99 protein-coding genes and 4 tRNA genes (1 of these 103 only partly in view) are annotated in these 97,175 nt (G+C 73.5%); 56 read left to right on the plus strand and 47 right to left on the minus strand.

Going from position 1 to position 97,175, the window contains the following annotated elements:
• Nucleotides 1-57: the 5' portion of an alpha/beta fold hydrolase gene (locus tag FZ988_RS13585; protein WP_149204569.1), read on the minus strand. Its footprint begins 840 nt before the window's first position; only the first 57 of its 897 coding nucleotides appear in the window; it begins with the start codon at nucleotides 55-57; its stop codon lies beyond the left edge, outside the window.
• A gap of 110 nt (nucleotides 58-167) precedes the next feature.
• On the opposite strand from FZ988_RS13585, the gene FZ988_RS13590 reads away from it, so the two are divergent.
• Genes FZ988_RS13590 through FZ988_RS13600 form a run of 3 tightly spaced genes read left to right on the plus strand, consistent with a single transcriptional unit; the run spans nucleotide 168 to nucleotide 3,087 of the window.
• Entirely contained in the window at nucleotides 168-1,250 is a 1,083-nt protein-coding gene (locus tag FZ988_RS13590) for a trypsin-like serine peptidase (RefSeq protein WP_149204570.1), read from the plus strand.
• The gene (locus tag FZ988_RS13595; protein ID WP_149204571.1) at nucleotides 1,250-2,221 is read left to right on the plus strand and encodes a hypothetical protein; all 972 of its coding nucleotides are present in this window, start codon (nucleotides 1,250-1,252) and stop codon (nucleotides 2,219-2,221) included. Before FZ988_RS13590 ends, FZ988_RS13595 begins: the two co-directional genes overlap by 1 nt.
• Nucleotides 2,218-3,087 carry a DUF4333 domain-containing protein gene (locus FZ988_RS13600; protein WP_149204572.1) on the plus strand — a complete coding sequence of 290 codons (870 nt, stop codon included), beginning with the start codon at nucleotides 2,218-2,220 and terminating at the stop codon, nucleotides 3,085-3,087. Before FZ988_RS13595 ends, FZ988_RS13600 begins: the two co-directional genes overlap by 4 nt.
• 6 nt (nucleotides 3,088-3,093) lie before the next feature.
• On the opposite strand, the gene FZ988_RS13605 is transcribed toward FZ988_RS13600, so the two are convergent.
• From FZ988_RS13605 to FZ988_RS13620, 4 genes are all read right to left on the minus strand, one after another.
• Complete coding sequence (locus FZ988_RS13605; RefSeq protein ID WP_149204573.1) at nucleotides 3,094-4,161, minus strand: ATP-dependent DNA ligase; 1,068 nt, start codon at nucleotides 4,159-4,161, stop codon at nucleotides 3,094-3,096.
• A gap of 70 nt (nucleotides 4,162-4,231) precedes the next feature.
• Complete coding sequence (locus FZ988_RS13610) at nucleotides 4,232-5,233, minus strand: DUF2804 domain-containing protein (RefSeq protein ID WP_149204574.1); 1,002 nt, start codon at nucleotides 5,231-5,233, stop codon at nucleotides 4,232-4,234.
• A gap of 59 nt (nucleotides 5,234-5,292) precedes the next feature.
• Nucleotides 5,293-6,051 carry an ABC transporter permease gene (locus FZ988_RS13615; RefSeq protein WP_149204575.1) on the minus strand — a complete coding sequence of 253 codons (759 nt, stop codon included), beginning with the start codon at nucleotides 6,049-6,051 and terminating at the stop codon, nucleotides 5,293-5,295.
• Complete coding sequence (locus tag FZ988_RS13620) at nucleotides 6,048-7,034, minus strand: ABC transporter ATP-binding protein (protein ID WP_246169504.1); 987 nt, start codon at nucleotides 7,032-7,034, stop codon at nucleotides 6,048-6,050. Before FZ988_RS13620 ends, FZ988_RS13615 begins: the two co-directional genes overlap by 4 nt.
• Nucleotides 7,035-7,107: 73 nt before the next feature.
• Here FZ988_RS13620 and FZ988_RS13625 point away from each other — a divergent pair, with 73 nt between their 5' ends.
• Complete coding sequence (locus FZ988_RS13625; protein WP_149204576.1) at nucleotides 7,108-7,848, plus strand: TetR/AcrR family transcriptional regulator; 741 nt, start codon at nucleotides 7,108-7,110, stop codon at nucleotides 7,846-7,848.
• 30 nt (nucleotides 7,849-7,878) lie between these two features.
• On the opposite strand, the gene FZ988_RS19020 is transcribed toward FZ988_RS13625, so the two are convergent.
• The 3 genes from FZ988_RS19020 to FZ988_RS13640 are packed head-to-tail and all read right to left on the minus strand — an operon-like array spanning nucleotide 7,879 to nucleotide 10,402.
• Nucleotides 7,879-8,760 carry a DUF2599 domain-containing protein gene (locus tag FZ988_RS19020; RefSeq protein ID WP_246169505.1) on the minus strand — a complete coding sequence of 294 codons (882 nt, stop codon included), beginning with the start codon at nucleotides 8,758-8,760 and terminating at the stop codon, nucleotides 7,879-7,881.
• Nucleotides 8,761-8,768: 8 nt separating this feature from the next.
• On the minus strand, nucleotides 8,769-9,623 hold the full coding sequence (gene ppk2 / locus FZ988_RS13635) for a polyphosphate kinase 2 (protein ID WP_149204577.1): 855 nt from the start codon (nucleotides 9,621-9,623) through the stop codon (nucleotides 8,769-8,771).
• Nucleotides 9,624-9,661: 38 nt separating this feature from the next.
• Nucleotides 9,662-10,402, minus strand: coding sequence for a LysE family translocator (locus FZ988_RS13640; RefSeq protein ID WP_149204578.1), 741 nt, complete (start codon nucleotides 10,400-10,402; stop codon nucleotides 9,662-9,664).
• Between the two features lie 191 nt (nucleotides 10,403-10,593).
• Between FZ988_RS13640 and purL the strand changes: the two genes are divergently transcribed.
• Together purL and gdhA are read left to right on the plus strand one after the other, a co-directional pair.
• Nucleotides 10,594-12,993, plus strand: a complete 2,400-nt coding sequence (gene purL, locus FZ988_RS13645; protein ID WP_149204579.1) for a phosphoribosylformylglycinamidine synthase subunit PurL — start codon at nucleotides 10,594-10,596, stop codon at nucleotides 12,991-12,993.
• A gap of 48 nt (nucleotides 12,994-13,041) precedes the next feature.
• On the plus strand, nucleotides 13,042-14,391 hold the full coding sequence (gene gdhA / locus FZ988_RS13650) for an NADP-specific glutamate dehydrogenase (RefSeq protein WP_188079105.1): 1,350 nt from the start codon (nucleotides 13,042-13,044) through the stop codon (nucleotides 14,389-14,391).
• A gap of 36 nt (nucleotides 14,392-14,427) precedes the next feature.
• Here gdhA and FZ988_RS13655 read toward each other — a convergent pair whose 3' ends face one another.
• Nucleotides 14,428-15,009 (minus strand): hypothetical protein, encoded by a 582-nt coding sequence (locus FZ988_RS13655; protein WP_149204580.1) that lies wholly within the window; start codon nucleotides 15,007-15,009, stop codon nucleotides 14,428-14,430.
• Nucleotides 15,010-15,120: 111 nt separating this feature from the next.
• On the opposite strand from FZ988_RS13655, the gene FZ988_RS13660 reads away from it, so the two are divergent.
• Nucleotides 15,121-15,528, plus strand: a complete 408-nt coding sequence (locus FZ988_RS13660) for a sterol carrier family protein (RefSeq protein ID WP_149204581.1) — start codon at nucleotides 15,121-15,123, stop codon at nucleotides 15,526-15,528.
• On the opposite strand, the gene FZ988_RS13665 is transcribed toward FZ988_RS13660, so the two are convergent.
• A complete protein-coding gene (locus FZ988_RS13665; protein WP_149204582.1) occupies nucleotides 15,458-16,303 on the minus strand; it encodes a hypothetical protein in 846 nt (281 codons plus the stop codon). The genes FZ988_RS13660 and FZ988_RS13665 overlap by 71 nt on opposite strands.
• Before the next feature lie 266 nt (nucleotides 16,304-16,569).
• On the opposite strand from FZ988_RS13665, the gene FZ988_RS13670 reads away from it, so the two are divergent.
• The 4 genes from FZ988_RS13670 to purM all read left to right on the plus strand — a co-directional run bounded on the left by FZ988_RS13670 (nucleotide 16,570) and on the right by purM (nucleotide 23,782).
• The gene (locus FZ988_RS13670; protein ID WP_188079106.1) at nucleotides 16,570-20,589 is read left to right on the plus strand and encodes an ExeM/NucH family extracellular endonuclease; all 4,020 of its coding nucleotides are present in this window, start codon (nucleotides 16,570-16,572) and stop codon (nucleotides 20,587-20,589) included.
• Between the two features lie 104 nt (nucleotides 20,590-20,693).
• Nucleotides 20,694-21,047, plus strand: a complete 354-nt coding sequence (locus tag FZ988_RS13675; RefSeq protein WP_246169506.1) for a hypothetical protein — start codon at nucleotides 20,694-20,696, stop codon at nucleotides 21,045-21,047.
• A 72-nt stretch (nucleotides 21,048-21,119) separates the two neighbouring features.
• Nucleotides 21,120-22,664, plus strand: coding sequence for an amidophosphoribosyltransferase (purF, locus tag FZ988_RS13680; protein WP_149204584.1), 1,545 nt, complete (start codon nucleotides 21,120-21,122; stop codon nucleotides 22,662-22,664).
• Entirely contained in the window at nucleotides 22,661-23,782 is a 1,122-nt protein-coding gene (gene purM / locus FZ988_RS13685) for a phosphoribosylformylglycinamidine cyclo-ligase (RefSeq protein WP_149204585.1), read from the plus strand. Before purF ends, purM begins: the two co-directional genes overlap by 4 nt.
• A gap of 168 nt (nucleotides 23,783-23,950) precedes the next feature.
• Here purM and FZ988_RS13690 read toward each other — a convergent pair whose 3' ends face one another.
• Nucleotides 23,951-24,154: a DUF3073 domain-containing protein gene (locus FZ988_RS13690; protein ID WP_149204586.1), complete on the minus strand. Its 204-nt coding sequence runs from the start codon at nucleotides 24,152-24,154 to the stop codon at nucleotides 23,951-23,953.
• A gap of 609 nt (nucleotides 24,155-24,763) precedes the next feature.
• On the opposite strand from FZ988_RS13690, the gene FZ988_RS13695 reads away from it, so the two are divergent.
• Both FZ988_RS13695 and FZ988_RS13700 read left to right on the plus strand, forming a co-directional pair.
• Nucleotides 24,764-24,973, plus strand: a complete 210-nt coding sequence (locus tag FZ988_RS13695; protein WP_149204587.1) for a BldC family transcriptional regulator — start codon at nucleotides 24,764-24,766, stop codon at nucleotides 24,971-24,973.
• A gap of 85 nt (nucleotides 24,974-25,058) precedes the next feature.
• Nucleotides 25,059-25,628: a methylated-DNA--[protein]-cysteine S-methyltransferase gene (locus tag FZ988_RS13700; RefSeq protein ID WP_149204588.1), complete on the plus strand. Its 570-nt coding sequence runs from the start codon at nucleotides 25,059-25,061 to the stop codon at nucleotides 25,626-25,628.
• 40 nt (nucleotides 25,629-25,668) lie between these two features.
• Here FZ988_RS13700 and FZ988_RS13705 read toward each other — a convergent pair whose 3' ends face one another.
• From FZ988_RS13705 to FZ988_RS13725, 5 genes are all read right to left on the minus strand, one after another.
• Nucleotides 25,669-25,950 carry a DUF3618 domain-containing protein gene (locus tag FZ988_RS13705; protein WP_149204589.1) on the minus strand — a complete coding sequence of 94 codons (282 nt, stop codon included), beginning with the start codon at nucleotides 25,948-25,950 and terminating at the stop codon, nucleotides 25,669-25,671.
• Nucleotides 25,947-26,363 (minus strand): phage holin family protein, encoded by a 417-nt coding sequence (locus tag FZ988_RS13710; protein WP_149204590.1) that lies wholly within the window; start codon nucleotides 26,361-26,363, stop codon nucleotides 25,947-25,949. The genes FZ988_RS13705 and FZ988_RS13710 overlap by 4 nt, the downstream gene beginning before the upstream one ends.
• Nucleotides 26,364-26,558: 195 nt before the next feature.
• Nucleotides 26,559-26,631, minus strand: a tRNA-Phe gene (locus FZ988_RS13715).
• A gap of 52 nt (nucleotides 26,632-26,683) precedes the next feature.
• A tRNA-Asp gene (locus tag FZ988_RS13720) sits at nucleotides 26,684-26,757 on the minus strand.
• A gap of 59 nt (nucleotides 26,758-26,816) precedes the next feature.
• Nucleotides 26,817-26,889, minus strand: a tRNA-Glu gene (locus FZ988_RS13725).
• A 166-nt stretch (nucleotides 26,890-27,055) separates the two neighbouring features.
• Between FZ988_RS13725 and FZ988_RS13730 the strand changes: the two genes are divergently transcribed.
• Entirely contained in the window at nucleotides 27,056-27,400 is a 345-nt protein-coding gene (locus FZ988_RS13730; RefSeq protein WP_149204665.1) for a metallopeptidase family protein, read from the plus strand.
• 13 nt (nucleotides 27,401-27,413) lie between these two features.
• The gene (locus FZ988_RS13735; protein WP_149204591.1) at nucleotides 27,414-28,322 is read left to right on the plus strand and encodes an LLM class flavin-dependent oxidoreductase; all 909 of its coding nucleotides are present in this window, start codon (nucleotides 27,414-27,416) and stop codon (nucleotides 28,320-28,322) included.
• A 91-nt stretch (nucleotides 28,323-28,413) separates the two neighbouring features.
• On the opposite strand, the gene galE is transcribed toward FZ988_RS13735, so the two are convergent.
• Both galE and FZ988_RS13745 read right to left on the minus strand, forming a co-directional pair.
• Nucleotides 28,414-29,394, minus strand: coding sequence for a UDP-glucose 4-epimerase GalE (gene galE / locus FZ988_RS13740; RefSeq protein WP_149204592.1), 981 nt, complete (start codon nucleotides 29,392-29,394; stop codon nucleotides 28,414-28,416).
• Nucleotides 29,395-29,571: 177 nt separating this feature from the next.
• Nucleotides 29,572-29,844: a GlsB/YeaQ/YmgE family stress response membrane protein gene (locus tag FZ988_RS13745; protein ID WP_149204593.1), complete on the minus strand. Its 273-nt coding sequence runs from the start codon at nucleotides 29,842-29,844 to the stop codon at nucleotides 29,572-29,574.
• A 137-nt stretch (nucleotides 29,845-29,981) separates the two neighbouring features.
• Between FZ988_RS13745 and FZ988_RS13750 the strand changes: the two genes are divergently transcribed.
• The 8 genes from FZ988_RS13750 (at nucleotide 29,982) to FZ988_RS13785 (ending at nucleotide 36,809) form a co-directional block, all read left to right on the plus strand.
• Complete coding sequence (locus FZ988_RS13750; RefSeq protein WP_188079107.1) at nucleotides 29,982-31,451, plus strand: mechanosensitive ion channel family protein; 1,470 nt, start codon at nucleotides 29,982-29,984, stop codon at nucleotides 31,449-31,451.
• A gap of 197 nt (nucleotides 31,452-31,648) precedes the next feature.
• Nucleotides 31,649-31,930 carry an adhesin gene (locus FZ988_RS13755; RefSeq protein WP_149204594.1) on the plus strand — a complete coding sequence of 94 codons (282 nt, stop codon included), beginning with the start codon at nucleotides 31,649-31,651 and terminating at the stop codon, nucleotides 31,928-31,930.
• 245 nt (nucleotides 31,931-32,175) lie between these two features.
• Nucleotides 32,176-32,478, plus strand: coding sequence for a hypothetical protein (locus FZ988_RS13760; RefSeq protein ID WP_149204595.1), 303 nt, complete (start codon nucleotides 32,176-32,178; stop codon nucleotides 32,476-32,478).
• Complete coding sequence (locus tag FZ988_RS13765) at nucleotides 32,468-33,763, plus strand: putative T7SS-secreted protein (RefSeq protein ID WP_149204596.1); 1,296 nt, start codon at nucleotides 32,468-32,470, stop codon at nucleotides 33,761-33,763. The genes FZ988_RS13760 and FZ988_RS13765 overlap by 11 nt, the downstream gene beginning before the upstream one ends.
• Before the next feature lie 17 nt (nucleotides 33,764-33,780).
• A complete protein-coding gene (locus FZ988_RS13770) occupies nucleotides 33,781-34,179 on the plus strand; it encodes a hypothetical protein (RefSeq protein WP_149204597.1) in 399 nt (132 codons plus the stop codon).
• A 324-nt stretch (nucleotides 34,180-34,503) separates the two neighbouring features.
• Nucleotides 34,504-34,710, plus strand: coding sequence for a hypothetical protein (locus FZ988_RS13775; RefSeq protein WP_149204598.1), 207 nt, complete (start codon nucleotides 34,504-34,506; stop codon nucleotides 34,708-34,710).
• Between the two features lie 103 nt (nucleotides 34,711-34,813).
• Nucleotides 34,814-35,242 (plus strand): hypothetical protein, encoded by a 429-nt coding sequence (locus FZ988_RS13780; RefSeq protein ID WP_149204599.1) that lies wholly within the window; start codon nucleotides 34,814-34,816, stop codon nucleotides 35,240-35,242.
• Between the two features lie 337 nt (nucleotides 35,243-35,579).
• Nucleotides 35,580-36,809: an outer membrane protein assembly factor BamB family protein gene (locus FZ988_RS13785; protein ID WP_188079108.1), complete on the plus strand. Its 1,230-nt coding sequence runs from the start codon at nucleotides 35,580-35,582 to the stop codon at nucleotides 36,807-36,809.
• Between the two features lie 18 nt (nucleotides 36,810-36,827).
• Here the strand turns inward: FZ988_RS13785 and FZ988_RS13790 are convergent, their stop codons facing one another.
• Both FZ988_RS13790 and FZ988_RS13795 read right to left on the minus strand, forming a co-directional pair.
• Nucleotides 36,828-37,766, minus strand: a complete 939-nt coding sequence (locus tag FZ988_RS13790; RefSeq protein WP_149204601.1) for a phosphotransferase — start codon at nucleotides 37,764-37,766, stop codon at nucleotides 36,828-36,830.
• A 51-nt stretch (nucleotides 37,767-37,817) separates the two neighbouring features.
• Complete coding sequence (locus tag FZ988_RS13795; protein WP_188079109.1) at nucleotides 37,818-39,020, minus strand: EAL domain-containing protein; 1,203 nt, start codon at nucleotides 39,018-39,020, stop codon at nucleotides 37,818-37,820.
• Between the two features lie 151 nt (nucleotides 39,021-39,171).
• Between FZ988_RS13795 and FZ988_RS13800 the strand changes: the two genes are divergently transcribed.
• The 8 genes from FZ988_RS13800 to FZ988_RS13830 all read left to right on the plus strand — a co-directional run bounded on the left by FZ988_RS13800 (nucleotide 39,172) and on the right by FZ988_RS13830 (nucleotide 47,489).
• Nucleotides 39,172-39,618: an organic hydroperoxide resistance protein gene (locus FZ988_RS13800; RefSeq protein WP_149204603.1), complete on the plus strand. Its 447-nt coding sequence runs from the start codon at nucleotides 39,172-39,174 to the stop codon at nucleotides 39,616-39,618.
• The gene (locus FZ988_RS13805; RefSeq protein ID WP_149204604.1) at nucleotides 39,615-40,073 is read left to right on the plus strand and encodes a DoxX family protein; all 459 of its coding nucleotides are present in this window, start codon (nucleotides 39,615-39,617) and stop codon (nucleotides 40,071-40,073) included. Before FZ988_RS13800 ends, FZ988_RS13805 begins: the two co-directional genes overlap by 4 nt.
• A gap of 16 nt (nucleotides 40,074-40,089) precedes the next feature.
• Nucleotides 40,090-40,713 (plus strand): TetR/AcrR family transcriptional regulator, encoded by a 624-nt coding sequence (locus tag FZ988_RS13810; protein ID WP_149204605.1) that lies wholly within the window; start codon nucleotides 40,090-40,092, stop codon nucleotides 40,711-40,713.
• Between the two features lie 162 nt (nucleotides 40,714-40,875).
• Entirely contained in the window at nucleotides 40,876-44,724 is a 3,849-nt protein-coding gene (locus FZ988_RS13815) for an nSTAND1 domain-containing NTPase (RefSeq protein WP_188079110.1), read from the plus strand.
• A 186-nt stretch (nucleotides 44,725-44,910) separates the two neighbouring features.
• A complete protein-coding gene (locus FZ988_RS13820; protein WP_149204607.1) occupies nucleotides 44,911-45,792 on the plus strand; it encodes a hypothetical protein in 882 nt (293 codons plus the stop codon).
• Between the two features lie 227 nt (nucleotides 45,793-46,019).
• Entirely contained in the window at nucleotides 46,020-46,148 is a 129-nt protein-coding gene (locus tag FZ988_RS19170; protein ID WP_281287190.1) for a hypothetical protein, read from the plus strand.
• Entirely contained in the window at nucleotides 46,148-46,675 is a 528-nt protein-coding gene (locus FZ988_RS13825; protein ID WP_149204608.1) for a hypothetical protein, read from the plus strand. Before FZ988_RS19170 ends, FZ988_RS13825 begins: the two co-directional genes overlap by 1 nt.
• Nucleotides 46,676-46,883: 208 nt before the next feature.
• The gene (locus tag FZ988_RS13830) at nucleotides 46,884-47,489 is read left to right on the plus strand and encodes a mycothiol-dependent nitroreductase Rv2466c family protein (protein WP_149204609.1); all 606 of its coding nucleotides are present in this window, start codon (nucleotides 46,884-46,886) and stop codon (nucleotides 47,487-47,489) included.
• 84 nt (nucleotides 47,490-47,573) lie between these two features.
• Here FZ988_RS13830 and FZ988_RS13835 read toward each other — a convergent pair whose 3' ends face one another.
• The 7 genes from FZ988_RS13835 to FZ988_RS13865 form a co-directional block, all read right to left on the minus strand.
• Nucleotides 47,574-48,176 (minus strand): response regulator, encoded by a 603-nt coding sequence (locus FZ988_RS13835; protein ID WP_188079111.1) that lies wholly within the window; start codon nucleotides 48,174-48,176, stop codon nucleotides 47,574-47,576.
• Complete coding sequence (locus tag FZ988_RS18585; protein ID WP_188079112.1) at nucleotides 48,173-48,925, minus strand: hypothetical protein; 753 nt, start codon at nucleotides 48,923-48,925, stop codon at nucleotides 48,173-48,175. Before FZ988_RS18585 ends, FZ988_RS13835 begins: the two co-directional genes overlap by 4 nt.
• Nucleotides 48,925-49,557: a hypothetical protein gene (locus FZ988_RS13840; protein ID WP_149204611.1), complete on the minus strand. Its 633-nt coding sequence runs from the start codon at nucleotides 49,555-49,557 to the stop codon at nucleotides 48,925-48,927. Before FZ988_RS13840 ends, FZ988_RS18585 begins: the two co-directional genes overlap by 1 nt.
• 381 nt (nucleotides 49,558-49,938) lie before the next feature.
• Nucleotides 49,939-50,502 carry a MerR family transcriptional regulator gene (locus tag FZ988_RS13845; protein ID WP_149204612.1) on the minus strand — a complete coding sequence of 188 codons (564 nt, stop codon included), beginning with the start codon at nucleotides 50,500-50,502 and terminating at the stop codon, nucleotides 49,939-49,941.
• A gap of 84 nt (nucleotides 50,503-50,586) precedes the next feature.
• Nucleotides 50,587-50,790 (minus strand): hypothetical protein, encoded by a 204-nt coding sequence (locus tag FZ988_RS13850; protein WP_149204613.1) that lies wholly within the window; start codon nucleotides 50,788-50,790, stop codon nucleotides 50,587-50,589.
• Nucleotides 50,791-51,231: 441 nt separating this feature from the next.
• Nucleotides 51,232-52,404, minus strand: coding sequence for a hypothetical protein (locus tag FZ988_RS13860; RefSeq protein WP_149204614.1), 1,173 nt, complete (start codon nucleotides 52,402-52,404; stop codon nucleotides 51,232-51,234).
• Nucleotides 52,405-52,664: 260 nt separating this feature from the next.
• Nucleotides 52,665-52,737, minus strand: a tRNA-Lys gene (locus tag FZ988_RS13865).
• Between the two features lie 467 nt (nucleotides 52,738-53,204).
• Between FZ988_RS13865 and FZ988_RS13870 the strand changes: the two genes are divergently transcribed.
• Nucleotides 53,205-54,383, plus strand: coding sequence for a Fic family protein (locus tag FZ988_RS13870; RefSeq protein ID WP_149204615.1), 1,179 nt, complete (start codon nucleotides 53,205-53,207; stop codon nucleotides 54,381-54,383).
• Nucleotides 54,384-54,588: 205 nt separating this feature from the next.
• On the opposite strand, the gene FZ988_RS13875 is transcribed toward FZ988_RS13870, so the two are convergent.
• Nucleotides 54,589-56,034 carry an MFS transporter gene (locus FZ988_RS13875; RefSeq protein WP_149204616.1) on the minus strand — a complete coding sequence of 482 codons (1,446 nt, stop codon included), beginning with the start codon at nucleotides 56,032-56,034 and terminating at the stop codon, nucleotides 54,589-54,591.
• Between the two features lie 112 nt (nucleotides 56,035-56,146).
• On the opposite strand from FZ988_RS13875, the gene FZ988_RS13880 reads away from it, so the two are divergent.
• Nucleotides 56,147-56,851, plus strand: a complete 705-nt coding sequence (locus tag FZ988_RS13880) for a TetR/AcrR family transcriptional regulator (protein ID WP_149204617.1) — start codon at nucleotides 56,147-56,149, stop codon at nucleotides 56,849-56,851.
• 57 nt (nucleotides 56,852-56,908) lie between these two features.
• Here the strand turns inward: FZ988_RS13880 and FZ988_RS13885 are convergent, their stop codons facing one another.
• Nucleotides 56,909-57,553, minus strand: coding sequence for an FMN-dependent NADH-azoreductase (locus tag FZ988_RS13885; RefSeq protein WP_149204618.1), 645 nt, complete (start codon nucleotides 57,551-57,553; stop codon nucleotides 56,909-56,911).
• An 81-nt stretch (nucleotides 57,554-57,634) separates the two neighbouring features.
• Here FZ988_RS13885 and FZ988_RS13890 point away from each other — a divergent pair, with 81 nt between their 5' ends.
• The 4 genes from FZ988_RS13890 to FZ988_RS13905 all read left to right on the plus strand — a co-directional run bounded on the left by FZ988_RS13890 (nucleotide 57,635) and on the right by FZ988_RS13905 (nucleotide 60,942).
• Nucleotides 57,635-58,141 carry a MarR family winged helix-turn-helix transcriptional regulator gene (locus FZ988_RS13890; RefSeq protein ID WP_188079113.1) on the plus strand — a complete coding sequence of 169 codons (507 nt, stop codon included), beginning with the start codon at nucleotides 57,635-57,637 and terminating at the stop codon, nucleotides 58,139-58,141.
• Nucleotides 58,142-58,250: 109 nt separating this feature from the next.
• Nucleotides 58,251-58,688 carry a hypothetical protein gene (locus FZ988_RS13895; protein ID WP_149204619.1) on the plus strand — a complete coding sequence of 146 codons (438 nt, stop codon included), beginning with the start codon at nucleotides 58,251-58,253 and terminating at the stop codon, nucleotides 58,686-58,688.
• A 207-nt stretch (nucleotides 58,689-58,895) separates the two neighbouring features.
• Nucleotides 58,896-59,438, plus strand: coding sequence for an RNA polymerase sigma factor (locus tag FZ988_RS13900; protein ID WP_246169508.1), 543 nt, complete (start codon nucleotides 58,896-58,898; stop codon nucleotides 59,436-59,438).
• Nucleotides 59,428-60,942 (plus strand): YncE family protein, encoded by a 1,515-nt coding sequence (locus FZ988_RS13905; RefSeq protein ID WP_149204620.1) that lies wholly within the window; start codon nucleotides 59,428-59,430, stop codon nucleotides 60,940-60,942. Before FZ988_RS13900 ends, FZ988_RS13905 begins: the two co-directional genes overlap by 11 nt.
• A 36-nt stretch (nucleotides 60,943-60,978) precedes the next feature.
• Here the strand turns inward: FZ988_RS13905 and FZ988_RS13910 are convergent, their stop codons facing one another.
• Together FZ988_RS13910 and FZ988_RS13915 are read right to left on the minus strand one after the other, a co-directional pair.
• Nucleotides 60,979-61,587: a GNAT family N-acetyltransferase gene (locus FZ988_RS13910; protein WP_246169509.1), complete on the minus strand. Its 609-nt coding sequence runs from the start codon at nucleotides 61,585-61,587 to the stop codon at nucleotides 60,979-60,981.
• Between the two features lie 114 nt (nucleotides 61,588-61,701).
• Nucleotides 61,702-61,938, minus strand: coding sequence for a DUF7455 domain-containing protein (locus FZ988_RS13915; RefSeq protein WP_149204622.1), 237 nt, complete (start codon nucleotides 61,936-61,938; stop codon nucleotides 61,702-61,704).
• Nucleotides 61,939-62,141: 203 nt separating this feature from the next.
• Between FZ988_RS13915 and FZ988_RS13920 the strand changes: the two genes are divergently transcribed.
• Together FZ988_RS13920 and FZ988_RS13925 are read left to right on the plus strand one after the other, a co-directional pair.
• Nucleotides 62,142-62,495 (plus strand): hypothetical protein, encoded by a 354-nt coding sequence (locus FZ988_RS13920; RefSeq protein WP_149204623.1) that lies wholly within the window; start codon nucleotides 62,142-62,144, stop codon nucleotides 62,493-62,495.
• A 375-nt stretch (nucleotides 62,496-62,870) separates the two neighbouring features.
• Nucleotides 62,871-63,563 (plus strand): hypothetical protein, encoded by a 693-nt coding sequence (locus FZ988_RS13925; protein ID WP_188079114.1) that lies wholly within the window; start codon nucleotides 62,871-62,873, stop codon nucleotides 63,561-63,563.
• Between the two features lie 88 nt (nucleotides 63,564-63,651).
• Here the strand turns inward: FZ988_RS13925 and FZ988_RS13930 are convergent, their stop codons facing one another.
• Nucleotides 63,652-64,002, minus strand: a complete 351-nt coding sequence (locus FZ988_RS13930; protein WP_149204625.1) for a VOC family protein — start codon at nucleotides 64,000-64,002, stop codon at nucleotides 63,652-63,654.
• 153 nt (nucleotides 64,003-64,155) lie between these two features.
• On the opposite strand from FZ988_RS13930, the gene FZ988_RS13935 reads away from it, so the two are divergent.
• Nucleotides 64,156-64,740, plus strand: coding sequence for a TetR/AcrR family transcriptional regulator (locus tag FZ988_RS13935; protein WP_223145139.1), 585 nt, complete (start codon nucleotides 64,156-64,158; stop codon nucleotides 64,738-64,740).
• Between the two features lie 90 nt (nucleotides 64,741-64,830).
• Here FZ988_RS13935 and FZ988_RS13940 read toward each other — a convergent pair whose 3' ends face one another.
• From FZ988_RS13940 to FZ988_RS18590, 3 genes are all read right to left on the minus strand, one after another.
• Nucleotides 64,831-65,019: a hypothetical protein gene (locus FZ988_RS13940; RefSeq protein ID WP_149204626.1), complete on the minus strand. Its 189-nt coding sequence runs from the start codon at nucleotides 65,017-65,019 to the stop codon at nucleotides 64,831-64,833.
• Nucleotides 65,020-65,243: 224 nt separating this feature from the next.
• A complete protein-coding gene (locus FZ988_RS13945; protein ID WP_246169510.1) occupies nucleotides 65,244-66,914 on the minus strand; it encodes a phospholipase D family protein in 1,671 nt (556 codons plus the stop codon).
• 88 nt (nucleotides 66,915-67,002) lie between these two features.
• Nucleotides 67,003-67,500 carry a hypothetical protein gene (locus tag FZ988_RS18590; protein WP_188079115.1) on the minus strand — a complete coding sequence of 166 codons (498 nt, stop codon included), beginning with the start codon at nucleotides 67,498-67,500 and terminating at the stop codon, nucleotides 67,003-67,005.
• Between the two features lie 135 nt (nucleotides 67,501-67,635).
• Between FZ988_RS18590 and FZ988_RS13955 the strand changes: the two genes are divergently transcribed.
• The gene (locus FZ988_RS13955; protein WP_246169511.1) at nucleotides 67,636-68,373 is read left to right on the plus strand and encodes an AIM24 family protein; all 738 of its coding nucleotides are present in this window, start codon (nucleotides 67,636-67,638) and stop codon (nucleotides 68,371-68,373) included.
• A 140-nt stretch (nucleotides 68,374-68,513) separates the two neighbouring features.
• On the opposite strand, the gene FZ988_RS13960 is transcribed toward FZ988_RS13955, so the two are convergent.
• A complete protein-coding gene (locus FZ988_RS13960) occupies nucleotides 68,514-70,343 on the minus strand; it encodes a DNA-3-methyladenine glycosylase 2 family protein (protein WP_246169512.1) in 1,830 nt (609 codons plus the stop codon).
• 228 nt (nucleotides 70,344-70,571) lie between these two features.
• Here FZ988_RS13960 and FZ988_RS13965 point away from each other — a divergent pair, with 228 nt between their 5' ends.
• Nucleotides 70,572-71,006: a hypothetical protein gene (locus FZ988_RS13965; protein WP_149204628.1), complete on the plus strand. Its 435-nt coding sequence runs from the start codon at nucleotides 70,572-70,574 to the stop codon at nucleotides 71,004-71,006.
• A 43-nt stretch (nucleotides 71,007-71,049) separates the two neighbouring features.
• Nucleotides 71,050-71,973: an NADP-dependent oxidoreductase gene (locus FZ988_RS13970; protein ID WP_149204629.1), complete on the plus strand. Its 924-nt coding sequence runs from the start codon at nucleotides 71,050-71,052 to the stop codon at nucleotides 71,971-71,973.
• Nucleotides 71,974-71,989: 16 nt separating this feature from the next.
• Here FZ988_RS13970 and FZ988_RS18595 read toward each other — a convergent pair whose 3' ends face one another.
• Complete coding sequence (locus tag FZ988_RS18595) at nucleotides 71,990-72,163, minus strand: hypothetical protein (protein WP_188079116.1); 174 nt, start codon at nucleotides 72,161-72,163, stop codon at nucleotides 71,990-71,992.
• A gap of 103 nt (nucleotides 72,164-72,266) precedes the next feature.
• The gene (gene malQ / locus FZ988_RS13975) at nucleotides 72,267-74,126 is read right to left on the minus strand and encodes a 4-alpha-glucanotransferase (RefSeq protein WP_149204630.1); all 1,860 of its coding nucleotides are present in this window, start codon (nucleotides 74,124-74,126) and stop codon (nucleotides 72,267-72,269) included.
• Between the two features lie 299 nt (nucleotides 74,127-74,425).
• Between malQ and FZ988_RS13980 the strand changes: the two genes are divergently transcribed.
• The gene (locus FZ988_RS13980) at nucleotides 74,426-76,477 is read left to right on the plus strand and encodes an ATP-dependent metallopeptidase FtsH/Yme1/Tma family protein (RefSeq protein ID WP_149204631.1); all 2,052 of its coding nucleotides are present in this window, start codon (nucleotides 74,426-74,428) and stop codon (nucleotides 76,475-76,477) included.
• A gap of 51 nt (nucleotides 76,478-76,528) precedes the next feature.
• Here the strand turns inward: FZ988_RS13980 and FZ988_RS13985 are convergent, their stop codons facing one another.
• Nucleotides 76,529-77,494, minus strand: coding sequence for a sensor histidine kinase (locus tag FZ988_RS13985; RefSeq protein ID WP_149204632.1), 966 nt, complete (start codon nucleotides 77,492-77,494; stop codon nucleotides 76,529-76,531).
• Between the two features lie 171 nt (nucleotides 77,495-77,665).
• Here FZ988_RS13985 and FZ988_RS13990 point away from each other — a divergent pair, with 171 nt between their 5' ends.
• The 3 genes from FZ988_RS13990 (at nucleotide 77,666) to FZ988_RS14000 (ending at nucleotide 80,379) form a co-directional block, all read left to right on the plus strand.
• Nucleotides 77,666-79,153, plus strand: coding sequence for an AAA family ATPase (locus tag FZ988_RS13990; RefSeq protein ID WP_149204633.1), 1,488 nt, complete (start codon nucleotides 77,666-77,668; stop codon nucleotides 79,151-79,153).
• A gap of 130 nt (nucleotides 79,154-79,283) precedes the next feature.
• Nucleotides 79,284-79,745 carry a PLDc N-terminal domain-containing protein gene (locus tag FZ988_RS13995; RefSeq protein ID WP_149204634.1) on the plus strand — a complete coding sequence of 154 codons (462 nt, stop codon included), beginning with the start codon at nucleotides 79,284-79,286 and terminating at the stop codon, nucleotides 79,743-79,745.
• Between the two features lie 139 nt (nucleotides 79,746-79,884).
• Nucleotides 79,885-80,379 (plus strand): dsRBD fold-containing protein, encoded by a 495-nt coding sequence (locus FZ988_RS14000; protein ID WP_149204635.1) that lies wholly within the window; start codon nucleotides 79,885-79,887, stop codon nucleotides 80,377-80,379.
• 76 nt (nucleotides 80,380-80,455) lie between these two features.
• On the opposite strand, the gene FZ988_RS14005 is transcribed toward FZ988_RS14000, so the two are convergent.
• Both FZ988_RS14005 and FZ988_RS14010 read right to left on the minus strand, forming a co-directional pair.
• Nucleotides 80,456-81,160, minus strand: coding sequence for a cation diffusion facilitator family transporter (locus FZ988_RS14005; RefSeq protein ID WP_149204636.1), 705 nt, complete (start codon nucleotides 81,158-81,160; stop codon nucleotides 80,456-80,458).
• A complete protein-coding gene (locus FZ988_RS14010) occupies nucleotides 81,157-81,531 on the minus strand; it encodes an ArsR/SmtB family transcription factor (RefSeq protein WP_149204637.1) in 375 nt (124 codons plus the stop codon). The genes FZ988_RS14005 and FZ988_RS14010 overlap by 4 nt, the downstream gene beginning before the upstream one ends.
• Before the next feature lie 57 nt (nucleotides 81,532-81,588).
• Between FZ988_RS14010 and FZ988_RS14015 the strand changes: the two genes are divergently transcribed.
• Nucleotides 81,589-82,524: a 5'-3' exonuclease gene (locus FZ988_RS14015; RefSeq protein ID WP_149204638.1), complete on the plus strand. Its 936-nt coding sequence runs from the start codon at nucleotides 81,589-81,591 to the stop codon at nucleotides 82,522-82,524.
• 130 nt (nucleotides 82,525-82,654) lie between these two features.
• Here the strand turns inward: FZ988_RS14015 and FZ988_RS14020 are convergent, their stop codons facing one another.
• The 4 genes from FZ988_RS14020 to FZ988_RS14035 form a co-directional block, all read right to left on the minus strand.
• On the minus strand, nucleotides 82,655-83,320 hold the full coding sequence (locus FZ988_RS14020; protein ID WP_223145140.1) for an AIM24 family protein: 666 nt from the start codon (nucleotides 83,318-83,320) through the stop codon (nucleotides 82,655-82,657).
• A 78-nt stretch (nucleotides 83,321-83,398) separates the two neighbouring features.
• Nucleotides 83,399-83,929: a flavodoxin family protein gene (locus tag FZ988_RS14025; protein WP_149204639.1), complete on the minus strand. Its 531-nt coding sequence runs from the start codon at nucleotides 83,927-83,929 to the stop codon at nucleotides 83,399-83,401.
• A 106-nt stretch (nucleotides 83,930-84,035) separates the two neighbouring features.
• Nucleotides 84,036-84,773, minus strand: coding sequence for a M50 family metallopeptidase (locus FZ988_RS14030; RefSeq protein WP_149204640.1), 738 nt, complete (start codon nucleotides 84,771-84,773; stop codon nucleotides 84,036-84,038).
• Nucleotides 84,774-84,906: 133 nt separating this feature from the next.
• Entirely contained in the window at nucleotides 84,907-88,290 is a 3,384-nt protein-coding gene (locus FZ988_RS14035; protein ID WP_149204641.1) for an EAL domain-containing protein, read from the minus strand.
• A 293-nt stretch (nucleotides 88,291-88,583) separates the two neighbouring features.
• Between FZ988_RS14035 and FZ988_RS14040 the strand changes: the two genes are divergently transcribed.
• The 6 genes from FZ988_RS14040 to FZ988_RS14065 all read left to right on the plus strand — a co-directional run bounded on the left by FZ988_RS14040 (nucleotide 88,584) and on the right by FZ988_RS14065 (nucleotide 93,709).
• Complete coding sequence (locus FZ988_RS14040; protein ID WP_246169513.1) at nucleotides 88,584-90,155, plus strand: DEAD/DEAH box helicase; 1,572 nt, start codon at nucleotides 88,584-88,586, stop codon at nucleotides 90,153-90,155.
• The gene (locus FZ988_RS14045) at nucleotides 90,145-90,756 is read left to right on the plus strand and encodes a 1-acyl-sn-glycerol-3-phosphate acyltransferase (protein ID WP_246169514.1); all 612 of its coding nucleotides are present in this window, start codon (nucleotides 90,145-90,147) and stop codon (nucleotides 90,754-90,756) included. Before FZ988_RS14040 ends, FZ988_RS14045 begins: the two co-directional genes overlap by 11 nt.
• Before the next feature lie 123 nt (nucleotides 90,757-90,879).
• Nucleotides 90,880-92,019, plus strand: a complete 1,140-nt coding sequence (locus FZ988_RS14050; protein WP_149204643.1) for an ABC transporter permease — start codon at nucleotides 90,880-90,882, stop codon at nucleotides 92,017-92,019.
• Entirely contained in the window at nucleotides 92,016-92,732 is a 717-nt protein-coding gene (locus FZ988_RS14055) for an ABC transporter ATP-binding protein (protein ID WP_149204644.1), read from the plus strand. Before FZ988_RS14050 ends, FZ988_RS14055 begins: the two co-directional genes overlap by 4 nt.
• A 50-nt stretch (nucleotides 92,733-92,782) precedes the next feature.
• Complete coding sequence (locus tag FZ988_RS14060; protein WP_149204645.1) at nucleotides 92,783-93,379, plus strand: TetR/AcrR family transcriptional regulator; 597 nt, start codon at nucleotides 92,783-92,785, stop codon at nucleotides 93,377-93,379.
• A gap of 33 nt (nucleotides 93,380-93,412) precedes the next feature.
• The gene (locus FZ988_RS14065) at nucleotides 93,413-93,709 is read left to right on the plus strand and encodes a hypothetical protein (protein ID WP_149204646.1); all 297 of its coding nucleotides are present in this window, start codon (nucleotides 93,413-93,415) and stop codon (nucleotides 93,707-93,709) included.
• Nucleotides 93,710-93,721: 12 nt separating this feature from the next.
• Here FZ988_RS14065 and FZ988_RS14070 read toward each other — a convergent pair whose 3' ends face one another.
• Nucleotides 93,722-94,666 (minus strand): SDR family oxidoreductase, encoded by a 945-nt coding sequence (locus tag FZ988_RS14070; protein WP_149204647.1) that lies wholly within the window; start codon nucleotides 94,664-94,666, stop codon nucleotides 93,722-93,724.
• A 127-nt stretch (nucleotides 94,667-94,793) separates the two neighbouring features.
• Between FZ988_RS14070 and FZ988_RS14075 the strand changes: the two genes are divergently transcribed.
• Complete coding sequence (locus FZ988_RS14075; protein ID WP_149204648.1) at nucleotides 94,794-95,636, plus strand: helix-turn-helix transcriptional regulator; 843 nt, start codon at nucleotides 94,794-94,796, stop codon at nucleotides 95,634-95,636.
• Between the two features lie 90 nt (nucleotides 95,637-95,726).
• Here the strand turns inward: FZ988_RS14075 and FZ988_RS14080 are convergent, their stop codons facing one another.
• Nucleotides 95,727-96,293, minus strand: coding sequence for a hypothetical protein (locus tag FZ988_RS14080; RefSeq protein WP_149204649.1), 567 nt, complete (start codon nucleotides 96,291-96,293; stop codon nucleotides 95,727-95,729).
• Between the two features lie 175 nt (nucleotides 96,294-96,468).
• Between FZ988_RS14080 and FZ988_RS14085 the strand changes: the two genes are divergently transcribed.
• Complete coding sequence (locus FZ988_RS14085; RefSeq protein WP_149204650.1) at nucleotides 96,469-96,933, plus strand: hypothetical protein; 465 nt, start codon at nucleotides 96,469-96,471, stop codon at nucleotides 96,931-96,933.
• Nucleotides 96,934-97,175 lie beyond the last annotated feature (242 nt).

A 97,175-nucleotide genomic window follows, 5' to 3' on the forward strand; every position in this document is an offset into this window, starting at 1 on the left:
CGGTGGGCGGTGGTCGCGGACGTCGAACGTGAGGCCCGCGCGCGAGAACGTCTCCATCCGCCCATCCTGGTCCCGGCGGCCTCGCCAGGTCACGCACCGGGTGGGCGGGGTCGTCTGCCCGCATCGCTGACCAGGGCCGCTGCCCGATGTGTGGCATCCTTCTCGCCGTGATCCCCCTCCCGCGAGCCGTCCGTCGCGCGCGCCCGCGGGCCGCGACCGTCCGCGCGTGCGTCGTCCTCGGCGTCGCGGCAGCCCTCGCCGGGTGCGCGTCCACCGTCCAGGGCACGGCAGTCGTCGGGGAGGCGCCCAACGCGCTCGTGCCCATCGACGGCGACAGCGTGTCCCTGCGGGTCGAGTACGAGCGGACCGTCGACGAGGTCAACGACTACTGGACGGCCGACCGTCAGGGCGACGCCGCGCCGTTCGACCCGATCGTGCCCGGCGGTGACCGCACCGCCGGCGCGGGCGACTCCGCGACGGGCGTGATCGTGGACCCCACGACCGGGCCGGTGAACCCGGTGGGCCCGCAGGTGGCCGCGTCCAGCGCGGGCGACCAGTTCGTGGCGACCGGGCTGGCCGCGGGGACGCAGGGACGTCTCTACATGGGCTTCAGCACGGGTGACTCGGTGTGCTCGGCGAGCGTCGTGAACTCGGCCGCCGGCAACGTCGTCGCGACGGCCGCGCACTGCGTGTGGGACATGGACGCCGACGTCGTCGCGGACTACCTCGCCTTCGTGCCCGCGGACGCGGACTCCGGGGCGAGCGCGCCGTACGGCATCTGGGCGGTCGAGTCCGTCGTCCTGCCGGAGCAGTTCGCGCAGGACGCCAACCTCGACCCGGTCGACCGCTACATCGTCGGCGAGGGCTGGGCGTACGACTTCGCGTTCCTCGTCATGGCGCCGAGCTCGTCCGGTCAGGAGATCGAGTCCGTCACGGGCGGGCAGGGCATCGCGTTCGGCATCCCCGCCCAGGAGCTCGTCGTGACCGGCTACCCCACGATGGAGCCGTTCGACGGCACGTCGCAGCGCTACTGCGCGTCCGACGACTGGGACCCCTACGACTACGCCTACTACATCTCGTGCGACATGACGCCGGGCTCCTCGGGCGGGGGCTGGTTCACCAACTACGACGCCGCCAGCGGGTCCGGCTACCTCGTCGCGACCACGTCGTTCGGCTCCCCGGGGACCCTCGGTGCCGCGCCGCTCGGTGCCACGGCGCTGAGCCTGTTCACGGAGGTGGGTGGCCTGTGATGCGCTCGACGTCACGGGAGCGTCGCTCGTCGCGCTCCGCGCGGGTCCGCGTGGTCTCAGCCGCGGGCCTCCTGCTCCTCCTCACCGCGTGCGCCGGGACCACGCAGGGTCAGGCGTTCCCCGACTGGGAGGACCTGGAGGAGCGCGACGCAGCGCGCTTCGAGGCCCAGCTCGAGGCCCTGGGCACCGCGATCAACGAGTCGAGCCCGTTCACGACCACGGCCGAGATGAGCGTCACGGGGGTCTCCTACGTGCACGCCGCGTACGGCGAGCGCGACTCCGGGTCGCAGGCCGTCGTGCACGTGCTCGGCAACCCCGCGTCGATCTTCATCCAGCAGACCGACGCCGACGCCGGCTACACGATCGACACCCTCCACGTGGGCGGGCAGACCTGGGACTACCTGCTGCTCGGCGACGGGTACGCCTCCCTCGCCCCGACGCCGTGGGTCCAGATGCCGACCATCTACGGCCACCCCGACGAGGACCCGCTCACCGCGTCCCTGCGCACGGTCTGCTTCATCGAGGGCTTCCAGCAGATGTGCGAGATCCACGACACCGTGGTGACGACGGCCGAGTCGCCGCGCGGGCAGGACATGCGGGCCTCGGTCACGGTGGAGCCCGACGGCGTCGTCCGGTCGGAGACCGAGGTCACCCTCGCGGCCGTGATCGAGAACAACGGCCTGCTGCACATCCCGCCGGAGATCTCCTCCGAGCTGACGCAGGCGATGCTCGACTCCTTCATCCCGGTCACGCTGTGGCAGGACGCCGACGGGATGATCATCAAGGTCGAGATGAACGGGAGCGTGCCCGGTACCGACGGCGCCGACGACTTCGTGGTGCAGGCGGGCTTCGAGATCACCGGGACCGCGTCACCCGAGGACTTCCCCACCCCACCGATCGCCTGGGACACCACGGTGATCACCGACGAGCAAGCGATCGACGACTTCTACACGAAGATGGGGAACCTGTGACCCACCCGCCGCAGCCCGGACCGACCCCGGCGCCCCAGCCCACGCCCGACGCCGCGCCCGACCCCGCCGCGCAGGCGCCCGGTCCCGCCGCGCAGGCGCCGGTTCCGCAGTACGCGCCCCCGCCCGCGCCGCAGCAGCGACCGGCCGGTCAGCAGCACCCCCAGCAGCCGCCTCACCAGGGCTCCCAGCCGTTCGCGCCGCCGCGCGCGCAGCCCTTCGCGGCCCCCGGCGCCCAGCCGTACGCCGCGCCACCCGCACAGCCGGGCGCCCAGCCGTACGGAGCCCCGCCGGCCCGCCCGGCGCACCCGCAGCAGGGCCAGCCCGGTCAGCAGCCGCACCCCGGCCAGCAGCCGCACCCCGGCGAGCAGCCGTACCGCGGCCAGCAGCCGGGCCACCCCGGTCAGCAGCCGGGCCACCCCGGCCACACGGCGCCGTCCGGCCCCGCAGCGCAGTCGCGCCCCGCAACGCCCGCCGAGCAGCCCCGGGCGGACGGTGCGACCGGTGAGGCCCCGGCCGCGCCCGTCGACGGCACGCCGAAGCGGTCCCGTGGGTCGGCACTGCTCCCGTTCGTCATCACCGGCGCGGTGACCGCGCTCGTCTCGGTGGCCCTGACCCTCCTGGTCACGGGTGTCATCGGCGGTCCGCCGGCGTTCGACGAGGAGGCGCTCGAGCGAGACGTGACGAGCGTCGTGCAGAACGACTTCGACGTGGCGGACTTCCGGCGGGTGGACTGCCCCTCGGGTCTCACCGCCGAGCCGGGCCTCGAGTTCGAGTGCACGTTCACGTCGGGCGGCGTCGAGCTGTCGGTGCCCGTCGAGGTGCTCAACGACGCGGGTCAGTACCGCGTGGGCGGCCCCACCGAGTGACGGGCCTCAGCCCGACAGCACGTCGGCGAGGCTGAACCGCACCGGGACCTCGAGCTGTGCGTACGTGCAGCTCGAGGGGTCGCGGTCCGGCCGCCAGCGGACGAGCTGCGCGGTGTGCCGCAGCCGCGCGCCCTCCATGTGGTCGTAGCGGACCTCGACGACGCGCTCGGGCCGCAGGGGTGTGAAGGACAGGTCCTTGCCGGAGTTCCACCGGCTGCCGGCGGCCTCCGTGGGCGTCCGGGTCCCCGCGGCCTGGGCCGCGGCGGTCCACGGGTGGTCCTCGCCGGGGCCGACGACGAGCGGCTGCAGCTCCGCGAACAGCTCCTTGCGCCGGGCCATGGTGAAGGAGCTCGCGACGCCGATGGACGCGAGCGTGCCGGCGTCGTCGTACAGGCCGAGCAGCAGCGACCCGACGGCGTCGTCGGCGGCCTTGTGCACGCGGTATCCGCCGACGACGCAGTCGGCCGTGCGCTCGTGCTTGATCTTGGACATCACGCGCTTGTCCGGCTCGTACGCGAGGTCGCCGCGCTTGGCGACGACGCCGTCGAGCCCCGCGCCCTCGAAGAGCTCGAACCACTCGCGTGCCAGCTCGGCGTCGTCCGTCGTCCGGGTCAGGTAGACGCCGGGACCCGTGCCGGGCACCGCCTGCTCGAGCCGGGCGCGGCGTTCGGCGAAGGGGCGCGACGTCAGGTCCTCGTCGCCGAGCGCGAGGAGGTCGAACACGACGAGCACGGCGGGCGTCTCGCGCGCGAGCAGCTGGACGCGGGAGTCCGCGGGGTGGATGCGCTGGAGCAGCGCCTCGAAGTCCAGGCCCGCGCCGTCGGCGGAGGCGACCACGATCTCGCCGTCGACGACGCACCGCTCGGGGAGCTCGCGCAGCGCCGCGGTGACGACCTCGGGGAAGTACCGCGTGATGGGCTTGGTGTTCCGGCTGCCGATCTCCACCTCGTCGCCGTCGCGGAAGACGATGGCCCGGAAACCGTCCCACTTGGGCTCGTAGTGCTGGCCCGGCGGGATCTCGGGCACGGACTTGGCGAGCATCGGCGCGACGGGCGGCATCACCGGGAGATCCATCGCCCCAGTGTGCTGTCCGCGTGACGCCGACGCACCTGGTTGCCCACCGCCACGCGTCGTCGGAGGGGCTTCACCAGCGGTTGTGCGCCTCCTCGGCCCAGCCCTCGACGCCGTCGACCCGGATGCGGCGCCCTGCGTCGTCGGTCATCGCGCCGGACCAGGTGCCGAAGCACTGGTGGGTCTCGCCCGCGACGATCAGGAGGTCGGTGCGCGCGGCCCGCTCGTGGAACGGCGTGAACGTGAGGTCGACGCGCGCGCGGTCGGCGTCGTGCACGTGCCAGGGGGCGAGCCAGTCCGTGCGGTCGTACTCCCACACGAGGTCGTCGCTGTTCTTGTGCAGCCGGCCGTCGACGAGCAGCGCGTTCTCGGTCGAGCCCGTCCCGTCCGTCCACGCGCCGCCCACCTGGACGCCGACGACGTGCCCGTCGACCACCCCGCTGCCCGCGCCCCAGTTCCAGCGCATCCGGTACGGCCACCGGCCGCGGCCGTGGTCGAGGACCGCCCACGACGCGCCGTCGGGCAGGGTGTGGCGCACGCCGTCGACAGTGAGGCTGCCCGACGCCGGGCGGGCGACGTCCTTGACCGTGTACTGGAAGCGCCGGTCGCTCCACGGCACGACGACGCCGAGCGACTCGTGGCCCTCGGGTGACGCGGCGACCACGTCGACCTCGACGCGAGGGGTGCGGGCCCGCAGCCGGGTGCCGCCCGCGACGTCCTCGATGCGGATGTCGAGCCCGCGCGCCCGGGCGACCGCCGGGCCGTCGCCCAGGCTCGCGGGCAGCTGGACCCCTCTGCCCAGGGGCACGACGGCGACGGTGTCGACGTCGCCCGACGTCGCGCGGTCGAGCACCCACACCTGGTGCTGCGCGGCGTAGTCGAGGTCGGCGACGGTCAGTGCGATCACGTGGCGGGGCGTCATGACCGCCCAGTACTCCCAGCGCTTGCTACGGCCCCACCCGCGCAGACCGGTCCGGTGCAGGGGCCTGCGGGTCCAGCCGACGGCGGCGGGGTCGAGCCGCCCGTCGGCCCGGCACAGCTCGACCGTCGCGGTGATCTCCAGCTCCGTCGCCATCCGCGCAGTCTGCCGTGCCGGCGGCCCGGCCGGGACCCCGCAGCCGCCGGCGGTCGCCGTCACACGTCGCGCACGCGGAGCGCGGCGTAGGCCGCGACGACGACGGCGTCGACTGCAAGGACGAGGACGGCCAGCCCCGTCGAGGGCGTGAGCGCGCCGTCGACCGGGACGACGGTGTACGCGGCCTGGCCGGCGGTGACGGGCCAGTAGCCGGCGAACCAGTCCCCGAGGGCACCGGGCAGGCCCGGCCCGAGCGCGGGCACCAGCAGGAGCGCGCCGACGAGGACGGCGAGGCTCGTCGTCGTCGAGCGGGTGAGGACGCCGACGGCCATCCCCGCGAGCGTGACGAGCGTCAGGTAGAGCGTCCCGCCGACGAGCGCCCCGGCTACGCCAGGGTCGCCCGGTCCGGCAGCGGGCAGGCCGGCGCCGCGCAGCGCGACCTGCACGACGGTGAAGCTCAGCAGGGTGGTGGCGGCGCCCGTGGCGAGCCCGACGGCTGTCACGACGAGGGCCTTGGCCCGGAGGAGGCGGGCCCGGGACGGGACGGCGGACAGGCTCGTGCCGATCATCGCGGTGTCGTACTCGGGCGTGATGCTGAGCGCGCCGAGCATGCCGACGAGCAGCTGCGCGAAGAGGAAGCCCTTGAGGCTCGTCGCGGTCGGGTCCCAGGGCGTGGGCAGGTCGGACGGGGTGCCGCCCAGCACCTCGGACACGCCGAGGATGCCGAGGGCGGCGCCTGAGACCACGGCGCTGAGGGCTGTGAGCCAGGTGCTGCGGACGCTGCGGAGCTTGGTCCACTCGGAGCGGAGGACGTTCATGCGGCGTGGCTCCCGTAGTCGGTGGCGTCGTGGGTCAGGCGGAGGAAGACGTCCTCGAGGGACTCGCGGACGGCCGTGAGCTCGTCGAGGGCGATGCCCTCGGCGGCGGCGACGTGGCCGACGGCGGACGGGTCGGCTCCCGTGACGAGGAGCGCGGCGCCGGCGCCGGCAGGGGCACCGGTCTCGGCGTCGGCGCCGGTGCGCGCGGCGACGGTCAGGCCGGCCCGCTCGAGCGCGCGGGCGAGCTCGACCGTGGACGCGGCCCGGACCAGGACGTCACGGCTCGTGTTGTCGCGGACGAAGTCGCGCAGCGAGGCCTGCGCGATGAGCCGGCCCTGGCCGATGACGACGAGGTCGTCGGCCGTGAGCTCCATCTCGGACATGAGGTGGCTCGAGAACAGGATCGTCCGGCCCTCGCCTGCGAGGTCGCGCATGAGCGTGCGCATCCAGCGGATGCCCTCGGGATCGAGGCCGTTGAGGGGCTCGTCGAGCACGAGGACCCCGGGGTCGCCGAGCAGCGCGGTCCCGATGCCCAGGCGCTGGTGCATGCCGAGCGAGAACTCGCCGACACGGCGCGTGGCCGCGTGGTCGAGCCCCACGAGCTCGAGCACCTCCTCGACCCGCCGCCTGCCGAGGCCCGCGGCCTGTGCGAACGCGAGGAGGTGCGCGTAGGCGGTGCGGTGGGGGTGTACCGCGCGTGCGTCGAGGAGGGCGCCGATGGTCCGCGCGGGGTCCTCGAGCTCGGCCATGCGCCGGTCGCCGATGGTGATGGTGCCGCTCGTGGGCCGGGCCAGGCCCAGAAGCATCCGGATGGCGGTGCTCTTGCCCGCACCGTTCGGGCCCAGGAACCCGGTGATGACTCCGGGGCGCGCGGTGAAGGTGAGGTCGTCCACGGCCGTCGTGCTGCCGTAGCGCTTGGTGAGCCCTCGGGCTCGGATGCCGACGCCGGCCGTCGGGCGGGGTGCGGGGTCCGTGATGGGCACGGGTGCTCCTTCGGTTGGAAACTACACTGCACGGTGCAGTGTAGATATCCATTCCTGAAGGTACGCTGAGAGCATGGCGACAGCGCCGGCGGGAGCGCCGACACCCGCAAGGGGCACGACACGGACCGGCGAAGCCCCCGCGCGCACGCCCTCCCGCGGCCCGCGCCAGCGGTCCGAGCGCAAGCACGCGGCCATCCTCGCCGCGGCGCAGAGCCTGTTCGTCGCGGAGGGCTACGAGCGGGCGAGCGTCGACGCGATCGCCGCGCAGGCCCAGGTCTCCAAGCGCACGGTCTACGACCACTTCGGCGACAAGCGGGCGCTGTTCCAGCGTGTCCTCGAGGAGGTCGACGACGCCGTGGTCGCCACGGTCCGCACGGCGATCGAGGAGGAGATCACCGACGACCGCGAGCTGCGCGAGTCGCTGGTGGCCTTCGCGGCCCGCGTCACGACGCGCACCTTCCCGTCGCCCGCCTACGCGACGTTCCGGCGGCTCGAGCGGCAGCGGCGGACGGTGCCGCAGGCCCACGGACCCGGTACCGAGGTCCCCGAGCGCATGCTCGAGCAGCGGTTCGCCGAGCTCGTCGACGCCGGCAGGCTCCGGGCGGCCGACCCTGCCCTGGCGGCCCGGCACTTCACGGCCCTGACCGTCCGTCTCGCGCTCGACGCGCTCGACGCGACGCCCGCGCTCAACGCACTCGACGCGAGGCCTGCGCCCGACGCGCTCGACGCGAGCGCGGCGCCCGGTCCGTCCGAGGAGGACCTGCGCGTGATCGTCACCGACGGCGTCGACGCGTTCCTGCGCGCCTACACCTGAGCGTCCCCCGCGCAGACGCGGGCGGTGCGCTCAGGCGTTGCAGGCGGCCGCGAGCGTCGCGAGGAGCCCCACGTCGGGCCGCCACGGCTCGAGGTTCCAGCTCTCCTTGTCCGGCGCGCCCACGCTGTGGCACACGAGCTGGTCGCGCATGCCTGGCACGTCGGCGTCCGGCGCGGTGGCGAGGACCTGCTGCCACACGAGGGCGACCGCCGCGTCGTTGCCCGACCGGCCCCAGGGGCTCGGGACCACGGCGAGGGACCGGCCGCCCTCGCGCTCGCCCCAGGTCGCGGACTCGAGGGCCCGGGTGGCGAGGTCGAAGCTCGCCGACACCGGTGGGGCCGTGCTCGTGGACACCGCCGAGGCCGTGACCTTCAGGAGGTCGCCCTCGGCGACGTGCTGCAGGGGCCTGCGGCCCGACGTCGGGCGACCCAGCGCCCCGACCGCGGTCCCGGCGGCGTCGCGGATGAGGACCGAGCCGTCCGGCTGCTCCTCGAAGAGGGACCCGGTGTCGACAGCGAGCAGCGTCACGCCCGCGGGGTCGGCCGCCGTGACGTCGACGCGGACGCTCCCGTCGGCCTCGGCGGTCGCCGTCACGGTGCCCGCGGCGTCTTGCGACCCGGCGGGTGCGGGGCTCGCGACCCACACCGTCACGGTGCCCGAGGTGACGGGCGTCCCGGTCGCCCGCACGTCGGCGGCCGTGGGCGGGGTGGCGACAGGCGTCGGGTCCGGTGCGGGCGTGACCGCGGGGGTGGTCGGGCCCTGCGCGGCACCGGCCGGCCCGACGGGCGAGCAGGCGGCGAGGGCCAGGGCGAGCGCGCACGCCCCGGCGAGGGCGGCGCCGACGACCGCGCGACGGCGCCCGCGCGCCACCGCGGAGGGCCCACGCCCGTCCGCCCCGACGGGACGCGTCACCTGTCCCGTCACTCCAGCGTCGAGCTGTGGTCGGGGACGTACCGCTGCGAGTCGCGTGGCGGCCGGACGTAGCCCTTGGAGGCCGGCCGCTCGGGCAGCACGACGGCCGGCCGCTCGACCGGCACGTACGGGACGGTCGAGAGCAGGTGGTGGATCATGTCGATGCGGGACCTGCGCTTGTCGTCGTTGTCGACGACCCACCACGGGGCCTCGGGGATGTCCGTGTGGACGAGCATCTGGTCCTTCGCCCGGGAGTACTCCTCCCACTGCGTGATGGACTCGAGGTCCATGGGCGAGAGCTTCCACTGGCGCATCGGGTCCGCGAGGCGGGACCGGAAACGCGCCTCCTGCTCGGCGTCGCTCACCGAGAACCAGTACTTGCGCAGGATGATGCCGTCCTCGACGAGCATGCGCTCGAAGATCGGGCACTGGTGCAGGAACCGGTGGTACTCGTCGGGCGTGCAGTAGCCCATGACGCGCTCGACGCCGGCGCGGTTGTACCAGGAGCGGTCGAACAGCACGATCTCGCCCGCGGCGGGGAGCTGGGCGACGTACCGCTGGAAGTACCACTGGGTGCGCTCGCGGTCGCTCGGTGCGGGCAGCGCCGCGATGCGCGCGACCCGCGGGTTGAGGTACTGCGTGACGCGCTTGATGGTGCTGCCCTTGCCCGCGGCGTCGCGTCCCTCGAAGATCACGACGAGCCGCTTGCCCTCGGCGCGGATCCACTCCTGCATGGTCACGAGCTCGGCCTGGAGCCGGAAGAGCTCCCGCTCGTAGAGGGCCTTGGGGAGCCGGGGCGCCCGGTCCGTGGGCTCGGGGGCCTGGTCGCGGGCCTGGTCGGGTGCCGTGTCGGGGTCGGGCATGCTCGCAGCGTACGACGCCGGGCGTCGCCGCGGGCTCGTCACGCGAGGCGGCGTGCGGCGAGCGTGAGAGCGCCGAGCGTGGCGTAGACCGCGGCGGAGACGCGGTCGAGGACGCGCATCCGCAGGCGGGGGAAGAGCGTGCGCAGGCGGTCCCCGCCCACGGCCCACAGCCCGTCGAGCGCGCACGCGAGCCCGACGAACACGAAGCCCAGGGTGAGCATCTGGGCCCACGCGGGGCCGGCGTCGGGCCGGACGAACTGGGGTAGGAACGCGAGGAAGAAGAGCGCGGTCTTGGGGTTGAGCGTGCCGACGAGGAGCCCCGCGCGCACCATGGCGCCGAACCGCGGCGCGGCGGCCGGCGTGCGCGCGCCGGGCACGTGGGTCCCGGCCACGCCGGACGCCGTCGGGCCGGCTGCGTCCGTGCCGTGCGCTCCGTCCGCTCCGTCCGTCGGGCCGGCCGGGCCCGTGCCGAGGTCGGCGAGCGTCCCGGGGGTCCGCGCGCGCCACGCACGGACGGCGAGCCACAGGAGCCACGCCGCACCAGCGGCCTTGACGACCGTGAACGCGGTCGCGCTCGTGGCCAGCACCGCGGACAGGCCCAGCGCGGCCGCGAGCACGTGGACGGTGTTGCCGCCCTCGATCCCGAGCGTCGCGGCGAGCCCTGCACGCCGTCCGTGCCGCAGCGTCGTCGCGAGGATGAACCCCACGGCCGGCCCGGGGGCCAGCACGAGCGCGAGCGCTGCGGGGAGGAACAGTGCGAGCGTGTCGGCGTCGACCACGTGTCTCCTCCTCGTCGGGCGTGCGGTCCGGCCATCGTGCCGTGCGCGGCGGTGCGCGCGCGACCTCCTTTCGCGCCGGAGCCTGGTACCCGACGCGCGGGTCGCACCGTCTGCCGGGCGAGACGCGGCGGGGTGGGGCCCGGGCCCCCGGTAGCCTGAGGCCGTCCGCTTGGCTCTCCGGTTGGGAATCGATGACTGCCACCGACACGCCCCACGCTGCGCACCCCGACACCGTCGACCGCGCCGCCGCGACTCCCGGGACGGCGCTGCCGTACGCGGAGCTGGGCCTGAAGACCGACGAGTACCTGCGGATCGTCGACCTGCTGGGCCGGCGGCCCACCGCCGCCGAGCTCGCGATGTACTCGGTCATGTGGTCCGAGCACTGCTCGTACAAGTCGTCGAAGGTCCACCTGCGCCAGTTCGGCGAGAAGGTCAGCCTGGCGATGCGCGAGCACCTCCTCGTCGGCATCGGCGAGAACGCGGGCGTCGTGGACATCGGCGACGGCTGGGCCGTGACGTTCAAGGTCGAGAGCCACAACCACCCGAGCTTCGTCGAGCCCTACCAGGGCGCCGCGACCGGTGTCGGCGGCATCGTGCGCGACATCATCTCGATGGGCGCGCGGCCCGTCGCCGTGATGGACCAGCTGCGCTTCGGTGCGATCGACCACCCGGACACGGCGCGTGTGGTGCACGGCGTGGTCGCCGGCGTCGGCGGGTACGGCAACTGCCTGGGCCTGCCCAACATCGGCGGCGAGGTCGTCTTCGACCCGTCCTACCAGGGCAACCCGCTCGTCAACGCGCTGTGCCTCGGCGTCCTGCGCCACGAGGACATCCACCTCGCGAACGCGTCGGGCGTCGGCAACAAGGTCGTCCTCTTCGGTGCGCGCACGGGCGGCGACGGCATCGGCGGCGCCTCGATCCTCGCGTCCGAGACGTTCGACGACACCAAGCCGTCGAAGCGCCCGAGCGTCCAGGTGGGCGACCCGTTCATGGAGAAGGTCCTCATCGAGTGCTGCCTCGAGCTCTACGCGGCACGCGTCGTCGAGGGCATCCAGGACCTCGGCGCGGCCGGCATCTCCTGCGCGACGTCCGAGCTCGCCAGCAACGGCGAGGGCGGCATGCACGTGGACCTCGAGAAGGTCCTGCTGCGCGACCCGTCCCTGACGGCCGGCGAGATCCTCATGTCGGAGTCGCAGGAGCGCATGATGGCCGTCGTCGCACCCGACAAGCTCGACCGCTTCCTGGAGATCACCGCACGCTGGGACGTCGAGACGGCCGTGATCGGCGAGGTGACCGGCACGGGCCGGCTCACGATCGACCACCACGGCGAGCGCATCGTCGACGTGGACCCGCGCACCGTGGCGCACGAGGGCCCCGTCTACCACCGCCCTTACGCGCGGCCGGGCTGGATGGACGCCCTTCAGGCGGACACGGTGAGCGGGCCCGCGGGTGCCGCCGCGTACGAGCGCCCGGCGAGCGGCGAGGAGCTGCGGGAGACCCTGCTGCGCCTGGTCGCGTCGCCGAACCTCGCGAGCAAGGCGTGGGTCACCGACCAGTACGACAGGTTCGTCCAGGGCAACACGGCGCTCGCGCAGCCCGACGACGCGGGAGTGATCCGGGTCGACGAGAGCACCGGCCTGGGCGTCGCGCTCGCGACGGATGCGAACGGCCGCTACGCCAAGCTCGACCCGTACGCGGGTGCGCAGCTCGCGCTCGCGGAGGCGTACCGCAACGTCGCGACGTCGGGCGCTCGCCCCCTCGCGGTCACGGACTGCCTGAACTTCGGCTCGCCCGAGGACCCGGACGCCATGTGGCAGCTCGTCGAGGCGATCACGGGCCTCGCGGACGCGTGCCTCGAGATGGGCATCCCCGTCACGGGCGGCAACGTCTCCCTCTACAACGGCACGGGTGAGCCCGGCACGGTCGACTCGTCGATCCACCCGACGCCCGTCGTCGGCGTGCTCGGAGTGCTCGACGACGTGGCGCGTGCGACGCCGTCGGGCTGGCGCACGCCCGGCCAGGCCGTCTACCTCCTGGGCACCACGCGCGGCGAGCTCGACGGCTCGGCGTGGGCCGACGTCGTGCACGGCCAGCTCGGCGGTCGCCCGCCCGTGGTCGACCTCCCGGCCGAGCGGACGCTCGCCGCGATCCTGGTCAACGCGTCCCGCGACGGGCTTGTCGACGCGGCGCACGACCTGTCCGAGGGCGGGCTCGCGCAGGGTCTCGTGGAGGCGAGCCTCCGGTACGGCACGGGCGTGCGGGTGCGGCTCGAGGAGCTGTGCGAGCGGGACGGCGTGACGGCTTTCGAGGCGCTCTTCGCCGAGTCGACCGCGCGCGCCCTCGTCGCCGTGCCGCGCAGCGAGGAGGTGCGGTTCGTCGACATGTGCACGGCCCGTGGCTTCCCGGCGCTGCGCATCGGCGTCACGGACGACACCGTGCACGCCGACGCACCGGTCGGTACGGCCGACGACGTCGCCCAGGGCGGCCGCCTCGACCAGGGGGCCGCGGTCGAGGTCCAGGACCTGTTCACCATCCCGCTGGCCGAGATCGAGCGCGCGCACCGCGCGACGCTGCCCCGCCACTTCGCCTGACCTACGCACCACGCGACCGGCGACCGTCGGTCGCCGGAAGGACCCGCCGTGCACGAGACCCTCGACCCCGCCCTCCAGCCCGTGTACGCGGAGGTGTTGCGACGCAACCCCGGCGAGCTGGAGTTCCACCAGGCCGTGCGGGAGGTCTTCGGCAGCCTGGCGCCCGTGGTGCGCAAGCACCCGCACTACGCGGACGCCGCGATCCTCGAGCGCATCTGCGAGCCGGAGCGGCAGATCATCTTCCGTGTCCCGTGGGTCGACGACGCGGGCAGGGTCCAGATCAACCGCGGCTTCCGGGTCGAGTACAACTCGGCGCTGGGCCCCTACAAGGGCGGCCTGCGGTTCCACCCGTCGGTGTACCTCGGCATCGTGAAGTTCCTGGGGTTCGAGCAGATCTTCAAGAACGCGCTCACGGGCATGCCGATCGGTGGCGGCAAGGGCGGCTCGGACTTCGACCCGCGCGGGCGTTCCGACGGCGAGGTGATGCGGTTCTGCCAGTCGTTCATGACGGAGCTGTACCGGCACCTCGGTGAGTACACCGACGTCCCGGCGGGGGACATCGGTGTGGGCGGTCGTGAGATCGGCTTCCTCTTCGGTCAGTACAAGCGGATCACCAACCGCTACGAGTCGGGCGTGCTCACCGGCAAGGGCCTGACGTGGGGCGGGTCGCTCGTCCGCACCGAGGCCACCGGGTACGGCACCGTCATGTTCGCGGAGCGCATGCTGGCGACGAGGGGCCGCTCGCTCGACGGGCTGCGCGTCGTGGTGTCGGGTGCGGGCAACGTCGCGGTGTACGCGATCGAGAAGGCGCAGGCGCTGGGTGCCCGCGTGGTCGCGTTCTCGGACTCCTCGGGCTACGTGGTCGACGAGCAGGGTGTGGACCTGGACCTCCTCAAGCAGGTCAAGGAGGTCGAGCGCGGCCGCGCGGCCGACTACGTCACCCGCCGCTCGGGGGCGCGCCTGGTCCAGGACGGCAGCATCTGGGACGTGCCGTGCGACGTCGCCCTGCCGTGCGCGACGCAGAACGAGCTCGACGGTGACGCGGCCAAGGCGTTGCTGCGCAACGGCGTCCTCGCCGTGGCGGAGGGCGCCAACATGCCGACGACCCCGGACGCGGTCGCGCTGCTCCAGGCGTCGGGCATCCTCTTCGGCCCGGGGAAGGCGGCCAACGCCGGCGGCGTCGCGACGTCGGCGCTCGAGATGCAGCAGAACGCGTCGCGCGACTCGTGGACCTTCGAGCACACCGAGCAGCGGCTCGCGGCGATCATGGCCAAGATCCACGACCGGTGCGCCGAGACGGCCGAGGAGTACGGCGAACCCGGCAACTACGTGCTGGGGGCGAACATCGCGGGCTTCCGCCGGGTCGCGGACGCGATGCTGGCGTTCGGCGTCGTCTGAGCGGTCCTGCCGAGCGGCGTCCCGTCCCGCGCGTCGTCAGAAGCGCATGAGGTAGTCGTCGCTCGTGGGCTCGGGCTCCGCGGGCGTCGTCGTGCGCCGCTTGAGGTAGGTCCACGGGAACCACCCGTTGCCGAACGTCTCCCAGCCCTGGGCCTCGAGCAGACGCCGGCGTGCGCCGAGCAGGCCGACCCGCTCGTGCTGCCACTGCACGTCCGACTTCTCGAGCACGTGGTAGTTCGCGCCGTAGGCGATCGAGTGCCAGCCGAACCGGCCGGCGCGCTGGAGCACGAGCATCTCGGTGAACGCGTTGAGCGGCGCGAGGCGCATGGTGCGGCCGGTCGCGGTGGGCACGGGGGCCTCGGGCTCGCGGCCGAACCGCTGCTGCGCGGCCTGGCGCGTGGTGTCGAGGGCCCGGCCGATGCCGTCCCACGTGCAGCCGGCGCCCCTGGCGCCCGCGACCGCGCTGCGCAGGAGGGCGTCGGTCTCGACGGCGGCGCGGGCCGTGAGCTGGACGAGGTCGAGGTAGGCGTCGGGCTCGTGGGCGAGGCGCTCGTGGATGGTCGGGTCGGTGGCGGCGATGGCCTCGGCGAGCGCCTGCCCCAGGGAGTCGGTGGACATGACGTCAGGCTATTCTTGACACTCGGCACGCGTCAAGATGATGTTGCGCGAGGGCGGTTCGTCAAGCGGGACTGACGAAGGTCCTGGGTCTCGCGGCCTAGGCTGGACGCCATGCCGCCCCGTCGACGCACGCCCCCCGAGGTGGGCCGGCCCGCGCTGCAGCAGTGGCTCGCCGACCCCGCGGCGGCACCCGTCGAAGCCGTCCGCACGGCCGTCCGGTTCACGCTCGAGGAGCTCGCCGAGGTCGCGCCAGGCAACTCGGTCGAGGTGCGCGTGCCCCCGCACGGCGCCGTCCAGGCCGTCGCCGGCCCTCGGCACACCCGCGGAACGCCGCCGAACGTCGTCGAGACCGACGGCGAGACGTGGCTCCGGCTCGCGTCGGGCAGGCTGACCTGGCAGGACGCGGTCGCGGGTGGCACGGTGCACGCGTCCGGCGAGCGAGCGGACCTCAGCGCATGGCTCCCGCTCCAGGCAGCCCGCGAGAGGCCCGGAGCGGCTGGAGCATGGCGCGCACCGTGAACGGGCCGTCAGGGATGTCGCGTGCGGCCGCGGCCAGCTCCTCCGTGACATGGTGAACGTCGGCGTCACGGCGGACGAGCCCATCTTGGCCGATGCTGCCGCCCGCGGCGACCAGGACGCCCTGTCGCTCGGCCAGCGTCCGCCAAGCGTCGATGCGGTTGTACACGTCACGGCTCCAGGGACTCGCGACCACGCGCATCCGGCTCCCGAACAGGGGAAGCAGCGCGACAGCGACCCGCTCGGGATCGGACGCGACGGCGAGCACGCGTCCGCTCGGTGACGTCCAGAGCCAGAGCAGCGATCCGTCTTCGCGGAGCGGCGCCTCGGCGGCCTCCACCTCGCGCGGGTCGTACCCGCCGTCGTGGGCCACGGGCTCGCGGGGACCGTCGGAGGGTGAGGCCGGTGTCCTCGGCAAGGGCGGAGCCGGCGCGGCGTCGACGTCATGCAAGGCCCCGGCTGTCCACGATCCCCGCACAGTGAGCCGCCGGCCGATGAAGTCGCTCCACGGGGTGCGGTCCCGTGCCGCCGGTGCCAGAAGGACGACGCCGGATGTCACCGGATAGATGAGTCGGGGGTTGACTCCGGCGGGGCCCGAGTCATAGGCGAGCGCGAGCGCCACCGGCGTACGAACGAGCGTGCCGTCAGCTTCGGCACGCTCGTCCGAACGCAACGCTTCGAGCCTGAGCATGGCGGCTCGAGTACACCAACCGACGACGAGCCGATCAACCACCCCGACGGAGAGTTCATCTGCACGCCGGGTCGCCGCCATGCGCACGCGAGCACCTGTCGGCCTGGTGGGTGCAGGCAAGTGGCGCTCACTGGCGCATAGCTACCGCTTCAAGCAGCCCGCGACCGGGCGCTGACGTCGGTCCTCGCTGACCACACCGTGAACGACGCGACCGGATCGTGAACACCTGAGGTCGTCCCGTCGACGGCTGCGACCCACCTCTGTCTTTTCACCCGCCGGGCGTCTAGCGTGCGACCCGTCAGGGCGCTAGTGCGCCGTCATCGATGTGGCCACGACCCCTGGAGGTCCGCCAGATGCAACCCCCCCGGCGCAGCACCCCGCGCCTGATCGCTCTCTCGGCAGCCGGCGCCATGACGCTCGCTGCCGTCGTCATCCCACCCGCGGCCGCCGTCGACGTCACCCACACGATCGCCGACGTGCAGGGCACCGGCACCGCCACCCCCCTCGCGAACGCGACAGTCACCGTCGAGGGCGTGGTCACCGCCGACCACCGCACCGGCGGCTACAGCGGCTTCTACCTCCAGACCGCCGGCTCCGGCGGCACCGCCGACACGACGCCGGGTGCGTCGGACGGCATCTTCGTCTACGTCGCCGCCCGCTCCCTCACCCTGGCCATCGGCGACCAGGTGCGCGTGACGGGTGTCGCGAGCGAGTACCGCGGCCTCACGCAGATCAACGCGAGCGCCGACACCGCCGTCGTCGAGAACCTCGGCGTCGCGGCCGCCCAGCCGACCCCCGTCGCGCTGCCCGACACCCTCGTCGGCGACGCCCGTGAGCAGTACGAGGGCATGCTCGTCGCCCCCGAGGGCGAGTACCTCGTCGCGTCGACGCACGAGGCGAGCCGTTACGGCTCCGTGTGGCTCAGCGCGGGTCCCGACCCCCTCGTGAAGAGCACCGAGGTCGCCCGGCCCGGTCCCGAGGCGAACGCGATCGCGAGCCAGAACGCGGCACGCCGCCTCGTGCTCGACGACGGCCGCAACGCCGAGGTCACGGGCACCACGCAGCCCTACCTGACGGCGGACGACCCCGTGCGCACCGGCGACGCCGCCGAGCTCACCGGTCTGCCGTACGTGCTCAGCTACGGGTTCAACCTGTGGCGTCTGCAGCCCACCATGCCGCTCTCCAACGAGACGCCGGCGGACCAGAAGGCCTCGTTCACCGAGCGCAACCCGCGGCCCGCCGAGCCGGCTGACGTGGGTGGCGACGTCGTCGTCGCGGCCTTCAACGTCCTGAACTACTTCACGACGTTCAGCGAGCAGGACCCCGACGCCCGCGGCGCGGCCAACCAGGCCGAGTTCGACGTGCAGAAGGCCAAGATCGTCGCCGCGATCACGGCTCTGGACGCCGACGTCGTCGCGCTCCAGGAGATCGAGAACTCCGTGCACTTCGGCGGTACGCCCGACGTCGCGCTCGCCGACCTCGTGGCGGGCCTCAACGCGGCAGCCGGTGCGGACGAGTGGGCCTTCGTGCCGACCCCGGCCGCGCTCGTCGGCCCGGACGCCCCCGCGACCGACGTGATCATGAACGCGGTCATCTACCGGACCGACGCCGTCACGCCCGTGGGCGAGAGCGTCACCGACGTCGACGAGGCCGTCTGGGACAACGCGCGCGAGCCCATCGCGCAGACGTTCACGACCCCCGCCGGCGAGGGCAGCGAGTTCACCGTCGTCGCGAACCACTTCAAGTCCAAGAGCGGCTCGGGCACCCAGCCCGCCGACGGCCAGGGCTTCTTCAACGCCGACCGCGTGGAGCAGGCCGGTGCGGTCCGCGACTTCGTGGCCGAGCTCCAGGCGAGCACCGGCGTCGAGGACGTCGCGGTGCTCGGTGACCTGAACTCCTACAGCCAGGAGGACCCGGTCGCGCTCCTGACCGGCGCCGGCTACGTGGACCTCGTCCCGACCCACGACTCGGGGGCCTACACGTACACGTTCGACGGTGAGCTTGGGTCGCTCGACCACGCGCTCGCGACGCCGTCGCTCGCGGAGCGCGTCACCGACGCGGACGTGTGGGACATCAACGCCGACGAGTGGGCCGGCTACGAGTACGACGGCGCGTTCCCCGACCCCGGCTCCGTGTACCGCGCGTCGGACCACGACCCCGTCCGGTTCGGCATCACGGCGGGCGGCACCGGCGGCCCGGTCGAGATCGACCTGGTCGGCATCAACGACTTCCACGGTCGCCTCGAGGCCAACGGGACGACCGCGGGTGCGGCAGTCCTCGCCGGGGCCGTCAACGCGTTCCGGGCCGAGAACCCGGCGACGCTGTTCGTGTCCGCGGGCGACAACATCGGCGCGTCGACCTTCACGTCCTTCATCCAGGACGACGTGCCCACCATCGAGGCGCTCAACGCGATGGGGCTCGACGCGTCCGCACTCGGCAACCACGAGTTCGACCAGGGGCGCGCGGACCTCGAGGACCGCATCTTCCCGCTCGCCGACTTCCCGTTCCTGTCCGCGAACGTCTACGACAGGGCGACCGACGAGCCGGCCTTCGAGGAGTCCTGGGTGACCGAGGTCGACGGCGTCTCCGTCGGCTTCATCGGTGCCGTCACGGAGGACCTGCCGACGCTCGTCACGCCCGCCGGCATCGAGTCGCTCGACGTGCGGCCCGTCGTCCAGGAGGTCAACCGCGTCGCGGGCGAGCTCAGCGACGGCGACGCCGCGAACGGCGAGGCGGACGTCCTCGTCCTCCTCGTGCACGAGGGGCCCGTCACGGAGGACGTCTCCGACGCGCTCGACGACTCCGCCTTCGGGCAGATCGTCACCGGGGCCAGCCCGGAGATCGACGCGATCATGGCGGGCCACACGCACCGCCAGCACGTGCACCAGCTGCCCGTCGAGGGCTGGCCGGAGGGCCTGACCCGCCCGGTGGTCCAGGGCGGCCAGTACAGCGAGGCGCTCGCGCACGTGACCCTCACCGTCGACCCGTCGACGGGCGACGTGACGGCCAACAGCGCCGAGGTCCTCCCGCTCGCGCCCGGTGGGACGCCGGCGTACCCGGCGGACCCGACGGTCGCGGCCATCGTGGCCGATGCCGTCGCCGTCGCGAACGAGCTCGGCAACGTCTCGCTCGGGCAGATCACCGGTGACCTCAACCGGGCCCGGCAGGCCTCCGGCTCGGAGAACCGGGGCGGCGAGTCGACGCTGGGCAACCTCGTCGCCGACGTCCAGCTGTGGGCGACGCAGGACGCCGGGACGCAGATCGCCTTCATGAACCCGGGCGGCCTGCGGACCAACCTCACGTACGCGTCGTCGGGACCGAGCGACCCGGACGGGAACGTGACGTACCGGGAGGCGGCCAACGTCCAGCCGTTCGCCAACACCCTGGTGACGATGACGCTGACCGGTGACCAGGTGGTCGACGTGCTCGAGGAGCAGTGGCAGCCCGCAGCCGCGAGCCGGCCGTTCCTCAAGCTCGGCGTCGCCGGCCTGACGTACACGTACGACCCGACGGCCGCAGCGGGGGAGCGGGTCACCCGCGTCCTCGTGGGCGACCAGCCGCTCGACCCCACGGGCACGTACACGGTCGTCGTGAACTCGTTCCTCGCCTCCGGCGGGGACAACTTCGCGACGCTCGCCGACGGGGCCGACAAGGCCGACTCGGGCCGCGTCGACCTCCAGGCCTTCGTGGACTACATGGAGGAGCGCTCGCCCGTGAGCCCGGACCTCGCCCAGCGTGCGGTGGGTGTCCAGGTCGTCGACGTGCCGGCCGAGGGCTACGCCCCGGGTGACACGGTGACCGCGAACCTCTCCTCGCTGCTGTTCAGCGCGGGCGAGGCGCAGGGCAGCCAGGTCGTGCTCACGGCCGACGGCGCCGAGCTCGGTACCTTCCCCGTCGACCCGACGGTCGTCGACTCGACCGACGAGGTCGGCCGGACCGCGGCGACGTTCACGGTCCCGCAGGGGGTCACGGGCACCGAGCTCGTCGTCACCGCTGCGGTCGCCGAGACCGGCACCGAGGCCACGTTCGCCTTGCCGCTGGCGGAGCAGGTCGCCCCGACCTGCTCGGTGCAGTACTCGGCGCACCGTCTCGGCGGCCTCTGGCTGGGCGGGGTCGTGGTCACGAACGACACCGACACGACCGTGCGCGGCTGGGACCTGACCTGGTCCTACACGCAGGGCGAGCGCGTGCTCACGGGCATCGGGGCCAAGGTGCGGCAGCAGGGCACCGCGGTCACCGCGTCGAGCACGTTCCTCAACCGGACGATCCGGCCGGGCGGGAGCACGTTCTTCGCGCTCGTCGGCCGGGCTCCCACGGGCCCGGGCGTCCCGCAGGACTTCGCGCTCAACGGGCAGCCGTGCGCGACGTCCTGACGTCCCTCCCGGGGCGGAGGCGCTGACCCTCCCCTCGCACGTGCCGCGGCCCTCTCCCGTACGCCGGGGGAGGGCCGCGGTGCGTCCCGCGTAGCATCGCCACCGTGCCCGACGAGACCGTGCCGAACACCGCCGTGCCCGACGAGACCGTGCCGACCACCGCCGTGCCCGACGACGACGCCCGCGACGCCGCCGGTCCCGACGACCGGGTGCCCGACGACCTCGAGCGGGTCGCCACGCCGGCCCGGGTGCGCAGGGCGCCCCGCTACCGCGCGTTCGTGCTGGCCGGCGCGCTGGTCGGCCTCCTCGTCGCGGTGGTCGCCGTCCTGGTTCTGCCCGGCGACAACGGGCTCGGTCGCGGCCCCGTGGTGGTCTTCGTCGGCCTCGTCGGCGTGCTCGTGGGGGCGCTCGGCGGCGCCGTCGTCGCTGTCGTCCAGGACCGCGCGTCGCGCACCTGAGCTCTCACCGGGGAACGCCCGCGCACCGGTCGCGGTGTGCCGACGGGGTCCCGCGTGTGCGACCATGGCGCCGTGGCCCGTGGTGACGGACGACTGACGCATGACCTCCTGCCCGGTGAGAAAGGTCCCCAGGACGCCTGTGGCGTCTTCGGGGTCTGGGCTCCCGGTGAGGAGGTCGCCAAGCTGACCTATTTCGGCCTCTACGCGCTGCAGCACCGCGGCCAGGAGTCGGCCGGGATCGCGACGTCGAACGGCGAGCAGCTGCTCGTCTACAAGGACATGGGGCTCGTCTCCCAGGTCTTCGACGAGACCGCGCTGAACGCCCTGACCGGGCACATCGCCATCGGCCACACGCGCTACTCGACCACCGGCGCCTCGACGTGGGAGAACGCGCAGCCCACGCTCGGCCCGACGGCCGGCGGCACCGTGGCCCTCGGGCACAACGGGAACCTGACCAACACGGCGGAGCTCGTCGACCTGGTCGCGGAGCGCTACGGCGCCCGACGCCGGGGCGAGCTCGCGCGGGGGAACACCACGGACACGGCCCTGGTGACCGCGCTCCTCGCGGGCGACCCGGACCACACGCTCGAGGCCACGGCGCTCGAGGTGCTGCCGCGCCTGCGGGGCGCGTTCTGCCTGGTCTTCATGGACGAGCACACCCTGTACGCGGCGCGTGACCCGCACGGCGTCCGCCCGCTCGTCCTGGGCCGGCTCGAGCGCGGCTGGGTCGTCGCGAGCGAGACCGCCGCCCTCGACATCGTGGGTGCCTCGCTCGTCCGGGAGGTCGAGCCCGGCGAGCTCATCACGATCGACGCCGACGGGCTCCGGAGCCAGCGCTTCGCCCCCGCGACGCCCACGGGCTGCGTGTTCGAGTACGTGTACCTGGCGCGTCCGGACACGACGATCGCGGGCCGCTCGGTCCACGCGGCGCGCGTCGAGATGGGGCGCTCCCTCGCACGCGAGTTCCCCGTGGAGGCCGACCTCGTGATCCCCGTCCCGGAGTCCGGGACGCCCGCGGCCATCGGCTACGCGGCCGAGTCGGGGATCCGGTACGCGCAGGGGCTGACGAAGAACGCCTACGTGGGCCGCACCTTCATCCAGCCGTCGCAGACGCTGCGTCAGCTCGGCATCCGCCTCAAGCTCAACCCGCTGCGCGACGTCATCCGCGGCCAGCGGCTCGTCGTCGTCGACGACTCGATCGTCCGCGGCAACACGCAGCGCGCGCTCGTGCGCATGCTGCGGGAGGCGGGAGCGGCCGAGGTCCACGTGCGCATCTCCTCGCCGCCCGTGCGCTGGCCCTGCTTCTACGGCATCGACTTCGCCTCGCGCGCCGAGCTCATCGCGACGGGGCTCTCGCCGGAGGAGGTCGGCCGGTCCATCGGGGCGGACTCCCTCGGCTACATCTCGCTCGAGGGCATGGTTGCTGCGACGGAGCAGCCGACGTCGCAGCTGTGCACCGCGTGCTTCACGGGCCGCTACCCGATCGACCTGCCGTCCGCGGACCGGCTCGGCAAGAACCTGCTCGAGCAGAGCGAGCTCCCCCTCGGGGCGCCCGAGGACGGCCTGGCCACGCTCGTGGCGGGCGTGGGCGGCTCCTCCGCCCTGGAGCAGCCATGACCGCGCCGCAGCAGGACGGGCACGTGACGTACGCGTCGGCGGGCGTCGACACCGAGGCAGGCGACAGGGCCGTCGAGCTCATGAAGGACGCGGTGCGCGCGACCCACGGCCCGCAGGTCCTCGGCGGCGTCGGCGGCTTCGCAGGCCTGTACGACGCGTCGGCCCTCACGCGCTTCCGTCGGCCCCTGCTCGCGACGTCGACCGACGGCGTCGGCACCAAGGTCGCGATCGCGCAGGCGATGGACGTCCACGACACGATCGGGTTCGACCTCGTCGGCATGGTCGTCGACGACATCGTGGTGGTCGGTGCCGAGCCCCTCTTCATGACCGACTACATCGCGACGGGCCGGGTCGTCCCGGAGCGCGTCGCGGACATCGTGCGGGGCATCGCGGCCGCGTGCGCCGAGACGGGCACCGCGCTGGTCGGTGGCGAGACGGCCGAGCACCCGGGCCTGCTCGCGCCCGACGAGTACGACGTCGCGGGTGCCGCGACGGGCGTCGTCGAGGCGGACGCCCTGCTGGGCCCGGAGCGTGTGCGCGACGGCGACGTCGTGATCGCGATGGCTTCCTCGGGCCTGCACTCCAACGGCTACTCCCTGGTCCGACGTGTCGTCGCCGTCGCGGGCTGGTCGCTCGACCGCGACGTCCCGGAGCTCGGCCGTACCCTCGGCGCGGAGCTCCTCGAGCCCACGCGCCTCTACACCCGGCCCTGCCTGACGCTCGCCGGCGACCCGGGCGCCCACGTGCACGCCTTCAGCCACGTCACGGGAGGCGGCCTCGCGGCGAACCTCGCGCGCGTGCTGCCCGCCGGGCTGGCCGCGGACGTCGAGCGCTCGAGCTGGCAGGTCCCCGCGGTGTTCGAGATGGTGCGATCGCTCGGTGGGGTCCCCTGGTCGGACCTCGAGGCGACGCTCAACCTGGGTGTCGGCATGGTCGCGGTCGTGGCGCCGGACGGGGTCGACGCGTCCCTCGCGTCGCTCGCCGCGTCGGGCGTCCCGGCGTGGGTGCTCGGCACGGTCCGCCCCGACGACGGCGCGCAGGGGCCCGACGTCGTGCGCGGCACCAAGGGTGTCGACGGCGGCGCCGTCCACCTGCGGGGGAGCTACCGCACGGCGTGACGCGTCACGGGCAGCCCGACGACGCGGCAGCCGTGGCGACCGCCGCCCCGCGGGCAGCCGTCACCTCGAGGGAATCGCTCGCGGCGAGCCCGTTCGGGTACGCCGGAGGCAACCCTCGCGTGCGGGTTCACCCGCGACGACCAGGTACGTGACGAGAGGGTGGCGAGCTCAGCGCTCGTCGCCGGACCAGTCCGCGTACTCCTCGGCGTCGTCGTGGGAGTCCGAGGCATGACGGCTCTCGGTAGCCAGGTCGGTCCGGCGGGGACCAGACGTGAGCTCCTGCTCAAGAGCTCGGTAGTTCGGCTCGTAGCTCGAGTACTTGAGCTCGCGAGCGACCTTCGTCTGCTTCGCCTTCTGACGGCCGCGCCCCATGGCATCGACCCCCTCTAACGTAGAAGCGGGGCGGCACCGTGCAATCACGTGCGGCCCCGGGGTACTGGTTCTCGTCGTGCCCTTACGGTACATGGTCCCAGGCGGTTACGGCGACCTGCTTAGGCCGGGTGGGCGTCCGACGGGCGTCGGCCGAGCGACGCGTGGACCGTCCACGGGGCCCGCCGCGGACCCGGCAGACGCGCTCGTGTGCTGCTCCGCAGCGCGGTCGGCAGCGGTCCTGCGTCCACCTCCGGCGCCGCACGGTGCTCGGCGGGCAGGGGTCGCGCGGCCCACGGAATGTGACCAAAGTCGCCGAAATCAGTCCTCCACGACGCCGGTCCGGCCGCCTTGCGACGGTGGACGGCCCCGCGTCGACCGATTCCGCCCGTCCCGGACGCGCAGCGCCGCCGTCCCGACGAACGCTCGCCAGGACGGGTCGCGAGCGCGCAGGTACCGTGACCAGAAGTGGTGACGCGCTGTGACTGGGGCTTCACCGCACGGTCCGGACATCGCGCGGGTCAGGCCCGCGTGAGTCGAACGTCACGACGAGGTGACCGGTCAGGAGACGACCCCCGGGGTGGGGCCTGGCCCTGTCGAACGGAGACGACCATGGCTGCACACTCGACCGACCAGGACACCCTGCTCACGCCGGCGGAGGTGGCCAGCCTCTTCCGGGTCGACCCCAAGACGGTCACGCGGTGGGCCAAGGCCGGGAAGATCTCCTCGATCCGCACGCTGGGCGGCCACCGCCGCTACCGCGAGTCCGAGGTGCGCCAGCTCCTCGCGGTGCCGGCGCAGCGCACGACCGGCGGTCGCTGAACGGAACGGTTCCCAGGCCAGGGCGCGGCATCGCCGTGTCCGATCCCCGCGAGGACTCGCCGCTGCGCCGGGTCATGATGGACGCATGCCACAGACCCTCTCCGTGACCACCGACGCACCGGTCCGTACGCTCCTCGCCGGCGTCGTCGAGACCCCTGCCGGGCCCCTCGCGCTCGTCGTGAGCGCCGACGGCGTCGTGCACGCCGCGGGCTACGGCGACCTCGACGCGCTGGTGGCTCGCCTCGCGGCGACCGACCGCACCGTCGACGCGACGGGGGGCGTGCGTCGTGTCACGGCTGAGGAGCTGCCGCCGTCCGTGACGGACGCCGTCGGCCGGTACTCGGCAGGTGACCCGACGGCCCTAGACGCCGTGCCGGTCCAGCAGCCGGGCGGGCCCTTCTCGCAGGCGGCCTGGGCGGCCATGCGCAGGATCCCGGCCGGCGAGACGCTGACGTACACCGAGCTCGCGGCGATGGCCGGGAACGCGGGTGCCGTCCGGGCCGCGGGGAGCGCGTGCGCGCGCAACCTCGTCGCGCCGTTCATCCCGTGCCACCGGGTGGTCCGCACCGACGGGAGCCTCGGCGGCTACGCGTACGGCCTCGACGTGAAGCGGCGGCTCCTCGCGCACGAGCGTGGCGAGGTCCTGCTCGGCTGAGCAGCACCCCACCGCGGCGTGCGGACATCCCGCCCGTCGGTCAGAGCTTGCGGACGACTCCCGCGACGAGGGCGGCGGCGAGGGCGGCGCCGGCCCCGAGGACGACCCAGCCCGTGCGGGTCGGCTCCAGCTCGTCGGGGGAGCGCACCTCACCCGTCACGGTCTGCTTGACCTTGGCCAGCGCGATCTTCGCCTCGTCGAGCGCGTGCGTGGCCTGGGTCCGCGGGTCGAGGCGCTCGGACAGCTCGTCGACCGTCTCCTTGAGCTCGGCGCGGGTACGGGCGATCTCGGCCTCGATCTCGGCCGGGGTGGTGCCGCTCATGACTGGAGTCCTTCCTTGACGGCGGCCACGTCGGCCTTGATGCTCGCCTGCGCGCGCTCCGGGGTGGGCGGGACGCCCTGCTCCAGCGACTTCTTGCCCTGGAGCCCGAGGATCGCGGCGCCGGCCAGGAGGAGCACCGTCACGATCAGGGCGGCGAGCCATGCGGGCAGGCCCTCCGCGATCGCCAGGATGATCGTCGTGATGAGCGTCGCGAAGCCGAAGAAGGCGAGGAACCCGGCGGCGGCGAAGAGGCCGATGCCGATCCCGGCGTGCTTGGCCTTCTCGGCCATCTCGGCCTTGGCGAGCCTGATCTCGTCCCTGATGAGCTGGGAGAGCCTCTCCGAGAGGGTGCTCACCAGCTCACCGATGCTCGGCCGGTTGTCGGCTCGCCCGGGGGTCTGGGTGCTCGTCACCTCACCACGTCCTCACTCGTCCAGCGTCGGGGCGGTTCCGGGGACGGACCGCTCTCCTTCGTCATTCTCATGGAAGGGGGGCCGACGCGCACTTGTTCGGGGCTTCGAGTGGAGCGGGCCTGCGCAGCGGCGTCGTCGTGGGACGACGAAGCCCCGCCGGTCGGTGACCGTGCGGGGCGTCTCCATGCTGAGGTGTGGCCACTGGCAGGGTCGAACTGCCGACCTTTCGATTTTCAGTCGAACGCTCTACCAACTGAGCTAAGTGGCCGTGCTGTGCAGGAACGTCGATGCCCGGCCTCATGGACCGGGCAGACGACGAGCGACCCCGACGGGACTTGAACCCGCGACCTCCGCCGTGACAGGGCGGCGCGCTAACCAACTGCGCTACGGGGCCTTGTGGTGAGACAAGGTACCTGTGAACTTCTGTCGAACTGGTCTTGCTGCACTTGCTCGTACCCCCAACGGGATTCGAACCCGTGCTACCGCCGTGAAAGGGCGGGGTCCTAGGCCGCTAGACGATGGGGGCCCGTGTCACGTCGGACGCCCGTGACGTCGAAGCGTCGTAAGACCTCGGACAGCATACGGGAGGCGAGGGGCTATCTCCAAAGCGGATCCCGCGGGGCCTCCGGGAGGTGCACCGTGAGGCGCACCGTGGCGTCGCACGGGTGGGCGAAGATGGGGCCGTGGTCGAGATGACGAGGGACGCGTTCGAGGACGCGGTGCGTGACGCGCTCGACCTCATCCCGCCGGAGCTGGCCGACCAGATCGACAACGTCGTGGTGCTCGTCGAGGACGACGCCCCGGCCGACGAACCCGAGCTGCTGGGCCTGTACGAGGGCGTCGCGCTCACGGAGCGCGACGGCTGGTGGGCCGCCGGTTCGTTGCCCGACCGGATCACGATCTACCGGAACCCGACCCTCGCCATCTGCGAGACGGTCGAGGAGGTCGTCGAGGAGGTCGCGGTGACGGTGGTCCACGAGGTCGCGCACCACTTCGGCATCGACGACGAGCGCCTGCACGAGCTGGGCTGGGCCTGAGGAGAGGACGAGCATGCGGATCGGGATCGTGCTGCTGCCGCAGCAGAGGTGGGCGCACGCGCGCGAGCGGTGGGAGCGCGCGGAGGACTACGGGTTCGACCACGCCTGGACGTACGACCACCTCGCGTGGCGGTCGCTCGCCGACGAGCCGTGGTTCGCGACGGTGCCGCTGCTCGCAGCCGCTGCCGGCGTCACGGAGCGCATCCGCCTGGGCACCTGGGTGGCGAGCCCCAACTACCGGCACCCGGTGCCCTTCGCGAAGGACGTGATGGGCCTCGACGACGTGAGCGGCGGTCGCCTGCTGCTCGGTGTCGGCGCAGGTGGCACGGGGTTCGACGCCGAGGTCCTCGGCCCCCCGGTCACGCCGCGGGTGCGGGCGGAGCGGCTCGAGGAGTTCGTCGACCTCCTCGACGAGCTCCTGACGCACCCGGTCACGGAGCGGACCGGCCGGCACTTCGAGGCCCACGGTGCGCGGATGATCCCGGGGTGCGTCCAGCGGCCCCGTGTGCCGTTCGTCGTCGCGGCCAACGGCCCGCGCGCGATGCGTGTGGCCGCGCGGTTCGGGCAGGGATGGGCGACGGTCGGGCCGAGCCTCGACGCGGACGTGCTCGAGGGCCTCAGCCCTGCACGCGCGCAGGAGGAGTGGTGGCGCGGGCTCGCGCCCCTCGTGGAGCGGTTCGAGGCGGCGGCGCGCGACGCGGGGCGTGACCCCGCGGGCATCGAGCGCTACCTGAACATCGACGCCGCGCCCGTGTTCTCGCTCGAGTCCTACGCCGTGCTCGAGGAGGGCGTGCGGCGCGCCGCGGAGCTCGGCTTCACGGACGTCGTCGTGCACTGGCCGCGGCCCGAGGGCGTCTACGCGGGGCGCGAGGAGGTCCTCGAGGAGGTCGCGGCGCGGCTGCCGGAGCTCCGCGACGTCTGATCAGCCGGTGCCGTGGCGGATGGCTGCCATCGTCACGGGTCGCCGACCGTCGACCGACCGACCGTCCGGGCGTCGGGCGGCGCCGATCCGGTCAGGCGGATGCCTGCTGGCGGGCGCTCCAGGCGCTCGCGACCATCTCGTCGAGCGTGTGGCGCATGCGCCAGTCGAGGTCGCGCGCGGCACGCTCGCCCGAGGCGACGATGCGGGCGGGGTCGCCCGGGCGGCGGGCCGTGATCTCAGGCGTGAAGGCGATGCCCGTGACCTGCGCCATCGCCGTCATGATCTCCCGCACCGAGACGCCGTCGCCGCTGCCCAGGTTGTAGACGGGCTCGAGGGGGCGGCCCGCCTCGAGGGCGCGCGCGGCGGCGACGTGCGAGACGGCCAGGTCGGCCACGTGGACGTAGTCCCGCACGCAGGTGCCGTCCGCCGTGGGGTAGTCGTCGCCGTTGATGCGCGGGGTGCGGCCTGCGACGAGGGCGTCGAGCACGAGCGGGAAGAGGTTGTGCGGGCTCGAGTCGTAGAGGTCGGGGCTGCCGGAGCCGACCACGTTGAAGTACCGCAGGGACGTGTGGCGCAGCGGCCGCTCGGTGTCCGCGGACGCGCGCGCGACGTCACGTAGCAGCCACTCGCCGATGAGCTTGGACTCGCCGTAGGGCGACTCGGGGGCGGTGGGGGTCGCCTCGGTCACGAGGTCCGTGTCCGGCGTGCCGTACACGGCGGCGCTCGAGGAGAACACGATGCTCGCGACCCCGGCGTCGGCCATGGCCTGCAGCAGGTGGGCCGTGCCGGTGACGTTCTGCTCGTACGTGTGCAGCGGGCGCTGGACGCTCACCCCGGCGTACTTGAACCCGGCGAGGTGGACGACGCCGGTCACGGCGTGCGCGCGGAGCGTCTCGGTGATCGCGGCCGTGTCGAGGATGCTGGTGCGGACGAGCGGAACCTCGGGCGGGACGAACGACGCGTGGCCGCTCGACAGGTCGTCCACGACGACGCAGTCCAGGCCCTCCGCGAGGAAGGCCTGCACGACGTGCGATCCGATGTAGCCGGCTCCGCCGGTCACTAGCCAGGTCATGGATCCACCATACCGACAAACTCGAAAGAAAATCAACAAAGCCGAACACGCGTCGGGCCGGAGCGGTCCGGACGCACCGGCGCCTCCGGTGGTCCGGTCCGGACGCACCGGTGCCCCGGCGGTCAGGGACCCCGGGGCACCGCGCTCTCGAGGAGGAGAGCGTCGAGCAGCGTGCCGTCAGGCGCGACGACGGCTGCCGAGCATGTTGGCGGCGATGGTGACACCCAGGGCCGCGATCGCGACCTGGATGATGAGCTCGATCCAGTCGATGCCGTTCGTCTCGGCCAGGTTGAGCATGCTCGCGACCCAGGTCCCGAGCAGCGCGGCGAGGATGCCGACGATGATCGTCACGACGAGCGAGATGTTCTGGCGCCCCGGAGCGAAGAGGCGTCCGAGAAGGCCGATGATGAGCCCGACGATGATCGCGGTGATGATGCCGGTGACTGTCATGGCAAGTGCCTTCCGTCGGTTGTGCGGGCCGTGGAGTGCCCGGCCCTGATCGGGACGCTAGACCCGCACCGGGCGACCCGCACGCCGAGCCGATCTAGCCTGGGTCGGTGCCCCCACACGTGACGTATCCCCATGCCATGACCGCGACGCTGCCGCTCGAGGGCCCCGTCGTGGTGCCGTCCGGCTCCGCGTCGGGCGTCGTGATCGTGCTCGCCATCTCCGGTGCGCTCATCGCCGCGCTCGTGCTCGCCGAGGTGCTCGCGGCGGTGATCCGTGCCGTCGGGCGACGTACCTGGATCGCGAACGACATGGCCCGCCGGGGACGGCGCCCGCTGCGCGTCGTCCTCGTCCTCGCGGCCGTGTGGATCGCGTTGCGCGCGGTCACCGACCCGCCGCCCGCCGGCCCGGACTGGCGCCTCGGCGTCGAGCACGCGCTCCTCATCGGCGTGATCGTGTCGGTCGCGTGGCTCATCGGTGCGATGGCTTTCGTCGCGGAGGACGCCGCGCTTGCGCGGTACCGGACCGACGTCGCGGACAACAGGCACGCCCGCCGCGTCCGCACCCAGATCATGATCCTGCGCCGCGTGACCGTCGCGATCCTCGTGGTCGCCGCGATCGGCGGCGTCCTCATGACCTTCGAGGGCGCGCGGACCGCCGGTGCGGGGATCTTCGCGTCGGCCGGTCTGCTGTCGGTCGTCGCCGGCCTCGCCGCGCAGACCTCCCTCGCGAACGTCTTCGCGGGCCTCCAGCTCGCGTTCACCGACGCGATCCGGGTCGACGACGTGGTGGTCGTCGACGGCGAGTGGGGCCGGATCGAGGAGATCACCATGACCTACGTGGTGGTCCACGTCTGGGACGACCGTCGCCTGATCCTGCCGTCGACGTACTTCACGACGACGCCCTTCGAGAACTGGACCCGACGCGCCGCGGACCTGCTCGGCACCGTCGAGCTCGACCTCGACTGGGCCGTGCCCGTCCAGGCGATGCGGACCGAGCTCACGCGCCTGCTCCAGGAGAGCGAGCTGTGGGACCACCGGGTCGGTGTGCTCCAGGTGACGGAGAGCACGGGCGGCTACGTGCGCGTCCGGGCCCTCGCGAGCGCCGCGGACGCGCCGACGCTGTTCGACCTGCGGTGCCAGGTGCGCGAGGGACTGGTCGCCTGGTTGCAGCGTGAGCACCCCGAGGCGCTGCCGCGGACCCGGCTCGAGGGTGCGGGGCGGGTCCTCGACGCGGCAGGGTCCGCCGACGTGCCCGGCGTGCCGGCCGGCTCGACCGGTGGGACGGGCGGCACGACGGGCGGGACGCCGACCGGTGAGACCGCGGTCCTCGGCGCGGCGGGGCGACGGCACAGGGCAGGGGCCGGGGCGCCTGACGCACCCGAGCAGACCGTCCGCCTCGACCAGGGCCGTGACTCGAACCTGTTCACGGGCAGCCTCTGGGCCGTGGAGCGGTCGAAGGCGTTCACCGGTCCGGGTGAGGAGGTCATCGCCGAGCGGGAGCACACCGCGGAGCGCGAGACCACGGGTGAACGGGAGGCCACGGGCGAGAAGCCGCGGGTCGGTGACAGGCTCCCGGTCGAGGGTGGCCCCAGAGGGGAGCGCCCCTGACGGGCGGTCGGACGGGATGGCGCCCGTCCTGCCAATCCGGCGGGTTCGTGCTGGACCATGATCATCACGTCCGGGTGGTGGACACGTGGGTGCCGTGCGGTTGCCCGACCAGCCCTGGTTTGTGACGGTGGACGAGCCCGAGACGCCCGGGCGGACCTTCGTCGTGGGCGTCGACCCCGGCAAACGAAGGAGCATCCATGCTCACGCTGACCGACAACGCCCGCACCGCCGTCCAGGACATCGCGACCCGCGCAGGCCTGCCCCAGGAGGGTGGTCTGCGGATCGCCGAGTCCGACCAGCAGGTCGGGAACTTCGAGCTCTCGCTCGTCCCCGAGCCCGTGGCCGGTGACGAGGTGATCGAGGCCGAGGGCGCGCGCGTCTTCGTCGAGCCCGCCACCTCGCAGATCCTCGCTGACCAGCAGCTCGACGCCACGGCGTCCCCCGAGGGCACCGGCTTCCTCCTCGCACCTCAGGCCTGAGCGCCGCGGCCGGCGCCTGGCGCTGAGCCGCACCGGTCCGGCAGCCGGACCTCGACCTCCCCGACGGGGCCACCGCGCACGAGCGGTGGCCCCGTCGTCGTGCGTGGGGGCGCTCGTCCACAGCCCCGTCGTCGTCCACAGGCAGGTCCCGCCCCCGTCCGTCAGCCGAGCACCCGCCAGTAGACAAGGGGCACGGCCGAGGGGCCGGTGAGGGACGCAGGGGCAGGTCCGGCTGAGGAGGGCTGATGGCGCAGGGGTTCGAGGTCGACTGGGACGCGTTGCACGGGTCGGGCAAGCGACTGCTGGGGACGCAGGAGGAGCTCGCGGACCCGCGCCGGGCGTGCCTGCAACAGCGCTCCGCCTACGGCGTCGCCGCTCTTCAGGACGCCGCCCGTGCCCTCCAGGGCGCCTGGGTCGAGCGGGACCTCACGGTTGGCGCCGCGCTCGAGGGGCTCGCGGAGGGCCTCCGGGCGTCGGCGGACCACTACGCGGAGGCCGACGCCGGGGCCGCCGCGCTGCGCATGCGGATGTACGTCGATGCGTGCTGAGCTGGCGGTGCCTGCGGGCACGGCCGCCGAGCTCGGCCGACCGGGCGCCTTCTTCGAGGACGCCGACGGCCTGCGTGTGCGGGCAACCGGGTTCGAGGAGGCCGCGGAGTCCCTGCGACGGCTCGACCTGGGCGGGTGGACGGGCGCTGCGGCCGACGCGTTCGGCGAGACGCTGGGTCTGGTCCGTAGAGCGCTGCTCCAGTCCGCCGACGACTCCGCGGCCGCGGCCGCGCACCTCGAACGGCACGGGCACGTGGTCGCCTGGGCGCTGAGGGAGCTCGGTGAGGCCGCCGCGGCCGCGAAGGCCGCGCAACGTGCCGCCGAGCGAGCCGCGCGGGTCGCGGCAGCGGCGACGCCCGGGACCGCTGCGTCGCGTGCCGGGGGCGGCGGACCGGCCGGGGCCCGGGTGGGGGATGCCCTTCCCGACCGCGCCATGCGCGAGGCTGCGGCGATCGCGTCGAACGCTCGCGAGGCGGTCGAGAGGTCGGCGGCCGACACGGCGAAGGCGCTGCTCAAGCTCGCGGAGAGCGCGCCCGACCTGCCCACCTATGCCGACCACATCGGCTTCGGCTGGTCCCAGAAGTGGCGAGGTCTGCTCCAGGGCGTCGGCTCGATGGTCGACGGGGTCGTGAAGTCGAACCCGCTCCGTGTGGTCATCGATCCCCTGGGCGTGGCCGAGGACGCGATGGCGACGGGCGCCGCGTTGTACGCGGGGGTGAAGGACCCGGTCGGGTTCCTCAAGCAGGCGACGGACTACGAGACGTGGCGGACCAACCCGGGACTCGCGAGCGCCCGGGCGACGCCGGAGATCGCCGTGAGCGCGGCGACGGCCGGCATGGGCGGCGGCGGCATCATCGGCCCCAAGGTGGTCAGCGGCCTCCGCAAGGGCGCCGCCAGCGTCGCTAAGGGGGCTGGGCCCGCCAAGGCGGCAGCAAGCGTCGCCAAGGGGGCCGAGAGCGTCGCCAAGGGCGCGGCGCCCGAGGCGCCCGCCGTGACCGCGAGCCGGCTCAACGCGCGCGCGGCCGCCGAGAAGATGGTGCTGGAGGGGCACGCGTTCCAGAAGCACGTCATCGACCAGAAGGAGTTCCCCGAGGTCCGCACCAAGGAGGACCTCGTGCGCATCGCCGAGACGACGATCCGGGAAGGCGAGGGCAAGGACCTTCCTCGTGGCCGTACGGGCTTCTGGAAGGATGATGTGCTTGTGGTGCACGACTCGAAGACCGCGCACGGTGGCTCCGTGTACCGGCCGTGGAATGGATACATCGCGTTTCTGGAGCTCGATTGAGATACGACAGGCTTGACATGGGCGGCGATGAGATCGAGTTCCTCATGCTCCGCGATCAGTTGCGCATCATCAGAAGCTGCGTTCGTGTGGCGCTCCGCGAGGTCGGCACGTGGGAGACCACGCCGCCGACGGACGTGACGGCCGCCGATCTGCAGGCACTCGTGGAGCGACTGTCGGCTGTCTACGGGAGCGGCGTGGATGTCACGTCGATGGAGAGCCTCGAGCCGGCTTTGGGCGATGCCATGACCGTCGTCCTCAGCGGGAGAGAGGTGCTCGTCCTCGCCGCCTGCCTGCGAGAGGCGGTCGACGCCAACGATGACTGGGAGTTCCCGATCCTCATGGGGGCTGAGACCTTCGAGGTGCGCGCCTTGGAGGAGGAGCTGCTCTCGGCGTACAGGAGCGTCGGACAGACGTGACGGCGCCCGCCGCGGGGCAATCCAAGAACGTGATCTGGGGGAAGACGTGAACTACGAACTGGCGGACGCGGCTGGCGGGAGCATCGCTCTCTCGCTCGACCGCACGGAGCTCCGCGCGCTGCAGGCGTGAGTCGAGGAGGCGCTCAGCGGGATCGACGTGTGTGAGTTCTCCACGCGCGTCGGCGCGAGCACGGACGAAGCCGCGGCGATTCTCGCGACGCTGCGCGCTCTGCGGGAGCCCCCGGAGTCGGGAACCCGGGCCCTCCGCGCGCCGGCGTCTGCTCCTCCGTCTTCGCCCGGGCGGGCGTACTTCGAGGGACTCCGATGAGCGGCCCGCAGGCGGCGATCGATGACCGGGTCACCGTCGTCCTGGACCGGGACGACGTGCGGATCCTCTCGCAGTGCGTCAACGAGGCAACGAACGCGCTCGGCCTGCCGGACTTCTCTGCACGCACCGGAGCGAGCGTCGGTGACGCGAGGAGGCTCCTCGCGGAGCTGCTCGACGCGTACGACAGCACGGAGCCCACGTGATCGGGAGTGCGTGGTCGGGGCGGGGACGTCCCGGACGTGAGCGTGGGAAGGCAACCCGACCGTGAAGCACGCTGCGACAGGACTCGGCGCCCACGCGATCGTGATGAGCCGCGACGAGATGCGCATCGTCATGAACTGCATCAACGAGGCGCTGGAGACGTCCGTCGACGGGAGGCTCCCGACGGTCGGTGCCGACAAGGCCCACGTCGTGGATCTGTGGGAACGGCTCAACCTGGTTGACGACGACGACGGTCACGTCGCCGTGTCGCTCGACCCGGAGGAGCTACGGGTTCTCTCGGGCTGCGTCGCCACTGCGATCGACATCGTCGCGGAGTGGGAGCGTCCCATCCGCGTCGCGCGACGAACGAGGAGATCGGTGCCGTCGCCCAAGAGCTCTCCGATCTGGTCGCCGCTCCGCCGCCGCTCTGACAGCAGCGCACCAGACCAGCGCACGGGACCAGCGCACCGCGCGGCCCGGGCAGGCCAGGGCCTCGGTGAGCAGCGCGGCCACGCCCCGGGTCTGACGCCCTGACGCTGGCCACCGTCGGCGCGTCGCGAGATGTCCGAACGGACCCGAACGCGCGCGTGCGCACGGGCACCGGACCGTCGCGCCTAACGTCACGACCGGACGTCGCCCCGAGAGGTCGCACGCAGGCGGCCAGCCCCCTGCGTGCGACCCGTCGGCCGTCGTGCCGCACCCGTGCTGGACGGGCAACGACTCGTCCACGAGCAACCACTCGTGAGGAAGGGAAGCCGTGCTGACCCGACGTGGAGCCGGACGCTGGATCGTCCTCATGGGCCTGACCGCGGCTCTGGTGGGCTGTGGCTCTGGAGGGAGTACCGAGCCGGCTCCCGAGGACACCGCGCCCGTGGTCGAGGAGAGCGTGCAGCAGGAGGTCATCGAGCCCAGCCCCGAGCCTCCAACCCCGGCCGTGGTGTCCCGGTCCCTCGGCGTGGCCGGTGAGGACACGGTTGCGCTCGGCCCGCGCGTCGTCGTCACGTCCGGCTACGCGGACGACGGGCAGACGCGTGCGTACCGCCTGTACGGGCCGGGTACCGAGACGGGCGGCACCGTCGTGGAGGACGCGCAGTGGGACGTGTCCCGCGTCGAGGCGCGGTGGTTGCGCGTGCAGCGTGACCCCACGGCTGCGACCGCCATGGCCCTGATCTCCCTCGAGCGGACTCCGAACGACGGGCTGGTCGCCGGTTCGCTGCAGATGGTGATCCGGACGTTCGACATCGAGGGCACCAAGGTCGGCGAGGCTGTGCTGCCTGTCCGCGACGGGGTCTCCGACCGCACCGTGCAAGAGATCGGACTGGTGGGCGGCACGGTGGTCGTCCTCGGTGACGGGCTCGTCGGGGAGGCAGCGCCGGCCGTGACCCTGGCGGAGGCGATCGATGTCGACACCGGTGCGCTCACCTGGACGTCCGAGTGCGGGGGCGGCTTCTCGAGCACCACACCGATGTACGCCGGTGCGGGCGTGGTCGCGCTCGGCTGCGACCGCAACGGGGTACGCGGCTTCGACCTGGCAACAGGGGCGACCGCCTGGCAGTACGGAGGGAGCGACACCGACAGCTTCTCCTACGACGAGTCCGCCCCGGGGGTCGTGGGCGTCACCAACGTCGGCGGCTCACCGGGCGTCACGATCGACCTGCTGCACGGGACGCAGATCCGGGACCGCGCGCTCGGGTACCTCATCGGTGACCCGATCACGGGCCTGCAGGCGATGGGGCGCCTCGAGGTCTACGACCCGGCGAGCCAGTCCACCGTCCTGACGATCGGCCGGGATGCGATCGACCAGCTCGGCGACTTCACGGCCATCAGCGCGTTCGACGGGCGCCTCACGTTCATGGCCAGCGATGGCCTGAACGTCGTGTCGTTGACGACCGGCGCCGCCGACCCGTCGTCGCCCGCCAAGTCCGCCCAGGCGCAGTCCTACTCGGGCGTCGTGCTCGACGCCGGTACTGGCTGGGTGATCCTCGGATCGGCGTCGGCGGGTAGCAGCAACTTCAGCGCGACCGAGGTGCTCTGGGCGCCGAGCGACGACGGCACGCTCGCCTGGGGCGACGTCTCCGCCCTTCTCTCCGCGGGGAGCTGACGAAGGCAGCGCACCCGGTCAGCGCACCGCGCGGTCCAGGCAGGCCAGAGCCTCGGCGAGCAGGGCTGTCATGCCCTCCGCGGCCGCGTACACGGCGAGCATCGAGCTCACGCGCACGGCGAGCGTCCGTGCGCGGAGCTCGCGGTCGGGCGGGACGTCGCCGTAGGCCGTCAGGAACGCCGCGCGTGCGTCGTCGACGAAGGCCGCGTAGGCGACCATGAGGTCGATCGCCGGGTCGCCCAGCGCGGTGTCGCCCCAGTCGATGACCCCGGTCGGCTCACCGTCCGCGGACACCAGCAGGTGCCGCACGTGCAGGTCACCGTGCACGAGGACGGGCTCACCCGACGCCGGGCCGGCTCCCGCGGCGGTCGCCAGCAGTGCGTCGACGCGCGGGTCCGGCTGCCACAGGCTCTCGTCGACGAGGGTCGTCAGCTGCTCGCGGGCTCGGCCCGCCTGCGTGGCGGCGTCGGCCCGACGCATCGGGTCCACGGGCAGGTCGACGCCGTCGCGCCCCACCGCATCGACCGTCTCACGGGCCAGGGCCGGGTCGTGCAGCTCACGCAGGAACCCGCCGACCGCGGCGGCGACGCGCGTGCGCGCGACGTCGGGCACGGGTGTCTGGGCGATCTCCTGCCCGGGGAGCAGGCGCGTGCCCCAGAACGGCCACGGCATGGCCTCGGTCGGGGTGCCGACGAACACGGGGTGCGGGATGGGCACCGGGAAGCGGTCGGCGAGGTGCCGCAGGACGGCCAGCTCGCGGCGTGCGCCGGGGAGCGCGACCTGGCGGTGCACGAACCGGAACGCCCACGCATCGCCCACGGTCACGACCACGTTGTCCCAGCCCGAGTCGAACGCGCGCACGGGCAGGCCTGCGAGCTCGGGGAACTGCTCGGCCACGAGGGCCGCAGCCGTCGTGAGGTCGAGCGTGTGCTCAGGGGTCCACTGGTGCTGCGTCATGCCCACGGTCCTACCAGACGGCGGCCGGCACGAGCCGCCCCGGCCCCCGGGTCAGCCGCGGCGGCTGTGCTGCAGCGTCGTGATCAGAGGGGACACCGACGGCGCCGGCAGGGGCCCGGGCCGCCCCACCAGGAAGCCCTGCGCGGCGTGCGCACCCAGGGCGGTCCAGGCGTTGAGGTCGGCGACCTCCTCGATGCCCTCGACCACGAGCTGCGCGCCGGTGCTGTGGGCGAAGTCGATCAGCGAGCCCGCCAGCGCGCGCCGCAGCGGGCTCGCCGCGAGGTCCTGGGTCAGGGAGATGTCGAGCTTGATGATGTCCGGCTCGAGATGGACGATGTGCCGCAGGCTCGCGAACCCCGCGCCGGCGTCGTCGACGGCGATCTTGACGCCCAGGGTCCGCAGGTTCGCGACCATCTTCTCGAGCAGGTGGTAGTCCTCGACCACGGCGTGCTCGGTGATCTCGACCACGAGCTGGCGGCCCTGGTGGACGGTGAGCAGCTCGATGAGGCGCGTGTCGTCGAGCGCGCACGGTGACGCGTTGATCGACAGCTCGATGGTCGGGTCGAGGTCCGCCGCGGTCTCGAGCGCCATGGCGAGGGCCGCGACCTCGAGCTCGACCCCACGCCCGGCGGCGTCGGCAGCGGCGAACCAGCGGTCGGGTGAGCGGTAGGGCTCGACGTCGAACCGCGTGAGCGCCTCGACGGCGACGAGCCTGCCGGTGAGCAGCGAGTACATCGGCTGGAACACCGTGTGGAAGCGGCGCGTGGCGATCATGTCGGCGACGAGCGGGACCAGGCTCTCGTCGGTGGCCGGTGCGGGGGACGCCGACATGGTCTCCCGCAGCTCGGAGGACAGCTGCTGCTCGTAGGCGCGCTCGCGCAGCCGCAGCGACAACGACGCCACGGCGCCGACGACGAGGAACATGCCGCCCCGGATGAGCCAACTCGTGAGCTCTTGCCGCTCGCCCGTGGCGACGTCCAGCGGCATGAGGGGCCCGCACATGACACCGGCCGCGACCGCGGTGGCCAGGGAGCCGGGCAGCCCGAAGGGGAGCGTGGCCAGGATGATCGGCACGTAGAACAGGTGCGGCATCGCCGCCTGGGTGCCGCCGCTCACGTAGACCACCGACCAGCAGCCGACGAGCAGCGCGGCGATGGCGAGGGCGCCCACCCACGGCCGGATGCGCGTCCCGCGCTGCACCACGGCATCGAGCCACGGCGCGCTCGCGGCGGGCCGGATCGGTGTCACGGTCACGGCGCACCTCCGCTCGACGGCCGGGTGAGGCGCGTCACGCACCATTGTGACGCCCGGTCACGTCGGCGCGTGGGCGAAGTGGGTGAATCCGGTGGGTGATTCGCCCGTGCTACGGTAGGTGGACTAGTACGTCTACCAAGGGAGCTCGATCATGGCCGCTCTGTACACCGCAGTCGCCACCGCGACCGGCGAGGGCCGCGCGGGAGGCCGTGCCGCGACCGACGACGGCGCGCTCGACGTCGTGCTCGCCGTCCCGAGCGCACTCGGCGGCCCCGGCGGCGGGACCAACCCCGAGCAGCTCTTCGCCGCCGGCTGGGCGTCGTGCTTCCACTCGGCGCTCAAGTCCGTCGCCGCGGCCGAGAAGACCGTGCTGAGCGACTCGGCGGTCGTCGCGGAGATCGGGCTCGTGCCCGACGGGTCGGGCGGCTACGGGCTCGAGGCGGCCCTGCACGTCGAGGTCTCGGGCCTGGACCAGGACGTCGCCGAGCGCCTGGTCGAGAAGGCGCACCAGGTGTGCCCCTACTCGAACGCGACGCGCGGCAACATCGCGGTGCGCCTGACGACGACGACGGACGCCGCCGCGCCCGCCAACGCATGAGCGTGCGCCGGACCGTCGGCCGGGTGCTGCTCGGGGCCAACCTCGCGCTCGCGGGCGTGAGCCACCTGACCGTCGCCCGCACGGAGTTCCAGGCGCAGGTGCCCACGTGGTTCCCGGCCGACCCCGACGCGGTCGTCGTCGTGTCCGGCGTCGTCGAGATCGCGCTCGGCACGGCCCTGCTCCTCGCGCCGCGCCGCTGGCGGCCCGCCGTCGGCTGGGTCGCGGCCGCGTTCTTCGTCGCGATCTTCCCGGGCAACATCTCCCAGCTCGTGACGCGGACCGACGCGTTCGGCCTCGACACCGACCTCGCGCGGGCCGTGCGCCTGCTCGGCCAGCCCCTGCTCGTGCTGTGGGCGCTGTGGTCGACCGGTGCGTGGCGCGAGTACCGGGCCGGCCGGGCAGCCCGGGCGGAGCGTGCCGGTGGGGGCCACGCGGTCGCAGCCGACCGGCCCTGAGCGGGAGGATGGGCGCATGGTGACCCTTGCCGCGTCGTCGGACGCCCCCGTCGTCGGGCACCCCACGCGTGACGGCGGCCAGTCGGAGGTCGCCCGGCGCATCCTCGAGGTCGCTGCGCCGCGGTTCTACCGCGAGGGCATCCGTGCGGTCAGCGCGGACGCGGTCATGGCCGAGGCGGGCGTCACGAAGGTGACCTTCTACCGTCACTTCCCGACCAAGGACAGGCTCGTCGAGGCGTACCTCGAGACGGTCGCCGCCGCCGAGCGGGCCGCCGTCGCGTCCTGGCGCGCCCGGCACGCGGGCGACCCCGCGGCGGTCCTGACCGAGTACGCGAACCAGCTCGGCACGCAGGTGTGCGGCGACGGCTTCCGCGGCTGCCCGTTCCTCAACGCCGTGGCCGAGTACCCGGACGTGACGCACCCCGTGCGGGTCGTCGCCGAGCGTCACCGCGAGTGGCTGCGCCGCACCGCCGAGGACCTGCTCACCGAGCTCGGGCTGCCCGACGCGCGGGTGGCCGCCGTGCAGCTCGTCATGCTGCGGGACGGTGCGATGGCCGCCGGCGGGGGAGTCGAGCCCGGGGAGATCGGGCGGGCCCTGCGCCGCGCGGGCGAAGCGGTGGTGCGGGCCGCGCTGCGCTGAGGCGGGCTGCACTGCGGGCCGCCCTGCGCTGAGGTCGGCCGCCCCGGGCGTCCTGGTCCGGCGTCCACGAGCCGGTGCTCCGTGCGGAACCCGAACGCGTGCCCGTAGCGTGTGCCTGCTACGCCGCCTCCCCCCGGAAGCAGGAGCTCATGGACCCCCGCCGTGCTGCCCGAGCCCACTGAGGAGCCGCTCCTCGACGCGGTCACCGACCGCGCGGGCCTGGCCCGAGCGCTCACGACGCTGCGCGAGCGGCGTGGCCTGAGCGTCCGCGACGTCGCGCGCCTCTCGGGGCTGCCCCTGGGCACGGTCGGTGGGTACCTGTCCGGCCGTCACCTGCCGCAGCCCGCCACGATCGACCAGTTCGAGCGCATGCTCACGGCGCTGGGCGTGCCCGACGGCGCTCGCGCACCCTGGGTGGACGCCGTCACGCGCCTGCGCCGGGCGCCGGGACCGCGACCGGCCGCGGCGACCGCGCCCTACCGCGGGCTCGCGTCGTACGACGTCGACGACGCGCAGCTCTTCGTGGGGCGCGAGGCGGCCATCCGGGCGCTGGTCGAGCGGGTGACGGGTCGCCCGGCGACGCCCGTGGTCGTCCTCGCGCCGTCGGGGGCCGGCAAGTCGTCGCTCCTGCGCGCGGGTCTCGTGGCCCACCTGCGCGGGCAGGGGCATCTCGCGGCCGTCGTGACGCCCGGCGACGACGCGCTGCGCACGGTCGACGGCGCGGTCGCGGCGCTGGACCTCGAGGTGGACCTCGAGCCCGACCTCGCGGGCGCGGCGGTGCGCGTGCTCGTCGTGGACCAGTTCGAGGAGGCGCTGCTGGCTGACGGCGACGGCGGCGACCGCGACCCGGGCGTCGTCGGCGCGGAACCCGGTGAGGGGCGTGGTCGCAGGCGTGCCCTCGTGGACCGGCTGGGCGAGGTCCACGCGTCGGGGACCACGGTGGTCCTGGGTGTGCGCGCCGACGCCTTCGAGCGTGCGCTCGAGCTCGAGGACGTGGCGCCGTGGCTCGCCCGCCCGGTGCTCGTGGGCCCGCTCTCGGTCGAGGACCTGCGTCGGATCGTCCGCGAGCCGGCCCGTCACGCGGGCCTGGAGGTCGACGACGCGCTCGTGGACGTGCTGGTCACCGAGGCGACCGCGGCGTCCGCCGGTGGCCGCGCGCCCGAGCCCGGGACGCCCCTGGACCCGGGGGTGCTGCCGCTGGTGTCGCACGCGCTCTACGCGACGTGGTCGGCGTCGACGGGCCGGCGGCTCACCCTGCCGCAGTACCGGGCCGTCGGTGGCCTGGCGGGTGCGATCGCGCAGACCGCGGAGGCCGTGGTCGAGGGGATGCCCGACGAGCGCCTCGCCGTCGTGCGCCGGGTGCTGCTCGCGCTGGTCCACGTGCGGGACAACCACGTCACCGCGCGGTCGGTGGACGTCGCCGACCTCGCGGGGCCCGACGAGGCGGGCATCGTGGCGGCGCTCGTCGACGCCCGGCTGCTCACCACGGACCACGGGCAGGTGCGGCTCGCGCACGAGGCGCTCCTGCGGGCGTGGCCCCGCCTGGCGACCTGGATCGAGAACGACCGCGACGCGTTGCGCGTGCACACCCGGCTCGCCGAGGCCGCCCGCCACTGGGCGGAGGCCGGTCACGACGCCGACCTGCTGTTCCGCGGCGTGCACCTGGAGGCGGCGCTCGCACCTGCCGCCCAGGGGCGCGCGCTCACGGCCGGTGAGCGGGCGTTCCTCGGGGCGAGCACCGCGGAGCAGGACCGGCGGACGACGGCGCAGCGCCGCTCGGTGCGACGCCTCCGGGCGCTCTCGGCGGGTCTTGCGGTGCTGAGCGTGGCGACAGGTGTGCTGGCGGGCGCGGCCGTCGCGCAGGGCCAGGCCAACGCGCGCGACCGTGACCTGGCGGTCTCCCGGCAGCTCGCGGTGACGGCGCAGTCGCTGACGACGACGGACCCGGGGCTCGCGGCGCAGGTCGCCGCGGCGGCCCATGCGACCGCGGACACCGTCGAGGCGCGCTCGGCCCTGCTGTCCTCGACGGGCGTCGCGGCGGCGTCGCGCCTCGGCACGGCGGGCGGCCTCGTCAACGGGGTGGCGGTCAGCCCGGACGGGGAGCTGCTCGCGGTGGCGACGGACCGGTCGGCGGTCGAGCTCTGGTCGCTCGGTGACGCCCCGGCCCTGACGGCCGAGCTCCCGGTCGCTGACACGGCCCTCTACGCGGTGGCCTTCGCGCCCGACGGCCGGACGCTGCTCGCTGCGGGCGACGGCGGCCTGCTGCGCGCGTGGTCGCTCGCGGGTGGGGCGCCGGTCGAGCTGGCCGTCGGCGGTGCGGGTGCCGGGGGGACGCTGTACGACGTCGCGGTCAGCGGGGACGGCGACCTCGTGGCGGCGGCGGTCTCGGACGGGACCGTCGCGCTCTGGTCGCTGTCGCGTGGTGCGCTCGCGTGGCTCGGGACGGTGCCGGCGTCGGTCGAGGGGACCGCCCAGGCGGTCGCGCTGGACCCCAAGGGGAGCGTGCTCGCGGTCGCCGGCTCCGCGGGGAGCCTCGCGCTGTGGGACGTGGCCGACCCGCTCGCGCCGACGCCCCTGGACGCGCCCGTCGAGCTCGGTGGCGTGCAGGTCAACGCCCTGGCGTGGGCGCCGGGCGGCGACACGGTCGCGGCGGGCACGACCGCCGGCGTCGTGCACCTCGTGGACGTCACCGACCCGGCCCTCCCGACGCCGGGGCCCGAGCTGACGGGGCCGGCGTCGTGGGTCAACGACCTCGCGTTCAGCCCGGACGGGACGAGGCTCGCCGGTGCGGGCTCGGACCAGAAGCTGTGGGTGTGGGACGTGGCCACGGGCGCCTCCGCCGGCGCGCTGCCCACGCCGACGACTCTGCTCGCGAGCCGCTGGTCACCGGACGGCGGCCTGCTCTACACCTCGGGTGCGGACGGCGTGCTGCGGGAGTGGCCGTACCCGGGGAGCGTCCTGGCGGGCTTCGCGTCGATCCCCGGCCAGGGGGCGTTCGGCCCGGGGGAGGGCGCCGGCGGCGTGGTCGTGACCAGCACGACGGACGGCCTGCGGCTGTGGGACACGACCGACCCCGCGCGTGCCCGGGAGGTGGGCCGGGCGCCCGCGCCTGAGGGCGCGCGCCTGGACGGCGCCGTCGACGTCTCGGAGAGCCTGCGCCTCGCGGTCGCGGGCGACACGACGGGGGGCATCCACGTCTGGGACGTGGCCGACCCGTCGGCGCCGGAGCTGCTCGGCTCGGTGCGGGCGCACACCGACTGGGTCAACACGGTGGCGTTCGACGCCTCGGGGACGCTCCTCGCGGCGTCGTCCGACGACGGGTCGCTCACGCTGTGGGACCTGTCCTCCGGCGTGCCGGACGAGCCCGCGGGGCGGCTCGACGACCTCGGCGGCGCCGTCTACGTGGTCGCGTTCTCGCCGGCGTCCACGACCCTCGTGGCGTCGGTGCTCACGGGGTCGGTCCGGCTCGTGGACGTGAGCGACCCGACGCGGCCGACGCCGGTCGGCGCACCCCTGACCGGGCCCGAGGGGTACGTGTACTCCGCGGCCATCAGCCCTGACGGGCGCACGGTCGCGGCGACCGGGAACGACGGGACCCTGTGGCTGTGGGACGTCGCGGGTGGCGGGTCGCCGACGCCGCTCGGGGCGCCGCTGCGCTGGGGCGAGGGGTACGGCACCAACACGGCGTTCTCGCCGGACGGCACGCAGGTCGCGGTCGGCCGCACCGACGGGACCGTGCGGGTGTGGGACGTCACGGACCCGGCGCACCCCACCCGCTGGGCGACGCTCACGGGTGCGGGCGGCACCGTCTACGGAGTCGAGTTCTCGCCCGACGGCGCCCACCTGACGGGTGCGGGCGCCGACCGCACGGTCCGCATCTGGGACGTGACGCTCGACGGCGCGCTCGAGCGCGCGTGCGCCGTGGCCGGGCGTGGGATCGCGATGACCGACGCGGAGTGGGTGCGGCTCGCCGGGGACCTGCGCCGGCCGGCCACCTGCGCGGCGGGCTGACACCGCTCCGGGTGGGGTGCGGGCGCCCGCGCAGGATGTCCGAACGCCCCCGAACGCCGTCGGGCGCCTGGCCGTGGCCGTCCGTGCCTAGCGTGCTCGTGGCAGCGGTCCGCGGTGGCGACCGGAGCGAGGGTCCTGTGGCCTGAGCTGCCACGACCAGGTCGAGCTCGCGGAGGGGACATGCCGGTGGCGACGACTGCTGTGCTCAGGTGGCAGCGCCGGACGGCGACCGTCGTGGTCGCCGGGGTGGTGCTCGGCCTCGCCGGCTGTGCGGGCGGTGGCGCGAGGGCCGAGGGGTCCGTGGAGCTCGACCCGTCGCCGACGCCGACCGTCGAGCTGACCCCGGTGCTGTCCGACACGGGCTACGTCGTCACCGGCGCCGACGGCGGCCCGGCCTACGAGCTCCGGCTCCGCGTGTACGGCGAGCCCGCGTACGACATGGAGACGGGCGAGCTGTCGCTCGTGGTCGACGACGAGGACAACGGCGTCCAGCCCACCCAGATCTCACCGGCCGACGTCGGCTGCGGGTACCAGGAGTCGCGTGACCTCGCGGTGCCCGTCGAGTTCTCGTTCCGGAACCTGGGCGACGCCGACTTCACGTCGCAGGAGTCGTTCGTCGCCGCCGTCCTCGACCTGACGACGGGCTTCGACGACCCCTGGTACTACTACACGTCGAGCTTCACCTACATCGACGTCGCGTCGTCGGTGTGCGACGCCGTCGGGGTCGACTCGGACGGTGCGACCGTGGGCAGCGTGGCCATGACGCTGAGCGGCGAGGGCTACCGGCCCGACGGGCGCGGCAAGTCCGTGTACGTCCTCATCTTCCCCGACGCCAAGAAGCTGGACCCGGCGAGGCTCGACGAGTACCTGGGTTCCCTCGCGTGGGAGATCGACGCGATCCGCCCCGTGACCGGCTCGTCGTACACGTTCGAGTTCACGAGCGTCGAGGACAGCCGCGTGTTCGGGAGCGCGTGCGAGATGATGTTCGCGCCGCTCTCACTGACGAGCGACAACCCGCACTGGTCCACGCTGGCCGAGGCGGGCTGCGACGCCCGGACCTTCCACTGAGGCGCACCGGGCCGGGCGTGGGCACGGGGCCGGGCGGCGTGTGCACCGAGCCGGGCGGCGTGTGCGCCGACCCGCACCCGGGAGGCAGCCCGTGTGCGGGAGCGTTCGGACATCTCGCGCGCACCCGAAGGGGCCGGACGCGGCGCCCCACGCGCGGCTAGCGTCGCGCCGACCCCTTCCCCAGTCCGACGGGTCGTCCCCCACCCAGCCTCCCCGAGGAGACCCACATGCTGCTCGCACAGATCACCGAGCTTCACACCGCCGGAGTCAGCATCCCCCTGTGGGGCCTGCCGATCCTGGTCGTCGCGCTCATCGCCGCGAAGGTGTACCAGAACAACCGCGACAAGAACCGCTGATGGGCGGCGGCTCCGCCTCGATCAGCCCGGTGGTCGGCGGGCTCATCTTCGTCGCGGTCGTCGTCGCGATCATCCTCGTCCAGAAGGCCATGGCTGCTGCGACGGCGAAGGCCACCCAGGGCGTCATGCGCGGCACCCACAAGCGCGGCCAGGCCGCGGCACGGGCCCCGGTGACGTTCACGGTGCCCCGGCCGGCGGGCGAGGTGCTCGACCAGGTCGTCACGACCGTCAACGCGTACCCGGCGCCGCCCGCGCTCGTCGGCGGCCTCTACCTGAAGTCGCGCGTCGCGGACGCCGTGGTGTTCGGGTTCGGCAGCAAGCTGGCCGACTCGTTCGTGTTCCGGGTGGCCGTGACGGGCACGGAGCCGGGGTCGACGCGCGGGACCGCGAAGGTGCTGACGTGGACGGAGACGAACGGCCTCGTCGACGCCGTCGAGCACATCGAGAAGCTCCAGGGCCGGATCGCCGCGGCCGTGACCGAGCTCGGTGGGCGGGTCGTGGACTCGCCGGGGGCGCCGGTCGTGTAGCCGGCGGCGGGGCGCCGCCGGGCCGTCGGTGCCACGCCTGGAGGGTGTGGCAGCGGCGGTGGTGCGTGGGGTCGCCGGTGGGCGTGTCGTGGGGCGCAGGGGGTCTCACGACGCCCGGGCGCGTCGTCGCGTCACTGGTGCGCGGGCGGCGTCGTGCGTTCGGCGGGAGGATGATCGGATGCCCCTGACGCCCGCTGATCGGAGCCCGATGCCTGCCACGCCCACCGTCGACTTCTGGTTCGACCCCGCCTGCCCGTGGGCGTGGATGACGTCCCGGTGGATGACCGAGGTGGCGCAGCACCGCGACGTCGAGGTCCGCTGGCACGTGATGAGCCTGTCGGTGCTCAACGAGGGCCGTGACCTCGACGAGGAGTACCAGCAGCTCATGGACGACTCGTGGGCGGCCGTCCGCGTGGTGATCGCCGCGGCCCGCGACCATGGCGAGAAGGTCCTCGAGCCGCTGTACACGGCCCTGGGCACGCGCAGGCACCCCGGTGGTCGCCGCGACACCGACGCGATCATCGCCGAGTCCCTCGCCGAGGTGGGCCTGCCGGCCGAGCTCGCCGCGGTCGGGCAGACCGACGAGGTCGACGACCTGCTGCGCGCCTCCCATGCCGGGGCCATCGACCTCGTGGGCAACGACGTCGGCACGCCCGTCGTCGCGATCGACGGCGTCGGGTACTTCGGCCCTGTGGTGACACCCGCACCGACCGGCCAAGCCGCGCTGGACCTGTTCGACGGGCTCGTGCTCATGACGCGCGTGCCGGGGTTCTACGAGCTCAAGCGGTCGCGGGAGGACGGGCCGGCGTTCTGAGCCCCGCGTCGTGATCCCGCGGCGAGCACGAGACCCGCTGACCCGTCCGCCGGCGGCCATGACCAAGCTCCCCGGTCAGTCGGCCTAGGTCAGCCGTTCGGCGATGTCGAGCAGCAGGTGGATGAGGACGTCCGGGCGGTTGGTGATGCCGAAGAACCCATGGGGGAGTCCAGGCTCAAGCGTCTCGACGTACCCGAGCACCGCAACAGAGGGGCGGGTGGTGGCGAGCTGCGATGCCAGCGTGAGCCCGGCGACGGCATCGTCCCCGCGGGCCAGATCGGTGATCACGACCGTGGGATCCTCGCGGTCCACCAGCTCGAGGGCTTCCACCGTGCTCGTCGCGACGACTACGGCGACGCCGAGATCGCGTAGGTAGGAGCGCTCCGTGCGGTTGTTCTCCGGGTGGTCGTCAACCCAGAGCACCCGCAGTCGGACGAGCCGGTCGTGGTTGCGCTCGACCCGCCGCTCGACCGCCCGCACCGCACGGCCGCTCACCGGCGCGGACGGCTGGGCCGCCCGCAGAGGTTCGGCGGAGACCTCGAGGATCCCGCTGACGCCGATCTTCGTCGCACGCTCCAGCAGGCTGCGTAGCGGATGCCGGAGGATCACGGCCGCCGTGGTGACGACCGTGAGGGTCAGGAGCGGCACCGCCTGCTCGATCAGGGCGACACAGAGTTCGCTGCTCACGAGGCGTCGAGCCTCTCGACCAGCCGAAGGGCTGCGTTGACCTGCGGGTACTCGTCGGGGGTGCTTCCCGCGGCCCAGCTCGCGGGTGAGCGGCGCAGCGCGTGGAGCGCGAGCAGGATCTCCGGGTCGGTGCCGGCAACAGGCCCCAACCCCGTCGCCCAACGCCGCGCGTCGACGCGGGCCACATCGAGCGCGTCCTCGATCGAGCCGAGGAACGCACCGACCACGGCCGGGGCCGACGGCTCGCTGACGTAGCCGATCTCGACGCCGTTCCCGCCGCGCACGATCGCCGCCAGCAGCCGCAGGTCGATCCGGTAGGGCGCGAGGCCCGCGCGGGAGTAGGCGACGTCGGCGGCGTCGTCCGGACCGAGCCCGCGCTTCACATCCCCGATCGCGAGCTGGAGAAGGTCAGCCGGGTACCCGGTGAGCTCGGCCCACTCGGGAAACCGCGTCTCGGTGAGCGCCCGATGGTTCTGGACGGCGAGCGCGAGCGGCCAGCCCGGGTGTCTCGCATGTGCGAGCCAACGGGCTGCCCGGACGGCGAACTCCTGGGCGGCGGTCTGGTCCACGAGGGCGAGCAGACCCATGCCACGAAGTGCATGCGTCGCCACGAAGTCCGCGGCCTCGCCCGTCTGCGGCTCGACTGAGGCCATTGCCGCGTCCGCGGCACCGACCATCACCTCGGCAGCAGGACCGATCATCTCGGCGCGCAGCCCAAGTGCCTCGATGACGTCGGCCAGGACAGCCATCACACCACCGCTCGGGCGCTGATAAGGCGCTCCGGCGGGAGGTACACGCCGGTCGCCCGATTGTCGACCACATCGTCGGGGGCGGGCGGCCAACTCCCTGACCGTGCCGCCGCCAAGACGTCCTCGGGCGCGTATCGCTCCGCACGCAGCAACCGCCGTGGTGGAAGCCGCACCGGCACGGCGATCTCTCCCTCGGCTCGGAACCGGGACCACGCCGGGTGCTGGTGCACGTCGCGAACCTCTTCGGCGAACTCGGCGTGGCCGCCCGCGGAGTGGCCGAGCAGGAACACGTAGCCGTAGAACAGCCATCCGGGTCGCTCGAGACCGTTGGTCGCGAACAGCAACGCAGTCAGGAACGCGGACGCAGCGTGGTTGTGTGCGCCGCGCTCGACGTACGTGCCGGCCGTCATCGAGACGTACGGCGAGGCATCCGCGACCCGCGTGTGCCGGTGCCGATGCGCGTCCAGCGCGCGGGAGCCGAGGAGGTTCTCCGCGTCGCCCGCCGTGGCCGCGAAGCCGTGGCGCAACGCGGCGCACACGAGGCCGTCGCGTCTCATGATCGCCTCGACCTCGTCATTGTCGGGCTCGCGGACGAGCCCACCGATCCCGCGAATGACGTTCTGGACGAGCACGTCGGCCTCCCAGAGATGGGGAACGTCATCGTGATGCTGCCTGTGAACTGACAGGGTCCGCAAGAGGTTGCCCTGAGGCGGGACGTCCAGACTCCGACGTCGTGCTTGCCTCTGCTCGTCGTGGTCGCGATCGCCGCGTGGTACGGCTGGCGCGGTGGCTCGAGCCGCGGTTGCCGGACTGGCTCAATCGGGTCGTGCTCGGGTCCGCGGCCGCGCCCACCTGCGCCAGGAACACCGACGCAGGCGACTACGTCGTGCACAGCCTCGACGGCCTCGAGCTACCGACGTCGCCCCTCGGGCGAGCGCGACAGGCTGACGCGGCCGCACCGGCGCGCGCACCCCCGTTCTCCCGAGGGAGGGCGGGGGTGCTTCGTCGTGTCCCTACGAGCAGGTGACGGGCGTGTAGGTGTACGCGACCGGGTTCGCGCCGACGGAGTGACCGGTGCCGGTGGGTGCGTACCGCGTGCCCTCGTAGACGATCTCCTGCCCGGCCGGGACAACGAGGCGGGCTACGCGCTGGCCGTCGCCGTCGTAGAGGTTCGCGAGCCTGGCGCTGACCCGCCAGTCGCGACCGTCTCGCCCGCCGGCGAGAGAGCCGGTCGCGAGGCGCTGGCGCACCGCGGACGCCGTGACCCCGAGCAGCGCCGCGGCTTCGGAGGCGCTGATGGCGCGGGTGGCGTCGAGCACGTCGAAGCCCTGGTCGAACGCCGCGGTGGGCATCGCGCGGACGATGAACGGCTCGAAGCCGAGCTGCGCCTCGATGACAGTGAGGGCGGTGGAGACGGCCTGGCGGAGAGACGCTGCGGGAAGGGTCACGATCAGCTCGACGTGGTCGTTGAGCGGGGAGGCGCCGAGCACCGCGTGGTAGTCGGCCAGCCTGTCGAGGTCGACGCTGTCGGGGGTGATCCGACCGAGGTCGGCGATCACGTTGTAGTCGGTCGTCATGGTGGTTCCTTTCGTGGCGTTGGTGAGGTGATGAACGATGGACTCGGGGTGAGAACCGCTCTCTCCGGTTCCCACCCCCTCCCGCTACCTGCGCGGCGGCCAGACGAACCCGGCCCGCCGCAGGGCGGCGATCAGGTTCCGCTGGCTGCGCTGATCGCCCGGCGTGCTTGACGCCTTCGTGACGAACGCGCCGTCGCGGTTGAGCATCGGGTGCCGGGTCTTGCTCATCCGGACCTCGAAGCCCCGCCGCTCGGCCTCCGACAGGGTCTTGCGGGTGTCCCCGGCCATCACTCCTTTCCTGTTGATCGAACAAGATGAGCGTAGTGCGTGCCTTGCGCTAGCGCAAGAAGCCGAGGGTTGTCTGTGTGATTCCGGCTCCGGCGGCGTAGGCGCGCGTTAGCGTGCGCGTCCCGCGTCAGCAGATGGCAGCGATTCGGACTGGGGAGAGTTGGGGGTGAGGGGGTCGACGAGGCCGGTGTGGACTCGTGGGGGCGGTTCCAAGCGAGGGCTTCGTGGGGGCGGACGGTGTTGTAGTCGATGCGGTAGTCCTCGGCATGGGCGACCAGGTCCAGGGCGTCGTCGATCTCCTCCAGGAACAGCCGTTCGTACTCCAGGAGCCGAAGCCTCGTTCGCATGAGCCGTTCTGGCCCGCGGTGCACTCGCGGAAGCTTGGGCTCGGCCGAGGCCGAGGAGCGTCGGGTCTGCCGGTGATGGTCGCGCCCGACGTGGTCACGCGGTCCCGGTCGTCGCCGGCAGGGTCACGGGCGTGTCGGCGCCGATCTCGCGAGGGTCGACGCCCGCCGCCCAGGCCCCGACGAGGGCCCCGACGCGAAACGCGTCGACGACGTGCTCGACCGGGACCGACCAGCGGACGGCGACGGCCAGTGGGGTCACGGGGTAGGCCGGTGGCCAGCAGACGAGCGTGCGGAGGTCGGCGTCGAGGTACCGCAGATCGACATGCGGCACGGCGCGGACCTCGCGCTCGCGCAGCGCGCGCTCGGAGAGCTCGAGCACCGGGGGGACAGGCCCCGGTGTCGGGTTGGGCACCCACCGCTCGCCCGACGGCGTATCGCAGCGGGCGAGAAGGCCGAGGCGCACCAGGCAGGTGAAGGCGTCCGCGAAGGTCGCCACCTGAGGCATCCCGGCCGCGCCCAAGGCGTCGAGGAGGTCGAACGGACCCGGGTTGATGGTGCGGTCGTCGCTCGTCATCGGCACCGACCCGTTCACAGGCGACGTCCAGTCGAGCTGTCGCACGCGCAGGAACGCGGTGAGGTCGTCACGCTCGAAGGGATGCCCGAGGAGTCGCACGGCCGTCTCGATCTCGCGGAACGCGGCGAGCACGGAGAGCCTGGGGGACCAGCCCGCGACCCGCCAGCCGTGGACGGCTGCCACCCACGGGTTGCGCTCGGCGAGGCTTGGCAGCGGTCCTGCGAGGCGCCGGGGAGGTCCCGCGAGCATGTCGCGCCGATCGGTGTCCGGCCAGAAGCGGAACAGCCACTGCTCGGGCTCGAAGTGCTCGACGGCCCTGCCGGCGTACTGGTGTCGACCCCGGGCGAGGACCTGGACCCGGGCTGGACCTATGTCCTCGATGGCGAGGTCGCCGCCCGTCGGCGGATCGAACCCCGACACCGTCAGCAGCCCGCCTCCGCTGACCGGGGCCCACGGCAGCTCGTCGCAGTCCTGCCAGTCGTCGGCCACGTCGCCGGGGCGGGAGTCCCAGCGCTCGACCCGGACCCTCAGGTCGGCGTTCCGGTCCCCAGGGGCCGCGGAGAGGGCCCCCGGCTCGGACGCGGCAAAGGTGCCGACGGGGATCCCGAAGGCTTCCAGTCCGGCCTGCTGGACGGACAGGATCGCGAAGTCGGTGACCAGCTCGCGCTCCAGCTCGCCGACGAGATGTGCCATGCGCACAGTCTGTCGCGACGTGGGCGATCTTCCGGCGGTGCCGTGCGGTGTGCGTCGGATCTGGCGCGGGACGCCCCACGACGCCGCGACCTCGGTCACCGACCGGCCATCACTGATGACCGCCAGCACCGCCATGGACCCCTGCTCAGCCACCGTCAGCTCCCTCGTCGAGGGAGCGTCAAGGATCAGCCGAAGTACCTGTCAACCATCAACCGAACGTGAGACGTCAGACCTCAGGCGCGGGCATATGGACACCCGGGTGGGCCCCGTGGGGATCGAACCCACAACCCGCGGATTAAAAGTCCGCTGCTCTGCCGATTGAGCTAGAGGCCCGGGACATGCGGGGATGAGTTGGGGGAACCCTAGGGAGAACCCGACCGGCGCCCGCCCGTCCGGGGACAGGCTACGCGGACACCGCGAGGTCGGTTCCGTCGGGCCCTCCTGGATCGCGGATCGCCCGCAGGATGCGGGCTCGCAGTTCGGTCGGCGCGAGCGTGCGAAGCTCATCGGTCGTCAGCAGGACGGCCCCGCTTGGCGCACCCAGAACCCCGTAGAGCCGCTCAACAGCCCGGGTCACCCCCGCCGGGCGTGAGCGAGGTCGCCGCTCTCACTGCGGCATGACCGCCGACGGCTCGGGCCCCCGGTGCTTCCTGGACCGTGGACTGGGCTCTGTCATCGTGCCTGGCGGCCTGCGTGAGCGCGGCTGGCATGGGCCCCCGAGCAGCCTTGCCCAATGTCTTAATTCTTGCGACACTCGCCTCGGGCGCCATCGGGTGTCTCCAGAAGAAGGACATTGAGACATGCTCTACCGGACACCGCCCCTCGACCTCCACGACGTTCAGGTCCTGGAGGAGATCGCTGCCATGCGCGGCGAGCTGGCGGAGCACCTGCGTGTTCCCCGCCGCTGGACCGGCCGCCTCCGCCGTACCGCCCTGGCGCGTGCGATCCAAGGATCGAACAGCATCGAGGGGTACCGGGTCGACCTCGACGACGCGGACGCAGCTCTCGACGACGAGGAGCCGCTGAGCGCCGACCAGCGAACGTTCGCAGAAATCCGCGGCTACCGTCAGGCCCTCGGGTACGTCCTCGCGATGGCCCGGGACGAGCACTTCTCGCTCGACGCCTCGGCCGTGCGCTCGATGCACTTCATGATGCTCGCGCACGACCTCTCGAAGAGCCCGGGTCAGTACCGCCAGCGGGAAATCTACGTTCACGACGAGCAGACGGAGGAGATCGTCTACACGGGCCCGCCCGCCGACGACGTCCCTCGCCTCATGGGCGAGCTGATGACCGAGCTGAACAGGCCCGACGGCGAGGACCCCATGGTTCACGCCGCGATGGCGCACCTGAACCTCGTGATGGTCCACCCGTTCCGTGACGGCAACGGTCGCATGGCGCGTGCTCTCCAGACGCTCGTCCTCGCGCGCCGAGGCGTCGCGGAATCGGAGTTCGCGAGTATCGAGGAGTGGCTCGGCGCGAACACCGACGACTACTACCGCGTGTTGGCAGCGACGGGCCGTGGTGAGTGGCGGCCCGACGGCGACGCGCATCTGTGGGTGAGCTTCAACCTGCGGGCGCACCACATGCAGGCGCAGACCGTCCGTAGTCGATGGCGGCGCGCCCAGCGCTCGTACGAGCTGCTCGACGAGCTGCTCATCCCCAACCGCCTGCCTGACCGTGCCATCGACGCGCTGTACTCCGGGCTCCTTGGGTTCCGGCTGCGTCGTCAGACCTACGTGGACCAGACCGGGGTGGATGCGCGGACGGCGAGCCGCGACTTCAAGGCTCTCGCCGATGCCGGGCTGCTCCGGGCGGTGGGCGAGACGAAGGGCCGGTACTACGTCGCAGGCCTGGTCCTTGAGGAGGTGCGCCGGGAGGTCGGGCGTGGCGAACCGCTGGTGGACCCCTACCCGTGGATGGTCGTAGAGCTTGCGAAGGCGGCCGCCGAGGTCGGCCCGGCCCGCACCGTCGGGCCGTAGCTCAGCACTCTGCCGGGTGGACGCCGCCCGACGGCACGACGAGGGTGTCGCCGCAGAGGTCGCGGCCCAGCGGCCGCCCGTGAGGTGTCAGCGTGTTGCGCGCGTCGTCCGGCCGGTGAACGCCTCAGGGCACCGGGCGTGGTCCCGTCCTGCTCCCGCGACCGTGCCCGCGCCCTGAGCGACCTCACGAGCGCCGACGGCCCCCTCAGTGGTCGTCGACGGCCGCAGCCGTACGCGGCAGGAACGGCACCGCGAGGAGGCAGGCGGCCGAGATGCCGAGGACCACGACCAGGCCGGTGGTCAGTGCGTGCACCTGGCCGTCGGGCAGCCCCCCGAGGTAGGCGGAGGTGATGACGGCGAGGCCGAGACCGGCGGCGATCTGCTGGATGGCGCTGAGGGAGCCGCTGGCGGCCCCGGCCTCCTCGGGCGCGACGCTGCCGAGGGCCGTGGCGAAGATGGAGCTGAAGCAGGCGCCGGCGCCGATCCCGATGACGAGGACGGGCAGGGCGATCTGCCACCAGGTGGCGCCCGTGCCGACGGTGCGGATGACGAGCAGGAACGCGAGGGTCCCGGCCATCGTGGTGAGCAGTCCGAGGAGGACCATCGCTCGGCCGGGCCGTGAGGGCAGTGCCATCCAGACGCCGGAGGCGATGATGATGCCGATGGTCAGTGGCAGCAGGTTCAGCGCCGCCTGGGACGGGCTGAAGCCCAGGCCGAGCTGGAAGTACAGGGCGATCACGTACATCAGGCCGTTGAAGGCGGCGAAGACGAGCAGCCCCGTGGCCAGGCCCGCGGAGAACCCGCGGTTGCGCAGCAGGCTCGGTGCCACGAGCGGTTGCGGAGAGGTCCGCTGGCGCGCGACGAAGGCGCCGAAGAAGAGGACGGACGCCGCCGTCGACGCGTAGGACAGTGCGTTCCACCCCTCGCTCGAGCCCTCGATCAGCCCGAACAGCAGCGTGAAGGTGGTCCCGGTGAGCAGCAGGGACCCGCGGACGTCGATCCGCACCGTGGGATCGCCCTCGACCGCGGGGAGCCATCGGATCGCGGCGACGAGCGCGGCGCCTCCCACGACGATGTTGAGCAGGAACATGGGTCGCCACCCGAGCCCGAGGATGTTCGCGTCGATCAGGAACCCGGCGAGGATCGGTCCGCCGACGCCGAAGATGCCCAGCATCGGGCCGAAGGCACCGAACGCCTTGGCCAGCGCATCCTTGGGGAAGGTGCGGGTCATGATCGCCATGCCCTGGGGGATCAGGAGCGCGCCGAAGGAGCCCTGGACCACGCGGGCGACGATGATCGCCGCCGGGTTCCAGGCGAGGCCGGCGAGCGCGGATGCCGCGACGAAGCCGGTGAGCCCGATCAGGAAGACCCGGCGCTGTCCGTAGCGATCGCCCAGGCGGCCGCCGACGACCAGGAGTGAGCCGAGTGCGAGCGCGTACCCGGCGCCGAGCCACTTGACCAGGGCTGGTCCGCCGCCGAGCTCGGCGGCGACTGCCGGCGCGCCGATGTTGGTGATCGTCGCGTCCATCAGGTCGAGGCCGTCGGCGACCAGGACGATCAGGAGCGTCGTCCACAGCGTGAACGCGGAGGGTGCGGCCTTCGGACTGGGTGAGTCGAGGGGCGGGGAGGCCGTCTCCTGGGATGTAGCCATCGGGGGGCTCCGTTCACGGGTCGCGGAAGTCGGTTCGAACGCGATCGTAACGAACATGTTCGGGACGAACAAGTTCGCGTCGAACATGTTCGTCGCGCGTTACGATGACGCCATGCCGAGAGCCGAGCCGCGCAGCCGCCGCGAGCGTCCCGCCAAGCCCCCGCTCAGCCGCGAGGTGATCGTCGATGCGGCGGTCCGCGTCCTCGAGAGCGACGGCATCGGGCGGCTCACCATGCGTCGCCTCGCCCAGGAGGTCGACGCCGGGCCGGCGTCCCTCTACGTGTATGTGCGGAGCACCACCGAGGTCCACGCCCTGCTGATCGATCGCCTTCTCGCGACCCTGGACCTGACATGGGACGGCCGAGGTGACTGGCGACAGCGCCTGCGCGCGTTGCTCACCGACTACGGCAACCTGCTGATGGCGCATCCCGGGCTCGCCGACTCGGCCCTCGTCACGTGGCCCCAGGGGACCAACTACCTCGACCTCGTCGAGCTGCTGCTGAGGCTGCTCGACGCCGGCGGCGCGTCTCCCGCTCGCGCCGCGTGGGGCGTCGACGTCCTGCTCCAGCAGGCGACCGCGATGGCGGCCGAGTACGGCGGACGCGGACGCCCCGCAGGAGGGCAGGGCGACGTGGCCGACCTGGTTGCCGCGCTCGACGACGCGAGCCCGCAGCGCCACCCGTTGCTCACGACGATCGGCGCGGAGCAGATGGTCGGCGGCGAGCGCGACGAGCGGCGCGCGTGGGCCATGGACGTCACCGTCTCCGGGATCTTCGCGACCCCCGTGCCCGGCGAGCAGACCCACCCGGCGATCTGAGCGGCCCGGTGACCTGACCGTCGCAGACGGTGGCCAGGGTGTCGCCGGGGTCCGGGCCTACCGCGCGCCCGCCACGGACGCCGCGCGGCTCCCGGCCTCGTACGCCGCCTCCTGCGCGGCCTTCTTCAGGAGCGCGCCGGCCTCGATGAAGGCGTCCATCGCGGGGCTCACCCCGGCCAGCGTCAGCTCGCGCTCGACCAGGGTGAGGTCGGCGCCCCAGAGGTCGCCGACGATCCGGCGCAGGTAGGCGGTGCTGTGGTCCCAGCCTTCGCGGGGCGCGCCCGGCCCGTACCCGCCGCCGCGGGTGGTCACCACGACCGTCGGCTTGCCGTCGAGGAGCCTCTCGCCGTTGGTGCCGCCGGCGACGGCCAGGTCGATCCACGTCTTGACGTGCTGGGAGACGCCCCAGTTGTAGAGGGGCAGGGCGAGGATCGCGCCGTCGGCGTTGCGCAGCTCGTCGGCGAGGGTGCCGGCGAGGGTGAGTGCGTCGCGCTGCTCGGGCGTGCGCTGGTCCTCGGGTGTGAACCCGCCGCCGATCGCGGCCGCCCAGGCGTCGGCCGGGAGCGGCTCGGCACCCAGGTGGCGCCGGACGAAGCTCGCGCCGGGCTGCACGGCGGTCCAGCCGGACTCGGCGAGGTCGGCGAGCTCGCTGCTCGCGGAGTGGGAACCCTGGATGCTTGCATCGATGCGCAGGACGGACATGGCTGCTCCTTCGGGTTGAATGTTCAAGTCCAGCGTGACATGGATCGACTTGAACATTCAAGTCCCGACTACGATGCAGATGTGTCCGACGCAACTCCGTGGCTCGACGGCGACGAGCGCCACGCCTGGATGTCCCTGATCGCCATGCTCATGAGCCTGCCGCCCGCGATCGACGCCCAGCTCAAGCGGGACAGCGGCCTCAACTTCTTCGAGTACTCGATCCTGTCCCAGCTCTCGGGTGCGCCCGGTCGACGGATGCAGATGGCCCGGCTCGCCCAGATGGCCGGCGGAACGTTGTCACGGCTCTCGCACGCTGCGAGCCGGCTCGAGGAGCGCGAGCTGGTCCACCGGCACCTCGTCACGGGGGAGTCACGGTGCACCGAGCTGGCCCTGACCGACGCCGGCATGACCTTCCTGGAAGCCGCGGCCCCCGGGCACGTGCGCGAGGCGCGGCGCCTGGTCTTCGACGTGCTGACCCCGGAGCAGGTCGCTCAGGTCCGCGACATCGCACAATCGATCACGACGGCGGCCTCGCCCGAGGTCGCCCGAGCGCTGCGTGAAGCGATCGTCGCCTCAGATCGGCTCTGACGGCCGAGCCGCCTCACTCGCGGAAGGCGCCCTGACCCGACGCGAGGCCCCGCGGCCGCAGTGCCCGACCTCCGGTGACGCGAGGTCCCACCACGAAGGAGTCCGACCAGTGACCGAGCGCAACCCCGGCGAGATCATGCAGGACGTGGGGCGGCAGTTCTTCGAGGCCGCGCCCCAGGGGTGGGCGAACGGCTCGATCGTCTACCGCCGGGTCGGGAAGACGGCGGAGACCCAGGCCACGGCTCAGGCCGCTGACGGCACGCCCCTGACCGTCGTGATGGGGCGCCCGGTGCTGCGTGCTCTCAGGGAGCTGCGGGCCGCGATGGCCCGGCCGGGTTCCGGCGCGTGGTTCACCGCGGTCGCACGGTTCACCTCCGACGGCCGCATGACCTGGGACTTCGACCACGACCACGAGCCGGAGTGGGTCACCGGGATCTCGCCGCTGCACTACCTCCAGGAGCAGGAGGAGTTCCCGCGCGACCAGGAGCACACGCCCGCCTGGCTGCGCGAGCGGCTCACCCAGGGGCAGGCGCTCGGCGGCCTCTGAGGCCGCCGGTCCTAGGGGCCCGCTCGGCGAGGGCTGGTCGCCGAACCCGTCGGTCGGCCGACGCCCCCACCGCCTGCACCCGATCGGGTGAACCGGGCCGCGGCCCTGCGCCTACCCGTGCGGAAGGATGCGCCTTGGAGTGCCGTCGGACCCAACCCCGATCACCCCGGTCTCCGTTCTCTGTTCAGGACGACGACGGGAGGGCCGGTGTCTCGGTGGGAGCCGATGCTCGAGCAGGTGGTGCGTGAGCGCTACCCCAGGCTCGTGGCGCACGCGATGCTGCTGGTGCCGAGCCGGCAGGAGGCCGAGGACCTCGTGCAGGACGCCATCGTCTCGACCTTCTCCGGCCGGGCGCGCTTCGCCACCGTGGCCGAGGCGGAGGCGTACGTGCGTCGCGCCGTCGTGTCGCGGTTCCTCGACGCGGGGCGCCGACGCGCCTCCGAGGGGCGAGCGCTCGCGAAGGTGGGCGCGCGGCTGGGACCGGACGCGGAGCCGGCCGTGACACCTGGGCTGGAGCCCGAGATCGAGACGGCGCTCGCGGGCCTGCCGCCCAGGGTGCGCGCCTGCGTCGTGCTGCGGCACATGGAGGACCTGTCGGTCCGGGAGACCGCCCAGCTGCTGCGACTGAGCGAGGGCGCCGTGAAGCGCTACGTCGCCGACGGGATCGCGGCCCTTAACGCCGTGCTCGGGGTTGTGGCGTCGGATGACGCGCAGTTCGTGGAGACGAGGGAGTCGCGTCGTGGAGCGTGAGCTGTCGGACGTCATGGCCGAGGCCGTCGCGGCACGGGAACGTGCCCTCACCGGGCTGAACCCGGCGCCCGAGGCCGTCGCCGGGATGCGGGCGCGGGTGCGCCGGCGGCGCGGTGTGCGGCGTGGGCTGCAGGCCCTGGCCGTGGTGCCGGTCGTGGGCGCCGCGGTGCTGGCGGCCGCGCTGATCGGGCACGACCCGGCGCCGGTACCGCCGGTCCACACGGACTCGCCCACGCCGACGCAGGAGCCGACGCCGACGCCGACGAGCAGCCCGTCCTCGACACCCACGCCGTCCGCCCCCGAGCTCGGCGCACCCGTGCTCGAGCCCGGCCTGCCACCGTTCCACGAGGCCCCCGAGGGGATCCTTGACGAGGCCGGGCCGGGGTGGTTCCTGGTGACGTGGCAGACGCACCGGTTCGACGAGGCGAGCTTCCCGGCGTCGGACACGTCGGTGCTCCTCGTCGACCCGGCAGGTACGCGCTACCGGCTCCTCACCCTTCCGTCGGCGCCCTCGCCTACAGCGACGGGCGACCCGTCCCCTGTGCAGCACGAGGTGGTGGACTGGGAGGCCGGGGCGAGCACCGCCGTGATGCGCGTGCGAGAGGGTGGCAGCTCCATCGGGGGCCCGTTCGTCACGCTCGACCTCCTCACGGGCGAGATGCAGCCGGTGGACGCCGGGCCCGACCGGGTGTGGTTCGAGGAGCTCGAGATCGTCGCCACCACCGCGGACGGCACGCGGCTGTGGCGCGGGGTGTCACAGGAGTCGACGGTGCTCACGGTGACGCGCGGTGAGCAGGTGCAGCAGATCGACACCGGCGTGACGGGCCACGTGGTCGAGCCCAGCCCCGACGGGTCGCTCGTCTGGGTCGGGGGAGGGATCAACGCAGACGAGGCCGTGGTCGACCTCGCCAGCGGGAGCGTCGTCGCCCGGCTCCCGGCCGGGGAGACCGCGTCGGGATGGTGCGAGGTGTCGGGCTGGTGGGCCGACGACACCGTGCTCCAGACCTGCACGGACAACGAGCTCCTGTCGGACGAGGGGATCTGGTCCGAGCCGGAGTCCGTGCGGCTCGTCACGGCCGACGTCGCGCAGCTCGTCAGCGGAACGAGCACGCCGATCCGCACGCTGTCCTCCGCCGACGTCGCGCCCTTCGGCTGGGACTCCGCCAACGTCGGCGAGGGCGTCGTCGCCGTGGCAGGGGCAGCAGTCGAGCAGGTCGGCAGCCCGGAGATCTGCCCGGTAGGCGGCTGGCTGATCGACGCGGACGGCGCGCGGCTGATCGACGTGGGCCACCCCGGCGGCGCCGCTCCCGCGCAGGTCGAGTTCGGCACGACGCCGGGCCGCCTGGTCATCTGGAGCTCGCTCAGCTGCCACGAGGCCGTGGGGCCCGACCGCCTCGTCGCGTACGACGTGGCCACTGGAGCACTGATCGATCTGGCCGGGTCACCTCATGCCGACGACGGTGGCTACTCCGGCGGCCCGGTGTCCTGGGTGGCGGGCCGCTGAACGCGGGCTACCGCGAGCCCGCTCCGCGCGCCGGCACTACACGGCCAGGCTGGTCGGCGCCCCGAGGTAGGTCACGTCGGGCACCGTGAACGGGAGCTCGCGGAAGCCGAGACGGTCGTAGAACGCGCGTGCCGGGGTGTTGGCCGTGAGCATGCCCAGGTGCACGGCGGGCACGCCGCGCTCGCGCAGCGCGGCGAGGTAGGTGCGGATCAGCGCTCGGCCGTGGCCCGCCCCTTGGCTGCCCGGCAGCAGGTCGATGTGCAGGTGCGCGGGGTGGTCCGCGAGCTCCGGGTGCACGTTGCGCTCGGGGTGGTGGAGCAGGTCGACGAGCGACTCCTCCGGCGTGCTGGGCTCGCCGGCGGGCAGCGGGTAGCGGTCGGCGACGCGCGGGAGCCACTCCGCGCGGTGGCGCTCGGCCCAGCGTGCCGTGTTGGCGGTGCCGAGCACGTACCCGACGGCCCGCGTGCCGTCGTCCAGCACGAAGGCGAGCTCGGGCTCGAGGTGCAGGTACGGGCCCGCGAACAGGTCGGGCATCAGGTCGTCGCTCGAGTACATGCCGCGCGCGTCGCCACCCCCGTCTGCGGTGCGCACGCAGATGTCGTAGACGTCGTCCCTGTCGGTGTCACGGTACGGCCGGATCTCCACGGCCCGAGTGTGCCGCATAGGCCACTCGGACGTCAGGGAAGACGTGCCGGGACGGCGCGCGACGCAGTGCTGGCGTCGTCCCGAGGCAGCGGGGCGGCCTCCGCCGTCGTGCTCTCAGCGCTCCGGTGCGGACACCTCGTCGTCGATGCGGCGGCGCTCGTCGTGGATCGTGGCGCCGGACGTGAGCAGTGCGAGCTCGTGGTCGCGGAAGTGGTGGCCGCAGAAGAGCAGGGACAGGCCGTCCGCGGTGTGGATCGTCGCGCGGACGTAGGCCTGCGCGCCGCAGCTGTCGCACCGGTCCGCTCGCGTGAGCTCGGCCGGCGTGGTCGTCGCCAGGGTGGTGGCGGTCATGTCGGTACCTCTTCTCCGTGGGCGGTGCGCCGCCCGGCGGGCGACACCTGTCAGAACCTCACCGGGAGCGCGCAGATTCCGGCAGGTTGTTCGCTCAGCGGTGAACCGCGACGTCCACGGGAAGACGACTCACACCGGGTGTCCGGCAAGATGGCAACCGAGCGCCGCCGGTTCTTGCCGGCGCCGCGCGTGACGAGGGGGGCGTGGACGACGACGTGACGGTCGACGACGGCGTTCCCGTCCACGCGTCCCCGCAGCGGCGCCGGGCGCCGACCTGGATGTTCGTGCTGACCGGCACGCTCGTGATGGTCCTGCTCCTTGCCGGCGCGGTCCTGTCGTACTTCGCGACAGCGTTCTCGGTCATGTGCACGGATGACTTCGACCCCTCCGACTGCGGCGAGACCCAGCTGCGGGCCGCGATGCCGATCGTCTCGGCGCTCCTGGGTGCCGTCGCGTGGTGCGTCGGCTGGGCGCGGAGGAGGACGCCGGTGGGAACCGGGTGGGCGTGGGGTGGAGTGGCGATCGCCCTCGTGGGCCTCGTGGTGGCGTTCGGCTGATCTGGCAGGGGTGAACCGCCGAGTGCTGTAGGCGTCGGTCGGCGACGCAGCAGCACCCCGTGTCCGGTTTGTGGCGTAAACCACCCGTATGGCGGGTCCACGGCGCGCTCACAGGTGCGACGCTCATGATCGACGGCGTGCACCGCGCGCCGTCGCCGGATCCCGTCGTGGTGACCCCAGCGAGGAGCAGCTCACATGCGCACGACCCGTCGCCCGTTCTTGGTCCCGCTGACGGTCCCGTTGGCAGTCGTCCTGGTCGCTGGGCTCGCGGCCTGTGGTGGCCCAGGCGCCGACCGCGAGGCGCCGGTGGCGCAGACTACGGCGTCCGCGGTTGCGGAGGAGGTGGTCGAGGAGGCTCCCGCCGAGGATGCCCCCGTGGATCTGACGCCGGAGACCCTGACCAAGGCGATGATCAGCGCGCAGACGGCGGCGGGCAGCTACGACGTCTCCGTGCTCACGACGTCGGGCCCCGAGTCCCGGTTCGGCGAGACGAGCGTGCAGATGGACGGCTCCGTCAAGCTTCTCGACGGTCGGGCTTCCGTCGTGATGAAGGTGGTGACCCCGGGGCTGGAGGCCATGGAGACCCGCGTGATCGACCGCGTCATGTACCTGAACATGGGCTCGACGACGCAGGGCAAGTTCTTGCGGGTGGACATGGACGACCCGTCTGACCCCGTGGCTGCGTCCATGCGTGGCTTCGACGTGCAGTTCGACATAAGGGCCACGCTCGAGGCCCAGGTGCCCGCGATCCTGAACGTGACGCCCCTGGGGGAGCCGGAGGAGATCGACGGCGTGATGGCGCAGGCCTATGTCCTCGTCACCGACCTGACCCTCCTGCCCCCTGACATGGTTGCGATGCTCGAGGAGAGTCAAGCGGTGAGCGGCATCAACCTGCCTGACACCCTCACGGAGACCTACTGGATCGGCCCGGACCGCCTCATCCGCAAGTCCGTGTCGGAGATCAAGGGGATGCGCACCGAGCGGCTGTTCACCAACTGGGGCAAGGGGGGCCTCATCGAGGCGCCTCCGGAGGATCAGATCCTCAGCCCGGAGGACCTGATCACCTGAACCCGGGCGCCTGACGCAGAGCCCGAGCCCCGCGCGGCCCGGCCAGGGTGGGTGAGCCCGACGAGCGTCGGCTCGCCCGCCCTGGCGCTCAGGCCGCGATGAGGTCGAACGCGTTGCCCTCGGGGTCGGTGAGGGTGACCCAGCTGGCGCCCGCGCTCACGCCGCCGAGCCGCCGCGCGCCGAGCCGCACGAGCCGCTCGGCCTCCCGGACGAGGTCGGCCGTCTCGAGGTCGAGGTGCAGGGCGTTGCGGACCGGGCGGCCCTCGGGCACGCGCTCGAACACGATGCGCGGCGCGCCCGAGGCGGCGTCGTCGGCGAGCTCGGCGTGCTGGGGCGTCGCGCCCGGGGCGATCACGCGGCCCAGGGCGTTGGCCCAGAACAGGGCGGTGGACTCGGCGTCGTAGGCGTCGAAGGTCAGACCGCGGAAGGTGCTGGCCATGTTCGGCCTCCTCTCATGTGTGGGGCGCGGGGGAGCGGGACCGGTGAGGGCCGCCATGGTGGTGGGCGTCCGACTGCCGTAGGCTGTACCGGAGGCTCCTCCGCTTAGGCATGACCATAACCGGAGGTTCCTCCGTTTAGCAAGGGAGTTGCTGTGCCCATCTCGACCGACCGTCCCCGCCGGGCCGACGCCGAGCGCAACCGCGCCCGGCTCCTGGCCGTGGCCGTGGAGGCGCTCGCGGAGAACTCCGACGTCCCCCTGGAGACCGTCGCCGAGCGCGCGTGCGTCGGCATCGGCACGCTCTACCGGCACTTCCCGAGCCGCTCGGCGCTCATCCAGGCCGCGTACCAGCGCGAGGTCCAGGAGCTGTGCGACGCCGCCCCCGCGCTGCTCGGGGACGACCGGCCGGCGGTCGACGCCCTGCGCGACTGGATGGGGCGCTTCGTGCGGTACGCCGCAGCCAAGCGCGGCATGGGCGCGGCCCTGCGCGAGGCGCTCGGCCAGGACTCACCGGTCTTCGTCGAGACGCGCACCAACATCACGGGCGCCATCGGCGTGCTGCTCGAGGCAGGCCGCGCCGACGGCTCCGTGCGGCCCGACGTGGAGGCCGACGACCTGTGGCGTGCGATGAGTGCCGTCTGGCTCGTGCCCGACGGCGAGGAGTGGGCCGATCAGGTGCGCCGCATCCTCGACCTCGTCGTGGACGGCCTACGGTACGGGGCCGGCGCGCCCCGCTGACCGCCGCACGTCGGGCGCCCGGCGACGCGAGAGCGGCGGCCCGCGAAGCGAAGGCGGGGGCCCGCGAGCGAAGGCGGGGGCCCGCAGACCTCAGCGGATGAGCACCACGTACTGGCCCGGGTGCCGCCCCATGAGGGCGTGCAGCTGGGTCATGTCCCTGATCTCGCTCGGCGAGCCGAGGTGACGTCCGCAGACGCACACCCCTTCGTCGTGCTTCATGTGGCCGTGGCGCCGGTGGGCGGCGGCCGGGACGAGACGGAAGCGTCGGCTGTGACGCATGTCCCTCACCTCTGTTCGCGGGGGTCTCCTGCCCGTCCAGTGTCTCGCTCGGGCCGGGTGGCCACACGGGACTCGCGGGCCCGGTTCGCCCACGTGCGCCGCCCGACTGCGCCCACATGGGTGCGATCCGCCGCGAAGCGGGCGGGTGAGATTTCCTGAGAGCTCACCGAGCCACGCTGCCGACCGGCTGCCACCCGCTGCCACCCTGCTGGCACGAGCCGGGCTCAGTGGTGCCCGCGTACCTTCATGCGCGGCGGGCGGCCGTCCGGGTCCACGACGGCCCGGTACGCGGGTGACGCGAGGACCCGTTGCCACGTCGTCGGCGCACCCATCACGTGCGTGCGCAGCCGACCCGGCGGCCTCGGCCCCGCGGACCCGCCCGCGTACCACGCGTCGAGCGCCGCGACACGGCTGCGCAGGGTCGCGATCGCGTCGGCCGGGTCCAGGAGCAGCGCGTCGTCGTGCGGACACGCGGCCAGGTCCAGGTGCTCGCGCCACAGCTCGAGCCGCAGGTCACGCGCGAACACGCGGGCACCGTCGCCGAGGCCGCCCGGGTCCAGGGGCTCGCGCGGGTCGTGCTGCTCGTCGACGACGGCGGCCGTGAGCTCCGAGTCGTGCGTCCACGAGCGCCGGTTGAAGTTGTCGCTGCCGACGGTCGCCCACACGTCGTCGATCACGCACACCTTCGAGTGCACGTACACGGGGCGGCCGGCGTGGTTCTCGACGTCGAGCACGATGACGCGGTCCCCGCCGGCCTCCTGGACCATGTCCAGCGCCTGCGTGTGGCCGTGCATCGCGACCGGGACCGTCACCTCGGCGTCCTGGTCGGGGAACCGCGGCACGACGGCGACGAGGTGCAGCCCCGGCTCACGCGCGAGCGCGTCGGCGAACACCCGGGCGACCCCGGTCGACCACAGGTACTGGTCCTCGATGTACACGAGCCGCCGGGCCCGGCGCAGAGCCTTCGCGTACCCGCGCGCGATGCTCCGCTCGCCGTGCGGGGCGAACGGGTACCCCGGCCACCGGTTCGGGTACGTCCGCAGGAGCTGGACGGCGCACGTCCCGGCCTCCGGCGGGTCCTCGGCGGGCGGCGGCAGCGGGCTCTGCTGCCGGTCCAGCCCGTCGAGCAGGTGGGGCACCAGGTGCCACGGTCGCCGGGACAGCGACGAGGGATCCTCCCAGCGCTCGCGGAAGCACTCCTCGGCGTCGCGCACCGCGGGCCCACGCACCTCGATCTGCACGTCGTGCCACGCGGGCTTGCCGCCGTACCACCGCGCGAACGGCATGCGCTGCGGGTCGCCCCGGTGCGTGAGGGTGTCGCGGCGGCTGTGCGCCACGTCGATCCCGCCGAGGAACACCCGGTCCTTCTCGGGCGCACCCGCGTGGCGGAGCACGACGAACTTCTGGTGGTGGCTGCCGAACGGCCGCACCCGCTGGTCGAGCACGATCTCGCCCCCGGCCGCGTTGACCGCCTGAGCGAACCGCCGGTTCTGCCGCCGCGAGAACCGCATGCGGTCCATCTGCGACCGCCAGACCAGGCCCCGCACGACGACGCCGCGACGCGCGGCCTCCGCGAGCAGGTGGGAGATCGTGGTGTGGTCGTCGCGCACGAACTCGTCGGGGTCCACACGCCAGCCCGCGAGCAGGATCTCGTCGCCCGCGCCGAGGCCGTCCACCGCGTCCGCGAGCGCCGCGAAGTACGGCCCGCCGTGCACGAGGGGACGGACCTGGTTGCCCACGGTCCACGCCCGCAGGGCCGTGTAGCGGTTGCCGCGCTGGAAGCGCGTCAGGAGCCAGTCGTGCGCGGGCTCGAGGGGGATGGCCGGGGGCACCGTGAACTCGTCGGGGGCGGTGAGACGCACACCCTCGCGGCGAAACTCGACCCGGACGGCCACCACTCCTCCACCGTCGCACACCACGACGGTCCGCGCCGGGTGAACCCTGCCGACGTGGGTGCACCCGGCGTCCGGTTGCCCGTTCTCCTCAGACGTTGCCGCCCTGCATCCACGAGGGCGGCGGCGGGGGTGCCGTGGGTGCGCTCGGGGCGGGCGGGGCGTCCGCGACAGGCGGGGCCCCCATCGGCGGGGGCGGGATCGGTGGTGCTGACGGTGCCGGTGGCGCGGAGCCCATCGCTCCGGGGGGCGGGGGAGCGGAGGCCGCGGCGGCGGCGCCGGGCGGCGGCGGGACGGCGCCCGCCATCCCCGGTGCGGGCGGCGGCGCGGTGTGCAGGGCGAACGAGCGGATGGCGCCACGCGCGTCCAGGTCCTGGAGCGCGCCCATGACGCGCGCCCGGTCCTCGGCCGACGCGGGCCGACCACTCAGCTCGAGGAAGGTGAGCACGCCCAGGTCGTGGAAGTACTTGTCCACGTCACCCGCACCGGGCGCGGCTCCCGGGCTGCTGAGCCCAGTGCTGCCCAGTGCCGTCTCCGCCTTCGCGGCGAGGTCGGTCGCAGCGGCTTTCGCCTTGTCGAGGAAACCCATGTCCAGCTCCTTCGCCAGTCCCGTCGCGGTTCGCCCGAGCGGGTCACTGGAAGCCTACGCAGGCATGGCCCGCGTCGTTAGAGTTCGATCGATGGACCCGGTCCGCGGGACGCGGAGACGACGACGCACGACAGGATGACGACGATGCCGATTCATGGTTCCTTGTTCCACGACTTCAAGGAGAACGCGTCGCCCGACCCGTTCTCTCTCCAGAGCAAGAAGCTCCTCAAGATCCAGATGGGGTACGGCCCCGTGTGGGCGAAGACCGGCTCGATGGTCGCCTACCAGGGCGACGTGCGCTTCGAGAACAAGGGCTCGGGCGGCCTCGGCAAGATGTTCATGTCGAAGGTGACCGGTGAGGGCGTCGACATGATGCAGTGCACCGGGCAGGGCGAGCTCTTCGTCGCCGACAACGCCTCCGAGGTCCAGATCATGTACCTGGAGAACGACGCGATCTCCGTCAACGGCAACAACGTCCTGGCGTTCTCGTCCTCGATCGAGTGGGACATCCACCGCATCCAGGCGCGCGGCGCGGCCATGGCCGGCGGTCTGTACAACGTGGCCCTGCGCGGCACGGGCTACGTCGCCATCACGACCAAGGGTGACCCCGTCGCGCTCGACGTCGCGTCCGCCCCGACCTTCGGCGACGCGCAGGCGGTCGTCATGTGGACGGCCGGCGTGAGCATGGACATCCGCGTCGACACCGGCGGCCTCAAGTCGATGGTCCGCGGGGGCACGGGCGAGACGTTCCAGATGGCGTTCGGCGGCCAGGGCTACGTCCTCGTCCAGCCGTCCGAGTCCGTCGTCGCCGGCGGGCACCAGGCGACGCAGTCCAGCGGTGGCGGCGGGCTCGGCAGCCTCCTCGGCGGCTGACGCCTCCCGGTTCGGAGCCCTCGCGGGCACCCGGACCGCGCAGCACCACGGCGGCCCGTCCCTCACCGGGGGCGGGCCGCCGTCGCGCGCCCGGCCGTCGCCCACGGGCCGGGTGGCTGCTCGACGGCGGGTCGGTACCGCTAGCGGACGGTCGTTTGCCGGGTGGCCGCCTGCCACAGGTGCATCGTCGCGTACGAGCGCCACGGCGCCCATGCGGCGGCACGCTCGGTCAGCACCCGGTGCGCCGCGGCGCTCGGCTGGTCGCCGGTGATCGCACCGGCGGACCTCGCACCCGCGAGGACGGCGACGTCCCCGGTGAGCCACGTGTCCGGGTCGCCGAGGACACGCATGGCCACGTAGGCCGCGGTCCAGGGGCCGATGCCCGGGCGCGCGACGAGCTGGGCGCGCAGCACCTCAGGCTCGACGCCGACGTGCACGGCCAGGCCGCCGTCGGCCAGTGCGCGGCACGTCGCAAGGACGGTCCGGACCGCACGGCCGGGCAGGCGCAGCGGGCGTGCCGCGTCGAGCGCCTCGTCGGGGGCGGGCTCGGGGACGGTGCGCAGGATCTGGTCGGGTGTCGGGAACAGCCGGTCGAGGCCGGGGAGCGTCGAGGAGTACGTGCTCCCGGCGTGCGCGGCGAGCCTGCTCAGGTGGGTCCGGGCGGCGGCGACGGAGATCTGCTGCCCGACGAGGGCCCGCACCACGAGCTCGTGCGGGTCGACCGCGCCGGGGACACGGATCCCCGGGGTGCGGGCCACGAGCGGCGCGAGCACCGGGTCGGCGCCGAGCGCGCCGTCCACCGCGACGGGGTCGGCATCCAGGTCCAGCATGCGGCGGACGCGCGCGACCGCGGGGGCGACGTCCCCGAGGGAGACGAGCTCGAGCTGTGCCCGGACCTGCCACTCACCGCGGGGACCTGCGGTCGCGACGACGTCGACGGCGCCGGGGCCGTGCGGGAGGCTGAGCGTGCGGGCGTACCGCAGCCGGTCACCGCGCGACACGTCGGCGACCTCGACCCTGTCGACCGCGCGGGCCGCGAGGAACGCGAACACGCCGGGGGCGTCGAACGGCTGACGGACGGGCAGGTCCACGCCGAGCCGCACGGGCGCGTCGGCACCGGGCGCACCTGCGGCGAGGCCCGACGTGGCGGCGCCGGGCGCCAGGCCGCGTATGCCCGGCTCGGCGCCGTCGTGGTGCGACCCGCGGCGGCCCCGGGCGCGCAGCTCGCCCGGCGTGGCCGCGAACACCTGCTGGATCGTCTCGTTGAACTGGCGGATCGACCCGAAGCCGGCGGCGAAGGCGACCTGGCTCAGCGGGAGGTCGCTGCTCACCAGCAGGGCGCGGGCGGCCTGTGCGCGCCGCGCCCGCGCGAGGGCGAGCGGCCCGGCGCCCAGCTCCGCCACGAGCATGCGGTGGACGTGCCGCGGCGTGTACCCGAGGCCCGCGGCCAGCCCGTGGATCCCGTCCCGGTCGACCACGCCGTCGCCGATGAGGCGCATCGCCCGGCCGGCGACGTCGCGGCGCAGGTCCCACTCCGGGGTGCCGGGCGTGGCCTCGGGCAGGCAGCGCTTGCACGCCCGGTAGCCGCCCTCGTGAGCCGCGGCGGACGTCAGGTAGAACGTGACGTTCTCGGGCTTCGGGGTGCGGGCCGGGCACGACGGCCGGCAGTAGATGCCCGTCGAGGAGACGGCCGTGAAGAACTGCCCGTCGAAGCGCGTGTCGCGTGCGTCGATCGCGCGGTACCGCTCCGCGAACAGCGGGTCGCCGAGCGAGCAGCGTGCCCGGCTGGCCCGGTCCGCCCTGACCGGCTCGTGCCGGTCCGCCTCGATGCCCATGGCGCCATCCTGCCTCCCGCCGCTGACGCGCGGCTCCGGGGCGGCAGGACGTCGCGGTGCCCCTCCGGCGGCATCCGGGAGCTGGTCGTGCCGGGCCCGGGAGGCGACGGCGTGCCGGTTGGTCGTGGTGCTCATGGTGCCCAGTACAGCCGGGGCCGGCGCCCGGCGTCTGGCGGGAATCGGACTCGACCGCGGTGCCGTCCGACGGCGCCGGGCCTCCGCGGCCGGTTCGACCGGGTCCGACTCCTCGACGGACCGAGGCGTGGTTTTGCCTCGCACATCGGCGCCCGGTATGCCAGATTTGTCCGTATCGACCGGATCGGGCCCACCTGGCCCGCGACGGCGTCGGCGGAGGGGCAGGCGATGCGCGGACGTGCAGCACTGGTGGTCACGGTGGCGGCGCTGGCCGTCGTGGGCGTGGGGCGCACCGACCTCGCACAGGTCCCTCAGGCGGTCTTCGGCCCCGCGTACGACACCGTGACGCAGGCGAGCCTGCGGAACCTGGGCGTCGCCCTTCAGTCGTACGGCATGTTCGACGGCGGGTTCGAGGCCCTGGACGTCGAGGACCTCGCCGGCTGGGGCTGGGTCCCGTCGGGGACGACGGCCGTGACCATCTGGACGGACGGCGACGGGTTCCGGGCCGTCGCGAAGGACGTGCGCCCGGGCTCCACGGCCTTCGAGGTCTCGTCGGTGGACGGCGAGGCGGTCCGGGTCGCGAGGATTGACGCGGACGACCCGGCGGCCCAGGTGCTGCCGGCCGACGCCGGTGTGCACGTCGAGGTCGCCGCGGACCTGTAGCGGCCTCAGGAACATCCCCGCCCCCGCCCGGGTTGCCGCTCGCATGAGAGCGATCACCTATCACCGCTACGGCGGACCCGACGTCCTTCAGCTGACCGACCTCCCCACGCCCAAGGTGGGGCCCGACTCCGTGCTCGTGTCCGTGCGCGCGACGTCCGTGAACCCGGTGGACTGGAAGGTCCGCGAGGGCTACCTGGACGGGCTCATGGACGCGGTGTTCCCCGTGGTGCCCGGCTGGGACGTCGCGGGCGTCGTCGAGCGGGTCGGGCTCGACGTGCCGGAGCTCGCCGTCGGCGACGAGGTCATCGGGTACGTCCGCAAGGACGTCGTGAGCGGCGGCACGACCGCCGAGCTCGTCGCCGCGCCCGTGCGCACCCTCGCACGCAAGCCGTCGTCGTTGTCCTGGGAGGAGGCCGCGACGCTCCCGCTCGCGGGCCTGACCGCGTACCAGGCGCTGCGGCGCCTCGGCGTCGGTCGCGGGGACACCGTCCTCGTCCACAACGCCACGGGCGGGGTGGGGGCGTTCGCGGTGCAGATCGCCCGGGACCTCGGCGCGCGCGTGATCGGCACGGCGTCCGAGCGCAACCACGAGCACGTGCGCTCGCTCGGTGCGGAGCCCGTCCCGTACGGCGAGGACATGGTCGCGTCGGTCCGGCAGCTCGTCCCGGACGGCGTCGACGTGGTGCTCGACCTCGTGGGTGGCGGTGTCATCCGCACGAGCCCCGAGGTCGTCAAGGCCGGTGCGCGGCTGGGGTCGGTCGCCGACGACGCGGTCACCGAGCTCGGCGGTGCCTACATGTGGGTCCGTCCGGACGCCGACGACCTCGCGGCCGTCGCTGCGCTCGCGGACCGGGGAGCGTTGCGGGTCGACGTGGCGCGGGTCTTCAGCCTCGAGGAGGCCGCGGCCGCCCACGAGCTGAGCGCGTCCGGGCACGTGCGCGGCAAGGTCGTCATCCGCGTCGCCTGAGCGCGGGCGGGGAGGGTCAGGCGGTGGCGGCGAGCTCGAACGTCGTGCTGCCGTCCTCGTCGAGCAGGACGACCAGGGTGCCGTCCGTGCCGTCCTCGTCGAGCACGAGGAGGGCGCGCTGGCCGCACGTGCACAGGAGCTCGATCTCGCCGTCGTCGAAGTAGACGCAGGTGTGGGTCGTTGTGCTCATGGGCCGACGGTAACCACGCCCACTGACACGACCGTGGCCGACATGCCGCGAGGCCCGGAGGTCGTCACCTCCGGGCCTCGCTGCCGTGCTGAGAGCTCGTGCGTCAGTCGCGTGCGCCGAGCACCTGCGCGAGCTCGCGTGCGAGCGGCTCGGCCAGGATGTCCTCCACGGGCCGGGGCAGGCTCAGGCACCAGTTGGGCCACTGGAGCACGGTGCCCGGCATGTTGGGCCGCTCGGCGACGGCCGCCGCGTCGTCCAGCGAGGCCAGGACGACGCGCGCGCGGCACGCGGCCAGCCGGCGGTACTGGGCGAGCACCGCCTTGTGGATCTCCTCGGCGCCGATCGGGCCGTCGGGGTCCACCCCGGCGACCTCCGCGAGCTCGCGGCGCACGCCCTCGAGCTGCTCGAAGTTCGCCGACTTGCCGACGGTGCGCAGGTCGTCCATGTCGGAGCCCGTGAGCGTCCCGGCGATGGTCGCCTGGTCGTGCGTCGACGACGCACCCATGACCGCCTCGGGGAACTGGTCGACCGGCAGGCGCAGGGCCGCGCGGTAGCCGAGCATCCCGTAGCGCGCCATCGTCTCCCGCACGCCCTCGGCGACCGTGCCCATGTCCTCGCCCACGACCCACGCACCCGTACGGCCGGCCTCGAGCCGCAGGATCGCGAGCATGGCCTCGGTCGGGTAGTGCACGTACGCGCCCTGGCCGGCCCCGGCACCCTGCGGCACCCAGAACAGGCGCCACAGCTGCATCACGTGGTCGATGCGCAGCGCACCGGCGTGCCGCAGCGCGGACTGCACCATGGTGATGAACGGGCGGAAGTCCGCGGCCACGAGCGCGACCGGGTTGAGCGGGGGCAGGCCCCACTTCTGGCCGTCGAGGTTGTGCCGGTCCGGCGGGCAGCCGACCTCGAAGTCGAAGCAGACGCCGCCCTGGTGCGTCCAGGCGTCGGCGCTCGAGGAGTCGAAGCCCACGGCGATGTCGGCGACGACCGTCGCCCCCGCCCGGCAGGCGGTGCCGAGCTGGACGTCCGCGACCCACTGCGCCCACGCGTAGAACGCGACACGGTCGGCGTGCTGCGCGGCGAACTCGGTCGCGCCGTCGGGGTGCTGGTGCTGCACGGGCCACTCGCGCCAGACGGCGGTCCCGTACGTCTCGGCGAGCACGCACCAGGTCGCGAAGAGCTCGAGGTCGCGTCCCTGCGCCGCGACCCACGCGTCGTGCTCGGCGGGCAGGTCGTCACGCGTCGCCGCCCAGATCCGCTCGAGCGCGGCGCGCTTGAGGGTCCACACGGTGTCGCGGTAGATGCGTCGCTCGCCGTTGAGGCCTCGGCCCGCACGCTCGAGGTCGCGCAGGTCGACGCGGTCCGCGCCAGGGACGTCGGCGATCGCGATGTGCAGCAGCTGGAGCCACTGCCGCGAGGCGGGGGAGTAGGGCGAGGACTGCTGCGCCGGGACCGGCGCCGCGGCGTGCACGGGGGAGATGAGGACGGACGTCGCCCCGGCCTCGGCGGCCGAGCGCGTGATCGTCGCGAGGTCCGCGAAGTCGCCGATGCCCCACGAGGAGCGCGAGCGGGCGGCGTAGAGCTGCACGGCCCAGCCCCACCCGCGCACGGGCTGGGGCAGGCGCTCGGGCGCGCTGATGACGAGGCGGCGCCCGCCCTCGGGGGTGTGCAGGTGGTAGTAGCCGGCGGCGGGGCCGATGCCCTCGGGCCCGGGCACGGGCTGCCCGTCGAGGTCGGTGAGGTCGCCGACGAGGTCGGCGCACGGCTGGCCCGGCGCGCAGACGAGGGCGTGCTCGACGACGGGCCCGGAGCTCACGGCCTCGGCCACGGCGGCGAGCGTCATGACCGGCGGGGTCTGGACGTTGCCGTGGGCGTCGACGTAGCTCTCGGGGATGCCGAGCCGGGCGAGCGTGTGCGTAGCGGCCTCCGGGGCCGGCTGCGAGATGTCTGTGAGGGTCATGGGGGGATGCACCTGTTCATCAGTGCCGGTGGCCTTCGCCTCCGACGCAACCGTGGAAGCGTAAGCCGCCCACGTAGGGAGGACCAGGACTTCCAGCCCTTCATTGCGAGATTTGCTGCAAGCGTTTCAGTGCCTCAAGGGTACGGCGCTTCTCTGTGAGGGTCGGCAGCGTCTCGCCCGTTGTGACCGGTTGGCGCCGGATCCGGCGAGGTTCGCCCGGTCGGCGCGCGGCGGGTGATGTGACCGATTGGCCACCGCGTCCCGCTCACGGGCCGCGCCGCGCAGCCGATCTCAGGGGGGTGAGCCAGGACATCCCGCGTGCCGCCGCACCGGCCGTCGCCGGACCCGCCGCCCCGCCACGGAGCGGCGCGAGCGACGTCGCCGGCCGCCCGGGGGCGTCCGCGGGCGGGGCGCCGACCCTCCCGGACAACCCGGCCGCCGACGTCGCCCCCGGTCCCGCGGCCGGCGGCGACGGGCAGGCGCCCGACCCCCGACGAGGCTCGGCGTGGACCCGCCTGCGTGCCGTGGCACCGGTGCGCCCCGGGCAGCGTCTCGCCTGGCCGCCGACCTCCTGGTCCCGGCGCGACCGCGTGCTCGCCGCGGGCGTCGGCGGTGCCGTCGTCCTCGGGGCGCTCGCGGCCGCCACCTCGCCGCTGTGGAACCAGCACGGCCCTACGGTGCAGGACGTCGTGCTCTCCGAGGCCCTGACGCTCATCGAGGACGGCGACGTCCGCAGCGCCACCGTCGACGACACCGCCAGCGCGGTGACGCTCGTCCTGGCGGACGGCACGCAGGCCGAGGCGAGCTTCCCCGAGGCCTACGCGGACGAGATGACGCAGGCCCTCCTGGACGCGGACGTCGAGCTGTCGGCCGACTCCGGTGCGCCGGGCCTGGGCGAGCAGGTCCTGCTGCGCCTGCTCCCCGTCGCGCTCATCGTCGGCGTCCTCCTGCTGGTGCTCCGGACCGTCAACCCGCAGGCCATGCGCTCCGGGCGCGGCAGCAAGGCGTTGACCTCGGGCGAGGTCCCGCAGGTCACGTTCGCCGACGTCGCGGGGGCGGACGAGGCCGTCGACCAGCTCCGCGAGATGGTCCAGCTGCTGCGTGAGCCCGAGCGCTTCTCCGCCGTCGGCGCGACGAGGCCGCGCGGCGGGCTGCTCGTGGGCCCGCCCGGGACCGGCAAGACCCTGCTCGCCCGGGCCGTCGCCGGGGAGGCGGGCGTGCCGTTCTTCGCGATCGCAGGCTCGGACTTCGTCGAGACGTACGTGGGCGTCGGCGCGCGGCGCGTCCGCGACCTCTTCGCCGAGGCCCGCAAGGCCGAGCGCGCCATCATCTTCATCGACGAGATCGACGCCGTCGGCCGTGCGCGCAGCTCGTCGAGCACCCAGGGCGGGGACGGCGAGCGCGAGAACACGCTCATCTCGCTCCTCAACGAGATGGACGGGTTCGGCGAGTCCCACGTCATCGTCCTCGCGGCGACCAACCGGCCCGACACGCTCGACGCCGCGCTGACGCGGCCGGGCCGCCTCGACCGGCAGATCCACGTGCCCAACCCCGACCGCCGTGGCCGCACCCTCATCCTCGAGGTCCACGCGCGCAACCGCCCCCTGCACGCCGACGTCGACCTGGTGCGCATCGCACGGCAGACGCCCGGCATGTCCGGTGCGGACCTCGCCCAGGTCGTCAACGAGGCCTGCATGGAGGCCGCGCGCCGGGGGACGGACGTGGTCGACGCATCCTGCTTCCAGGCCGCCGTCGCCACCGTCGCGATGGGCCGCGCGCGCACGTCCGCGCTCGTGACCGACCACGACCGGCGCATCACCGCGTGGCACGAGGCCGGGCACACGCTCGCCGCGGCGCTGCTGCCCGACGCCGACGACCCCGTCTCCGTGACGATCGTGCCCCGCGGCCCCGCGGGCGGCGTCACGTGGATGAGCGGCAACGACGACGTGTTCCTGCCGCGCAAGAAGGCCCTCGCCCAGCTCGTGGTCGCGCTCGCGGGACGTGCCGCGGAGGAGCGGCTCCTCGACGGCGAGCACACGCAGGGCGCCTCGGGCGACCTCCAGGGCGCCACGAACCTCGCGACGGCGATGGTCACCCAGTACGGCATGACCGACTTCGGCTACGCGCAGGTGGACCCGGACACGCTGAGGCTCGGCGGGCAGGTCGCCGCCCAGGCGCACGCCCGCATCGACGGGCTCCTGCGCGACGCGCACGGGACGGCGACGACCCTGCTCGCGGAGCACGCCACGCTGCTCGAGCAGCTCGCGGAGGCGCTCCTCGTCGAGGAGACCCTCTCGGCCGGCCGGGTCGCGCAGCTCGTCGCCGAGCACCGCGGCGACCTCGCGGCCTGAGCGACCCGGTACGGACGTCGTCCCACCCGGCTACGGCCAGGTGGCGGCCGGCTACAGCCAGGTGACGACGCGTACGACCGTCCCGTCGGCGTCGGACCGGATCTGCACGAGGTCGCACAGCCGGTTGACCATCCACAGGCCCCGGCCGCGCGCCTGGTGCGGCGTCGGGTTGCGCCGGCCGACCAGCGGGTCGTCGATGTGCCCGGCGTCGTGCACCTCGAAGTAGAGAGCGTCGGCGTCGCGCCACGTGCTCAGCACTCCCGAGCCGCCGCCGTGGTCGATGCTGTTCGACGCGAGCTCGCTCAGCGCGAGGGCGAGGTCGTCCGCCGTCGCCCGGCCCACGCCCGCCGCCGCGGCGTGCTCGGCCGTGAGGCGCCGCAGACCGCCGAGCCGTCCGTGCGCGAACGGCAGGCGCGTGACGGGTCCCGTGGGGGGAGTGAGGGGCTGGGCGGCGAGGGCCGCGCAGCGGTCCGGCCCCGCGTAGGTGGCCGACGAGCGGGTGGGGTCCTCGCCGAGGAGCTCCGGGTGGCTCAGCCGGGCCTCGGCCAGCACTCCCGCGGGCAGGGACTGCGCGTCGTACGGGCACAGGAGCCGCAACGGCGTCTCCGACGGGACCGCGAGGTTGAGGACGGCCTCGTGGATCTGGCACTCGACGAGCTCCGCCGGGCGTCGGCCGGCCCAGACGGGCGCACTGATGCCGCGCAGGGGGACGCCCGGGTGACGGGCGACGAAGTCGAGCCAGGCCGGGATGATCCGCGCGGGGTTACGGCCCAGCACCGCCATGTCCGCGTGCTCCACGTCGGCGGCATCCGGACCCAGCGCGTGGCGCAGCGGTACCCACTGGTCGTCGGTGACCACGACCATGACCGGGGAGCCGGCGGCGAGGCCGTCACGCACGAAGGGGACGGCCGCTCCGAGGTAGGAGTCCAGGTCCCGCCACAGCACTGCCTGGTGGCGGTAACCGGTGCCCTGGTGGGTGCCCGGCCGGGCGGTGCACGGGTGGGCGGTCGCAGTCATGCGCCACCTCCTGCCGAGCTGCCGCACCCGGGGGACGGTGCAGTGGTTCTCACGGTAGTCGAGGCGGGTGGGCTCGGCCCGTCGGCCACGGGGTGAAGACGCGCGCGTCGAGCACGAGCGCACGGCCCGAGGGCCCACGCCGGGGCCGGCGTGGCTGCTAGGTTCCGGCCCATGGCTGCGGACGGTTCACGGCACGACCTGGCCGTCCTCCTCCGCAGCCGGGTCCCGCTCGTCGTGATCGAGACGCGCGACGAGGACCGTGCCCGGGCGCTCGTGCTCGATGCGGCCCGGGACAACCGGCCGGCGACGCCCGTGTTCGAGTGGGTCGTGACCGAGGGGCTGCGTCGCGCCGACGTGGACCTGGGGGGCCCGCAGCGCTTCAACGCGGCGCCGGACCAGGTGCTCCACTGGATCCGTGACGGCGCGGTGCCGGGCATCTACGTGCTCCTCGACCTGCACCCCTACCTCACGGAACCCTTGAGCACCCGGCTGCTCAAGGACATCTGCCAGTCCTACGACCGCTCCCCGCGCACCGTCGTGCTCGTGAGCCACGAGGTGAGCCTGCCCGCGGAGCTCGAGCACCTGGCGGCGCGGTTCGAGATCGCGTTCCCGGACCGCGCGGAGCGGCGTGCGGTCGTGGACGACGTCGCGCGCGAGTGGGCACGGACCCACGGGACGCCCGTGCGGGCCGACGAGCAGTCCGTCGCGGCGCTCGTCGAGAACCTCGCGGGCCTGTCGGTCGCGGACACGCGCCGGCTCGCGCGGGCCGCGATCCACGACGACGGTGCGGTGACGCCGAGCGACGCCCCCGCCGTCATGCGCGCCAAGTACGACCTGCTGAGCCGAGGCGGCGCCCTGAGCTTCGAGTACGACACCGCGGGCATGGCGGACCTCGCCGGTCTGGCCCGCCTCAAGGAGTGGCTCGCGCGCCGCAAGCCCGCGTTCGACGGCACCGCGCCCGGGCTGGACCCGCCGAAGGGCCTGCTGCTCCTCGGTGTCCAGGGCTGCGGCAAGAGCCTCGCCGCCAAGGTCGCGGCCGGGATCTACGGCGTCCCGCTGCTGCGGCTCGACCTCGCGGCGGTCCAGGACAAGTACCAGGGCGAGTCCGAGCGCAAGCTGCGGGAGGCCCTCGCGACGGCCGACGTGATGGCGCCCTGCGTCGTGTGGATCGACGAGATCGAGAAGGGCGTCGCGACGTCGGACAGCGACACCGGCTCGTCGCAGCGGCTCCTCGGGACCCTACTGACCTGGCTCTCGGAGAAGAGCGGCCGCGTCTTCGTGGTCGCCACGGCGAACGACATCGAGGAGCTCCCACCCGAGCTGATCCGCAAGGGCCGGTTCGACGAGGTCTTCTTCGTGGACCTGCCGAGGGCCGACGTGCGCGCCGAGGTGCTGCGGATCCACGCGACGCGCCGCGACGTCAGGCTCGAGGCGCACGACGTCGCGCGCCTGGTCGAGGCGTCCGAGGGGTTCTCGGGCGCCGAGCTCGAGCAGGCCGTCGTCTCCGCCGCCTATGCCGCCCATGCCGACGGTGCGCCGGTCGCCGCCGCTCACGTGCTGGCCGAGATCCGGGCGACCCGCCCGCTGAGCGTCGTCATGGCGGAGCGCGTCGGGGCGTTGCGCGCCTGGGCCGCGGAGCGCACGGTCAGCGCGGACTGACTCCCGCCTGGCCCCTGGCCGCAGGGGGCGATCTTCACCGGCACGGCCCTGCCGCGCGGGGGTCGTGAGGCCCTAGGGTGGCGCCGACCGCACGGCCCGCCCTCACGGCGGCTCGGATCCAGGGGGATCGATGCTCCGCAACCTCATCTTCGTCGTCGACCTGGCGCTGCTCGTCTTCGCGCTCATCGACTGCATCCAGACGGACTCGATCCTCGTCCGCAACCTGCCCAAGACGATGTGGGTGTTCCTGATCATCCTGGTCCCCGTCGTGGGCCCGGTCGCGTGGCTCGTCGCCGGCCGCCCCGAGCGTGGCGCCACCGCACCGCGCGTGCCGTGGCCCTCGACCCAGACCGCGGGCTTCCCGGAGTACGAGCGGCCCCGTGCGCCCAAGGGGCCCGACGACGACCCCGACTTCCTTGCGGACCTGCGCGCGGGGGACGCGGAGCACGAGCGCATGCTGCGCGACTGGGAGAACCAGCTCCGTGAGCGTGAGCAGCGCCTCGCCCAGACCCGGCCGGAGGGCGCCGAGCAGGCCGCCGACCGTCCGGAGCCGGAGCCCAGGGCCGACGGGACGTCCGAGCCGCGCGCCTGACCGCCGCGACCCCGGACCCGCGGCGCGCGACCCCCGGCCACCGGCTGCCCGACGGCCCTTCCGGACGGGTCCCCAGGGCCCTCCCCTCGGCCGCCCTCCCGGAGCATGATGGAGACATCGACTCCCAAGGAGGCCGGCGATGAAGGCGGCAGTGGGTGACAGGTACGTCCTGGCCTCGAGCACGGTGGACGGGGCAGTCCGCGACGGTCGGGTCGTCGCACTGAGGCACGACGACGGCTCCCCGCCGTACGTGGTGCGGTGGTCGGACACGGGTGAGGAGACGCTCGTCTTCCCGGGCCCGGACGCGCACGTGGAGCACGGCGCGGAGGGTGGCGCAGGCCCCGCCGGTGCCGCGGCGACCGCCCCGCCGGCGACGGTTGCGACGTGGCGGATCCAGCTGACCCTCACGCACGAGGGCCCGGAGACGACGGCGCAGGCCGTGCTCGTCGCCGGGCCGGAGCCCGTGGGCGCCGTGGGTCACGCGCGCAAGAACCCGCACGACGCGTCGGAGCCGGTCATCGGCGACGAGGTCGCCGTCGCGCGGGCCCTGCGCCACCTCGCGGACCGGTTGATCGACACGGCGGAGGAGCAGATCGAGGACGCGACGGGCCGCCCGGCCCGCGTGCACAGCTGAGGGACTGGCCGACGGCGGGCGCGCCTCGTTCACGCGTGCCCCGTCGTCGTGCGTGCCCGTCAGTCGCGCGTGCCCGTCAGTCGTGCGCGTGCGTGTCCGCGGGGTGCTCGGCGTCGTCGTCGGTGCCTGCGGTGTGGCACGTGCACTGCTCGCCGCGCCACGCCTCGAGACCCTCGCGGAACGCGACGGCGGCGATGACGAGGCCGGCCACCGGGTCGGCCCAGCCCCAGCCGAGCGCGGCGTTGAGCACGAGGCCCACGAGGAGCACGGCCGAGAGGTACGTGCACAGGAGGGTCTGGGTCGAGTCGGCGACCACGGCGTGGGAGCCGAGGGCGCGTCCCGTGCGGCGCTGTGCCCAGGACAGGAACGGCATGAGCATCAGGGAGACGACGGCGAGGCCGATGCCCACGGGTGACGGCTCGGGCTCGGCGCCGGGCACCAGGAGCGCGTGCACCGAGTCGTAGGTCACGTAGGCGGCGAGCGCGAAGAACGAGAACGCCATGAGCCGCAGCGCCCGGCGCTCGCGCGACTCGGGCATGGTGTGCCGGAACTGCCAGAGCACGATGAGGCCGCTGGACACCTCGACGACGGAGTCGAGGCCGAACCCCACGAGTGCGGCGGAGCCGGCCACGAGGCCGGCGGCGACGGCGACGACCGCCTCGACGCCGTTGTAGGCGACCGAGGTCCCGGCGAGGATCCGTGCCCGGCGGCCGAGCCGTGCGCGCTCGGCGGGGTCGGTGACGGCCGTGGCGTGCACCTTGGCGGAGCCCGTGGCGCTCATCGGTCGGCTCCCGTGGCGGCGGTCCCGTAGGTGGGGCACAGGTCGACGGCCTCGCCGGTCGCTGCGAGCAGCGTCTCTGCGGAGGCCAGCACGGCGAGGAGCTCGTCGGGTGCGGCGAGCGACCAGAGCGAGGCGCGCCCCTCGGGCCGGGACGCCACGAGGCCGCAGTCCCGCAGGCACGCGAGGTGCGCGGAGACGGTGGACTGGGCGAGGCCCAGGTGCGCGGTGAGCTCGACGACCTTGTGCTCGCCGAGCGCGAGGTGGCGCAGGATCGTCAGGCGGGTCTGGTCGCCCAGGCTGCGGAACAGGGCTGCGGCCGTGCCGAGGTCGACCTCGACCGACTCATCGGCATCAAGCGTTGGCATCGTCATGCGGCGATGCTACCACCGGGAGGATCCGGCGTCGTACGTATCCCCTAGCGTGAGGTCATGACAGCCCCGCGCCCGCTGCTGCTGCTCGACACCGCCTCGCTGTACTTCCGCGCGTTCTTCGGGGTGCCCGACTCCGTCCGGGCGCCCGACGGGACGCCGGTGAACGCGATCCGCGGGCTGCTCGACATGACCGCGCGCCTCGTGACGGCCCGGCGCCCGGAGCGGCTGGTCGCGTGCTGGGACGACGACTGGCGGCCTGCCTTCCGCGTCGACGCGATCCCCAGCTACAAGGCGCACCGTCTGGCGGCCGACGGCGGCGAGGAGGTTCCCGACGCGCTCGCGACGCAGATCCCGGTGATCGTCGAGGTGCTCGAGGCGTTCGGCATCGCACGCGTGGGCGCTCCCGGCTTCGAGGCCGACGACGTCATCGGGACCCTCACGGCGCGGGAGACCGCGCGCCCGGCTGGTGAGCGGCGGCCGGTCGAGATCGTCACCGGCGACCGCGACCTCTTCCAGCTCGTGGACGACGCCGCCGGTGTGCGCGTCCTGTACACGGCGCGCGGCATCGGTGACCTCGACACCATCGACGAGGCCCGGCTGGCCGAGAAGTACGACGTGCGCGGCGGGTCCGCGTACGCCGACCTCGCGGTGCTGCGTGGCGACGCGAGTGACGGCCTCCCGGGCGTCGCGGGCATCGGTGAGAAGACGGGCGCCGCGCTCCTGCGACGCTTCGGCGACCTCGACGGCGTGCTGCGCGCCCTCGACGCGGGGGACGCCTCGTTCACGCCCGCGCAGCGCAGGCGCCTGACCGAGGCGTTGCCCTACCTGGCCGTCGCCCCGGGCGTCGTGCGGGTCGCGCTCGACGCACCCGTCGCCGAGGCCGACGACGCCCTGCCGCGGACACCCGCGCAGCCCGACCGCCTCGTCGAGCTCTCGACCCGGTGGGGCCTCGCGTCGAGCGTCGCACGCCTCGTCGACGCGCTCGCGGCCTGAGCCGGGGCTCCACGCTCAGCGAGTCGCCGGGCGGCGGAGACCTACCTGGCGGCGGGCGTCAGCCGGTGGAGAGAGCCCGGCTGCCCGGCGTCCGCCGCGTGGGCGGGCCGGGCAGCGGGCCCCGACCACGTCAGCTGCTCTGCTGCGCCACCGGCTTGCCCTCGCTGGCCTGGATGATGACGAAGCCCTGGCCGGCGAACGCGAGCTGGAAGGCCTCGCCCGAGCCGCGCCCGATGAGCGACCCGGCGGAGAACGACGTCTTCACGCTCGTCTGCAGGGTCGTGGACCACGCGATCGCCGACTGGGCGTCGGCGTACGTCGGGGCGTCGACGTTGAGGACGACGGGCGGCCCGTAGGACATGACCGCGAGGACGCCGTGACCCGTGAACACCGTGTTGAAGAGCCCGCCGGCCATCATCGACGCACCCTCGACGCGCCGGATGTCCCACTGCAGGGACGGGTCGAACGCGAGCACGTTGCGGCCGTTGACCGTGACGGAGTCGCCCTCGAGCGTGATCAGGTGGATCTCTGAGGCGTCCTCCGCGAGGAACAGGTCGCCGCGCCCGGTGACGCGCATGAGCGGCACGCCCTCGCCCGTGAACGCCTTCTTCAGGAGCTTCCCGACGCCGCCCGCACCCTGGTACGCGAAGTCCATCTGACCCTGGTAGGCGACCATGGAGCCCTGCCGCGCCATGACCTCGCCGTCGAGGCGGACGCGAAGCATCTTGTGGTTCTGGAGGGCGAAGCGGTCCGTCGTGGCCGCCTCCATGTTGCTGCCGAAGATCTGACTGCGCACGCGTGCTCCTCGTCCGGTGGCCCCGTCGGGGCCGCTCGGCACAAGACTGTCAGAGCGTCAGGCCGGGCCGTGTCCCCGTCAGACCCGCACGTGCGCGGCGCCGAGCTCCCGGCCCCACGCGCGGGCCGCCTCGACCTCACCGTCCACGAGGCCGTCGGCCTTGCCGTGCACCTTGAACGTGCGGGGCTTGGCGATGGGCCGGCCGCCGAGCGCGCGCATCGCCTTGTCCGCGGCCTTCGCGGCGGAGCCCGGCAGGTTCGGCTTGACGACCTTGGTGTCGAAGGCCGCGAACTGCAGCCCGCCCGTGGGCAGCCGCAGGGCCTCGATCCACTCGCGCAGGCCCTTGCCGGCGGAGATCACGGCGCCGTTGGGGGAGTCCTTGACGGCGTCCTGGCGCGTGCTCGCACGGCTCATGCTGAACGCGTGCGTGGGACCGCCGAGGACGACGAGGTCGACGTCGGCCGGGAGCTGCTTGCTGCCGGGTGTCGCGGCGAGGGCGCTCACCTCTGCGAGCCGGACCGGCCCGTGCGCTGCCAGCCCGTCCGCGACCGCCTCGGCGATCGCCTTGGTGCTTCCGTACATCGACTCGTACACGACCACGGTGCTCATGGACCCAACCTGGGCCACCTGTCGATCTTCGTCCAGGGCACAAGGTCCTCCCTGAGCGCTGCGGCGGTCAGGGCGGCCGGTCAGGGCGGCGAGTCGCGGAAACCTGTCAGGGACGCGCGGCCACGACGGCTGCGACGACGTCGGGCACCAGCAGCGCCGCACCCGCGCCCACGGCCGCGAGCGTGAGGATGCCGAAGACCACGACCCACAGACCCCCCGGCAGGTGCGTGAGGCGCCCGAGCTGGTCGGCGTCCGACGTGCGACCCGCACCACCGCGGCGTGAGCGCCCGAGCTCGACGACCGTGCGCGGCGCCGCGAAGAGCAGGAACCAGGTGAGCGTCCAGGCGACGGCGGACTGTGCCGACTGCGGCGCCCACGAGGTCACGGCGACGAGCGCGAGCCCGCACACGAGCACGACCCACAGGCCGAAGAGGTTCCTGATCTGCAGGAGCAGCAGGGCGAGGAGCAGGAGGAGGCCCCACAGGAGCGCGACGGCGCGGCCCTGCGCGAGGAGGACGGCGCAGCCCAGCCCCAGGACGGCGGGGCCCGTGTACCCCGCCAGCAGCGTCACGACCATCCCGATGCCGCGGGGCCGGCCCCGGGAGAGCGTCAGCCCCGACGTGTCGGAGTGCAGCCGGATGCCGGTCAGCCGGCGGCCGCTGAGCACGGCGGCGACGGCGTGACCGCCCTCGTGCGCGACCGTCACGACATGCCTGGTCAGGGGCCACACACCCGGCAGCAGGACCAGGGTGAGCGCGATCGCCGCGCACGCCAGGACCACCGCCGTCGAGGGCAGGGGTTGCGTGCCGGTCAGTCGTTCCCAGAGCTGGTCCACGCCGGTCATGCTCTCAGGTGCGGCCGCCCGCGGGCTGCTGCTCGGGCCGCGCGGTGCTGCGGTCGTCCCACCGGTCCGCGGTTCAGACGCGCTCCGCGGGCCTGACGCGTGGTGAGGCCGCCGGCCACCCGGCCCCGCGGCTTCAGCCCACGCGTTCCGGGTCCGGGCGTCGTGCGAACGGGGCCCCGAGGAGCAGGCCGGCGTCGGCGCCCGGCAGGGCCTTGGCGTAGAGCCAGCCCTGCACGTTGACGCAGCCCATGGTGTGCAGGCGCTCGGCCTGGGCGGGGGTCTCGACGCACTCGGCGACCACGTCCATGCCGAGCACGCGCCCCATGTCGAGGATGATCCGGACGAGGTCGGTGGTCTGCTGGACGTCGCCGAGCTCACGGATGAACGAGCCGTCGATCTTGAGCGCGTCGACGGGGAACGTGCGCAGGGCGTGCAGCGAGGACTGCCCGGTGCCGAAGTCGTCGACGTGCAGGCGCAGGCCGCTCGCGTGCAACGAGTCCATGATCGCCCGGGCGGCGTCGGGGTCGGACATCATGACCGACTCGGTGATCTCGAGCACGAGGCTGCTGGCGTGGACGCCGTGGCGGGTCAGCGACGTGTGCACCGTGGACAGGAGGTCGCTGGCCCAGAACTCACGGTGGGACACGTTGACGGACACGGTCGCGGGGCGCGCGTGGGCGGCCTGCCACGCCGCGATCTGGCGGCACACCTCGTCGAGGACCCAGTGCCCGAGGGCGACGATCGACGCGTCGTCCTCCATCGCGGGCAGGAACTCGGCGGGCGGCAGGAGCCCGCGCTCGGGGTGCTCCCACCGCACGAGCGCCTCGAAGTGGGCGAGGCCCGCGCCGTCGAGGTCGACGATCGGCTGGTAGTGCACCACGAACTGCTGCTCGGCGAGGGCGGTGCGGAGCTCGCCGCGGGCGCGCAGGCGCCGGGTCGCGCGCGCGTGCATCTCGGGGTCGAACACGGACGCCGAGCCGCGCTCGTTCGCCTTGGCGTGGTACATCGCGATGTCCGCGTCCCGCAGGACGTCCTCCGGGTCCGTGTAGGGCGTGCCCGACGTCGCGATGCCGACGGACGCCGTGACGGACACCTCGTCGCCGCCGAGCAGCACGGGGGCCGTGATGCTCTCCTGGATGCGGTGCGCGATCGCGAGGACCTCGTCGGGCGCCGGGTCGGTCAGGAGCACCGCGAACTCGTCGCCGCCGAACCGTGCGGCCGTGTCCACGGCCCGCAGGTCGCTGCGCAGGCGGTCGGCGACGACCTTGAGGAGCTCGTCGCCCATGAGGTGGCCGAGGGAGTCGTTGACGAGCTTGAACCCGTCGAGGTCGAGGAAGATCACGGCGAACCCGGCCGACCGGCGGCGCTGCGGGCGACGGACCGCGACGCCGAGGCGCTCGAGGAAGAGCCGCCGGTTGGGCAGTCCCGTCACCGTGTCGTAGAGCGCGCCCTGCCTGAGCTGGTCCTCGAGCTCCTTGCGCGGGTGGATGTCCGAGAGCGAGCCGACGAGGCGCTGGACCGGCCCGGAGCCGCTGCCGACGCCCAGGCCCCGCAGCAGGAGCCAGCGCGGTGCGCGGTCAGGCACGGCCACGCGGAACTCCGCCTCGATGGACTCGTCGCGCACGGACATCGCCTGGGACATGACGTCGCGGACGAGGCCCACGTCGTCGGGGTGGACGCGGGACCAGACGTCGGCGTCGGTCACGAGGCTCGCCTCGAGCCCGAGGAGGTCGCGGCAGCGGTCCGAGAGGAACACGCGGTCGCTCGCGAGGTCCCACTCCCACAGCCCGTCGTTCGCGGCACGTGACGCCGCGGCGTACCGCTCCTCGCTCGCGCGCACGGTGGCCTGGAGCTCGGCGCCCTCGAAGGTCGCGCACAGCAGGGCCGCCCAGTGCCGGAAGGTGTCGCGCGCCGACGTGGTGTCGATCTCGACGACGCCGGCGAACATGCCCCAGTCGCGCGTGCTCGTGCGGACCGGCACGACCAGGCACACCTCGCGCCGGCGGGCGTCGGCGGCGCCGATGAGCTGCGAGGTCGGGAAGGAGCGGACGGGGACGACGCTGCCGATCGGGTCGGCGAGCCCGGCGGGGCCGTGGGAGCCGACGACGCGCAGCCGGGTGTGCTCCTCGTCGTCCCACAGGGCGAGGGTCGCGGCGCGCACGTCGGTCGAGCGGAGCCAGTGCAGCGACCGCGGGTCGCCCGAGCGTGAGTCGAGGAGCGCGACGTCGACCCCGAACTGCTGCTCGAGCTTGGCGTCGAGGGACTGGGAGCGCCGCAGGTAGGCGCCGGCCTGGAGCTGCCACAGGGCGGCGGCGACGCGTGCGGCGCCGGGCGAGGCGTCCCCGTCGACGGACGCCCCCCACACGGTGCAGCGCTGCACGTACTCGTGCAGGGCGCTCGCGACGCGGTGGAGCATCTCGGGTCGCGGGGCCATGCGGTGCAGCGTCGTGATGAGGCCCTGCACGTCGTCGGCCGAGGGGTCCACGTCGGGCTTCAGGAGGCGGTCGACCTCGGCGACGGCGGCGAGCACAGGCCCGTCGGCCTCGGGTCCGTGGCCCACGAGGAGCGTGCTGCGCAGGAGGTCCGTGAGCTCCTCGCGGACGACGTCGAGGCTCAGGTCGGTGCCGCGGACGGGGCGGTGGTCGGAGCTGCCGAAGAGGCCGGCGGTGCACCCGCACGAGCCGCGCGCGGCCACGACGATCCCCGGCGAGGAGTGCGGGATCGCGGGGACCGGCTCGCCGCGCACCGACGCGACGACGAGGCGCCCCGCGAGCGCGCCGACCTCGTCGAAGCGCTGGTTGACGCTCGACAGGCTCGGCGTGCGGAAGGCGCCCGCCTCGACGTTGTCGAACCCGACGACGGCGAGCTCCTCGGGGACCTGCAGGCCCGCGCGGTGCAGGGCGTCGAGGAGGCCGAACGCGTTGCGGTCGGTGGCGACCATGACGGCCGTGGGGCGGTCCTTGCGGCTGAGGAGCTCGGCCGCCGCGGAGGCGCCGCCCTCCTCGCTCGAGTTCTCGGCGCGGAAGAGGAGGTGCGGGCCGGACTCGAGGCCGTGCACGTCGAGCGCCTCGAGGTAGGCGGCGTACCGCTCCTGCATGTCGCTCTGGTTGAGGGTTCCGACGAACCCGATGCGGCGGTGGCCGTGCGCGATGAGGTGCTCGACGGCGGCGAACGTGCCCTCGTGGTTGTTGGGCAGGGCGACGGGCGCCTCGAAGCCGTCGACGCGGATGCTCGAGAGGATCACGGGCTTGCCCTCGGCGCGCAGGCGCTCGAGGTAGGCCGCGGGGGCTGCGAGGGAGACGGTCACGACGCCGTCGGCGTGGTCCCACGCGACGGGGACCTCGATGGCGGGGAAGTGCTCGGCCTTGTCGGGCCGGTCGCCGGGGTCGAGGGTCACGAGGACGACGAGCCGGCCGTCGGCGGCGGCGACCTCGCGGGCGAGGCCGTCGAGCAGTGCGCCGTGGTAGAAGCCGCCGGTGCTGCGCACGAGTGCGAGCACGGTCATCGGCTGGGCCACGGCTTCCTCCCCGGTGCAGCGGGAGTTCACCCCCGCACTGCATGATCGGCAGCGGGAGGCCGCATGTGAGGGGTCGCGCCCGCGGGCCGCCGAGCGGTCGTCGCGGCGTCGTCGTGGGGGGTGCCCTGGTGGTCGCTCCGGTGGACGGAGCGGGACGGGAATCGATTCGTAGGGCAGACTGTTGCCCGAGGTGCGCGCATCCTGTGCGCCCTACGTCGTGGAGCACCGGCGGGTCCAGCACCCGTGCAGCCGCCGCGAGCCCCGACCGATACCCCGCCGGAAAGGCGATCCCTGTGCCCAGCTTCTCTTCCCTCGGTGTGCCCGAGAACCTTGTCCGCTCCCTCACGGAGCGCGGAATCACCGAGCCGTTCCCCATCCAGTCGGCCTCGCTGCCTGACACGCTCGCCGGGCGCGACGTGCTCGGCCGCGGCCGCACCGGCTCCGGCAAGACCCTCGCCTTCTCCCTGCCGATGGTCGCCCGTCTCGCGGGTGGCACGCGTCGGCCCCGCCGCCCCCGTGGCCTCGTCCTCGCGCCGACGCGTGAGCTCGCCACCCAGATCGCGGCGACGCTCGAGCCCCTCGCCGCCTCCGCGGGCCTCACGGTGACGACGATCTTCGGCGGTGTGTCGCAGCACCGCCAGGAGGTCGCGCTCGGCGCGGGCGTCGACATCGTCGTCGCGTGTCCCGGCCGCCTCGAGGACCTGCTCGGCCAGAAGGTCCTGACGCTCGACGACGTCGAGATCACGGTCCTGGACGAGGCGGACCACATGGCCGACCTCGGCTTCCTGCCCGGTGTGCGCCGCATCATGGGCGCGACGCCCGCACGCGGCCAGCGGCTCCTGTTCTCCGCGACGCTCGACAACGGCGTGGACCAGATCGTGCAGAAGTTCATGCACCGTCCCTCCACGCACTCGGTCGACTCGGCCGAGACGCCCGTCGCCGCGATGACGCACCACGTGTTCACGGTGTCCGACGCCGAGGTCAAGGCCGCCGTCGTGCGCCACCTCGCCTCGGGCGTCGGGCGCCGGCTGCTGTTCACGCGCACCAAGCACCAGGCGAAGAAGCTCGCCAAGCAGCTCACGGCCGCGGGCATCCCTGCCGTGGACCTGCACGGCAACCTCAGCCAGAACGCGCGTGAGCGCAACCTCGACGCGTTCTCGACCGGTGGGGTGCGCGTGCTCGTCGCGACGGACATCGCGGCGCGCGGCATCCACGTGGACGACGTCGAGCTCGTGGTGCACGTGGACCCGCCGGCCGAGCACAAGGCGTACCTGCACCGCTCGGGCCGCACCGCGCGTGCCGGGTCGGGTGGCGACGTCGTGACGCTCGTGCTCCCGGAGCAGACCGGTGACGTGCGGACGCTGACGCGGCTCGCGAAGATCGACGCGCGTCCTCAGCCGGTCCAGGCCGGTGCGCGCGCGCTCGAGGCGCTCGTCGGCGAGATCGCTCCCGTCGTGGTCCCCACGGCGCCCCCTGTCTCGATCAGCAGCGGTGGCGGCAACGGCCGCTCGGGCCGCGGCCGTGGTCGCTCGACCGGCTCGACGGGCTCCGCCGCGGGTCACGGCGCCTCGGGGAGCGCCCCGGCGCACCCCGGTCAGGGGCGTGGCGGCGCGACGGCGCCCAAGCGCGTGGGTCTCTCCGGCGAGGCGACGACGTCGTCCGGCGGGCGTCGGCGTCGTAGCGGGTCCGCGGGCGCTGGTGCCGCGGCGGGCTCGGGCCGCAGCGCCCAGGGCCGTAGTGCGATCTCCCAGTTCCCGGTCCAGTCGTCGGGCTCCGGCGGTGGCCGGTCGACCGGTGGTGGTGCCCGTCGCGACGGTGCCGTCGAGATGTCCCGCAGCGGCGGCGGACGGCGTCGTGGCCGCTGACGGCTCCGCCGTCGAGCGGCCCCGCATGCCGGTCCGCCGGTGGCTCGCGCGGACGGCGTTCCGCGCGGTGGGGTGGCGCAAGGTCGGGACGCTTCCGCGCACCGGCATCTTCATCGGTGCGCCGCACACGTCGAACTGGGACTTCGTCCTGACGATCCTCGTGCTGTGGTCCGACGGCATGTCGCCGAAGGTGCTCGTCAAGAGCGAGATCTTCTGGTGGCCGCTCGGCCCGCTGCTGCGGGCGCTGGGTGCGCTGCCGACGGAGCGCGGTGTCAACGGCGGGCTCGTCGATCGCCTGGCGCAGGAGGCGCGGTCGAGCAAGGGCTTCGCGCTCGTCATCGCGCCCGACGGCACGCGTCGCAAGACGGACCACTGGAAGTCCGGCTTCTACCGCATCGCGCTCGCGACGGGCCTGCCCGTGACGCTCGGCTTCATCGACGGCCCCACGCGCACGACGGGCCTGGGCCCGACGATCACGCTCACGGGTGACGTCGGTGCGGACATGGACGTGATCCGCGCGTTCTACGCGGACAAGCGCGGCGTGCGCCCGGGCCGCGGCAGCACCCCGCGCCTGCGCGAGGAGGATGCGCCGGCCACCTGAGCCGGGCGCGTCCCACACCTGTCCGAGAACGGCCTGACCTCCCACGGTCGCGTTTCCTGACGCACCGTCGGTATAGTTGCCGACAGTGCGTCGGCAAGCCGTGCCGGCCCGGAGGGAGTGCGGATGTTCTTGGCCTGGCGCGAGCTGTGGTTCGCGCGTTCACGGTTCGGTCTCATGGGGGCGGTCGTCGGCCTCGTCGCCGTCCTCGTGGTCATGCTCTCGGGGCTCTCGTCCGGCCTCGTCAACGACGGCGTCTCGGGGCTCAAGAAGCTCCCGGTCACCGCCTTCGCGTTCGACGACGGCACGGCCGTCGACTCGGCGTTCTCCCGCAGCACCGTCGACCGCGACCAGCTCGCTGCGTGGTCCGCGCAGGACGGCGTCGCCGAGGCCGCGCTCTTCGGCAACCAGCTCGTCAACGCCGAGGGCGCGAACGGTGAGGCCGTCGACCTCGCGCTGTTCGGCGTCGAACCCGACTCCTTCCTGGCTCCTGCGCCCGACGCCGTGGCCGACGGTGAGGGGCTCGGCGACGCGACCGGCATCGTCGTGAGCGACACGGTGACCGAGCTCGGCCTGGGCGTCGGCGACACCGTGACCATCGAGCGGCTCGGGACCGAGCTGACCATCGTCGGCGTGCTCGACGGCCAGCACACCTTCGGCCACGTCGACGTCGCGTACGTCCCGCTCGAGACGTGGCAGGAGATCCACTCGGGTGCGCTCCCGGGCACCGAGGTACGGCCCGAGGCGTACGACGAGGCCACGGCCGTCGCGCTGTCCGTCGCCGACGGCGCGGAGCTCGACACGGCCGCGGGCGACTCGGACGCCGCGACCATGACGGTCCCGCTCGACGAGTCGTTCGACGGCTCGCCCGGCTACGCCGCCGAGACCCTCACCCTCAACCTGATCCAGCTCTTCCTCTACGCGATCTCGGCCCTCGTCGTCGGTGCGTTCTTCACCGTGTGGACCATCCAGCGCAAGCACGAGATCGCCGTCGCGCGGGCCATGGGGGCGTCGACCGGCTACCTCGTCCGGGACGCGCTCGGCCAGGCCGCCGTCGTCCTCGTCGTCTCGACCGTCGTCGGCATGGCCGTGGGCGTCGGGTTCGGGGCCCTCATGACGTCGACGCCCATGCCGTTCGCGCTCGAGGCGGGCCCGCTGGCCGTCGCCGCGGCGCTCCTCGTCGGCCTCGGCCTCCTCGGCGCCGCGGCATCCGTCGGTCGCATCGCCCACGTCGACCCCCTGACCGCACTCGGAGGACAGCGATGACCGGCACCACCCAGCAGGCCCCGGGCACCACCCCGACGACGACCGTGGGCCTCGAGCTCGACGACGTCACCCTGACCCTCGGCGACGGCGACTCGACGGTCACCGCCCTCGACCACGTGTCGCTCACCGTCCCGCCGGGCCAGCTCCTCGCGGTCGTCGGGCCGTCCGGGGCCGGCAAGTCGAGCCTGCTCGCCGTGGCCGGCGCGCTCGGGCTGCCCACGGCAGGTGTCGTGCGCGTCGCGGGTGTGGACGTCTCGGCCCTGAACGCTGCCCGACGCGCGGACCTGCGCCGCAGGCGGATCGGCTTCGTCTTCCAGTCCGGCAACCTGCTGCCGGCGCTGACGGCCGTCGACCAGCTCCGGTTCGCCCTGCACGTGGCGGGGGAGCGGGTCGGCCGGGACGGGCGCGACCCGCGCACGCTGCTCGGGCAGGTGGGCATGGCGCACAAGGCCGACCGGAGGCCGCACGAGCTGTCCGGTGGTGAGCGCCAGCGCGTGGGCATCGCCCGGGCGCTCGTCACGGCCCCCGCCCTGCTCCTCGTGGACGAGCCCACGGCGGCGCTCGACCGCGCGCGCAGCCACGAGGTCGTGCAGCTCCTCGCCACCGAGACGCACGAGTACGGCGTCGCGACGGTCATGGTCACCCACGACCACGACGTGCTCGAGCACTGCGACCGCGTGGTCGAGATGGAGGATGGAAGACTGACGGCCTGAGCAAGGCGCTCGCGGGCCTGGTGGCCCGCGAGCTCGTCGTGAGGAGACCCGTGCCGCGCATCAGCGCCCCGACCGTCGCCGAGCACCGCTCGGCGCAAGAACGTGCGCTGCTCGACGCCGCACGGGCGCTCCTCGCCGAGACGGGCCGACCGCCCACGTTCGCCGCCCTCGCGGAGCGTGCCGGCCTGGCGCGCCCGAGCGTCTACCAGTACTTCCGCTCGGCCGAGGACCTGCTGCGCGCCATGGTCGAGGACGTGTTCCCCCGCTGGTCCGCGACCGTCGCCCGGGCGATGGACGCGGCGCCCGACGACGGCGCACGCGTCCTCGCCTACCTGCGGGCGAACCTCGAGCTCGTCGCCGAGGGGGAGCACGCGCTCGCGACGGCCCTCGCGACCGTGGGCCCCTCGACCGCCGTCATGAAGAGCACTCAGGTGATGCACGACGACCTGCTGCGCCCCCTGACCGCGGCCCTCGGCGCGCTCGGCGCGCGGGACGTGACGCGCGCAGCCGAGCTGGTCAACGCCGTCCTCAACGCCGCGTCACGCATGATCGAGTCCGGGTCGTCGATCGACCAGGTGTGGCCGACCGTCGAGGACCTCGTCAGGCCGTACGTCGAGCGCCTGGGCGCGCGGGGTTCGAGCGTATGAGAGAGCGCGCCTACGAGGGAAGCTGGTGTCGTGATGCGTGAGCCGCTCTTCCTCCTCGAGCTGCTCGTCGCCGTGCTGCTCGGCATGGTCGGTTCGGTGTTCTTGACCACGGCGGGCCGCGTCATCAGGCAACGCGGCGCCGCTGTGTGGACCGCGGGCATCGTGGTCACCGTGCTGCTGTTCGCAGCGCTCTGGGGCATCGACCGTGTTGCCGACGGACCCGAGCTACGGATCTTGCTCGTCATCGCCCTGGTGATCTTGGGAACGGTCCTCAGCGGCCCGTTGCGCATGCGTGTACTGGCGTCCGGGGCTGCGACCGCCGAGCAGTGACCGGCGTCGGCGTCAGCGGACCGGGAACGGTGCCGCCGTCAGCTCCTGGGACACCTGCCACACCCGGCGGGCCTCGTCCCTGTTGCGGAGGCGGGAGTAGAGCGACTGCTCGGCGGGTGCGCCGCCCAGGTGGCCGGGGCCCTTGGGGCCGTAGAGCCGCCCGCCCTGCGCCTCGGGCGAAGTCGCCGCGTAGAGCGCGGGGAGGGCAGCGCTCTCCGGGGTTCCGGCGAGGATGCCGCGTGCGGACAGCCAACGGATGACCCGCACGCCCCTGGTGTCCCCCGTGCGTCCCAGCTCTGCGCGGGCCGAGAGCAGGCTCGTGGGGGCGACGCCAGGGTGGGACAGGTTGCTCGTGATGCCCCACGCGTGGGCGTCGCTGTGCCGTCCCAGCTCGAGGGCGAACAGGCCCAGCGCGATCTTCGACTGGGAGTAGGCGCCCATGCCGTCGTACGAGCGTTCCCAGTTGAGGTCGTCCCAGTTGATGGCGCCCCGGTTGGCCGCCATGCTCACCTGCGTCGTGACGTGGGCGCGGCCAGCCCGGAGCAGGGGCAGCAAGTGCGAGACCAGGGCGACGTGGCCCAGGTGGTTGGTGCCGAGCTGGAGCTCGAACCCGTCGACGGTGGTCTGGCGGTCCGGTGGGGTCATCACTCCGGCGTTGTTGATGAGCAGGTGGACGGGGTCGCCCTCGCCGCGCAGCGCGTCGCCGAAGGCCGCGACGGACTCGAGGGACGCGAGGTCCATCTGGTGCAGAGACACGGCTGCCGTCGGCACAGCCTGACGGATCGACGCGACGGCTGCCTCGCCCTTGCGTGGGTTGCGGACGGGGAGCACGAGATGGGCGCCCGCGGCGGCGAGCCGGGTGGCGATGCGGAGCCCGATGCCGTCGCTCCCGCCGGTCAGGACGGCCCGGGTGCCGGTCAGGCTGGGGACGGTGATGTCGATGGGTCTGCGCGCCATGGGGGTTCTCCTGGTGTGGTGGTGCCACGACCCTCGCGCCGATGGCGACCGGCATCCAGGGCCTGTCAGTCAGTGGCTACCGAGGAGGCCTCGCTGTAGAACGGTCTGCACGAGGTGAGGGGCGCACATGACGATCGACCGACCAGGGGTCGCGCAGTTCCTGCGTCACCGCCGCGAGGCGCTGCAACCCGAGGACGTGGGCCTGCCGCGCGGGCGGCGTCGTCGGACCGACGGTCTGCGTCGTGAGGAGGTCGCGGTGCTCTGCCACATGTCGACCGACTACTACGCGCGCCTCGAACGGGGGACCGGCCCGCAGCCGTCGGAGCAGATGATCGCCTCGATCGCGCAAGGGCTGCACCTGTCGATCGCCGAGCGCGACCACCTGTTCCGGCTGGCCGGGCACCATCCGCCCGCTCAGGGGGCGTCGAGCGAGCACATCAGCCCCGGCCTGCTGCGCATCTTCGACCGTCTGGCGGACACGCCGGCCGAGATCGTGACCGAGCTCGGCGAGACCCTGCGCCAGACCCCGCTCGGTGTCGCGCTCACCGGGGACACCGCGAGCCTCACCGGGCCCGCCCGCAGCATCGGCTACCGCTGGTTCACGGACCTGGCGAGCCGTCAGCTCTACGCCGCCGAGGAGCACCCGTTCCTGTCGCGGCTGTGGGTGTCCGGCTTGCGTGAGGTGATGGCGCTGCGCGGGCGCCCGTCACGCGCCGCGGAGCTCGCCGACGACCTCCTGGCCCGGAGCGAGGAGTTCCGCGCCATCTGGGACCTGCAGGAGGTCGGCGTGCGGCCCGCCGACGTCAAGCACCTCAGGCACCGTGAGCTCGGGGCCCTCGAGCTCACCTGCCAGACGCTCACCGACCCCGCGACGGCGCACTCGCTGCTGGTCTACACGGCCGTCCCCGGGACGGAGAGCCACGAGAAGCTGCAGCTGCTCTCGGTGATCGGCGCGCAGCCGCTCGGCTGACGACGGCGCGCTCGCGCGCGTGTGGGGCCTCGGTGCCGGGTGCGTCTGCGCCTCGTTGGTCAGGCGCGACCACTCGCCTGCGCTTGCTGCCTAGTAGATGGGGAGGGTGGCGTCGTCGCCTTCGAAGTCGGGTGTGATGCCTTGGCTGGTGAGCCAGTCGACGAGGCGTCTTCGGCTGGCGCCGTCGTACTTGACGTAGCTGAGGATGTGCAGGGTGGCGTCGTCCTGGGTGAGGTACAGGCGTTGGATGCCGTAGGCGTAGAACTGGAACGCGGGCGGCTCGTCGACGAGGCGAACGGTGATGCGTCCTGGGTGCACGGTGATGCGTTGGCGCGGGTAGCCGACGACGCCCCAGGGGCTGGCGAGGACGGTCGTGCCGCGGGCGGTGCGCCGCCCGTAGAGGCTGGCAAGGAGTCCGAGGCCGGTCGCGATGTGGACGGCAACGAAGACGATCGTGACCACGATGGCGGCCGCGGCAATGATCAGATACACCGCCTTGGCCCTGGGGTCGATGTAGGTGCGGGCGAGATCCGGGTGCTGGATCGCCCAGGGCACACCGCTCAGGGTGGCAAGCAGGACGAGCAGACCGAACGCGGGGAAGATCAGGGTCTGCGCGGCGCCACGTCGAGCGCTCACCAGTCGCGTGTACAGGATCACTCCCCTCAGGCGCCGTTGCCGGGCCTGGGCGTGCGGCACGTCCGCAGCGCCCCGACCTGGGGTCTCAGGCGGTAGCCCTCTGGCGGCTCCTCGCGATCATGGACCCCTAGCGGGCTGCCGGTCCACCGGGCAGAGTGGCGGGACGGTCAAGCACGGAGGGCAGGGAGGCGCGTCGGTGGATGACGCGACGTTCCGGATCCCGATGCACGGGGTCGGAGGCTTCGTGTCGCTCGACGCGATCCTTGCCGTCGTGGACGGCGCCAGCCTGGAGTGGCACCTGGTGGACATCCGGGCGATCGCGAAGCGTGAGTCAGGCGTGGACGTGCTGCAGCTCGAGGAGGACGTGCGAGCCCACCCGGGTGGTCTGGCGCTCACAGACGCGGCCCTTCGCGCGCTCGCGCGCCAGATCGACCAGGTCATCGACTGCGAGATCCTCGGCCTGCGTGCCGAACGGCCCGACGCGTCAACGCCGGACGTGAGCATCGTCGCCTTCGACAGCACCGAGTGGATCGTGCGGTTGAGTGAGGCGGCGAGCAGCAGACTCAACCAGGACGGCCGACTCACGCTGCTTGACGTCGACCGGGCCGGGAGCGCGCGGCGAGAGGCGCGGTCGCTGGCCGACGGCGACATCGTGCGCTGATGGACAGTGGCCGCGACTCTGGGACAAGGGCACGCGTTGTGCTCGACGATGAGCAGGTGAACATGGCGATGGTGTGCGGGGCCACCTCCTGGCCTGTCCGGGTGGCGAATCAGTGACCGCGCTCCGATGGGCGTTCGTGATCCTGTGGGTATTCCTGGCTGCGGCGTGAACCGCCCCGGCGTGTCCGGAGACTTCAGTCCTTGGAAGGGTTGGGATCGGGGTCATGTCGAGTGGTGCGTCCA

Origin of the sequence: Actinotalea subterranea (assembly GCF_008364845.1) — a bacterium.
Lineage (GTDB): Bacteria > Actinomycetota > Actinomycetes > Actinomycetales > Cellulomonadaceae > Actinotalea > Actinotalea subterranea.

Coding starts and splice junctions, on each gene's coding strand:
- FZ988_RS13595 (WP_149204571.1), top strand. CDS start 1,250: ATGCGCTCGACGTCACGGGAGCGTCGCTCGTCGCGCTCCGCGCGGGTC.
- FZ988_RS13605 (WP_149204573.1), bottom strand. CDS start 4,161: ATGGATCTCCCGGTGATGCCGCCCGTCGCGCCGATGCTCGCCAAGTCC.
- FZ988_RS13610 (WP_149204574.1), bottom strand. CDS start 5,233: ATGGCGACGGAGCTGGAGATCACCGCGACGGTCGAGCTGTGCCGGGCC.
- FZ988_RS13615 (WP_149204575.1), bottom strand. CDS start 6,051: ATGAACGTCCTCCGCTCCGAGTGGACCAAGCTCCGCAGCGTCCGCAGC.
- FZ988_RS13625 (WP_149204576.1), top strand. CDS start 7,108: ATGGCGACAGCGCCGGCGGGAGCGCCGACACCCGCAAGGGGCACGACA.
- ppk2 (WP_149204577.1), bottom strand. CDS start 9,623: ATGCCCGACCCCGACACGGCACCCGACCAGGCCCGCGACCAGGCCCCC.
- purL (WP_149204579.1), top strand. CDS start 10,594: ATGACTGCCACCGACACGCCCCACGCTGCGCACCCCGACACCGTCGAC.
- FZ988_RS13655 (WP_149204580.1), bottom strand. CDS start 15,009: ATGTCCACCGACTCCCTGGGGCAGGCGCTCGCCGAGGCCATCGCCGCC.
- FZ988_RS13660 (WP_149204581.1), top strand. CDS start 15,121: ATGCCGCCCCGTCGACGCACGCCCCCCGAGGTGGGCCGGCCCGCGCTG.
- FZ988_RS13670 (WP_188079106.1), top strand. CDS start 16,570: ATGCAACCCCCCCGGCGCAGCACCCCGCGCCTGATCGCTCTCTCGGCA.
- purM (WP_149204585.1), top strand. CDS start 22,661: ATGACCGCGCCGCAGCAGGACGGGCACGTGACGTACGCGTCGGCGGGC.
- FZ988_RS13690 (WP_149204586.1), bottom strand. CDS start 24,154: ATGGGGCGCGGCCGTCAGAAGGCGAAGCAGACGAAGGTCGCTCGCGAG.
- FZ988_RS13695 (WP_149204587.1), top strand. CDS start 24,764: ATGGCTGCACACTCGACCGACCAGGACACCCTGCTCACGCCGGCGGAG.
- FZ988_RS13700 (WP_149204588.1), top strand. CDS start 25,059: ATGCCACAGACCCTCTCCGTGACCACCGACGCACCGGTCCGTACGCTC.
- FZ988_RS13705 (WP_149204589.1), bottom strand. CDS start 25,950: ATGAGCGGCACCACCCCGGCCGAGATCGAGGCCGAGATCGCCCGTACC.
- FZ988_RS13730 (WP_149204665.1), top strand. CDS start 27,056: ATGACGAGGGACGCGTTCGAGGACGCGGTGCGTGACGCGCTCGACCTC.
- FZ988_RS13735 (WP_149204591.1), top strand. CDS start 27,414: ATGCGGATCGGGATCGTGCTGCTGCCGCAGCAGAGGTGGGCGCACGCG.
- galE (WP_149204592.1), bottom strand. CDS start 29,394: ATGACCTGGCTAGTGACCGGCGGAGCCGGCTACATCGGATCGCACGTC.
- FZ988_RS13745 (WP_149204593.1), bottom strand. CDS start 29,844: ATGACAGTCACCGGCATCATCACCGCGATCATCGTCGGGCTCATCATC.
- FZ988_RS13750 (WP_188079107.1), top strand. CDS start 29,982: ATGACCGCGACGCTGCCGCTCGAGGGCCCCGTCGTGGTGCCGTCCGGC.
- FZ988_RS13755 (WP_149204594.1), top strand. CDS start 31,649: ATGCTCACGCTGACCGACAACGCCCGCACCGCCGTCCAGGACATCGCG.
- FZ988_RS13760 (WP_149204595.1), top strand. CDS start 32,176: ATGGCGCAGGGGTTCGAGGTCGACTGGGACGCGTTGCACGGGTCGGGC.
- FZ988_RS13765 (WP_149204596.1), top strand. CDS start 32,468: ATGCGTGCTGAGCTGGCGGTGCCTGCGGGCACGGCCGCCGAGCTCGGC.
- FZ988_RS13770 (WP_149204597.1), top strand. CDS start 33,781: ATGGGCGGCGATGAGATCGAGTTCCTCATGCTCCGCGATCAGTTGCGC.
- FZ988_RS13775 (WP_149204598.1), top strand. CDS start 34,504: ATGAGCGGCCCGCAGGCGGCGATCGATGACCGGGTCACCGTCGTCCTG.
- FZ988_RS13780 (WP_149204599.1), top strand. CDS start 34,814: ATGAGCCGCGACGAGATGCGCATCGTCATGAACTGCATCAACGAGGCG.
- FZ988_RS13790 (WP_149204601.1), bottom strand. CDS start 37,766: ATGACGCAGCACCAGTGGACCCCTGAGCACACGCTCGACCTCACGACG.
- FZ988_RS13800 (WP_149204603.1), top strand. CDS start 39,172: ATGGCCGCTCTGTACACCGCAGTCGCCACCGCGACCGGCGAGGGCCGC.
- FZ988_RS13805 (WP_149204604.1), top strand. CDS start 39,615: ATGAGCGTGCGCCGGACCGTCGGCCGGGTGCTGCTCGGGGCCAACCTC.
- FZ988_RS13810 (WP_149204605.1), top strand. CDS start 40,090: ATGGTGACCCTTGCCGCGTCGTCGGACGCCCCCGTCGTCGGGCACCCC.
- FZ988_RS19170 (WP_281287190.1), top strand. CDS start 46,020: ATGCTGCTCGCACAGATCACCGAGCTTCACACCGCCGGAGTCAGCATC.
- FZ988_RS13825 (WP_149204608.1), top strand. CDS start 46,148: ATGGGCGGCGGCTCCGCCTCGATCAGCCCGGTGGTCGGCGGGCTCATC.
- FZ988_RS13830 (WP_149204609.1), top strand. CDS start 46,884: ATGCCTGCCACGCCCACCGTCGACTTCTGGTTCGACCCCGCCTGCCCG.
- FZ988_RS18585 (WP_188079112.1), bottom strand. CDS start 48,925: ATGGCTGTCCTGGCCGACGTCATCGAGGCACTTGGGCTGCGCGCCGAG.
- FZ988_RS13845 (WP_149204612.1), bottom strand. CDS start 50,502: ATGACGACCGACTACAACGTGATCGCCGACCTCGGTCGGATCACCCCC.
- FZ988_RS13850 (WP_149204613.1), bottom strand. CDS start 50,790: ATGGCCGGGGACACCCGCAAGACCCTGTCGGAGGCCGAGCGGCGGGGC.
- FZ988_RS13860 (WP_149204614.1), bottom strand. CDS start 52,404: ATGGCACATCTCGTCGGCGAGCTGGAGCGCGAGCTGGTCACCGACTTC.
- FZ988_RS13870 (WP_149204615.1), top strand. CDS start 53,205: ATGCTCTACCGGACACCGCCCCTCGACCTCCACGACGTTCAGGTCCTG.
- FZ988_RS13875 (WP_149204616.1), bottom strand. CDS start 56,034: ATGGCTACATCCCAGGAGACGGCCTCCCCGCCCCTCGACTCACCCAGT.
- FZ988_RS13880 (WP_149204617.1), top strand. CDS start 56,147: ATGCCGAGAGCCGAGCCGCGCAGCCGCCGCGAGCGTCCCGCCAAGCCC.
- FZ988_RS13885 (WP_149204618.1), bottom strand. CDS start 57,553: ATGTCCGTCCTGCGCATCGATGCAAGCATCCAGGGTTCCCACTCCGCG.
- FZ988_RS13915 (WP_149204622.1), bottom strand. CDS start 61,938: ATGACCGCCACCACCCTGGCGACGACCACGCCGGCCGAGCTCACGCGA.
- FZ988_RS13930 (WP_149204625.1), bottom strand. CDS start 64,002: ATGGCCAGCACCTTCCGCGGTCTGACCTTCGACGCCTACGACGCCGAG.
- FZ988_RS13940 (WP_149204626.1), bottom strand. CDS start 65,019: ATGCGTCACAGCCGACGCTTCCGTCTCGTCCCGGCCGCCGCCCACCGG.
- FZ988_RS18590 (WP_188079115.1), bottom strand. CDS start 67,500: ATGGGTTTCCTCGACAAGGCGAAAGCCGCTGCGACCGACCTCGCCGCG.
- FZ988_RS13955 (WP_246169511.1), top strand. CDS start 67,636: ATGACGACGATGCCGATTCATGGTTCCTTGTTCCACGACTTCAAGGAG.
- FZ988_RS13960 (WP_246169512.1), bottom strand. CDS start 70,343: ATGAGCACCACGACCAACCGGCACGCCGTCGCCTCCCGGGCCCGGCAC.
- FZ988_RS13965 (WP_149204628.1), top strand. CDS start 70,572: ATGCGCGGACGTGCAGCACTGGTGGTCACGGTGGCGGCGCTGGCCGTC.
- FZ988_RS13970 (WP_149204629.1), top strand. CDS start 71,050: ATGAGAGCGATCACCTATCACCGCTACGGCGGACCCGACGTCCTTCAG.
- FZ988_RS18595 (WP_188079116.1), bottom strand. CDS start 72,163: ATGAGCACAACGACCCACACCTGCGTCTACTTCGACGACGGCGAGATC.
- malQ (WP_149204630.1), bottom strand. CDS start 74,126: ATGACCCTCACAGACATCTCGCAGCCGGCCCCGGAGGCCGCTACGCAC.
- FZ988_RS13985 (WP_149204632.1), bottom strand. CDS start 77,494: ATGACTGCGACCGCCCACCCGTGCACCGCCCGGCCGGGCACCCACCAG.
- FZ988_RS13990 (WP_149204633.1), top strand. CDS start 77,666: ATGGCTGCGGACGGTTCACGGCACGACCTGGCCGTCCTCCTCCGCAGC.
- FZ988_RS13995 (WP_149204634.1), top strand. CDS start 79,284: ATGCTCCGCAACCTCATCTTCGTCGTCGACCTGGCGCTGCTCGTCTTC.
- FZ988_RS14000 (WP_149204635.1), top strand. CDS start 79,885: ATGAAGGCGGCAGTGGGTGACAGGTACGTCCTGGCCTCGAGCACGGTG.
- FZ988_RS14005 (WP_149204636.1), bottom strand. CDS start 81,160: ATGAGCGCCACGGGCTCCGCCAAGGTGCACGCCACGGCCGTCACCGAC.
- FZ988_RS14010 (WP_149204637.1), bottom strand. CDS start 81,531: ATGACGATGCCAACGCTTGATGCCGATGAGTCGGTCGAGGTCGACCTC.
- FZ988_RS14015 (WP_149204638.1), top strand. CDS start 81,589: ATGACAGCCCCGCGCCCGCTGCTGCTGCTCGACACCGCCTCGCTGTAC.
- FZ988_RS14025 (WP_149204639.1), bottom strand. CDS start 83,929: ATGAGCACCGTGGTCGTGTACGAGTCGATGTACGGAAGCACCAAGGCG.
- FZ988_RS14030 (WP_149204640.1), bottom strand. CDS start 84,773: ATGACCGGCGTGGACCAGCTCTGGGAACGACTGACCGGCACGCAACCC.
- FZ988_RS14050 (WP_149204643.1), top strand. CDS start 90,880: ATGTTCTTGGCCTGGCGCGAGCTGTGGTTCGCGCGTTCACGGTTCGGT.
- FZ988_RS14055 (WP_149204644.1), top strand. CDS start 92,016: ATGACCGGCACCACCCAGCAGGCCCCGGGCACCACCCCGACGACGACC.
- FZ988_RS14065 (WP_149204646.1), top strand. CDS start 93,413: ATGCGTGAGCCGCTCTTCCTCCTCGAGCTGCTCGTCGCCGTGCTGCTC.
- FZ988_RS14070 (WP_149204647.1), bottom strand. CDS start 94,666: ATGGCGCGCAGACCCATCGACATCACCGTCCCCAGCCTGACCGGCACC.
- FZ988_RS14075 (WP_149204648.1), top strand. CDS start 94,794: ATGACGATCGACCGACCAGGGGTCGCGCAGTTCCTGCGTCACCGCCGC.